Below are 110,759 nucleotides of genomic sequence, written 5' to 3'. Positions count from 1 at the left end.
ATATAGATTTGTAATTTACACCATTATATAGACTTTATCTTCCCCGGGGCTTATTCTTATTTTTCTTTCTCCTACGCCCCGGCTTCTTGACTTCCCCGGGGCTTATTTCTACTTTTCCTTCTCTCACGCCCCGGCTTCTTGACTTCTCCGGGGCTTATTCTTACTTTTCTTTCTCCTACGCCCCGGCTTCTTGACTTCTCCGGGGCTTATTTCTACTTTTCTTTTTCCTACGCCCCAGCTTCTTGACTTCTCCGGGGCTTATTCTTATTTTTCTTTCTCCTACGCCCCAGCTTCTTGACTTCCTCGGGGCTTATTCTTACTTTTCTTCCTCTCATGCCCCGGCTTCTTGACTTCTCCGGGGCTTATTCTTACTTTTCTTTCTCCTATGCCCCGGCTTCTCGATTTCCCCGGGGCTTATTCTTACTTTTCTTCCTCTCACGCCCCGGCTTCTCGATTTCCTCGGGGCTTATTCTTACTTTTCTTCCTCTCACGCCCCAACTACCTAGAACCCCAACGGCTTATTTTCTTCTCAGATACCCTTGCAACCGGTTTCCGTGACTGTCGACGGTTACTGTCAGGGCTCCATAGTCGGTGGTGAGGTACCAGGGGACCTTAGCATCTTCCAGGCGCTGTAGCGTCGCGGCATGGGGATGGCCATAGGAATTGTTACGACCACAGGAGATAATGGCGGCAGCGGGGCCGGCGGCGGCAAGAAACTCAGAACTGGTGGAATAGCCTGAGCCGTGATGCGCTACCTTCAGGATGTCTACCTTGAAGCCCCCTTGTCTCCGTGATTCCCACAACTCCTGCTGTTCTCGCGGTTCCTGCGATTCCTGCAATTTCCGCGCATTCTGCAAAGCCTGTGATTCCTGCGCTACCCGTAACATCTTCGCTTCCTGTAACGTCTTCAACGTCTGCAATTCCTGTGTCAGCTGCTGCTCCCCTTCGCCTTCCACATCCCCTGTCAGGAGAATGCTTAGCTTCCCGGCACCCACGCCGAAGTTTTTCCTTTCACCGGTATCACCATGACCGGTTCTCTCACCAGTAACTCCGACAGCAAAGCTGCCGTTCTCACCGTAAACTTCGCTAGCAGCTCTTCCGCCCTCTCCACTTGCTTCCATCCCCTCTGCCGCGCCCCACTTCACTGCTTTCGCAAATACCTCCACGTAGAAGCATTCCGAATAGGCATTGGCATCCGCAAGAGTCGTATTCTCCTCCGGGTGCAGACACCGCAGCCGGAGTCGACTATCCCTAATCTCATCGCCACATTTTATGTAACTTACCGGTACTCCGGCATATTCCGCGGCAACAAGCAATTTTTCAAAAGCCTCCCTGCGCTCCGCTTCCGTAATCGCAGGCAGAAACATCTGCTCCACGGTAATTCCCCATTCTCCACCGTTCTCCAGCAGTTCCAATATGCCATTCATATGGTCTTCATCTGGGTGCGATACAAACACACCGCGTAGAGACTGGATTCCCCGGCTCTTGAGATAAGGCTTCAACACATATTCACCGATTTTCCTCCGACTGGTACTACCGCAGTCAAAAAGATATGCCCCCTGCCCGGTCTCCACCACGATACCGTCTCCCTGTCCCACGTCCAGAAAAGTCACACGGCTTCCCCGATCAAAATTGCCGGTCAGTAAACCAACTATTAATACCAAAATCATTGCGGCTACAATTCGGCACATAACTCCGTTCCTATATGTCATCACTCCCTGCCATGTATACCAAAAATTTGCTAAAACATGCCGCCATCTGGTGGGACATATTTCAGAGTACCTGTCAGAGTGCTGCATCTTTTTTCTGTTACTCTCTCTTTTTCTACCCCTACCGCTATCATCCACTCCGCGTGTTTCCCGACGCTGCCTTTCTCTTTCAGTGCGGTGTCCGTCTCCATGATTATTTTCCGCCACATAAGCTACATAAAGTCTTTGTCGCTTCCATTTTTCCGCATAATTCCTGCCAATGATCAACACAAATAGCCCACTATAATAAACGATCATCTGCCACTTTGCCGGGCGGCCCACGCACCATACCGCTCCCGGCAGTTCTCCGAACCGTTCGCAGATCCATTCATACCACCACAGGATCAGACAATCCACCGTCCCTGCAATTCCCAGTCCAGGGATCAATGACAGGATTCCCCCTGCCATCACCACACTCATAAAGGGCAACACCAGCAGGTTCAATAATACCGAGTAGACAGGGATCTCATAAAAGAACCAGAGCTGTATGGGCAGCGTAAAAAGAATAACTCCGGCACTGGCGGCAAAACCGCTTTTAAGTGCTGACACCATGCGCCAAAGCCTTTCATACACCACCTTCCGCCAGCCTTCCCGGTACTTGTTCCTCTCGTAAGCGGAATCACCCAGAATATCTGTCACGGTCAGAAGCCCTGCCACCACGCCACTGGCCGTTTCCACACCGGCATTATCTTCCCTACCATCCCCGGCAAACACCGGTGTCAACAAGCAGATCCCCAGCACCGCCCCAAAAGACATCAAAAAGCTCACATCCCCAAGCCGCTCCGGTTGCTGCAACACCAGCAATGCCGCCAACAGCCCCACACCTGTCAGCATATCGTAAGTCCTTCCCACGAATATCCCCAACATCTGCAGCAGATACATTCCTATGGCACGGCTGGCGGATACACTCATGCCCACCATCATACCGTACAGAAGCAGTGTCATGGCACCTCCCGCTGCTGCCACTCTGACCGGAGCCCCCAGTCTCTTAAGCAGCCGGTAGCATCCCATCCCCAGCAAAGTAATATGCAGCCCTGAAATGCTTAAGATATGGGCGATCCCATTCCTCTGGTACAGCGCCTTTACCTCCGCATCCAGTTCTTCCTTCTCCCCCAGCAGTAATGTCTGCATAACGGAAGCCTCTTTCTCCGGGAATACCTTTGCCAGTCTGTCGTGTAATCTCCTTCGAAAGGCAAACAACTTTTCTCTCAAAAAGCTATAATCCTCCTCCGCTGCCAGAACCTGTGCTTTCCGCACTCTGCCACCGATGCCCTTTCCCGCAGAATAGGCCCGCACGTCAAATTCCCCGTGATTGGTCGCAGCATCGAAGTGCGAAAAAACGCCTTCCAGAACAATATGCTGGCCCAGTCTCAGGCTCTGTACCTCCTGCGTGTTTGTCAACTCACATTGTAATTTTCCAGAATAGGAATATTTTAGATCGTTTTGAATAATAGAAATTGATTTCAGAATAATCGTTTCAGAAGTTCTTGTGTCTATCCGTCCCGTGATCCTCACCGGACTTCCGTCAGGCGGCAGTACGCCGGCATCCCCGGTGTCTGCCCCCGTCAGTATTCTTCCTATGGCGAGCACTATCACGAGACACAGACACGCCATAAAAAGCGGTCGTCTCATTAAGCTCCCTTCCGCAGGCAATCCCGCCTGCCCACAGTCAGGACTGTTCCGACAGTCCAACGCAAAAACAGTCCTGTCCCGCATAAATTCAAAATTTACTGTTCCAAAGTCGTTACATAATCCAGATTCCGTTCAAAAGTGGAATTGCTGAAGGTAGATGGCACTTCGCCGTTGACCAGGATCTGTACTTTATTGATATTATCCAGTTCCACCAGGGAATTCACGATGGAGTAAACTGCTACCTCCGTGGAAACATTGTTCACCACGGTCAGGAAGCTGGAATCCAGATTCACATAGCAGATGCCATCTTTGGTCAGGATATTGATGATCTTGGTCTCCGGATTGATCACCGGGTACAGACCCTCAATCTGTCCGCTGGGTCCCGCGATCAGTTCCTCCACCACGAATCGCTCCAACGGAGTATTGGTGGAATAATGCTTTTCTCTGTAGGCCGCGATCAGCTTATCACCGTCTGCATTGGCAAAATACAGCTTTACCTTCACCAGTTCATAGGTGTTGATCTCGTTACCGTCATTATTGATGAACTGCTCGGCATTCATCCAGCCTACCAATTCCCCTGCATTGTCATATAACTGACTGCCTTCCACGGTAATCGTCACATATTTCACATTGGACAGCTGCGTCAGTGTCCTTACAACGGCCGCCCGCACCAGTACTTCTGTGGTGACCGAAAGTTCGGAATATGCCTTATCCACATTGATTACAAGTTTTCCGTCTTCCACTTCATAATCCAGAACCTGAAATCCCATGTCAAAAGGCGCCTTATATTCCAGCTTTTCCGGGGTGGTGGAGAGAAATGTCATGGTCTCTTCCAACTGTTCCTCCGGTGTCTTGGTGTTCAGATACTGGTCATGAACCTCAACCTTCGTCTCTGCGGTATTTACATAATACACCGATATCTTTTTGCCGGTCTCCGGCTCTCTCGTGCCACAACCGGTCAGGACTGCCAACAACATCAGAAGCATACCGGTCAAAACATATTTTTTAACTCTCTTCATAACTACACAATCTTTCTTACAACAGCTCCGTCTAAGAGGCGATATATGTCAGCGGGATCTTCACCAGGAAACAGGAGCCCTGCCCCTCGGTACTCGTCACCGTAAGGGATCCCTTGTGCATCAGGACGGCGCTCTTGGTGATCGCCAGTCCCAGTCCCGTTCCGCCGATCTCTCTGGAATGAGACTTGTCCACACGATAGAATCTCTCGCAGATATGTGCCAGAGCCTCCTCCGGGATACCGATTCCGGAATCACTGACTTCAAAGGTAAAATACTGATGATCCGCATCCAGTATCACCTTCACCCAGCCATGATCCTTATTGTATTTGATGGCATTCTCCACCAGATTCGTCATGATCAGGGTCATCTTAACTTCATCCACCTCTGCCACCACAGGACGGACGCTTTCAAATACCACTTCCACATCCTTCTTCCGGGCGATGGGCCGCAGTCTCTTTAAGATCAATTCCGTCAGATCATTGATGTTCAACGATACAATATTCAGATCCTGTACCTTTTTATCCATTTTTACCAGTGCCAGCAGATCCGTAATGATCTGGTTCTCTCTGTCAATCTCGGAAGCAATGTCTTCCATGAATTCTCGATACAGCTCCGCCGGTACATTTTCCTGTGCTAGCAGGGAATCCGACAATACCTTGATGGATGTCATGGGTGTTTTCAACTCGTGGGACACATTTGCCACAAATTCCTGTCGGGAATCGTCCAATGCCTTCATCCGCTTCAACAGCTGGTTGAACGCATCTACGATATGTACGGTCTCCACATAATCTGGCACAGAGATCGTCTCATCACTGAAGCCTTCCTTTACCGCATTGATGGCCTGTGTGACTCTGTTGAAAGGTCTCGTCAAAGCTCTGGACAGTATGATAGCCAGTGCCAGGATTGCCACCATCATGATCACTTCCAGAATGTACGCCTTACGATTCAGCACTTCCTTGGCATTTACGATACTGTCATTGGAAATGCTGGTCAGCATAACGCCCCGGATGGCATCCGGATTCCTTTTTCCGTTTTCGTCCGTAGTGTTTGCCGTGGTATCCATGATGGGAGTGGTCATTTCTATGTAACCGTGCTCCGGGTCATAATGGGAAATGTTTTCCCCCTGAAAACATTTGATGACCTCCTCGGAAATGATGGTCTTTCCTTCACTGATGCCGTAGGTATCTTTTTCCACCTTGAAATTCTTGTTGATGATCATAACGCGGCCTTCATACAGATTGGACAGCATCTCCAGTTCCGCATTGATGACTTCTCTGGAATTGCCGATGTCCTCTCTGACACCATGGCTGCTTAAATAATTGTTGCTGATCAGATGATTGGCCAGGATCATCAACTGGTTCTGTACCACTGTGGTCCGCTGTTCCACCGCCAGATCCTCGTAATTGCTCACGATACCGTGGCGCATGGCAATACAAGGCACCAGGCCGATCACCAGCGTCAGCAGGAAGATCCTCGCCCGCAGACTTCGAAGCGCGATCATGCTCTCCAGTTTTTCCCATATAGTTGCAAAACGTTCTTTATTCCATTTTTTCACAGTATAAAAACCTCAGTTCCGAACCTCTCCACGCCATTCACAAAACCGCACGATAAATCGTGCTCTCCGCTGCTTCGCAGCTACTTTTGTTCATTTGCGTGGCGGTGGCTCTATTCGAGCCACCTTCAAAGATAAGAGAAATTGATTCTTACATGCAAGCATGGCGAATCATTTCCTCTTATCTTTGCCGGTTCTCATAGTCTCACTTATTATTAAAGTAATACCCGACGCCCCATTTGGTATGCACGTATCTGGGCTCGCTGGGATTGGACTCGATCTTCTCACGCAGTCTCCGGATATGTACATCCACTGTACGCACATCACCGGGATAATCCGTACCCCATACCAGCTTCAACAAATTCTCCCTGCTATATACCTTGTCGGGATTCAGCATCAGAAGTTCCAGCACTTCGAACTCCTTGGCCGTCAGTCCGATCTCCCTGCCCTGGATGTAGGCTCTTTTGCCGTCACGATCCAGCTTCATATCGCCGCTTTCAAGAATACCGGTGTTCTCTGTGGTTCCTTTTTTCGGCTCCATTCTGCGGAAGATAGCTTTGATCCGGGCTTTCACTTCCAGAATGTTAAAAGGCTTGGTTATGTAATCGTCCGCGCCGTATTCCAGTCCCAGGATCTTATCCATGTCATCACCCTTGGCGGTCAACATAATCACCGGTACATTGGAAAATTCGCGGATCTGCTGGCAGACCTCAAAGCCGGTCAGCTTCGGCAGCATGACGTCCAGTAATATGATGTCATATTCCTTGTTATGCGCCATCTGCAATGCTTCCTCACCGTCATAAGCACAATCCACTTCCATGTTGTCCTGTTCCAGACTGAAACGGATTCCCTTCACGATCAGCTTCTCATCATCCACTACCAGCACTTTCTTGCCTGCCATCTTTCCTTAACCTCTCTATCCCTTACTTTTCTCTTCACGGTCCCGGCATAAGCCCTCATTGTACCGTGATCTTATCACACAATTTGTCGTACGCGTTCTGTTTGATCCCGGATACCTTCATAATGTCTTCCTTCGTCTGAAAGGCTCCGTTTTGCTCCCGGTAGCGCACAATATCTGCCGCCCGGGAAGCTCCGATCCCCGGCAGCGCACACAATTCCTCCGCAGATGCCGTGTTGATATTCACAAGTCCCTCCGCCGTCGCTTTTACCTCGGCTTCCAGAGTCTCCGCTTCCTCCAACGTTGGAAAATACAGCTTCTGACCATCCGTCACCGTTTCTGCCAGATTCACATAAAAAGGATCCGCCTCCGCTGTCATACCTCCGACCAGTCGCAGGGCTTCCTCCGCTCTGCTGCCCTCCAGCACTTCCACGACTCCGGGATCCCGCACTGCGCCGCAGACATAGACATATATCATCTGCGGTTCAGCCTTTGCCGGTTCCTGCACTGTCACGCTGCTGCCTGCAGGCTCCGCTGCCTGTTCCACCGCTTCCAGTGAGGGAAATTCCGCCACATCTTCTCCGGATGGAATCAGCACAATGGCCTCATCCTTCCTCTGACAGCCGGTCATGAACATCACCAGACTGAAAAACATTCCGATCAAACCTGCATATTTTGTTTTAAAAAACCTTATCGAAAACATCATAGTCCCCTTTCCATTTTCCTGATTCCTTCACAAAATTTCAGGGGATTGCCTCTCTATGCTGTTAATTTTCATTGTACTGGAATCACACGGAATTTACAAGCCGTTTTCGCATTTGTGGTAACGATTCAGACCCCATTCGCAAAATTGCCGCTACGAGGATAGCTCTGGATCATTTCCACTTGAAAATCACAATACCCACAATCGCCACGGCCATGCCGATGGCTTTCCGCCACTCCCAGGGCTGCTTCTCCACACCGAACCATCCGAACAATTCGATAATATATGCTACAGCAAGCTGAGCGACCACAATAAGCATTACCGCTTTGGCCGGTCCCAGGGCATCCATACTGCGGATCACAGTGTAGGTGATAAAGGCTCCGATGGCCCCTCCCAAAAGCATATATCTGGGCTCCACCTGCGCTATCTTCAAGAAGGAAGTCCGCTCCGTACACAGCCATGCCCCCAGACATACCAGCAATGCTGTAAACTGCACAAATGCACTGGCGGTCCAGATGCCGGTGGATTTCGTCACCTGGGTGTTGAACACTCCCTGGATGCTCATCAGCGCACCGGAAACTAAAGCAATCAAAAAACCGATCATAGGATTCTACCACCTTTTCTTTTTAGTAGTAGTCTATCCTGTGACCGGTTCGTTCATTCATATTTTATTGTAACGGTTTTAGTTCTCTGTACCACCTACCTGTCCGGCTATGGTCTCGTCCAGCTGCTGTACCAGAGTAGTCACGTCGTCACCGTTCCATACCTTGGAAAACAGTACTTCCAGCTGCATCCAGAAATTTCCCGTCTCTAGCATCTTCGGCAATGACACACTGTCCGCATACTCATCGGCAAAGATCATAAGCGCACCGTTGTCTGCATTCTCTGCCGCCTGAAGACTTGCCGGCATTTTGCCGGAGCGTTCATACAGGCCGTCCGCATATCCTTCTGCCAGATACGCTGCGAAGCAGTCCGCCAGTTCCTTGTGTTCCGAATAGCCGTTGATGACTGCCGCTCCCGTAACAGACAAAGATCTGCTCTGCAGTTCGGCGCTGACATCCGGCATACGGGCAATTCCGTAATTAAATGCAAGGCTGCCGTCCGCTTTTGCCTCTTCCAGCCGTTTGACCACATCCGTGGTTCCGATGGTGAACATGGTCTTGCCATCGATAAAGTCCTGGATCACAGAATCATAAGTCACCGTATCGGATTCAATAAAGAAGAACTGGTTCAGTGCCTTGTACACTTCCAGACATTGAATGGTCTCCGGATTATTGATATCAATATCATTTCTGTCATCCCCGGGATCACCGCCTACGATCATGTAGTTGCCTACGATCCAGTAGTTGTAGAAAATATTGTTCACGTCCCATTTCATGACACCTTCCACACCTTCCGGTGCATCAAAGGTATCTGCAATATTCAGCAGATCATCCACTGTGGAGGGAAGTGCTTCCGCGAAATACTGCTCTGCCAGCGCATTTACCGCTGTCTCATCCGCTGTCACCTGTTCCGTGGTCTGGTCTTCCGGAAGAAAATCTTCCTCGATGATCTCTTCTCCTTCCCCTATGGGTTCATCATTCTCACTGCTTCCCGCCAGTTCTTTCTCCGCCTGCTGGGTTGCCCAGGTTCGAAGATAATCTTCATTATATACCAACGCACTGGTATCAAAATAAACCGGGTAACCGATCAGCTTCTGATCATAGGTTACCGCAGACAGAGCCGCCTGGGAAAAATGGTCTGTATTGCAGATTCCCACAGTGTCAGGCACTTTCGATGCCAGTCCTGCCAGATAAGCCTTTTCCAGAGAGTCACTGCTCAAGAGGTAGATATCCGGTATCTGATCGGAATGCAGGGTCTCCTGATTGATAGCTTCCAGATATTCACTGTCAGAAGTAAGTACGGGAATCACACGAACTCCACTGTTCTGTTCTCCGAAGGATACTGCTGCCGCATTGATATAACCGGACAATGCCTCATCGGAATACCAGCAATAGATTGTCTCCTTTCCTCGAAACAGCTGCAGTCCGCTTCCGCTCTCCTGTGTCTGACTCATCTCCTGCGTACTTCCATAAACAGCTGCAGCAGCCATGGCGATCACAGCTGCTGTAGCGATAATTCTTTTTTTCAAAAACATAAATTCACCTAAACCTCTTATTCGATACAGGTGTCCAAAATAGCAATCATTTCGTCCACATTTTCCCGGGTAATCACGAGAGGCGGTACGAAGCGGATAATGTCCGCACCGGCATTGATCAGAATTAATCCCTTCTCCAATGCTCTGTTAATAATGTCTCCTACCGGATGGTCAAATACCAGTCCCTGCATCAGTCCCACACCACGGCGTTCTTTGATACAGTCATACTTGTCTGCCAGTTCGTTCAGACGCTGTTCCAGATAGGGAGCCACCTCTCTCACATGTTCTATTATATGGTCCTCTTCGAATAAATCAAGCACTTTTTCCACTGCTGCGCAGGCTAAGGGGTTACCGCCGTAGGTGGTTCCGTGATCTCCCGCTGTCAGAGAATGCTGTGCTACTTTCTCCGTCATCATAAATGCACCTACCGGTACACCGCAGCCCAGTGCCTTGGCAGAAGTCATGATGTCCGGCTTCACGCCGAAGCGCTGCCATGCATACATGTAACCGGTACGTCCCATGCCGCACTGGATCTCATCCAGAATCAGCAGGATATCCCGCTCATCGCACAGATCACGAACCTGTTTTAAGAATTCTTCATTAGCGGGACGCAGTCCGCCCTCGCCCTGTACAGTCTCCATAATGATGGCACAGGTCTTGTCTGTCACCTGATCCAGCACATTCTGGAAATCATTCAGTTCTGCAAATTTGATATGTCCGATCATGGGCTGGAACGCCTCACGATACTTGGGATTGCCCGTTACTGACAAAGCTCCCATGGTTCTGCCGTGGAAGGAGTGATTCATGGCAATGATCTCATGGTCGGTACAGCCATCCTTCAGATACGCATATTTTCTGGCAGCCTTAATGGCACCTTCCACTGCTTCCGCACCGGAATTGGTGAAAAAGACACGATCCATGCCGGATACTTTTTTGATCTTACGAGCCGCCTCGATGGCAGGCACGTTGTAATAATAATTGGAGGTGTGGATCACCTTGTCGATCTGTGCTTTCAGCGCATCGTTGTATGCCTTGTTCTGATAGCCCAGGGCAAATACAGCGATTCCCGCTACGAAATCGAGATATTTTTTACCGTCGGTATCATACAGATGTACACCTTCGCCCTTGTCCAGAACAATCTGATACCGGTTATAAGTATGCAACAGGTCTTTTTCCGCCTCTGCAATATATTCTTTCATGGTGTCGCTCATTTTTCCTCTCCATTCCGCAGACGTTCTTTTCGTCAAGGAAACGCAAACCAAATTTCTAATTTGGTTTTGCGATAATGGCTACTTTGTGACGCCTGCGGCACAAATAGCCGGGTGCGGAATAAGCTGCCAGGCTTATTCTGCACACTTTTTTCACTCCTCATCGGATACGATCGCAGTTCCGATACCCTGATTGGTGAAGATCTCCAGCAACAGGCAGTGTGCCAGACGTCCATCCAGAATATGCACACGGTTTACACCGTTGCGGATCGCAGAAGTACAGTTGTTCAGCTTCGGCAGCATACCACCGCCGATGTAACCGTCGTGGATCAGTCCCTCTGCCTCGGAAGCTGTCAATCTGGAAATAAATGTGGACTTGTCATTGATGTCCTTGTACAATCCCTCGATATCCGTCAGAAATGCCAGTTTCTCCGCATGTACTGCTTTTGCGATAGCGCAGGCCGCATCATCCGCATTGATATTGTAGGTGTGATAATCCTTGTCCAGTCCAATGGGAGCGATGATGGGCAGGTAATCCTTCTCCAGCATGTCAAAGAGAATATCCGGATTCACGCCGGTGATCTCACCCACATACCCGATGTCCTGACCGTCGGAATATTTTTTCTCTACCTGAAGCAGGCCGCCGTCTTTACCGCTGACACCTACTGCTTTCACGCCCAGCTCTTCCACCATGGTCACAAGGCTCTTATTTACCTTGTTCAGTACCATTTCCGCGATCTCCATGGTCTCCTCATCGGTGACACGCAGACCGTTGACGAACTTTGCCTCTTTTCCGACCTTGCCGACCCAGCGGCTGATCTCCTTACCGCCGCCGTGAACGATGATGGGCTTGAAACCTACCAGTTTCAACAGCGTTACGTCCTTGATGACGTTTTTCTGCAGTTCCTCATTGCTCATGGCGCTGCCGCCGTATTTTACCACGATGATCTTACGGTTGAATTTCTGTATGTAAGGAAGCGCCTCGATCAGCACCTCTGCTTTTTTCATTACCTGTTCCATATCTTTTTCCATTTTTATCCTCATTTCCGCAGATACCGTGATCCGCCTGTCATTTATCTTTCCGGTCGTTCTTTTTTAGGAACGATAGTCCGCATTGATCTTCACATAATCATAGCTTAAATCACAGCCCCATGCGGTAGCTTCTGCCTCACCCATATGCATATCCACCAGTGCAGTGACTTCCGGATCGGAGAGGATCTTCGTGGCCTCTTCCTCGCTGTAATCACATGCCACACCATTACCGAAGATATGAATCTTGCCGCTCTTGCTCTCAAAATACAGATCCACATTTTCCGGGTCGAATTTGGCTCCGGAATAACCCAGTGCACAGAGGATACGTCCCCAGTTGGCATCATGTCCGAAGATAGCTGCCTTGGTCAGAGAAGAACAGATCACGGATTTTGCCAGAGTTCTGGCATCTTCCTTGCTGACTGCGTTTATTACTTTGGTCTCGAACAGTGCTGTGGCGCCTTCGCCATCTCCTGCCATTTTCTTTGCCAGGAATGTGGTGATCTCATGCAGTGCCTTGCAGAAGTTGTCGTAATCCTCGCCCTCTGCGGTAATCTCCTCGTTGCCAGCCATACCGTTGGCCAGCACCAGCAGTGTATCATTGGTGGAAGTATCTCCATCCACGGAGATCATGTTGAAGGAATCCACTACATCTGCGCTGACGCACTTCTGCAGCATCTCCTTGGAAATTTTCACATCTGTGGTTACAAAACCTAACATCGTGCACATATTCGGATGGATCATACCGGAACCCTTGCACATACCGCCCAGAGTCACAGTCTTGCCACCGATCTGTGTCTCGATGGCGATCTCTTTGGAAATGGTATCGGTGGTCATAATGGCATGGGCTGCATCGGAGCCAGCCTCCAGAGTATCTGCCTTGGCTGCCACCAGTTTCTCGATGCCAGCGGTGATCTTGTCTACGGGAATCTGCATACCGATGACACCGGTGGATGCAACCAGTACGGCATCGGTGGGCACACCCAACAGTTCTCCGGCACATTTTGCTTCTGCTTCACAGCAGTCCAGTCCCTGTTTGCCGGTGCAGGCATTAGCGATTCCCGAATTGACTACCACTGCCTGTGCAAATGCAGAATGTTCCACGATCTGCTTATCCCACAGTACAGGAGCCGCCTTTACCACATTGGAGGTAAAAGTACCGGCTACGGTACAAGGTGCCTTACTCACGATCAGTGCCATATCCTTACGATTCTGATATTTAATGGCAGCCTCCACACCTGCTGCCTCAAAGCCTTTTGCTGCGGTGACACCGCCCTGGATCTGTTTCATGTTGGAATAATCTCCTTTCGCTTCCGTTTTATTTATGATGTCGGGGTCAAAAGCCCCCGACTTTGATGCCTACGGATTGCTTCGTGCTACGCACTTCCACAATCCTGGCATCTATTTATTAAACGCCGTAATGTTCTCTTCATTCAAAGTAAAGTCGTAGTAGTTCAAGTCTTCCCGCTTTGTCCATCCAATGCATTTCCAGAAAGCGTTTCCGATGTCATTCTGGGTAAAAGCGATCAGGCTGACCTTGTTGATATGTTCCGCTTTCAGAGCATTCATGCAGTGAACGACCATGGCTTTGCCAATGCCAAGTCTTCGGTAATCTTCTCTGACACATACATGGTACAGACAGCCTCGTCGTCCGTCATGGCCGCAGAGGATGCCGCCCACTACGGCTCCATCCTCCCCGATGGCTACCACACTGGTGCCGGGATTCCGGTTGATAAAACGTTCCACACCTTCTCTGGAATCATCGATGCTCCGGATACCGAAACCGTGAATGGTCATCCAGAGGGCATGCAGACCATCATAATCTTCTATTGTCATGGGTTTGATCGTAAACTGTTTGTTCATGTATGTATTTTATCCTTTCTAATCCTTTCCGTATCTGCTTTAAGGGAAGCAGGGAACCAGCTCCAGTCCTTCGCTCTCAGGAATCCCGAACAGCAGGTTCATGTTCTGTACCGCCTGTCCTGCGGCACCCTTTACGAGGTTATCCAGTGCACCCATCATAATGATACGGCCGGTACGCTCATCAATGACAAAATTGATGTCCACGTAGTTGCTGCCTTCCACCCACTTGGTCTCGGGGCAGCTACCCTTATCCAGCACACGGACGAATTTCTCGTTTGCATAATATTTATCATAGACAGCTTTTACTTCCTCATAGGTAGGAAGTGTACCGTCCGGTTTTCTCTTCAGTGTTGCATACTCGGTTGCCAGAATTCCTCTGTTCATGGGTACGAGGTGCGGGGTAAAATTAATGGTCACCTGGCAGTTGCCCGCATAGCCTAACTGCTCCTCGATCTCGGGGGTATGTCTGTGGCTTGCCACGCCGTAGGCTTTCATGTTCTCGTTCACTTCGCAGAACAGGTTGGGCACCTTGGCGCCTCTTCCTGCACCGGAGGTACCGGACTTGGCATCCACGATCAGGGTGTTCACATCAATCATGCCTTCCTTGACCATGGGATAGGCCGTCAGGATCGAACAGGTGGTGTAGCAGCCGGGGTTGGCTACCAATCTGGTCTTCTCCGTGATCTTGTCACGATTGATCTCGCAGAGTCCGTATACTGCTTCCTCAATGAACTGAGGAGATTTGTGCTCGATGCCGTACCATTTTTCATAGGTGGCCACATCCTTGATCCGGTAATCAGCAGACAGATCCACGATCTTCACCTGAGAGAGAATCTCCTCTGTCAAAAGGCCCGCCAGAAATCCCTGAGGGGTTGCGGTAAAGATCACATCTACCTGCTTCGCCAGTTCTTCCAGATTGTCATCCTTGCAGATATCCTCCACCAGCTGGAACATGTTCTGGTATACCTGATAATACTTCTTATCTATATAGCTTCGGGAACCGTACCATACGATTTTGGCATCCTTGTGGTTTAACAGGATCCTTACCAGTTCTCCTCCGGCATAACCGGTTGCTCCGATGATTCCTACTCTGATCATTTTTCTACCTCTCTTGTTTATGTCATCGTTTTTTATTTCTGTCGCCGCCATACTTGTGTCAACGAATTGCTTCTGTCGCCGCCATACTTGTGTCAACGAATTGCTTCGCAGCAAGCTGCTCACGCAATTCTATTTTTGAACTATTCAGAACCCCATTCGCAAAATCGCTGCTACGCAGCTGGATTCTTGCTCATGTGGTTACTTCGTCATATAAATATCATCACATATTCTTACGAATGCAAGCATTCGACGAATATGTACCGATATTTATCTGACTCTGAATAGTTCCATGATACCACTTTTTGTCTAAATGTCTACTACTTTTTTCATTTTTATGCACGTTTCTCGGATTGTTGTGTATATTTATGCATATATTCATACTATTTTTATGGTTTTATGCATTATGGTGGAATAATATTCATTCTGTTTTCCGCATACTTTTCTTTCCTATAAAAATCTGTTACAATAACTATGCTGTGCTTTCGTTTGCAGCATATCTATTTTGTGGCTCTTTATGTTCTGTTTTTCCCGGATCCAAAGAGCAGAAATGAGGAAATCATGGCTTTTGACGGCGTTACCATTGCCTGTGTAATATCAGAATTAAAAAAAGAACTCATCGGCGGCCGATTATATAAGATCGCCCAGCCGGAAAACGACGAACTGCTGTTGACCATCAAGCAGCCCACCGGACAAAAGAGACTGCTTCTGTCCGCCAGCGCTTCCCTGCCCCTGATCTATCTGACGGAGAGCAACAAACCCAGTCCCATGACGGCCCCAAACTTCTGTATGCTGCTGCGCAAGCACTTACAGAACGGCCGTATCGTGAACATTTCCCAGCCGGGGCTGGAGCGTATCGTGCATATCGATATTGAGCATCTGGATGAAATGGGGGATCTGCGCCACAAGACGCTGGTCATGGAGCTGATGGGCAAACACAGCAACCTGATCTTCTGCAACGATGACAATACCATCATCGACAGTATCAAGCGGGTATCCGCCGCAGTCAGCAGTGTCCGGGAAGTCCTGCCCGGCAAGCCCTACTTCATCGCCCACACCCAGGATAAACTGGATGCCCTGACCTGCGACGAGACTACTTTCCGGGAAACCCTTGCCGCCAAGCCTCAATCGGTCTTCAAGGCAATCTACGGAAGCTTCACCGGTATCTCCCCGGTACTGGCACAGGAACTGTGCCACGAGGCAGGCATCGACGGGGAACGCCCTACAGCGGCATTGACGGCAGAGGATCATCATGCCCTGTATGAAGTTTTCTCCAAAATGGTCACTTCTATAAAGGAAGAAACTTTCTCCCCCTGCATCGCTTACACCGGCACCCGCCCCGTGGAATATGCGGCGGTTCCCCTGACCATGTACAGCACCGGAGCGGATCATCTGGAATCCTACACCTCCATGTCCGCCCTGTTGGAGCATTTTTATGCGGAGAAAAATACCCTGACCAGGATCCGTCAGAAATCTTCTGACCTGCGCCGTATCGTGCAGACCGCTCTGGAACGGGATATTAAAAAATACGATCTGCAGCTGGCCCAGATGAAGGATACGGAGAAGCGGGAAAAATACCGGATCTACGGAGAACTGTTGAATACTTACGGTTACAGTGCAAAGCCCGGTGACAAATCTCTCACGGCGGTAAATTACTATACCAGCGAACCGGTGACGATCCCCCTGGATCCTACTCTTTCCGCTACGGAAAATGCGAAGAAATATTTTGACAAATACGGAAAGCTAAAGCGTACTTATGAAGCATTGTCCGAACTGACTACTCAGGTAAAAGAAGAGATCGACCACTTGGAGACCATCAGCACGGCCCTGGATATCGCCCTGAAAGAGGAAGATCTGGTGGAGATCAAGGAGGAACTGACCCAGAGCGGCTACATCCGCAGAAAGGGCGGCACGAAAAAAGCAAAGATCACCAGCAAGCCCTTCCATTATCTGAGCAGCGACGGATTTCATATTTATGTGGGAAAAAATAATTTCCAGAACGATGAACTGACCTTCAAATTCGCCAACGGAAATGACTGGTGGTTCCATGCCAAAGGTATTCCCGGCTCCCATGTAGTGGTAAAGACCGAAGGGAAGGAACTGCCGGACCGGACTTTTGAAGAGGCCGGCCGACTTGCTGCCTACTATTCTAAGGGCAGGGAGCAGGAAAAGGTGGAGATCGACTATGTCCAGAAAAAACAGGTCAAAAAGCCGGCCGGTGCCAAGCCTGGCTTCGTGGTCTATTATACGAACTACTCTCTGATGATCGACAGTGATATCTCCGGAATTGAAAAGATCAGCGACTGACTTTTGACGATTCCGGCGCATCTTATATGGTCGTTACCGTACTATTCATCAGACAGCATATTTTATGCATAAATATACTGTATATTTTTCATTCTATGCATTTATGTGCATATTTTAATTTATTTTATTCATTTTTATGATTTGTTTATGCAACTTTTCTGCTTGCTTTTGCGATTATAATGTTGTATAGTAATTGTCAGAGCGTAACACACGATCCTGGCATCTGATACTTACAGATTGCTTCGTGCTTTGCACATCGCATTTTCAGGGCTTTTGCCCCTGGCATCATACACACTATAAAACGGAGGATTTTATCATGAAGGAAAAAGTAGTTTTGGCTTATTCCGGCGGTCTGGATACTACCGCTATCATTCCCTGGCTGAAGGAGAATTTTGACTATGAAGTTATCTGCGTCTGCGTAAACTGCGGACAGGCAGAGGAGCTGGACGGTCTGGAAGAGAGAGCAAAGGCCTGCGGCGCTTCCAAGCTGTATATTGAAGACGTTATCGATGAATTCTGTGATGATTATATCGTTCCCTGTGTACAGGCTCATGCTGTATACGAGAACAAGTATCTGTTAGGTACTTCCATGGCAAGACCCCTGATCGCCAAGAAGCTGGTAGAGATTGCCAGAAAAGAAGGCGCTGTAGCTATCTGCCACGGTGCTACCGGTAAGGGTAACGACCAGATCCGTTTCGAGCTGGGCATCAAGGCTCTGGCTCCCGATATCAAGATCATCGCTCCCTGGAGAAGCGATAAGTGGAACATGGACTCCCGTGAATCTGAGATCGAATACTGCAAGGCTCATGGTATTCATCTTCCTTTCTCCACCGATTCTTCCTACAGCCGTGACCGTAACATCTGGCACATCAGCCACGAAGGTCTGGAACTGGAAGATCCCGGCAACGAGCCCAACTACGAGCATCTGCTGGTACTTGGTGTGACTCCCGAGAAGGCTCCCGATGAGGGCGAATATGTGACCATGACCTTTGAAAAGGGTGTTCCCACTTCCGTTAACGGTGAGAAGATGAAGGTCTCCGATATCATCCGTACCCTGAACAAGCTGGGCGGCAAGCACGGTATCGGTATCGTAGATATCGTAGAGAACCGTGTCGTTGGCATGAAGTCCCGTGGTGTCTATGAGACTCCCGGCGGTACCATCCTGATGGAGGCTCACCAGCAGCTGGAAGAGCTGATCCTGGATCGCGATACCTATGCATTCGAAAAGGAAATGGGTGCGAAATTCGCCAGTCTGGTATACGAAGGCAAATGGTTCACTCCTCTTCGTGAGGCAGAGCAGGCATTCATCGAGAAAACCCAGGAGTATGTGACCGGTGAAGTAAAGTTCAAGCTCTACAAGGGCAACATCATCAAGGCCGGAACCACTTCTCCTTACTCTCTGTACAATGAGAACCTGGCTTCCTTCACCACCGGTGATCTGTACGACCATCACGATGCAGAAGGCTTCATCAATCTGTTCGGTCTGTCTCTGAAGGTTCGTGCCATGAAGTTACAGGAGAACGAGAAGAAACTTGGTAACTAAGAATTAAAATAATGAGGTGTCTATGATAACTGCACAGACTATAATTACTGTGGTGATCCTGTATCTGGTGATCATCAATGTTGTGGGATATGTGATCATGGGTGTCGATAAAAAAAGAGCCATCCGGGGTGCCTGGCGCATCTCGGAGGCTTCTCTTTTTTTCACGGCGCTTTTGGGTGGCAGTCTGGGATGTATTCTGGGAATGCAGCACTTCCGTCATAAGACGAAGCACTGGTATTTCAAGTACGGAATGCCGGCGATCCTGGTGGTACAGGTACTGCTTTTTGCCCTTTTATTCAAATAGGAAATATGCTATACTTCTTTTATAAGATGTCGGGGTCAAAAGCCCCCCGACTTTGATGCCTACGGATTGTTCCGTGCTACGCACTCCCACAATCCTACCCAATATTCGCATATCGTGGGATTATCATCCCACTTTTATGCTCATATCGGGGCGGGTCCTAAGGTCTTTCACCCACCTATGAGCAAGCTCATGTGGGCTTAGACCTTTTGACCCTGGCATCTTTATATGAGATAAAGTCCGGGAGGTATCGATATGCATATAGCAGTGTGTGATGATAATGTAGCCGACAGAAAGCAGCTGGAGCGTCTGTTAAAGCGGGAATCCGACAAAAGAGCAGCGTCTACGGGTATCATTTATACCGATTCTTTCGGTAATTCTACCTCACTGCTGTCCAATCCCATGCAATACGATGCCTTCTATATTGATATGTGTCTGACGGAAGGCATCACCGGTACAGAAGTGGCAAATGCGCTGATTGCCCAGGGGGTCAACGCACCCATCGTCATGTGCTGTTCCAAGATCAATTACAGAGCACAGTCCTATCCGGAAAATGTTATTTTTCTGGACAAGCCCATCAAAGTAGCGGAACTGGCCCAGAGCATTGATCATGCTCTGGAGATCATGTCGAAAGCGGTTCCCCTTATCGAACTTCGTGAGGACGAGGATACCATCTATGTGACCGAACCGGACATCCTCTATGCGGAGGAAGAAGGCAGGAATGTCATCGTCACCCTGAAGGACGGCCGCACCGTAAAAGTAGCCACCACCGCTATCAATTTGTTCTCCCAGATAGAGAACCACCCTACCTTCTTCGCTCCCACCGTCAAGACGATCCTTAACGGCAGATACATGGAGAAGCTGGGCTTCCGCAAAGTCATCATGTGCGATGGCAAAAAATTTGCTCTGCACAGAGACTGTGTTGCTTATGCGAAACAGCTGCTGGCGGAATATCATGCGTAAAAAAGACTCCACTCTCTCGAATGAAGTCTTAGAAAATTTGAACTCGAAGTTCTCAGAAAATCACCCGTATCGTCGTTCCTTTTCCGGGTTCACTTTCCAGTTCCAGTTCAGCGTGGCTCTTGGCGATGATATGTTTTACGATAGCAAGGCCCAGTCCCGTGCCGCCGGTGGATTTGGAGCGGCTCTTGTCCACACGGTAGAAGCGCTCGAAGATCCTCTCCTGATGCTCCTTGGAGATGCCGATGCCGGTGTCTTTTACCACGAGATTGGTATGTCCTTCTCTGGAGTAGGTCTGTACATCCACACTTCCTCCCGGATTGTTATACCGGATCGCGTTATCACACAGATTATATAAAAGTTCTTCCATCATCTGACGATTGGCTGTCACATAGCATTCCGTGCCGTTCAGCGCTATGGTCACATTGTGCTTCTCCGCACTCATTTCCAGCATTTCCACACAACTCTGCGCCATTTCATGAAGATTCAAAAGCTCCGTATCCGCTTCCTCTTCCGTTCCGTCCAGCTCCGACAGCCGGATAATATCGTTGATCAATGTCAGCAGGCGGTTGGCACTGTTGTGAATTCCGTGGGCGAAACGCACCGTATCCTGCTCCGAAGCCATGCCGGTCTCGATCAGCTCCGCATAGCCAGAAATGGATGTCAACGGGGTCTTCAGTTCATGAGACACATTTGCACTGAATTCCTGCCGCATTCTGGCATTTTTCATAATGTCCTCATGCTGTTTGCGGATCATGGTCATGAACGGTGTCAGTTCCTCATAGGTCTGCATCTCTGTACATTCCCCGATATTCTGTGCCAGTTTCTCAATGGGAGCCACCAGCTTCGTGGTCAGCACTCTGGCCGCCACCATGCACAGCACCAGCAGCACCACAAAGATCCCCACCATCATGGGCAGCGCCTGACTGAAAATGCTGTAAATGCTTCTGGCATCCTTGGACAGTCGCAGGATGCTGCCATCTTCCAGACGGATGGCATAATAAAAGGTGGACTGGGACAAGGTCTCGGAATTCCGGACTGCTTCACCTTCGCCGTCCCGCATGGCTTCCCGGATCTCCGGACGGGAAGCGTGATTCCCCATGGCCACAGAATCTGCCTCATTATCATACAATACCTGTCCGTCACTGCCGATCAGCGTCAATCGCAGATCCGATTCCACCGGCACTCCGTTTTCCTTGATCTCTTCTACCGAAGAACAGCTTTTTAACAGGGAACCATAGCTTTTCAGATCCTCCAGCACCTGTCTGCGGAACAGATCATAATACACGACTGTGATCAGTACCATGGTAAGCAAAATCGTTACCGTGGCAATGAGGATCATCATTTTGTTAATCTTTTTCTTCATCTTCTGTTACGCTTTCTCGCCGTTCATAATGTATCCCACATTACGCACGGTCTTGATCAGACTGCCCTCTTCCTTCAGTTTCTGCCGCAGCGTCTTGATATGCATGTCCAACGTCCGGGATTCTCCCTCAAAATCGATTCCCCAGACGCGGTCCAGGATCAGTTCTCTGGTGGTCACAATGCCCGCATTGGTCATCAGAAGCTTTAACAGCTCATATTCTTTGTAGGTCAACTCCACAGGCTCCTTGCCTACCGTGACAGAATGTTTCTCTCGGTCCAGCACAATGTTCCCCAGCTTCAGCACCTTATCTTTTTCCTGACTCTTCTGACTTCTCCTGAGCATTGCCTTTACCCGGGAAATCAGTTCCATGACACCGAAGGGCTTCGTAATATAATCATCTGCCCCCAGATCCAGTCCCTTGACCTTGTCGATCTCCGTGGTCTTCGCCGTGACCATGATCACCGGCACCAGCACCGTGTCCTGTCTGGTACGCAGCTTTTTCACAATGCTCAGACCATCCTCGTCCGGCAGCATGATGTCTAATAAAATCAGATCCGGTGTGGTATCATTCAGCGCCTCATAGAAATCCATGGCGGAATCAAAACCTTTTACATCATAGCCCACATTGGCCAGGGCAAAGGTCTCGATCTCCTGAATATTTTTGTCATCCTCTACTACATAGATCAAAGCCATCTCACAGCACTCCTCTCTGACTGTGCTTTCTCTTCTTAACTATACCTCGGTAAATCCTCACTCCGCAAGCAGTTTTGCATTCTTTTCCGCAAGACGTTCCTGCTTTGTGGGCGGTAACTGGTATTTCTCACGGCATGCCAGCACTTTGCTCTGGAAGTCCTTGTTATCTTCCTGGCGCAGTTCATCCAGGTAAGCGTGGGTATCGAATTCATCCTCATTCACCTGTACCAGACAGACTGCAATATTGGAGCAGTGGTCGCTGACACGCTCAAAGTTCGTAATGACATCGGATAAGATGAAGCCCAGTTCAATGGTACATTTTCCCTTACGGAGTCTGCGTACATGGCGCTGCTTCACATCCAGGCTCAGTCCATCGATGACTTCCTCCAACGGCTCCACCTGTCTTGCCAGATTCAGATCTCCGTTCTTAAAACTGGTCATGGTAAGATCCAGCACATCGTGTACCGCTCTCTCGAATACCTTCAGTTCCTCCTGCGCCTTCTCGGAGAATACCAGCTGCTTGTCATGCATCTCCTGTGCCGCTTCCTTGATGTTGCGGGCATGATCGGAAATTCTCTCAAAATCGCCGATGCAGTGCAGAATCGTATTTAAAGTCTCACTATCCTTATTGGAAAGCTGTTTGGAACTCAATTTCACCAGATAGGTTCCCAGTTCATCCTCGAAGCGGTCCACATCCGTCTCCATCTGTGCCACCTGCTCTGCTTTCGCCTCATCGAAATTATGCAGCAGCTCCATAGCCAGATCCATGGCTTCCCTGGACTTATCCGCCATCACAGAAGCCACCAGTCTGCTCTGCTCTACGGCATAGGCAGGCTTCTCCAGGAAACGTACATCCAGTAAGCTTAAAGTCTTGTCTGTCTCGGACATTTCCTTCACGTCCTCATGGGTCGGCAGCGTCAGGCAGGCCAGCTTCACCAGACCATTGGAGAAGGGAAGCAATACCAGCGTAGCCGCGATATTGAAGCAGCTGTGAACTACTGCGATTCCAAAAGGTGTTGCCACTTCTCCCAGAAAAGCAAATGGATGAATGGCATTGACCGTATAGAACACTCCAAGGAACAGGATCGTTCCGATAATATTAAAATACAGATGAATCAGAGCCGCACGTTTTGCATTGCGGGAAGCACCGATACCGGAGATCATGGCGGTAACACAGGTACCGATATTCTGTCCCATGATAATGGGAACTGCTGCGCCAAAGCTTACCGCTCCAGTCATGCACAGTGCCTGCAAAATACCTACGGATGCGGAAGAAGACTGGATCACCGCTGTGAGAATGAGTCCTGCCAGCACACCGAATACGGGATTTTGGAACTCGATCAGCAGATTGGTAAACTCCGGTACCTCTGCCAGCGGTGAAACTGCTGCGCTCATGGAATCCATGCCAAACATCAGAATTGCAAAGCCCACCAGGATGGTTGCCGCATTTTTTAATTTGTCTTTATGGGAAAACAGTAAAATACCCACACCCACGATTGCCAGAATCGGCGAAAAAGAACTGGGCTTGAGCATACGGATCCAGAAAGCATCGCTCTCAATGCCCGTCAGACTTAAGATCCAGGAGGTCACCGTGGTACCGATGTTGGCACCCATGATGATACCTACTGCCTGTTTCAGACTCATAATACCGGAATTGACAAATCCGACTACCATAACAGTGGTAGCGGAGGAGGACTGGATCACACCGGTGACCACCGCACCCATGAGCACTGCCTTTAACGGGTTGTTGGTCAGTTTCTCCAGAATGCGTTCTAATCGTCCGCCAGATGCCCGGGACAGTCCGTCACCCAACAGATTCATTCCATACAGGAATAATGCAAGTCCTCCTACCATCTTCAGTAAATCAAAAAAGCTCATACTCTAATCCTCTCATTTTACATAACATACTTTACATTTTTGGTTTCTATCTACACTTTATCTTGCTTATGTAAAATTCGTTACCAGTGAATGTAAAATTTATGTAAAGTTGTAACGATGCAGAGCCATGAACCTTGCCGGATGCTCGTCGAATGCTAGCATTCGTAAGAGCATATGACAATAGTTCTTTGGCGAGCAAGCCTCAATGAGCAAAAGGAACGCTCCGCAGGAGCAGTTTTGCGAATTGGGGCTCTGCATCGTTGCTGGGATTATCAGATGCTGGCATCTGTAAGAGCATAGAACAATAGTTCTTTGGCGAGCAAGCCTCAATGAGCAAAAGGAACGCTCCGCAGGAGCAGTTTTGCGAATTGGGGCTCTGCATCGTTACTGGGATTATCAGATGCTAGCATTCGTAAGAGCATATGGCAATAGTTCTTTGGCGAGCAAGCCTCAATGAGCAAAAGGAACGCTCCGCAGGAGCAGTTTTGCGAATTGGGGCTCTGCATCATTACCGAGATTATCGAATCCTAATACAATCTCGCACCTTCCATATCTCCGGTCATGCGGAAGATGGCCCACTCTGCGATATTTACCGCATGGTCGCCCACTTTTTCCAAATACTTTGCCATCATCAGATAATCCACCACACGATCCGCATCCAGGCTCTGCTCTCTGATAGCCTGCATCATTCCCGTTTTGACTTCGTTGAAGAGATCATCTACCACATCATCATGTTCTACTACTTTTCTTGCATTTGCCTCATCACCTTCCACAAATGCCTCCACCGAATTGTGGATCATCTCCTTGGCTTCTTCCATCATCTCCAGCAACAGATGTTCCTGTTTTCCTTCGGGATTCATGTTGCCCATACGCAGGTACAGTTCCACAATATCTGCCACATGGTCTCCGATCCGTTCAATATCCGGTACCACTTTCAGCGCTGCGGATACCAGACGCATATCTCTGGCCACCGGCTGCTGTCTGGTCAGCAGGCTCAGACACATAGCTTCTATACTTCGCTGCATATCCACCATGGTATGATCTGTATTCAACAGCGTCTTCAGAATGTCTTCTTTGTTCTCACGAATTCCATACGCCATACGGTCATAACTGATCTCCGCATGCTCTCCCATCTCAGATACTTTATTTTTCAAAGTCTCAAGATCCTGTTCAAATAATACTCTGGGTGACATCTCCCATTCCTCCTATCTTCTCATCCAAAATCATCCAAACCGTCCGGTGATGTAGTCTTCTGTCCGTTTGTCCTGAGGTCTTGCAAAGATCTCGGAGGTTGCATTTTTCTCTATGACTTCCCCTACCAGGAAAAATGCGGTGTCATCCGACACACGGGCTGCCTGCTGCATATTGTGGGTTACGATGACCACGGTGTATTTTTTCTTCAGTGTCTCCATCAGTTCCTCGATCTTTAGCGTGGAGATCGGGTCCAGTGCGGAGGTGGGTTCATCCATCAAAAGTACCTCCGGAGATACTGCCAGTGCTCTGGCAATACACAGTCTCTGCTGCTGTCCACCGGACAGTCCCAACGCGGATTTGTGCAGGCGATCCTTTACCTCTTCAAAGATAGCGGCACCCTGCAGAGAACGCTCCACGATCTCATCCAGTTCCTTTTTATTCTTGATGCCGTGCAGTCTGGGACCGTAGGCGATGTTGTCATAAATGGACATGGGAAAAGGGTTGGGCTGCTGGAATACCATGCCGACCTTTTTACGAAGCAGTGTGGTATCCACCCGCTTATCGTAAATGTCCTCTCCATCCAGAATTACTTTTCCTTCGACTCTGCAGCCGTCCACCAGGTCATTCATCCGGTTCAGGCAACGTAGAAAAGTAGATTTGCCGCAGCCGCTGGGACCGATAAATGCGGTAATGGCGTGGTCTGCGATCTCCATATTTACATCTTTCAGTGCGTGGTTCTCTCCATAATGGAGATTTAAGTTTTCCACGGATATTTTACTGTTAGCCATATGTTTTCTCCTTCTTGTGATTTCTCTTACTCTCGTCTCAGCTTATTCGCCGCTAGCTTGGTCAGGAGGTTCAGGATCAATACGATAATGATCAGAACACAACCGATACCGAAAGCATTATCATACTGTCCCTTCTGCATCTGTAAATACAATTCGATGGTCAGGGTACCACCAGACTCCATGGCCTTGTGAGCCAGCTTTGCCAGATTGTCTCCGAAAACTCCGGTGAACTTCGGCAGCTTGTAGTCGCTTCCCGCAGTGAACAACAGGGCCGCAGACTCTCCCACGATACGTCCCAGTGCCAGAATGATACCGGTGACGATACCTGGCATGGAAGACGGCAGAAGGATCGTCCGGATCATATGCCATTTCGTGGATCCCATTCCCAACGCACCGGTACGATAACTGTCCGGCACGGTGCGCAATGCTTCCTGCGTATTTCTTGTGATCAGGGGCAGCACCATCAGTGTCAGGGTAAAGGAACCGGTGAGCAGTGAATAGCCGAAGCCCAAAGTCTCTCCGAAAAAGATCATACCGAACAGACCGAAAATAATAGAAGGAATACCGGACAGTGTCTCCGTGGTGAACTCAATGATGGAGACCAGCTTGCCGGGTTTTGCATATTCATTCAGGTAAATGGCACTTCCCACGCCGATGGGGGTCGCGATCAACAGAGTGATCACGATGATGTACAGGGTATTCAACAGGTTGCCCGCAATACCGGTGGTCTGCTTTCTGGCACTGGTCACCGTCGTTAAAAATGCCCAGTTAACGGTGCGGATGCCCTTTACGAAGACATACAGGATAATTCCCAGTAAAAGTGCCACCGCCAGTGTGGCAGAGACATAAATGGCTGCCAGCAAAAGCATGTCTGTGGGGCGTTTTCTTTTTACATATAAGGTGTCCTTATTCATTGTCATCCGCCCCCTTTTTCAGTATTTTATTCAGTACGATATTGATGATCATAATAAATACAAACAGCACCAGTCCGATGGTGAACAGCACCTGTCTGTGCAGTCCGGAAGAATATCCCATCTCGCTGACAATAGCTGTGGTCAGGAATCGCACGGAGTTAAATGGCAACGGCACATTGACGCTGCTACCGGATACCAGTGTGATCGCCATAGCCTCGCCGATGGCACGTCCCACTCCCAGAACGATAGCCGTCACGATACCGGATTTTGCTGCCGGAAGGATGGAGCGGAAAATAGTCTGTACATGGGAGGCTCCCAGGGCCAGAGAGGAGGATTTGATTCCTGCAGGAACCGCCCGGATGGAAGTCTCACTGATATTGATCACAGTGGGCAGGATCATGATCGCCAGTACGATCACGGCTGACAGCAGGTTTGCACCGCCGGTGAACTGGTGTGTCGTGGATCCCTGGAAGATCAGTCTTTCTAATTTATACATGAGAGGATTCAGTAAGTAGATTCCTAACAGTCCGTAGATAACGGAAGGGATGCCGGCTAACAGCTCTACCGCAGGCTTTACAATGGCAGCTAAGGGTCTGGGTGCCACCTCTGCCAGGAATACTGCCGTCAGCACGCCGATGGGCACACCCAGCAGGATAGCCAGCGTCGTACCGACGATGGAAGTCAGGATAACCCACAGAATACCGAATTTCGGATCTGCCGCCGTTGGCATCCATTCCGTGCCGAACAGGATCTCTCCCAGACCTACTTTCATAATAGCGGGGGTACCGCTGATGATCATATATAAGGTGATAGAAACTACCGCCAGTACGGCGAAGAAGGCACAAATGGTAAATACTATTTGTGCCACAGTTTCCACGACCGCTTTATTTTTTCTGTTTCCCATTACGGAAGCGTGTGTTCCACTATTCATCGCTTTTTTCCTTTTTCTGCGTGAGGCTTTTACTTTACAGTGATCAGACCAACTTCGGAAGCAACCTGCTGTCCTTCGTCACCCAGTACAAAGTCGAACCATGCCTGTACCAGATCGTTCTGCTCGGAGATCTCACCCTTAGTAGCCATTACGAAGGGTCTGCTTAAGAAGTAGTTGCCGGCCTTGATGTTTTCTGCGGTAGCTTCTACGCCTTCCAGGGAAAGTGCCTTAACGCTGTCATCCAAAGCATCCAGGGAAGCATATCCGATAGCTCCGGGCGTAGATGCTACTTTTGCGATTACTGCACCGGTGCTATCCAGTTCGTTTGCATATTTGCAGCCGTCTACCAGATCAACCAGCTCTTCGAAAGCGCCTCTGGTACCGGAACCTGCCTCACGACCGATCACGATGATAGGCTCATCTGCACCGCCAACTTCTTTCCAGTTGGTAACTGTGCCATTGTAAATGTTGGTCAACTGCTCTTTGGTCAGATCTGCTACTTCGTTAGCAGGGTCTACACATACTGCAATACCATCGATAGCTACTACGTTCTCTACAACGCCTGCTGCCTTTTCTTCATCCTTTAAGCTTCTGGAAGAGTTACCGATATCTGCGGTTCCATTGGTTACTGCTTCGATGCCCGCGCCGGATCCCACGAACTCAGCGGTTACGGTTACATCGGGATATTCTTCCATGAAAGCTTCGCTCAGTGCATTGGCTAATTTCTCCATAGAAGTACTTCCTACCATGGAAATGCTGCCGGACAGATCTGTGGTGGTCTCAGCGGGTGCAGCTACGCTGCTCTCTGCTACGGTGCTTACTTCTGCGGAAGATGCTGTGTTTGCTGCATCTGCTGCAGTGTCACTGTTGCCGCAGGCTGCCAGACTCATGGCAAATAAAATACATGCTCCTACCAGAGCTAATCCTTTACTGTGTCTTACTCTCATAATAATGTTCCTCCATGTTGTTTGTTTTTTCTTTTTCTTGATTACAAGGACATACTAGCATGAAGGAAATTCACATAATATCGCAGTACGGTAAGATATTTGTAAGGTTTAGGTAAAAAGTTCAGCCATAGGATGCCGCAGACAAGACTTAGGATGCTCGCATTCTAAGTCTCGTTTGTGGTATTCTATGAGCGGAGCTCCACGCAAATGAAATAAAAGGTGAGCCGCCAAAGCGGCGCCGGCTGCGCAGCAGACGCTTTTATGAATGTAGTGTGGGCTGAACACTCTCCAGAATTCCATCAGCAATGGCACGGGCGATCTCATCGAACCGGCTGTCGAAGAGTTCGTTGTCTGCATCCGTATTGATAAATCCAACCTCCACCAGCACCGCCGGCATATTCGTGCTGTTCAACACCACCAGATTCGGCCTCTCGTTTACTCCCAGATTCACGAACCCCGCCTGTTCCAGTCTGGCATTGATATTGTACGCCATCCGGGCCGCCGCCCCGTAGCGGTTGTAGACCAGACTCTCCACGCCACTGTACTGGTTCGGATAAGGACTGGAATTCCGATGGATCGAGACAAAATAGTCTCCTCCCACCTCGTTTCCCTCCTGTGCTTTCTGGTACGGGGACTCGTAGACATCCGTGGTTCTGGTATAATACACATCCACTCCATTTTCCTCCAAAATACTCCCCACCGCCAGTGTCAGCGCCAGAACATCCTCGCTTTCCTTTCTTCCATTATATGTGGCCCCCGGGTTCGCACCACCGTGACCCGCATCCAACACGATCAATGGCATAAAAAACTCCCGCATATCTTTTTGTTTCATGATATGCGGGAGTTTTCCCTTTTAGATATTCTTTTGTCTACTTTAAAAGTCCTGCCGTCACTTTCTGCGGGATCACAAATTCCGGGGCTCCCATATAGCCGGGAGCCACCTCGTATTCGTCAAAGGCAATGACCAGTTCTCCACTTTCATTAAAATAAAAATTCGTCTGCTCCGTAATACTCTGGAAGTTGAATTCCGTCATGTCTTCATCATCCAGAAAATAGATCACATCTTCGTCCGCCACCATCTGCTCCCGCATCTGGGTCTTAATATTCTCACTGATCACGGAGATATAATTGCTTCCTTCTGCAAACAAATCCGCCAGTGCCACCACATTTCCTGTCTGTTTATCGATCGTATAAAACTGATTATGCTCGTAGCCGCTGGCTTCCGTCTCCAGAACGCTCAATTTTACAGTGTAATACTGTGCATTATCCGTAACAACCTCCTGAGACACATGCAATCCATGATACCCTTCCTCTGATAAGGTATCCTCGAACTGGCGGATCAGCTCGTCTACCGTGGTCTCCATATCCTGATTGATCTCCTGCACACCGTCCTCCGACAGTTTTGCCGTGGCGGCCTCCTTCCCGGTGCCTTCCGTACTTCCGGCATCCATTCCTTCCGGAGCCGCTGCTCCCACTGCCATTTCTCCTACTGGAGAACCTTCTCCCGCGGGAATACCTTCCCCCGTATCCTCTCCATAGGTGATCTGTGCCAGTTCAATCTCCGCATCATGGTTTTCATCACTGTAATTGTACTGCCGCACCGTCACCAGTCGGAAGAAACCTCCCAACACGGGAATATTTTCCATGGCATAGGCAATCTGTCCATTGGTATTGGGCAGAGTGATCAGCACAACCGCTGCCGCCGCTACTGCAGTCCACGTGGAACGTCTTCTGGCCCGCTCTGCTCTTTTTTTCTCCATCCGGGCTCTGTCGATGCCTGCCTGCAGCCGTTCCCGTCCCGCCTCGGGTATTGTCATATTCTCATACTCCTCTTTTAACTGTCTCAATTGTTCCTGTTCTGTCATATCTATTCTCCATCTGTCCGGTCTCCTGGAACCGGCCATGCTATCTCTTCCTATATCTTATCTATATCCTATATCCATCTGCATCCTGCGAATGTCTATGGCAACAGCCTTAGGGATCACCCCGTGCTGCCTTCAAGATTCAGCCGCAGCTTTTTCATCACCCGGTACAGTCTGCTCTTTACTGTGCTCAGATTTTCATCCAGGATCTTCGCGATTTCCTCCAGCTGCCTGTCCTCAAAAAATCGTAAAACAACGATGGCACGATCCTTGGGATCCAGATTTTCTATGGCCCGTTTTAAATCAATATTCTCATAGGTATCTTCACTTGCCGCCTGGATCTCGTCCACATCTGTGCTCTCCTTCCGGCTCCGCAGGAAGCTGCAGGCCTCGTTGACTACGATCCGGTATACCCAGGTCTCCACATATTGTGGTTCCTTCAGGCTGTCACTTTTCAGGATTGCTTTATAGGCTGCTTCCTGTACAATATCCAGCGCGTCCGCTTCATTATGTACATAACTATAGGCAAGACGGTAATACTTCTCATATCCCTCCGTCAGGGCACGCTCCACCGCCTGTTCTTTTTTTCTGTCCGACATATATCCTTTCCTCTCTTTATGAAAATTGCATGCAATGATTTTATCCAGTGTTCATTGTAACACATCTTGCCTTTTATGTCTTAGTCAAAAAAAAACGACTTTGCGGCCTACTGATTGCTCCGTGCTACGCACTCCCGCTTCTCCGCTCCGATCCGTGCTAGACATGTGCCACTGGCACATGTCTAGCACCCTGGCATCATACTATTTTGACGCTGTATCTTTGCAAAAAGTTTCACCTGCGGATCGGGTAATTCTTCCCGGCTGCTTCGGATACACAAAAAATCCCGGGTTGCTCACCCGGGATCCTTTGAAAAGAGATGTATGAAACTATGCGTTGCATGTGTTCCTGTCGATTCAAAAATGTAAGCTCTTACATTTCGAATCATAATCATTTTACCATTATTTCGACTATTTGGCAAACAGATTTCTTACAGTTGCGACTTTTTCGCACTTTTAGCCAAAACCAGGACTTCTTTTTTGTCTAATCCTCATATTTAAAGTAATCAAAATCTGCGGCTTTGCGGCTTCCGCAGCCTCCGTTGTTGGCATAGATGCCTACCAGCGTACCAGTGTGACGCTTGGGATCGTCGGGCACGCCCTCGTCGCAGAGGTAAATACAGTTCTCCAGAGCTCCGACCTTTTCCCATTTTTGACCATCATAGCTGTAATAGAAAGTTCTGGTCAGCTTCTCCACCACTACCTTCAGATACACCGGGGTCTCCTTCACATTATCCACTTCCGCTATCAATTCCTCACCGTGGTTGCGGTTGATGACCAGTTGGATCTTTCGTCCGCCTTCATAACACAGGGAGCATCTGGCATAAGTAGCAGTACTGTAATAGCAGGTCAGACCCGCCTGTTCTCCGTCCTTATCCGGGTAGAACTCCAGCTTCGTCTCTGCCACGTAGGACAATTCCTGTTCTCTGCGCAGCAACGTATTTTTCGCCCGGATCTCATTCAGCTGTCCATCTCTGGTCCAGATCCGGAAATATCCGGGGTGCTCGGTCAGAGACCAGGAACCGTTATCCGGGTTGCGGACGAACTCCCATTCCAGATTCAGCTTTGTATCGTTAAAATCGTCGAACAGATTTCTCTCATAAATACACTCCGGCAGATCCGGTGCGATCTGTGTCAGGCTGGGACCTTTTCCTTCGTTGACGGTAAACCAGCCGTCCTCCGTCCACTGTACGGGATCCAGAGCAGACTCTCTGCCTACGGTAGTATAGTTGCCCTCGTTAGGTCTTCCGCAGAGATAATAACACCACCACTGACCGTTCTGATCCTGTACCAGTTTGCCGTGTCCGGCTCTCTGGATGGGGGCTGTGGGATCCTTCTGACGCATGACCGGATTGTAGGGAGAACATTCATAGGGGCCATAGAAATTCTTACTTCTTCCCACATTGATTCCATGACCGTAGCCGGTACCACCCTCAGCCACGATAGCGTAATAGTAACCGTCTTTTTTCATGATATGGGGGCCTTCGGAACAGCGCTCGCCTGTGCCTTCCCATGCAGTCTTCGCAGGACCAGCCACCGCCAGTCCGTCCGCAGTCAGAGGAACCGCCTGTGCCGCCTTGGCTATGATCATATATCTGCTGCCGTCATCATCCACAAAAAGTGAGGGGTCGATATCATCCACTTCCAGACATACCGGCTTGCTGTAGGGTCCTTCCGGCTTGTCAGATACCATCACCAGCTGTCTGCGCATCACGTTATTGTCACGCTTGCCATCCGCATTCAGACGCAAGGTTACATAGATATAGTATTTTCCGTCCACATATTCGATATCCGGTGCCCAGATTCCGTGGGAATCCCGGATGTCACTGATGTCCAGCCATTCCGGGTTCGTGATGGCATGGCCGATGATATGCCAGTGCACCATATCCCGGGAATGGGAAATGGGAATTGCCGGAAAATACTGGAAGCTGGAATTCACCATATAATAATCGTCACCGACACGGATCACCGAAGGATCCGGGAAAAAACCGCGTTGTACAGGGTTATGATAAGTTCTAGGTTCACTCATAGGGAGTCTCCTTTTTACATGTATTAGTCTTTCTATTTGCGCAAAGCTGCGTGTACCACGCTCATACTATAAGTGTATTCTTTACCAACTCTCCTGTCGTGCCAGTTTCCCTTTTATTTTATGACAAATATTGCGTTTTCTCCGGACATTTCAAAATTTGGCATAATTATTCCATAATGGAATACTGCATCCACTCGTATAACAGCTTCGTGCCCTCCATGATCTCGGGCGGAAGCAGCGCGCGGGCCACCAGCTTTAATTCATCGGATTCAATGTCTGTTCTGCGAAGATGGGCATAATCGCCGTCAATGCTTTCTACGATGTATTCAAAACGATTCATAGGGGTATACCTCTTTCTTTGATGTGTTTGAGATAAGTTTAAGAGGTTTTTGGGGGAGAGTCAAGGGGACGCCGCCTTATCTTCGAAAATCGCTCTGCTTTGCAGAGCACGTGCTTCGCACTTATGATTTTCTCGATAAACACCCATAAAAAACAAATGCCACAACCGAAGACTTCGACGCAGCAGCGTCTTATCGCATAAATTGCTTCGCAATTCATGCGATATCCGCTGGACTTCGCCATATCCGCACTAAAAAAGAAGCGCACTATTGCAAGCTAGCTTGCATAGTGTGCTCCCTTTTTAGCACGGCTGCGTCGAAGCGGTCCTGACGCTTACATCATTCCGCCCATGCCTGCGCCGCCGGCGGGCATTGCAGGGGTGTCTTCTTTGATATTAGCTACAACGCTTTCGGTAGTAAGTAGTGTGCTTGCTACGCTGGTAGCGTTCTGCAGAGCGCTTCTGGTAACCTTAGCGGGATCCAGGATGCCTGCGCTTACCATATCTACATATTCCTCTTTCAGAGCATCGAAACCGACACCGACCTCAGACTCACGTACCTTGTTGATGATAACGCTGCCTTCCAGTCCTGCGTTTGCTGCGATGTGATACAGAGGTGCTTCCAGTGCTTTCAGGACAATGCCTGCACCGGTCTTCTCATCACCTTCCAGACTTGCTGCCAGTTTGGCAACTTCCTTGGATGCATGAATGTATGCGGAACCGCCACCACAGATGATACCTTCCTCTACGGCTGCTCTGGTAGCTGCCAGAGCATCTTCCAGACGAAGCTTAGCTTCCTTCATCTCGGTCTCGGTAGCAGCACCTACACGGATCACTGCAACACCACCGGACAGCTTAGCCAGTCTCTCCTGTAATTTCTCTCTGTCGAAATCAGAAGTGGTCTCTTCGATCTGCTTCTTGATCTGTGCGATTCTGGACTGTAATGCTTCCTTATCGCCTTCACCGTCTACGATCACGGTGTTCTCTTTCTGTACCTTAACGGATTTTGCACGACCCAGCATATCCATTGTGGTATCTTTCAGTTCATAACCAAGCTCGGAGCTGATCACGGTACCACCGGTCAGGATTGCGATATCCTCCAGCATAGCTTTTCTTCTGTCACCATAGCCGGGAGCCTTAACAGCTACTACGTTGAAAGTACCACGAAGCTTGTTAACGATCAGGGTGGTCAGTGCCTCGCCCTCTACATCCTCAGCGATGATCAGCAGCTTAGCGCCGGACTGAACGATCTGCTCTAACAGAGGCAGGATCTCCTGAATGTTGGAGATCTTCTTGTCAGTGATCAGGATATAAGGGTTATCCAGAACAGCTTCCATCTTATCCATATCGGTTGCCATGTAAGCGGAAATATAACCTCTGTCGAACTGCATACCTTCTACCAGATCCAGTTCGGTCTGCATGGTCTTGGACTCTTCAATGGTGATAACACCGTTGTTGCTTACCTTCTCCATAGCATCTGCAACCAGCTGTCCTACAGCCTCATCCCCTGCGGAGATTGCAGCTACTCTTGCGATGTGCTCCTTGCCGTTTACTTTCTGGCTCATCTTACCGATGGCTTCTACTGCACATGCGGTTGCTTTCTTCATACCTTTTCTCAGGATGATGGGGTTAGCACCTGCTGCCAGGTTCTTCATCCCTGCATTTACCATAGCCTGTGCCAGAACGGTTGCGGTGGTAGTACCATCACCGGCTACATCGTTGGTCTTGGTAGCTACTTCCTTTACCAGCTGTGCACCCATGTTCTCGAATGCATCTTCCAGCTCGATCTCTTTTGCAATGGTAACACCATCGTTGGTGATCAGGGGTGCGCCGAAGGACTTATCCAGTACTACGTTTCTTCCTTTGGGTCCTAAGGTTACTCTTACGGTATCTGCCAGCTGGTTTACACCAGCCTCTAATGCTGCACGGGCTTCTGCGCCGTATTTAATCTCTTTTGCCATAATAATCAGCCTCCAATTTATTTGTTCTTAGTCTTAATTTCTTTTTAGGTTTGCAATTACTGAATGATTGCAAGGATGTCGCTCTGCTTTACGATGATGTACTCTTCATCATCCAGCTTTACTTCGGTTCCTGAGTATTTGGAATAGATGACCTGATCGCCAACCTTAACTTCCATCTTTACTTCCTTACCGTCTACGACACCGCCGGGGCCGACAGCAACAACTTCTGCCTGCTGGGGCTTTTCCTTATTCTGACCGGGGAGCACGATACCGGACTTGGTAGTCTCCTCTGCAACTAACTGTTTTAATACTACTCTGTCACCTAAAGGTTTCAAACTCATGACAACTGCCTCCTTATAACTATTTAAATATCATATTACTCTTTTTCATTTGTTAGCACTCATTTTTATCGAGTGCTAATTTCTATAGTTTATATTAGTTTTATATGCCGAGTTTTTCAAACGCATTCACCGTTGTTTAAATAACTATTTCTTTTATTTTCTCGTTTTATCTCAGTTTTTCTAATGTTTTTATATTACATGTGTAAAAATGCGATTTAATATTTCGTTTATAATTCTGAAAATCCATATCCGGTTCATCCCTTGCAAACTCCTGTGCAGACATAAAGCTATACCGGTTACATCGTATAAGCAAAAAGCAGCCGGGGATCTTATCATTATCCCAAGCTGCTTCTGTTCCGCTCTGTATTTACTTTCCCGTCCTATGCGTTCTTGGATTCCTCATGCCATTTCTGCCACTTCTTCTTATAAATAAAGTAGCAGGGGATTCCTACGAATACCATTCCGCCTAAGATATTGCCGATGGTAACGGGAATAAAGTTGTTCAGGCTGTGCAGTACTGTCAGTCCCTGGATCTGCTCTGCGGTCAGGCCGTATGCTTCCTGTGCCTTTGCAACATACGCGGGATTCTGTGCAGCCATCATGCCTACAGGAATGTAGAACATATTTGCAACACAGTGCTCGAAACCGCCGACTACGAAGGCCATGATCGGGAAGAAGATCGCCCAGATCTTACCGACGATATCCGTAGCTGCCGCTGCCATCAGGATCGCAATACATACCAGAATGTTACACAGGATACCGGAGGTAATTCCTTTCAGCGGAGAAATGCCTACCTTGCCGACTGCCACTTTGATGGCATAAGCCCCCAGCAATCCGCCGGTGTAGTCCAGATTTCCGGAAAAGTAGATCAGGGTATCAATGATCAGCGCGCCGATCAGGTTACTGAAATATACCACGATCAGATTGCGGATACATTCGAACCAGGTCACCTTTTTGCCTACCACGTCCATGACGATCAGGCAGTTGCCGGTGAAAAGTTCTCCACCTACAAATACAATGATCATCAGTCCCACAGGGAAGATGATACCGGCTACGAATCGGGCCAGACCTACGTTGTCAATAGCATGCGCCGCAGTACTGCTGGTAGCTCCGCCCAGTGCAATGAAAGCACCTGCCATAATGCCTAACAGGATCATCTTGCCCAGAGGAAGATGTGCCTTGCCCTCTCCGGCCTTCATGTTATTATCAATGACTTCTGCCGGGGTATTAAAATGCTGTTCCATATTTTCCCTCATTTCCGTACAGCCCTTATCTGCCGTACTTTCTCATACTCATTTACTACCTATATTACACGAAATCTGCGTCGGGAAGCAAGCTTTTCCCCCTATGTATCTGATTATATACATTTCCTTTCACCGTTTTTGTCATAACACAGTCTTTTTTTGTAAAATTTATGCAAAAAAATAGTAGACAAAAGCCGAAATGTGTAATATACTTAAGATGTTCGGCGAGAGCCGAACCGCTTATATAAGTAGATTTCCGGAAGAATTCCCCTTTTACACAATTAAAGTGGCTGCAGGTTTCCCGCCTGCGGCTGCTTTAATTGTGTTATAAGGTATTTTTTGTGATTTTCCTCGGAATTGCAAAAGTTTTTGCAAAAATTTAAAATTTTCACTTGCTAAATGATAAACATCTATGCTATAATAGCTTTCGTCAGTGATTCAGCTGATACAATTTCATAGGGGAATAGTACAGCGGTAGTGCGGCGGTCTCCAAAACCGTTAACGGGGGTTCGATCCCCTCTTCCCCTGCTTTAAAAAGTCGATGTTATCGGCTTTTTTTATTTTCTGTTTTGGTAACACTTTTTACCTCACCATGGCGCGATCTGAAGAATCACGCCATGATGGGGTGTTATTTTAATGTGAATTAACAGGAATGTTTTTCATCATGATATTGAACATACGTTCGATTTATGTTATACTGTATTTGTGTAATCGAACAGAAAGCGGATGCGATTTTCCGATTGTTAGATGCCCTCTAGTCTTACAAAGGAGGGTGATGCCCATGAATACGATGGAAGTACTTACTCTGTTGTTAGTTGTCTTTGCAGCTTTATCATACATTGACAGACATGGTGACGATAATAACAAAAAGAAATAGCATCCCCTCGCCAAAGTAGATGCTATTTCTTTTCTAGTATTTTACTGAGGGCAAATCGGAATTTTCACCTCCGACTTACTTTCTAAATAGATTATACACCAAGAGGGATTGAGAAATCAATCCCTCTTACTTTTTTATTTCTCAAATCTCCTCTTTCTCCGCATCCGGCGCAATCACCGCCCCAATAGCGGTAGCATAATCAGAATACTCCGGAATAGTAATCTTTACATCCCACAGGCTCTTGAAGTCCTCTATGATCTGGCGGCATTCGAAGAATTTGGTCAGGCCGCCGATGAGGATATAATCCTTGATGCCGGTGTTCCGGGAGGCCAGGATTCCGGCCTGGCAGATGTTCTCGATGACCATATGGACGATACCAGCCGCGATGTCTTCGGGCTTGGACTGGGCATCCGCTTTGCCGAAGTTGGACGCAGTCACGTCCAGGTTCAGGCCGGGGAGCTTTTCCTTGGCCAGATCGCCGATCCGCAGGTCGATCTTTGCCACGTCACCTTTCCGGGACAGAGGGACGATCTCATGGATGTCCCCGGTATTCAGTATGATCGAGGACAGTCCGCAGATGGTTCCGCCACCGAGGCCGACACCACCTAAATGCTTCATCTCATTCTCCGTCACCTTGACGAAAAAGCTTCCGGTTCCCATACTGATAACGATAACTTCCTTTTTATCCGTCAGATAATAGCCTCCGGTTCCTGTGGCAACGAATTCATCTACCTTATAGGTCGGACGGTCGTATACCGCTTTCTCCACATATTTGCTTCCCACGCCGGTGATATAGACACCTTCCACATCTAAAAGCTGCAGATTATTCTCATACAGATATCTTCCGAAAGCACCGTAGAGGGATGCCACCTGGCTGTCTGCCTTGACTGCCATGGGCGGAAGCATATGTTCTCCTTCAAAAGCTACGATCTTGGTGGTACTGCTGCCGATATCAATTCCTATTCTTACGGCCATATCTTTGTCCTCCTCATAATGAAATGCTAAAAAGCTTCTTTAGAACAATCGGTCCATGGCATCCTGCACGGAGCTGACGCCGATGACACGGATTTTGCTTCCTTTTTTGCACTCTTCCAGTGACACGTAGGGCACCACGCATTCCTCGAAGCCCAGTTTCTCCGCCTCCGCCACACGCTGTTTTGCCATGCTGACCGCGCGGACTTCGCCGCTTAATCCCACTTCTCCGAAAGCTACCATTTTCGGATTCAATGCCTTATTCCGGAAGCTGGACAGAATCGCCAGCACGATTCCCAGATCAATGGCCGGCTCCTGGATCTTGATACCTCCCGTAATATTCACGTAGGCATCGCAGGAGGACAGCTGCACTCCCGATCTCTTCTCCAATACCGCCATCAGCAGGTTCACACGGTTGAAATCCGTACCGGTGGTCTGTCTTCTGGGGATGCCGAAATTACTGTGGCACACCAGTGCCTGCAATTCGATCAGAAGCGGTCTGGTGCCCTCCATGGTACACGCCACCACAGAGCCGCTGGCATTCTCCGGCCGTCCGTTCAGCATATATTCCGAAGGATTCTTGACCTCTGCCAGTCCCGTTTCCCGCATCTCGAAAACACCGATCTCGTTCGTAGATCCAAAACGGTTCTTCACCCCCCGCAGAATACGGTAGGACGCATGTCTGTCCCCTTCAAAATAAAGAACGGTATCCACCATATGTTCCAGCACTCTGGGACCTGCCACCGTACCTTCCTTGGTCACATGGCCTACAATGAAGATTGAGATTCCCAGTCCCTTTGCCAGCTGCAGCAAAATACCGGTGGATTCCCGCACCTGAGACACGCTTCCCGGCGCCGCCGACACGTTCTCGTTGTACATGGTCTGTATGGAGTCGATGATCACGACCTCCGGCTTGCTCTTGCGGATCACTTCACTGATGATATCCAGATTCGTCTCACACAGTAGCAGCATATGCTCCGAAAAAGCCCCCAGACGGTCCGCCCGCATCTTGATCTGTACCTTGGATTCCTCACCGGAAATATACAATACTTTATGTCCCGCCGTGGATAAGTTATGGCAGACCTGCAATAACAGTGTGGATTTACCGATACCGGGGTCTCCGCCTACCAGCGTCAGAGATCCCTGCACAATGCCGCCTCCCAGCACCCGGTCCAGTTCCTTAATTCCGGTGAGAGTCTTATTTTCCTCCCGGATAGTGATCTCCGACAGCACACAGGGCTCCGAAGCCTCTCTCCTGTCTCTCTTTGCACCGTTTCCGGTATTTTTCAATTCCGTTTTATCTATCGTCTCTTCCACGAAAGTATTCCACTCTCTGCAACCGGGACATTGTCCCAGCCATTTCGTGGATTCATAGCCACAGTTCTGACAGAAAAATACAGTGGCCGTCTTTCCTTTTGCCATGCTCTCTCCTCAATCGTTGTAATACCTATTCAGCCCCCGCAAAACCGCCTCCGGAAACTCTGAATATTTAAAAAAAGCCCAGTCACGAAGTACTACAATATCCTCCGTGCCTGGACTCCTTTGCAGTGCGTCCTTACGCCTCTACGATCTTAACAGGTACTTCACCTGCTGCTTCCAGTTCTACGCTCAGGCTCAGTTTGCCGCCAAGTCCGGTTTTCATGGTTCCTACGTTCTTACCGTCGATAAATACTTCGTACTCGGTATCGTCCTTCAGTCCTACGGTGATCTGGGAATCCTCGTCACCTTCTACGATGAACTCCACACTGTTGTCAGCTTCCTTGAACTCCAGTACACTGGTTCCGGGAACAGATTCATATAAAAACATGCCGTTCTTTTCCAGCTTTGTCATCTCATTGTAGGTCTTAACCTTCAGCAGATCTCCTGCATGCTCATAATCTTCCACTTTTGCCTTCTTGGCCAGCTTGTGATTACCAAAGCTGATAGATCCGTCTGCTTCACTGCGAAGTATTTCTTCCACTACTGCCATCTGTCTGTCCTCCTGAAAGTAACTGCATCCGCAATACATCTTTCTCTTTCGTTCTTTGCGAATGGGGTTTGAATAGTTACAGTATAATATATCTCACCCTGTTTTTCTACAAAAAAATTATTTATTTTTCACGGTAAATACAACTTTTCCATCCTTGAATCCGGCGGATACCTTATCTCCCGGTACCACCTTTTTCTGCAGGATCTCCTCTGCCAGAGCATCCTCTACCACGGACTGGATCGCACGCTTCAAGGGTCTTGCTCCCATCTTGTTATCCGCATATTTGGATACCAGATGCTCCTTCAGCGCTGCTGTGATGGTCAGATGGATCCCCAGCTGATCCTCACATCTCTTGTACAGATTGGATGCCAGAAGATTCACGATCTCCTTCATGTTCTCATTGTTCAGCTGGTGGAACACGATAATATCATCAATACGGTTGATAAATTCCGGCTTGAAGCTGCGCTTTACTTCTTCCATGACATTGGATTTCATCTTCTCGTAATCCTTTGTCTCGCTCTTCTCTGTGGCAAAGCCCAGATTCTTGGGATCCACGATACGCTGTGCACCCGCATTGGAAGTCATGATCAGCACAGTGTTCTTGAAGCTGACCTTGCGTCCCTTGGAGTCCGTGATATGACCGTCATCCAGTACCTGCAAAAGTACATTAAATACATCCGGATGTGCTTTCTCGATCTCGTCAAACAGAACAACAGAGTAGGGATTACGGCGAACCTTCTCGCTCAGCTGTCCGCCATCTTCAAAGCCTACATATCCGGGCGGTGATCCGATCATCTTGGAGACCGAATGGCCTTCCATGTATTCGGACATATCAACACGGATCATGGCATCTTCAGAGCCGAACATGGCTTCTGCCAATGCCTTGGACAGTTCCGTCTTACCAACACCGGTAGGACCTAAGAACAGGAAGGAGCCGATGGGACGGTTGGGATCCTTCAGACCCACACGGCCTCTGCGCATGGCCCTGGCCACTGCGGTCACTGCTTCCTCCTGGCCGATGACACGCTTATGCAGCGTCTTCTCCAGTTTTAACAGTCGTTCGCTCTCTTTTTCCGCCAGCTTCTGTACGGGGATCTTGGTCCACTGGGCAACGACCTCGGCGATTTCATTCTCACCGATACTGATAACATTGCCCGCTTCCTGTTTCTCCCGCTTTTTCATCAGGCGGTCATATTTTTTCACCAGCGCATCCTGCTGCTTCTTGATCTCTGCCATCTGGTCAAATGCTTCCATGCGGATAGCTCTCTCCATCTCCTGATCCATCTCGTGGATACGGTCAGCGATCTCCTTCGCTTTATCCGGGGCATCCAATGCACTCAGTCTTGCGCTTGCCGAAGCTTCATCGATCAGATCGATGGCCTTATCCGGCAGATTTCTGTCATTGATATAACGGCTGGACAATCTGACAGCAGCCTCAATGGCCTCCGGGGTGATCTGCACATGGTGATGATCCTCATATTTTCCTTTGATGCCCTCCAGAATACGGACCGCCTCTTCCTCTGTAGGTTCTTCCACAGTCACCGGCTGGAATCTGCGCTCCAGAGCCGCATCCTTCTCAATATACTTGCGATATTCCGCAATGGTGGTGGCACCAATCAGCTGGATCTCTCCACGGGCCAGGGAAGGCTTCATGATATTGGAAGCGTCAATGGCGCCTTCCGCACCTCCGGCACCAATGATCGTATGAAGTTCATCCAGGAATAAAATAATATTCCCGTCCTCCGTCACTTCCTTCAATACCTTCTTGATACGTTCCTCGAACTCGCCACGGTACTTACTTCCTGCCACCATTCCCGACAAATCCAGTGTCAGTACTCTCTTATTCTGCACGGTAAAAGGTACGTCTCCTGCCACAATGCGGGCTGCCAGACCTTCTACCACGGCGGTCTTACCTACACCGGGTTCTCCGACGAGACAGGGATTGTTCTTCGTGCGGCGACTTAAGATCTGCACTACTCTGCGGATCTCTTCTTCTCTGCCTACCACAGGATCCAATTTTCCTTCTCTGGCCAGAGCCGTCAGGTCTCTGCTGTATTGTTCCAGTGTAGACTGCTTCGCCTTGCGGTCTCCCTTTTTCCCCAGATCTTCCTTGTACAGATTGCCGTCCTGTCCGATGGCGATCAGGGTATCTACATAGATCTTCTGCACATTGGCTCCCAACGTGTTCAGCAGACGCACGGCAACATTCTCGCCCTCTTTGATCAGTGCAAGAAGCAGATGCTCCGTGCCGGTCTGCTTCTGTCCGAAACGGGCAGCCTGGCGGTGTGCCTCTTCCAGAATCCGGGCAGCTCTGGGAGAATATCCCTCTTTGTCCTTCACGGCCACACCGTTTTCAAAGGCGATCAGATCCCGGATCATTTCCATGACCTGATCCACTTCTACTCCGTTATCCGCCAACACTTTTGCGGCTACACCGGTATCTTCCTTCAGGAGTCCCACCAGAATGTGTTCGGTCCCGATATAGCCCTGTTTCAGGCCTCTGGCGCATCTGCCGGCCTGGGCAAGCGCATTCTGCGCTTTATCCGTAAACTGTGACTGCATCAATTCAGTCCTCCATATTCTTCATAAATTTCATCAATCAATTCATGTACTTCCTGCCTGGAAATATTTTTGCAGCTGCTCTTAGCAAGTATTACCTGCAGTTCCTTCCGCAATTCATCCACCGCACGCATACGGTCCACATCCAGAGCGATCACGGCTCCCTTTCGCCTGTCGACCTTGACATAGCCCTCCTGCTTCAGAACCGTATAGGCCTTATTTACAGTATGCATATTGATCCCGATGGTATCCGCCAGCTGCCGTACACTCGGCAGGGAATCTCCCTCATGAAACTGTGACGTGGCAATTCCCATGATGATCTGATTGCGCAGTTGCATATAGAGCGCTTCATCACTATTGAAATCTATCTCTATTATCATCAAAATCACTCCCTTCCCACTGTCACCGATTGTTATACGTCTATTATAACAGTGAGGGCGGTGCTGTCAACTGCAGACCGGGAAAGTTTATCAAAATTTTAAAAAGAAAGCGGCATCCCACTCTCGTAAGATGCCGTTTCCGGTCTTTTTATTCCTATTGTTCTTCGTCGCCGTCCCAGTTCAGGAATTCGAATTCGAACTCGTCATCATCGGACATGAAGTTCTTGGACTTCCAGCCGGGATCCTGCGGATTACCGTTATTCTGTGCCGGTTTTACCGGTCTGTCTACTTGCGGTGCGGGTCTTCCGGTCTGGGGTGCTGCAGGTCTGGTTCCCTGCGGTGCGGGTCTTCCGGTCTGGGGTGCTGCAGGTCTGGTTCCCTGCGGTGCGGGTCTTCCGGTCTGGGGTGCTGCTGGTCTGGTTCCCTGCGGTGCGGGTCTTCCGGCCTGGGGTGCCGTAGGTCTGGCTCCCTGTGTCGCGGGTCTTGCCTGCTGGCCTGCCGGTCTCTGTCCCTGCACCGGTCTGCCGCCCTGTCCGGCGGGCTTTCCTGCGGGACGTCTCTCTGCTCCCACTTCATGCATCACTTTCTGGCCTCCCTGGGTTCTGCCGCCCTGAGGTGCCGGTCTTCCACCCTGACCTCTGCCGGTCTGGGGTCTGTCCACTCTTCTTCTGCGAAGTGCTGCTTCCTCCGCATCAGAGAAATCAGCCGCATCCGTCATATCCTTGATCTTGAAGATCAGCAGAGTGACTGCTGCCGCCGCTGCCACCAGAAGAATGACAAGAATAATGATCACGACCTTCTGACTGGTGATCTTCTTCTGATTGGTCTCAAACTGCGCATTGATCTCAGTAATCTGGTCAATAGAGCTGAACAGATCATCGATCTTGTATTGTTTCTGTCCTACCATATCTAACAGATACCATGCATCTCCCTGCAACTGGGTATCCCAGTCCTTGGAAGTGGTCTGTGTATCTTCGGCGGGCTGTTCTTCCGAAGGCTGTTCTTCCGCAGGCTGCTCTGTGGAAGGTGCCTGCAGTTCTCCGGATAACGCCACATAATCGGAACGGATAAATCCGGTCACTTCGGTATTGTTGGCGATGAAATTCACCTGATACCAGGTATTGCCGTCCGTACCGGTAGCCTGTCCGGTGACGGTCAGAGCCATTCCGTTCTCTGCTGTGGTTACGATCTGGCTCGTGGTAGATGCATTGCTGCGCACACGCACCGACTGTCCGCCCGTCACGGTAGCACTTACAGGCTCCACCGCTGTGACATCCACCGGTGTTTCATTCACTGCCGGAGCCGGTGTTGCTGCGGTAGTCGTCGTTGTAGTTGTCGTGGTGGTCGTAGTTGAAGAAGACGGCGGGGTAGATCCGTCGGTAATGCTTACCAGATCGGAACGAATATATCCCAGCGTATTCGCATCCACATATACCTCATACCAGGTATAGCCATCCGCTCCCTTGGTCTGGCTCTTGATGGAAATGGTCTTATCCTTTGCCGCACTGCCGATGACTTCACTGGAAGAATCCGCACTCTTACGGATCTTTGCACTGGATGCTGTTACCTTGGCTGCGCTTTCCGCATGGCTGACAAACGCCAGATTCTCGGCAAAAAGTCCTGCTCCCAGCACAAGCACCAATGCAAGCATTCCCCAGAAAGCCTTGAATTTACTTGTTCTCTGTACTGTCTTTTTCATCTGCAACTCCTTCTGTATCCTGACATGTCTTACGCTTCATCGATTGCCTTGCCAATGTCATGACGCATGTATTTGTTCTCGAAGGTGATCCATTCCGTTGCCGCATAGGCATTGGCACGGGCCTCCTTCAGGGTAGCTCCCTTGGCTGTCACTCCCAGAACACGTCCGCCGTTTGTCACGATTCCCTTGTCTGTGAGCTTCGTTCCCGCATGGAAACAATAATAGCCGTCTTTTCCGTTGAACTTCTCCAATCCGTTTATCACATAACCCTTCTCATAGGATACCGGATAGCCATCACTGGCCAGAACCACACAGACTGCAGCATTGTCTTCAAACTGCAGATCGATCTGATCCAGAGTACCGTCCACACAAGCCTCCATGACCTCGATAATATCGTTCTTCATGCGGGGCAGTACCACCTGTGCCTCCGGGTCACCGAATCTTGCATTGTACTCCAGTACTTTGGGGCCGTTCGGTGTCAGCATCAGTCCGAAGAAAATAACGCCTTTGAAAGGTCTGCCTTCCGCTGCCATGGCATCCACCGTAGCCTGGTAAATATATTTCTTGCAGAATGCATCCACTTCTTCGGTATAGAACGGGCTGGGAGAAAAGGTTCCCATACCGCCGGTATTCAGTCCCTGATCGCCATCCTTCGCTCTCTTGTGATCCTGTGCAGAAGTCATGATCCGGATGGTCTTGCCATCTACAAAGGAAAGTACACTGACTTCTCTTCCGGTCATAAACTCTTCGATGACCATACGATTACCAGCCGCACCGAATTTCTTGTCCAGCATGATCTCATCCACACCTGCCAGAGCTTCCTCCAACGTATTGCAGATCAGTACGCCTTTTCCCAGTGCCAGGCCGTCTGCCTTCAGCACGGTAGGGAAACTTGCCTGCTCCTTCAGATATTTGATGGCATCCTCCGCATTATCGAAATTCTCATAGGCTGCGGTAGGAATTTTATATTTTTTCATAAGATCCTTGGAAAAAGCCTTGCTGCCCTCCAGGATTGCTGCATTTTTACGGGGTCCGAAAGCACGCAGGCCCTCTGCCTCCAGTGCATCTACCAGTCCGCCTACCAGAGGATCGTCCATACCTACGATGGTCAGGTCAACGGCCTGTTCCTTCGCAAAAGCAACGATCTTGTCAAATTCCATGGCTCCGATGGGAACACATTCTGCGATCTGACCGATTCCGGCATTGCCCGGAGCACAATAGATCTTATCTACCTTAGGACTCTTTGCAACACAGGTTGCAATGGCATGCTCTCTGCCACCGCCACCTACGATCAATACTTTCATACCCATATTATGTTTCTCCTTATTCCGTAACTATTCACCCCCATTCGCAAAACCGCCTCTGCGAGGCTTTCCTGAATAACATGTTTGTATGCTATTTGCTCATGGTGATTACTTCGCCCATTGGCTCTGAATAGTTACTCATTTGTTATGCTTTACTTTGCCGTCTACGACGCAGATCCGTCCGTTGGCAATGTCATCCACCGCCTGAGGCAGAAGCAGCCACTCAGCCTGTTCCATGACACGTCTCTGTAAGATTTCCGGGGTATCATCATCTTCCACTGCCACTGCTTTCTGTGCAATGATAGGGCCTTCATCCATGCCTTCATTCACAAAATGCACGGTGGCTCCGGTGACCTTCACACCGCGCTCCAGTGCCTTTTCATGCACATGAAGTCCATAGTATCCCACACCACAGAAAGAGGGGATCAGAGACGGATGAATATTGATGATCCGGTTGCTGTATTCGTGTACCATTGCCTCCGGGATCTTCACCAGGAATCCTGCCAGTACGATTAAGTCCGGAGCAAACTCCTTCACCTTTGCAAGCAGTGCCTCATTAAACACTTCTCTGCTCTCATAATCCTTCGGAGACACACAGACTGCGGGAATCCCGACATTCCGTGCTCTCTCCAGGCTCTTCACCGTCTTGTTGTTGCTGATGACACCGACGATCTGCGCATTGGTGACCTTGCCCGCTGCGGTAGCATCAATGATCGCCTGCAGATTCGTTCCGCCACCGGATACCAGTACGACTACTCTTAACATAGGGTCACACCCTTTTCACCGGCTTCGCAGGTACCTACCACGTAAGCGGTCTCCCCTGCTGCCTTCAGTGCTTCCAGAGTCTTGTCCACATCTGCGGGATCCAGTGCCAGCACCATGCCAAGCCCCATGTTGTAGGTGTTGTACATCATCTCGTCAGCAATGTTGCCCTTTTTCTGCATCAGACGGAAAATAGCGGGTACTTCGTAGCTGTCCTTCTTCACAACTGCGCGGATGCCGTCAGGAAGCATTCTGGGAATATTCTCATAGAAACCGCCGCCGGTAATATGGCTGCAGCCCTTTACCTTAACGCCTGCGTTCTTCACAGACTTCATAGCCTTCACATAGATTCTGGTGGGAGCAAGCAGTGCTTCACCCAGAGTCTTGCCCAGTTCGTCATAATAGGTATCCAGGCTCTCTTTGGTCATATCGAATACCTTTCTCACCAGGGAGAAACCGTTGGAATGTACACCGGAGGAAGCGATTCCCACCAGTACATCACCGGGCTTGATGTTCTCGCCGGTGATCAGATCCTTACGCTCTACCACACCTACTGCAAATCCAGCCAGATCGTACTCATCCTCAGGCATCAGTCCGGGATGCTCTGCGGTCTCACCACCTACCAGTGCTGCGTCAGACTGCTTACAGCCCTCTGCCACGCCCTTTACGATGGTAGCGATCTTCTCGGGAATATTGCGTCCACATGCGATATAATCCAGGAAAAATAAAGGTTCGCCACCTGCACATGCCACATCATTTACACACATGGCCACACAGTCGATACCGATGGTATCATGCTTGTCCATTAAAAATGCCAGCTTCAGCTTGGTGCCTACACCATCGGTTCCGGACAGGAGCACGGGATCCTCCATATCTTTGATGGCACTTAAGGAAAATGCTCCGGAGAAACCACCGATACCGCCCATTACTTCGGGACGCATGGTCTCCTTCACATACTTCTTCATCAGTTCTACAGACTTGTAGCCTGCTTCGATGTCTACTCCAGCTTTCTTGTAATCCATTTTCTCCTCATTTCCGCCGCAGGGGCTCTTTCGTTTTATTTGGTGGGGCAGCCTCTTAAGAGGTCCCGGATTCTCTGTCTTATTTTCTTATTTTTTCATGCCTTCCAGGTAAGCTTTGTAACCGATTTCCTGCAATTTTGCATCCTTGGCTTCTACCTGTTCTTTTAATTTGGTGCTGTATGCTTTTAACTTTCCGAGAAGTTCTGCGTCGGAAGTAGCCAGGATCTTGGCTGCCAGAAGTCCTGCATTGGCGCCGCCGTTAATGGCTACTGTGGCAACCGGGATGCCGGAGGGCATCTGAACGATGGAATACAGAGAATCTCTGCCTCCCAGGGAAGTGGTGTGCATCGGGATTCCGATGACGGGCATAGGGAAAATAGCGGCACACATGCCGGGCAGATGCGCTGCCATACCGGCTCCGGCAATGATCACCTTGAAGCCTTTTTCCTCCGCACTTTTTGCATACTCAAAAAACACATCCGGCTCTCTGTGAGCGCTGATCACGGTCATCTCATAAGGGATGCCCAGTTCTTCCAGAATGTCTGCGGCTTTCGCCATCACAGGCATATCGGAATCACTACCCATTACAATGCCAACCTTAGGGCAATTCTCTGTATTTGCCATAATGTCCTCCTCATGTATCGGTTGCACCGATTTTATCCATATATATTTTATCTTACTAAAATCTTTTCAATGATGCAATGGTTTTATGAAATCTTATGATAACTATTCAGAGCCATGCAAAATTGCTTTCTGCAAATGCTTGCTGAATAGTTTTAATCCAACTCCCGCAGCGGCTCATTCAGTTCTTCCGTTCCGGGAAGGACAAATCTACCGTTCGCAATAATGGGGATCCGCCCGCCGTCCTTTTTCACTGCGGTCAGCTCTGCCAGTTCATCGTAAGGAATGGTAATGTCCGTATGGCAGTTAAAATAAGCCTTGGAAGGATTCACACTGCGAAGGGCGGCCACCTCATTGTCTCTGGCCACGATCTCTTTACCGTCGGGATTGTATACCTTCACCTCTTCCGCATGGGAATAGCAGGTATCGCCCACTGCAAAATGCGGTCCCATCTTCTCCGCGATCAGGATCGGCATCCTGGCTTCCACGCCCAGACGCTTTGCTGCCACATAAGCCGTGGTGTTGGTACCGATGGCAAATTCTCCCAGCGGCAGTGTCTTATGGCGGAACAGGATATTTTCCTTAATGAATGCCTTGTTCTCTTCCTCCGTGGCAAAATTAGCACAGTTGTAGTTTTTAATCCTGCCGTTTTCGAAGGTGATCTCCAGATTCTTATATTCCAAGCCGTTCAGGAACACTTTTGTCACATGCAGCACACCGTTTGTGCCTTCCAGCACCGGAGAGGTAAATACTTCTCCCACGGGAATATTCACGTCTGCCACGCAGTTTTCAAAAATAGTTTCTTTGGCAGGATCTTTGAGCTTCCACAGATTCACTGTGATATCCGTGTGATTACCGTTACAGCCCTTCACCTCACAGTGGTCTGCCTGATCCAGCGCATCGATGATGGTCTGCTGGATCCTCTGATATTTTTTATAATTCAGGGTGTTGATCCGAATAGTCTCCCGGAAAAGTTCTTCAAAGCAGTCCCCTACCTCCGGGATGGGGAACGCAATAATCGTAAAGCTGCGCTCTTCCTCAATAATATACTGTCTCTGCAGCTGTCCCATCTGGGCGCGGTGCTCCACCATAAGAGTGCTCTGCTCATCCGTCATTTTCACCGCTTCCGGCTTGTTCACCGGTGCGAAATCTTTCTCACCGAAGGTCTCCACCACGGCCGGGCCCGCATAGCTTCTGGCCTCTGTCTTATATTTTTCAAAAGCGGTATGCATGACTTCCAGTTTCCGGCTGCAATACATTTTATCCAGGAACAGTGCCTTGTCATCCTTGTGATCGAACTCATACTGTCTGTTGGGGCTGACACTGTAGAAGCCGTTTTTATAAATGGATGGATTATATAAAATACTGGCAGCTGCACGATAGATCACAGGCTGCAATCCCATTTTGTCAAAATTCTCCAGAGCTCTCCGCATCATGCGTTCGAAGCCCAACTGATAACGGACATCCACCGCAGCTTTTTTCGACAGATCCTTGCCGGTCACTTCAAAACCGATACGGTACCCCTCGGTATAAGTGTCTGCCATGGTATTTATGGTCTCTTCCGGCAGGGAATTCAGGAATTTCGCCATTGCCAGTTCATTTTCCCCCACGTATTCTCCATAGGCATAGAGATAACGCAGATCGGTCAGTTCCGCCCTTCGGATAATGTCTGCCGCAAAATTATTCCCCGGGCATACCAGTTCCCGTACCCGTGCTTCCGCCGCCACATCCGCGTAATCGCTGACGAACCAGTAAAGGATCTCACGGATGGACGCATAAGACGGAAGTCTGTGATTCTCCTGCTCCTCATATACAAATGCCGCATATACCTCAGAAAACAGTTCCATACGGATCACCAGTTCGTCCAGTCTTCCCTCATAGGTAAAACCGATCAAGCTCCGCATTTCCGTATAAAGGAAGGCGGCCAGTGCGCCGAATTCTTCTCCCAGACACTTTACAGCTACCGCAGGATTAGCAAAGCTGTTCTCATAATTTTCCGGTAAAATATCTTCATACAGGGCATGGTTACGCTGTTTCAGCTCTTCCAAAGTGGCAGTGTTCTGTTTTCCCTGCTCCAGGAACTGTCTGGTATCCTCGATCAGCAGTAAAAATTTTGCTACCGCTGTAAAATATTCTTTCCAGTGCTGCAGGCTTTCTTCCTGCCAGTCCTCCCCGGGGATCTCCCGGATCCGGTCTAAGGCCAGTTCCAGACGTTCCAGTAATAATTCTCTTTCTTCCATAGATCTGATTGCTCCTTCTATCTAAATAACTGCTGTGTGATCCAATGCTTCTGTTCCAGAATATCCGTTACAGACGGCTTCCCAGATACAGCAAAAAGCTGACACCTCCAAGGGCAACAACATTTAATATTGTTCCCAGCACGGGAAAGATACGATAGATATCTTTTTCCCGAAGGGTCAGTATTCCCAGGATCAGTCCGATCAGGGAATAGATGGTGGCCAACACACCGGTAACACCGTATCCACCGTGCATCACGCCGCCCTGACTGTAGGACAGATACGTCACGATCCCCAGGGACACCAGACTGATGCCCCCCAGGATGGTCGACATGATCGCCCTGTTGGAATGTTTTTTATTCGTAAAAATGTAGTTCTTTTTCCGCATACTATTTTCAAGCCTTTCAGTAACCTGCACTCCCCCATGGAACCCGAAAAGGGCACTTCCGGTATGGAAATGCCCAATTTTCACGCCCTGACGACGTTTTCCTTCTCATTTGTGATCAGAACAGAATACGTGATTTGCCGGAGACCAGCTTGCCGCCACTGATGATCAGCAACACACCTGCCGCGATTCCGACTACCAGGGAAATGACTCCCAGTACAATATTCAGAGCACCTGCTCCACGCATGATCTTATAGATTTTCTCTTCCATGGAATCCTCCTGTCTTCTATCCAAAACTTTCGAAGCCGTCTGCTTAAGCACCGTATACAGCATAATATTCGTCGATTGCCTTCTTCAGAGTATCATCAATGTATACCTGTCCCTTGTAAGGCTTGTTGTACAGATGATCGATGACATCCTGCATGGTTACGATGGCATGTGCATCAAATCCGTACTTTTCCTTGATCTCTTCCAGTGCGCTGACCTTGCCGCCCAGACCCTTTTCCATACGGTTCAGGGATACCATCAGACCAACGATTTCTACATTGGCTGCTCCTCTTACCTTGGGAACGGTCTCTTCCATAGATTTGCCGGAAGTGGTAACATCCTCGATCATGATGACTCTGTCGCCATCTTTTAAGGAGCTTCCCAGGAAGCTTCCCTTATCTGCGCCATGATCTTTCTCTTCCTTGCGGTCGGAACAGTAACGAACCTCTTTGCCGTATAATTTGCTGTAAGCCACTGCGGTTACAACACTGATGGGAATGCCCTTATAGGCAGGTCCGAACAATACATCAAAATCGTCACCGTAGGTATCGTGAATTGCTTTCGCATAGCTCTCGCCCAGCTTCATCAGCTGAGAACCGGTGACATACGCACCTGCGTTCATGAAGAAAGGAGACTTTCTGCCACTCTTTAAGGTAAACTCGCCAAACTTCAACGCCTGACAATCCACCATGAATTCAATAAATTCCTGCTTGTACTGTTCCATTGTATCTAAAAACCTCCGTGACTAACGTATCTTTTTCAGTTCTGTCCTTTATCATACCATACTTTTTTTTAACATTCAATGAGTTTCCTTGGGAAGAAAAAAGGCAGTCCATCGACTGCCTAATAGGTATCTCCCTGTAAAGGTCGGATATTCACTTCCTCCAGTACTGCCTGTGGGGACAGACGGAAGGTCAGGGCGATGACTTTTCCGAGGTCAGAGGTCTCTAAAAGTGACCTGTCCTCTTCGGAGGATTTCTTTCTGGTCTCGGTAAAGGTGCCGCCGGGATTGATGAGGGATACGCCGATCCCCATAGGCTTGCATTCCTCCCGGAGGGCATAGGCATAGGAACGGAGCGCCCATTTGGAAATGCCGTAGATGCCGCCCCTGTCTCTGCGGATTCCCGAAGTGGAACCGATGAGTACGATGCGGCTGCCCGGTGCCAGCAGCGGAAGAAATTCCTTCACCAGACGGTAATATGCCGTCACGTTGCTGTCAAGCATTGCCTGCAGTTCCTCCGGCTCCGGCTGTACTACGGATGTCTTCGTGGCCGGATTGGGAAATGCCGCCGCACACAGGATCAGTCCATCCACGTTATCTCCGAATCCCGCTATTTTACCGTTCTTCACTGCATCCACCAGTCCAGTGGTTTTCTCTGCCTTCCCGGCATCACAGGAATACGTTGCCGCTCTGGCCAGTTCTTTCCCTGTCTCTTCCAGTGTCTTCGGATTTCTGCCGACGATCAGCACGTTATTTCCATCCTGTAACAATTCTCTGGCGGCCGCCTTGCCGATGCCGCGGCTGCCACCGATGATCACAATATTCATGCGCCGCTCTCCTTCTTCCTAGTATCTTCCGAGAATCGTATCCTTTACGTCCCATCTCTGAGGAGGGTAAGGGGTCTGGTCGCCGTATCCTACATCCACATAGGTCACCAGGCGGATATAATCCGGCAGATTAAATTTCTTCCGCAGTCTGTCACAAAATTCTTCTCCGGGGAAAGTCAGCCAGACACCTTCCAGTCCTACGGCGTGGGCTGCCAGAACGATATTCTGTCCGGCAGCTCCGGCATCCAGCAGCTGGTTTCTCACCGGGGTAAAGGAGTTGGCTCTGTAGCATCTCATATCCTGTAAGATCACCAGATGCACCGGACCTCCCGGCACGTCACTGCCGCGGAACAGTCCCGGCTCGTTTTTCTCCCGTACCACCACATAGCGGATGGACTGTACATTACAGCCGTGAGCAGCCCAAAGCCCCGCTTCCAGGATCTTATCGATCAGTTCATCCGGTACTTCCTTGTCCTTGAATTCCCGGACGCTTCTGCGTTCCTTTACAATCGTGAAAAAGTCTTTCTCCATCTGTTCCGTCACCGGCGTAGGTTTGTAAGGTGTCAGATCCACGTCTTCCCCCTTTACCAGTTTCTCCGCCGCATCGATCAGGAAAGAGGCATACCGATATTCCGGCAGATCTTTTCCCAATCCTCTTTTCTCCCACAGTTCCAGCAGATGCTTCGTATAATCTGCCTGGTTGGGTTTTAATTTCTGGTGGCGATATGCGGTGGCATATACCTGGATCTCCAGGGTATGATGGGAACGTTCTCTCACTCTTGCCCGGAATTCTGTCTCATCCATGGCTAAAAGCTGCTCGTCTGTCAGACGCATATTGTGATTCCAGATCTCAAGTACTTCATCTCTGGAAAGGTAATCCATACTGGTGTCACGAAACATACTGCTGCCTCCTTATTCTCTGTATTCTCCGCCTATAAGTTGCCCCAATAGTTGTTGGGAATATCCTGTCCGCCACTGTTAATATCTTTGGCAATTTCCGCTGCGATCTTTAACAGCAGAGGATCACTGCGTCCTCTCTTCTGCTCCAGCGGAATCTCGTAGATCCTCTGGATCGTACTGGGTCTTGGGCTTAACAGCACGACTCTGTCTGCCAGAAATACCGCTTCGTTGATATCATGGGTGACGAACAATACCGTCTTGTTCTCTGCCTGTCTGATATTGATCAGTTCCTCCTGCAGAGTGCATTTGGTCAGATGATCCACGGCACTGAAGGGCTCATCCATGAGGATGACCTTGGGATTCATGGCAAGGGTTCTGGCGATGCCGGCTCTCTGCCGCATACCGCCGGACAGCTGTGCCGGATATTTGTTCTCAAAACCGTTCAGGCTGACCATGGAGATATAACGCTTTAACCGTTCTTCTCTCTCTTCCCTGGGTACTCCGGCGATCTCCAGTCCGAATGCCACATTTTTCCGTACGGTTCTCCAGGGAAACAGGGAGGCATCCTGGAATACCACGCCAATATCTCTGCTGGTACCGTGTACCGGCTGTCCATCCAGCAATACTTCGCCGCTTGTAGCATCCAGCAGGCCCGCCACGATCTCTAACAGGGTACTCTTACCGCATCCGCTGGGACCTACGATGCAGACGAATTCACCTTCTGCCACATCAAGATTGATGTCATGCAGTGCCTGTACTTCGTTTCCATCCTGATCGATATAGGTTTTGTTGATATTTTTAATGGATATTGCGGGCATTTCCATTACCTCCGTTTCCTGTGTCTCTTATTTTCAGAGCATTCTCAATTATTTTGCTTCCGGGTCGGTCATTCCCAGGGTATCTGCAGCTACCTGCGCGAATTCGTTGGTGTAGGTTCCTTCGTAGCTGACATTTTCATCTACCCAGCCGTACTCCTTCAGATATTCAAAGGTGGTAGCCAGACGATCTTCGGGGATTACCGGATAATCCAGCCATACATCGATTTCCGACTCGATGGCCTTTCTCATAACCTCTTCGGAAGTATTCATCTCTTTTGCTGCCCATGCAACAAATTCGTCGAAATAGTCATTCTTAACTTCTTCATGTACCTGATAATAAGCGGTCAGGAAGCGCTGCAGCTTCTCCGGCTCATTCTCGATAAAACTGTTGCTGGCAATAATGGTTCCGGTGTAGTAGTCGGGGATGTAGTCCCAGGCTCTTCCCAGGATATGTCCGGTGCCGTCTGCCTCAGCCAGTGCCGCATACGGGTTGTGAATGATCGTAGCGTCCACTTCGCCGGAAGTCAGGGATGCATAAGCGGTCTGGTATACGCCGTTGGCGATCAGATCCACGTTATCCGTGCTGACACCGTTCTTCTCCAACATCTTCAATACGGAAAGTCTCATTCCGCCGGAAGCTCCTGCGGTACCGACTTTTTTGCCTTCCAGATCGGAGAAATCCTGTATATCATTGTTTGCCACCAGCCAGTAGCATCCGGAGTATCTCCACATATTTCCTACCAGCTTGGCAGGCACACCGTTGTAGATACCGGGGATATAAGAACTGGGATCTCCGTCTGCCACATCGATCTCTCCTCTGGTGATCAGGGACATTACTGTGGAGTTGGTATCGGCGCTGGCCTCTACGTTTTCGAACTCAATGCCAAGCTCTTTATACAGACCCTTTTCAATGGCAAAACGGTTCACCGCACCGGTCATTCCGGTAGCGAAGCAGGAACGGATCACGATGGCGTCTCCGGATTCCTCTCCTGCGGTAGTTGCACTTGCTGTCTGGCTTCCCTCATTCTGTGCGGCTCCGGTTGCTGCATTGTTGCCGGTTGCTGCACTGCTGCCGCAGCCTGCCAGTACTCCGATTGCCAGTGCCACAGTCAGTAATACGCTGAATACTTTCTTTTTCATAACATTTTCCTCCTCGTCTATTGAAAAAATTTATTTGCTTATACATGTCTCCATCGATAGCTGATAGCATATTCGATGGCATCGATCAGTTTCACTGCGCCTACAGATAATAAGGTGATCAGGATGATCAGGAAGAACATCCTCGGGGTGTTCAACAGGTTCTGGGATTCTGTCAGCAGATAGCCGAGTCCCGCTCTCGCCGACTGCATTTCCGAGAACAATACACCGGTCAGTGCCGTTGCCGCTGCCAGCTTCAATCCGTTGAAGATCGACGGCAGTGCCGCCGGAATGATGACCAGAAATACGGTCTGGAAACGGTTGGCCCGAAAGACCCTTGCCACCTTCAGGTATTCCTTTTTACACTCCTTGGCTCCGGTCACTGTGTTATACAGAATTGTAAATACCGAGAACAAAAATACCAGAAGCGCCTTGGACTGAAAGCCGATGCCAAACCACAGGATCAACAGCGGCAGGATTGCTACTTTCGGAACTGCCATGATTGCCGAACAGAATACATTCATGTACTTCTCCGATACCGGAAACAATGTCCACAACAGACCTACCGCAATACCGACTACCACTGCGGACAGGTAACCTGCCAGTGTCTCCTGGATCGTCAGCAATAAGTGAGGCCATAAGGTTCCGTCTGTAATGATCTTAATGCCCTCTTCCACGATGGAAGTCGGGGACGCCACGAAGATCGTAAGCACCCTGCCGGAATCTACTGCCCATTGCATCCACAGAAGCAGTGCCGCCACGGTGAGCAGCTGTGCCAGATTCACCCAGGTAAAACGTTTCTTATTCTTAGTTTTCTTCTTTTTTTCCATAAGTGTATTCTCCTCGCTTCACCTTATCGCTTTCAAAGTACTCTCTCTTACAACAGGTACCTTCCAGGATGACATTCTGTGTGATCCTGTGGGAGAGACATTTGGAAAAATTCTCAATGGTAGTAGTGTCGATCACGTCACAGTAAAACGGTGCGATCTCTCGGAACCAGGGATATTTGTCAAAATAAGTTCTCCACACTTCCGCATAGGGACAGTGATCTTCTCCCCATTCCGGGATCCATCCGGTGAAGGGAAGGTCGATAACACTCATAAAGTCTTCTACGGAATCTGCCTTCAGGCCTTGCGCCAGTGCCTTTTCCCGCAGCTGATCCGACCGGTCCACTGCCAGTTCGAATACGGTCTGTCTCACGATATCTTTGGTCTTCTCCAGTCCGAACTGGTCATATAATACTTTACTGAAATGGAAGAACTGCATGGCGAACTGTCTTGCGGCCTTTCTCACTTCACTTACCAACAGTTCTCTGGGAACCGTTCCTTCTATTTTATAATCTGCTTTACTCAATGTCCGCTTCCTCCACCTTATTAAAGCTGTCCATAAAGGCTATGTATTCCTGCTTATCTGCGAATCTCGGATGATATTCCTGTTTGGTCCGCTTCGTCACTTCCGCGCCGTCCTTCAACATTCGGTAAGCACTCAGGGCAAATATTTTTGCGGTCAACACATAAGCTTCTTCCTCATCCACAATATCGAAATCCACCTGATGTAAACCACCGACGGCACCACCGGTATTGAAAGTGATCACAGGAAGCAGATGCTGTACATCTCCCACATCTGTGGATCCTCCGCTGTGTTCCTCCGGTCTGACCTCGTATACCGTTTTTTCTCCTGCCAGTGCTTTCACAGCATCGGCCATCTCTTCCGGTGCCGGCTGCCAGAGAGAAGGAAGATAGCCCGGCATAGTCTCGATACGATACCCTGCTCCCATGGCAAGTGCTCCTGCCTTGAAGGAACGATCTGTCTTGACGGATGCATCTGCGAAAGCTTCCAGGGTCTTGCCTCTTACCAGTGTCTCCAGCACCGCTTCGTTGGGAACTACATTGACCAGATCTCCGCCCTTGGTCAGGATCGGATGAACCCTCACGCAATCCTCATCCCGGAAGGTCTCACGGTTCAGTGCCAGTGCCTGTAACCCCAGGCTTGCTGCCGATAAGGCGTTGACACCTTTTTCCGGACATCCCGCCGCATGGGCTGCTTTTCCTTTGATACGGATCACCTTGGATACAAAACCATTGCCACTGTTACTTCCCAGCCGGATTCCCTCTAAGGAAATATGATGCGCCAGTGCCACATCCACATCATCGAAAGCACCGATGCGGATCAGTTCACATTTTCCACCACCGTAAGCGATCCTGCCATCAGCGATCAGCTGATTCTTGAATTCGATCTCACCGTACTCTTCCGCCGGTGTGGCGAAGAAGATCACCTGTCCATCCAGCTTCTGTGCCACCTCTGCATCCGTAAGTGCCAGCGCCGCTCCGATGACTCCTGCCAGTTGTGCGTGATGTCCACAGCAGTGAGCTGCCTGTGTCTCCTGATTTGCATGTGCATGCTGCGGAATCCTCAGGGCATCCAGTTCTCCGATCAATGCCAGGGATGCATTTCCGGCCTTTTCTTTTTTTAAATAGGCTTTTGCTCCGGTGATGGCCAGATCTGTCTGTACCGGCAGCTGTAAGCTCTTCATAAAATCCACGAACTTTTTCGAAGTGCGGAATTCCTTGTAGCCCAGCTCTGCATGATCGTAAATATCTCTTGCGAACTCTACGATGGTCTCCCGGTTGTCATCTATGATCTTAAGGATTCTCTGTTCTGTCGTATCAAAGGTTGCTGCCACGGTGTCATCCTCCTCGTCTTTTATATCCTAGTAAGTCTATATGTTTTCTATGTTTTAGATGATATTACCTTATATTTCCTAGTTTGTCAATAGGGTTAGTATGCATTTATACAAAAAGTTAGGTAACAGTTCAGATATGTTCATGGCTGAACTGTTACCTATATTTACTTACTTATTTACTCTCTATTCTTCAATACTTCCGCAGGCACCAGCTTGTTCAGTCTGCCCACCAGCAGGAAGTTGATCACCAGATAGCAGATCAGGATGCCTCCGTAGATCATGCCGTACAACTGCGGCGGGAACTGCAAATCCATTCCGATGGCTACATTGGAAATAAAATACGGGAAGATCAGATCCATGGACCATTTTGCCAACGGTACTCCCCACAATGCTCCCAACATTATAATATAGAAGTTCCCGTCCAGATACAGTCTGCGGATCTCTCCCTTTCGGTAGCCGAATACTTTCATCAGGGAAATGGAGAATGCAGAACGGTCGATCATGACCTTCATCATCAGATACATGACGATCATGAAGATCAGTGCGGAGATGGCCGCCAGCATGCTGACCATAGGTCCCATCATATCCGTAAATATCTGAGAGCTTTCCTCCACGTTTTCTCTGGATACCGTAGAATACAGTCTGCCGTTGTCGATGTCCAGTGCATGATCGGCGAATACTACATTATAATAGTCGTCTTCCTGATCGAACAGTTCCTGCATGGCATCCCGGTCTAAAAATACATAAACACCGGAGGCAAAATGAACGATATCTTTGACAGTAAACGCATAATCTCTCTCGTTCACTTCATCGGAAAGCACCAGTTTGTCACCGACCTTCACGCCAAATTTCTGTGCTGCGGCGCTGGAGATCACGATCTCATTTTTCTTATTGCTGGTCTCCACCGGAAAATATGGATTATCCTTATCGATTCCCAGTACCGTCACATCCAGATTATAACCGTAAGCCTCTTTTTTCAGACTCTCCACATAAGCCGGAGTACCATCCTCCGGCACATCCTCCGTGGGATATTTGTAAGTATACATATAAGCATAGGTCGTCTCATCCAGGCAGGCGTCTCCAAAGTTCTTACACAGAACATAGCAGTCTGCAGAGATCAAAAGTACCAGCAGGCAGATAAACATACCGATCACCACCGCCACGGCAGAACGCATCTCCCGAAGGAGCTGACGGACCTGGAATCTGTGAAGGAACTTCATATTTCCCAGATTTACATCTTGTATCTTCCCGGCCCTGCCTGCGGTCTGTTCATTTCGAAGCAGAGACAGTGCCGTGCGCTTCAACTTCTTGCTGATCACCAGACAGTTTACCAATGCGGCCGTCACCGGCGGCATGACCAGACTGTAGACCAGCAGATAGGCCGGAGTCACGATTTCCATGGGTGGCAGGGAAAAATACACGATACTGTCCTGCATCTGCCAGCCGGTACCATACTTCGAAAAGCCCAGGACACAGCCGACCGCACCTCCTAAGAAGGAAATCATCATGGGATTGAGCAGATAATGGAACAAAAGCTGCCCTCGCGTCACACCCAAAGCGTACAGCGCACCGATGACGCTGCTCTCTTTTTCAATATTATGTACCACAAATACGGAGATCACGTAAGTGAACATGACCATCAGGATAATACCGGATACCATACCGGCATATTTATTGATGATCACATCCCCGCTGGCGGCATCGATTCTGGGATTATCCCCTGCCACCAGAAACTGTGTCAGATTGTCGATATCGAAAGTAAAATACTCATCGATCATATCATTGGCTTCATCCTGCAGTTCCTGCACACCGTCCCGCAGTTCCCTGCTGCCATCCGCAATCTCATCCACGGCATCCGTATAATCGATGATTCCTCCCCGGAAATCCTCCAGATCCGCCAAAGTATCCTTCGCGTCCTTCAAGGAATCCCGCAGCCTGGCATCCACACTGCTGCCCTCTGCCATCAGCCGGTCCAGCTCTTCCTTATAATTGTCGGCAGTCAGTTCTACCTGAATATCACTTTCTTCCAGCTGTGCCTCCACCATATCCATCAGTGCATCCACCACGGCATCTGTGCCGTCTACCAGAGGCTCACTGGCGGTATAAAGCACGCTCAGTCCCTGGAACAGCTTCTGGGATCCTCCGGCTGCTTCTCCGACACCGGCGGTATAGGCTTTCACCCCATCCCGAAACTGTGCCACGGTGTCCAGCTGACTTTTCACTGCAGACAGCTGCCCCGCTGCCTGGGATGCCCCCATCTGTGTAAAGACAGTTGCCAGCTGATCCAGCTGCTCTCCGTAACCGCCAGCCGTCAGTCCCGGAAAGCTGATCCCGTATGCCGCATAAGGTTCCAACTCTGCCTGGAGCTGTTCATTCACCATGCCCAAAATGGCATTAAAAATAGCATCAGCTCCCTGATTCAACGCAGCACTGTTTTCCGTGATCTGACTCATACCGCCCACCAGTGCTCCGCCGCCGGCAGAAGCTGCATTAACTCCGTCCGTGTAGGATTTCACACCATCCCGAAACTCCTGCAGATCTTCCAGAGACTTTTTCGCGTCCTGCAGGTTCTGCCGCAGGGATGCGGTGTAGGCATGAGGATTAGCGATCATGGCATTCAGCTGTTGTTCATAATTTCCTGAAGTCAGTGTCACTTCCACTCCGGCATCCTTCAGGCTGTCATTCACCTGTTCCAGCATAGCATCAAACAACTCATCCGCCGCATCCGTCAGTTCTGTATTATGATCCGCCAGTTCATCCACACCGTCCACCAGCTCATCCACGCCATCCAGAAGTTCCTGGATACCATCCTGAATATCGTTCTTCGTCTCTTCCGCATCTGCCAGCATTTCCAGAAAATAAGTATCCGTCACCTTACTGCGGTCCAGTTCGAAGGATTGTAACAGTTCCTTCAGTTCCTGATCCGTCATGGTATCATTCAGCAGATAGGTGTAAGTGTAATCCTCCGTCCGGAAATTCTGTCCGCCTGCTTTCAGAGCTTCATAATCCTCTGCCGTGACAAATCCGAAGCCAAACAGATTGCTGTCTACAGTGGTATCTGACGTTTTCTCAAAAGCAGCATCGTAATCCGGCGTGCTGCCGATTCCGGTAACGGTGAACTCTTTTCCCCCAACGATAAAGATATCTCCTAATTGCAGCTCATGTTTTTCCGCATAATGCTGTTCCAACAGGATCTCTCCCTGTGCCGGAATTTCCTCCCCTTCTGCTGGAACGAACAGATCTACCGATTCTCTTGCCTGATAGACACGAAACGTGGACTGTCCCAGATGAAAATCCAGGGAAAAATCCCTCTGCAGTGTCACACCTTTTTCCGTGATCTGTGCGGTCTCTTTTTCGGTCAGCGGAACAAAAACACCAAACTGTCCGTCCTCTCTGTGATGGACACGTCCGCTCTCCTTCGTCCCCTGCATAATAGTCTCGGCAGCTCCCACAATAGCCACCACCATATACATGACCAGTGCCACCAGGAAAAACAGTGCCAGATACCGAAGCAGGTTTTCCCGGATATCCCGAAGTACTCGTTTGCTTAATATCCTCTGCATCCTACAAATCCTCCAGTTCTGCCGCAGGAACACGTTTCTCGTTCCGGTAGTTCTTGCTGATCTGTCCGTCCTTGATCATAATGACCTGATGTACCATGTTTTTAATGGAATTATTATGCGTAACAATAAGCATCGTAGTGCCATACTGTCTGTTGATATCCTCCAGCAGTATCAGGATGTCCCGGGAAGTCCTGGAATCCAGCGCACCCGTAGGCTCATCGCATAACAGAAGGCTCGGATTCTTGATCAAGGCTCTGGCGATGGCACAGCGTTGCTGTTGTCCGCCGGAAAGTTGTGCCGGGAACTTGTTCTGATGTTCCGTCAGTCCCAGTACCTGCAGCAGTTCCTCCATATTCAAAGGATTCTTCGTCAGATACTGGCAGACCTGGATATTTTCCTTCACCGTAAGATTCGGCACCAGATTATAAAACTGGAAAATAAAACCCAGCTTCTCCCGACGGTAATTGGAAAGTGCTTTACTGTTAAGCCCCGCCACCTCCTGTCCATCCACTACGATGGAACCGGAATCCACGGTATCCAGTCCTCCGATGCAGTTGAGCAGCGTGGATTTTCCGGAACCGCTGGTGCCCTGGATGACACACATTTCACCTTGTTCCACTCCTGCGTTGATTCCCTTTAATACCTGTACATAACCGCCGCCTTCTCCATAGCTCTTCTTCAGATCCTTCACTTCCAGATACATATCCTGCCTCCTCATCACTAATGATAATGATTTTCATTAACATAACACTGTTATGTTAATGTTCTGAAACAGCACCCCTGCAAAGTCCAAACTTCCTTGGGGTGCATTGTATTTTAGCTTTCTGTCATTATGCCCATCCATCCGCGCACCAGATACATCGTCAAGGCATCCACATGCTTCAATGCCACTCTCTCTTCTGTCTCATGCAGAAACAGGTGTACAAAAGTATCTACCATAATGTGGGCCATCCAGTGTGTCATGTAATCATCGACCCGCGGTCTTCCGGTGGCATTCGTCACCATATCGCATAATCTGCGGTACTGCTGCTCCGAGATATCCACGACCTCATCCAGACAATTTTCAAATCGGGACCCCTGAGATTTCGTCAGGAGCAGCAGAAAGGCCTCCCGGTTCGCATACATCTGCCGGATGATCTGTCTGGATGCTTCCAGATCCCCGTCATCCGCAATATCCAGCTGTGCCACCTGATCCTCGTTGTGCATCTCTGTGGCATAATGTTCTTCCATTATTGCATACAGCTGCCGCAACGGCTCTTCCACCAGTGCTGCCAACAGATCTTCCTTATCCTTGAAGAAAAAATACAGCGCCCCTGTGGTCACTCCGGCCTCTTTACAGATATTCCGCAGGGAAGCTTTCATATATCCTTTTTCCAGGAACTCCCTTTTGGCACATTCCAGAAGGTGCTGCCTGGTTTCTTTATTCTCATTTTGCGTTTCCTGTTTTAAGGGCATTGCGATCTCCTTGGGGAATAATACTCCTCTCATAGAAAGCATCCCCTGCCTGCAAGCAGTCAGGTATGTTTTCTATGGAAGAGTTTATTCTATCATATGTTCACTCGTTCACATAACATTGTTATGTCTGTATTATAAATAAAAACAGGATTGCTGTCAACCCTGTTTTTATTTTCGTCATTTCGTTTTATTTTGTTTTCAGCTGTTCGATCTTTTCCTGTAAATCTGCAATGGCTCTCTGGCTGTTCTTAATGGTCTCGCACTGCTTCTCAAAAGGAGGCTCCGGCATATCGCTGTACTGTTCAAAATAGATCTTGCCGATCTCCAGATAGTTCTTCTTCATGACTTCCTCGCAGGTAGAGATCTGGCTCTTCAGATTAGCAATGGCTGCCAGTTCTTTTGCTTTGTCTGCCGCTACTTTTCCCTTTTCGGTGATGGTATCACCGATCTTCTCTATAATATCCATCGTATGATCTCCTTTCTCTTCCTACCGCCCGTACTTTGGATCTGTCTGTCCTTCCCGTCCGGGCTGTTTCGGTTTCCATATTCCGTGTGTATTATTGTACCTTCTTCCGGATACCGCGTCAAGTATAAGCGCTACTTGCGCATTTCAAAGAATCTGTGCTATAATCGCCTTGTAATACTATTGGAGGTGACATCATGCAGCCGCTATATACCACTCTGAAAGTTAATAATGAGATTGAATTGTGCGAAGTATCCGATCCCGATTGCAAGCAGCTCATCGAGAGAGCATTGCTGAAAAACCGGATTTCTTATTATATCCGCTGGCCGAAGGCTTCCTTCTTCAGCCGCAAAAAAGATGCCTGTATCATCTGCATCAACGACAATGTCAAGGATGCTGCGGAAGAGATCGTCCGCGGGATCTGTGACGAATCCGGATACAATGTGCGCTTTATTTTAAAACGTTCCTCTAATAACTATTTATAGACCCTTAAAGCACATAATTTTATGTTTTTTTCGTTTATTGATTGATTTTTTCTCACTAACGGATCATAATGATGATATCATCTAATACAAAGGAGGGGCTTTCTAATGGAAAAGCGTGTTAACAAGCATGTATTTGCCTGGGTTTTCTGCTTTTTACTTGGTGAGTTGGGTGTTGATAGATTCGTCAGAGGTCAGGTTGGTCTCGGAATTTTGAAGCTTCTCACTGCCGGTGGCTGCGGAGTATGGAGCCTGGTCGACTGGATCATTGCTCTTACCAAGGCATACGGTGCTGCTTATGCCGGTTCCGAAGAAGTTGTATTCGTAGACGGTAAATATACAGCATAATCACAGGATAAAAAAAGCTTTTGCCGGAGACGACAAAAGCTTTTTTCTTTTTATAGGTTGCTGATCATGAATAAAAACATAAAACAAACTATATTTCTTATTTCTATTATTGCACTACTCCTGCTTTTCCTGTGGTTCTCAGGATATCAATGCCCTTTACTATTCTTTTTTGGCATTCCATGCCCTTTCTGTGGAATGACCAGAGCATTTTTATGCCTATTAAGCGGTGATCTTACAACAGCCTTTTATTATCATCCTCTCTGGCCTGTAGTATTGGGAATTTTTATTATTTTTCCTCTTTGGAAATTCCGGCTTCTTCACTTATCGGACAAATGGATCGATCATGGGGCTTTTGCGATTGGAATTCTGTTCTTGCTCTGCTTTATCATAAGGCATGTAACACATTCTCCCATTGTACAGATTGATTTTACAAAAGGTATTTTTCATTTCTTTTCATATATGAATATATGAAAAAGGAGCTGTAATACAGCCCCTTTTTTCAATGCTCTTATGCAATCGCTTTATCCGTTTTCTCAATCAAAATCGAATTTGGTGTAACGCTCATACATAGCGCCATAACGGAATCTTGCCATTTCATTTTTCTTGAGGACATCTTCCTCGGATCCCCTGTACTGACAACGCAGGCAGTAGTATTCCTTCTTATCCTTATCGTAGAACATATCCATATCGATATCTCTCATGAAGCAAGAGGGACATCTGTAGTTTAATTTGCCTTTTCCAGCTTGAGCCATGTTGCAACGACCTCCTTATCCTTGATTTTGGAATTGTAACCCAGTGTAAACATCGGGGAGAATGCATATCCTTCCTTCACATATCCGACAGCGCCTTCTGCATTGGTGCTCATGGATACTGCGGTCTCGATCTGAGGAATGACAGCTCTTACTTCGTCAGCCTCTGCCTTCTCCATCTCACGGCACTTGTACTCGTAATCCAGAGTCTCTACCTCGTCACCCTTTTTGGTGCTCAGGGTGATACCCAGCATGTCCTCAGAGTACTCAGTGGTACCATAGCATGCTACGATGTACTCGTTCAGTTCTACTTCTGCGTTCGGATCGCTCATCTCCAGGATCTTACGCTCGATCTTGATTGCTGAGCTGCCTTCCTCGAAGGAAACGATGGTCTGTAATTTTACGGTCAGATCATAGAACTCGATATCTACGGGATCCAATGTCAGGATTCTGGTGCTGCCTTCCTGAGAGAAATGAGCCTTGGTACGGCACAGGCACAGATCCACTTCTTCACCGTTGTGTTTTAACTTGGCACTTCTAACGGTACCTTCTCCTGCATAATGTGTGAAGTAACCTGCACGGTACTTCTCCTGGATCAGGAAAGGATAGGAAGCATCGGTCACATGCTTGGTGCCGATACCTACCGGCCACTCCAGCTTTGCAGCGTAAGGGCGCAGGTCTACGATAGCACCGCCCTGATCCATATTTACGCAGGCACGCATGAAGGGATCACAGTACCAGAACAACTGCTTGTCGGAACCGTACAAAATATCTCTCCACAGAGCACACTCAGGCTCGGTGTAGGTCTTCTTCTGACGATAGTAATCAGCGAACTCCGCCATGGTCATATCGGTAAGCTTGCCTTCCTTCTTCAGGTCGCCGTAATACTTCATACCGTCTTCATAACTCTTCTTCAACAGTTCGTAAGGCTGCTCCCAACGGCCCATTTTGTTCAGCCAGCCGGGTCCTACGAACATCATGTTGTATGCGTATCCGTTGTTGTACTTCTCCAGGGAACGATACTGATCGATCAGGTTGTACAGATAAGGATACTCCCAGGTCTTGGTGTCATAGATCATACCACGCAATACGTTCTGAGGATGGGTTCCGAAGTTGGAGCCATTGCCGTCATAGCATGCCAGCAGATCTCTGGACAGATGGGGAATCGCTACGATACCGCTGTCCTCTGCCTCATTGGCTGCAGGTGCATGGGTGTTCTGCTTGGAAGGAATCCATGGAGCCCAGGGACCGCCATCCATGAAGGTATACCAGGAGTTGTTACAGGTATGGTATGCCTTGGGACCTTCTTCCCAACAGGTTGCTACCGCACATTTTACGGTAGGATAGGTTGCTTTGATATAATTGGTCAGATCTGCATCCATGTAGTAAGATCCGGTGGATTCGGGATAGAATCCGAACTTCTCATGGAACTTGCCGAATACGTCATCCACGATAGACTTCTTGTCTTCCATGGAGAACATCCAGATACAGAAATCCTTGGTCTTGTACTTCTCACGGAACTCTGTGCAAGGCAGTCCCAACAGAGACAGTGCGATCTCATCACCGTACTTCTCGTGGTCAGCCTTTGCCAGTGCTACCGCTTCGTCGTTGAACAGGGAAGCGTAGGTCATCTGAATGGTTGTTTTCAGACCGTTTTTGTGTGCAGTTTCCTGCTGAAACTTGAAAATATCCAGAGACTCTGTCAGCAGCGCTTTTCTGCCCAGATCCTCTTCTTTGCCGTGTCCGGTTACTTTTTCCGCATACTCGGGAACCATCTCCGGACGGTGAATGATATTCACAATAAACTTATCCATCTTTTCCTCCATCTCGCCATTAGGCATTTTATATCTAATCTCCCGGAACTGCTTACGACATGCGTTCTGTGGAAATTATCTTCTAAAGCTGTGAAAATATCCGTATTTTGACATTCCCGGCATTCCGTTATTTGCCGGTCTAAAAATCACGGATCGTTGCAAGCGCCGGTAACGCATTGCCGTCATAGTCAAACAGCGCCTGATTGGCCCATTCGTTTCCGCCGGGACCGGGATCCTGAATGTATTTCAGAGATTCCTCATTCGCCCAGCCGCAGCCCGGCACCGGGATCCATGCCGGCTCCCAGTAGTAGAAACCTTTTCCTCTGCCGTTCGGAACCTGTGCGATACGCTCCATGACCTTCTGCATGAAATCTGCCTGTCCTTCCGGTGTCATGGGATATTCCACCGCTTCCGCAAGGTGAGGCTTGGTTGCCATGCCCTTGCGTTCTTCAGAGGACATCTTTTCTCTGTCGGCATAGTCTTCCATGGTAAATCCCATGGATACTTCCGCCACGATGACGTCCTTCTGATATCTCTGGGAAAGGTCATTCATATTGTTGGTCAGGTCATCAATCGTTCCGTGCCAGAAGGGATAGTAAGACAATCCGATGACATCGAAGTCCTCTCCTCTCTGTACATAGGCATCAAACCATTCTCTGCAGCGGGCATTGTTGCCGCCGCAGTCCAGATGAAGCATCACTCTGCTGTCCGGTGATACTTCTCTCACCGCACGGATGCCAGCACTGATGAATCTTGCAATATTGTCAACGTTGTCCCATTTTCCGTGGGGCCACATCAGACCATTGGTGATCTCATTCCCCACCTGTACCATCTCCGGAAGCAGATCGAGACGCTTTAATTTCAAAAGCACATCCTTTGTGTAGTCATACACATGCTTCTCCAGTGCATCCGCATCTGCGTATGCCCACTCCTTGGGTGGGAACTGTTTGCCGGGATCTGCCCAGAAATCACTGTAATGCAGATCCAGCAGATAGCTGTAACCCAGCTTTTTGCCTGCGGAAGCCAGTGCCACCAGTTTTGTAAAGTCACTGGTACCGGCTCCGTAAGGCTTGCCGTCCTCACTGTAAGGATCATTCCAGAGACGGATGCGCAGAGAGTTGGCACCGTATTTTTTCAGGATCTCCAGTGCGTCCCCCTCTTTGCCTTCGTCATAAAACTTTGCACCGAGAGCTGTCTCCTCCGGCAGACTCGATACATCCATACCTTTGATAAATTTATCCATAAATTTAACTCTTTGTCTCCATGTCATACGTTTATCCTAAAGAATCCATTCCATGGATTCTCCCAGGTTAAACCGCCGAAGCAGTTTAACCCTTCACGGCACCACCGGTAATACCTTCCACATAGAACTTCTGCATGATGACGAACAATACAGAGATGGGAATGGATACCAGTACACCGCCTGCACAGAACTGACCAAAGTAAGTGTTGATCAGACTCTTATCCAGCATATTGTACAGACCGATAGCAACAGTCCACTGGGAAGAAATACCGGAATTCAACATCAGCTTAGCATATACGAAATCCATCCAGGGGGACAGGAAGGAGCTGATAACTGTATATACAATGATGGGACGGCTCATGGGGATAACAACCTTCCAGAAGATCGTAGCCTCACTGGCTCCATCCAGATAAGCGGCCTCGCGCAGGGAATTCGGGATCGTATCGAAGAAGCCCTTTGCGATCAGGTAACCCAGACCGGAACCGGCAGAATATACCAGGATCAGTCCGAGGTGCGTATTGGTCAGGTTCAGAGTCTTCAGAATGAAATATACTGCGATCATGGACAATACACCGGGGAACAGATTCACAATAACTGCGGCGTTCATCAGCGGCTTACGTGCCGGGAAACGCATGCAGGAGGTCGCATAGGCCACCATCAGTACAAAAGCAGTGGAGATCACACATACCACACATGCAATGATGAAGGTGTTCTTGAACCAGTTCGGGAACTGTGCCACACTGTCTGCGGAAAACAACAGGTTCTTATAATTGACCAGGCTCCATTCCTTCGGGAAAAAGGTGCTGGTATTCATGCCGGTGTATGCACTGAAGGAGGTGACCACCAGCCATACGATGGGCACCAGCCAGACAAATGCCAAAAACGCCAGTAACAGGTTATGTAATAAAGTCTTAATAAATCTCTTCATTAACGGAACGCCTCCTCTCTGTCACCCTTCAGGAATCTGCTGAAGGCAATGAGGGTAAATACCGCACAAAGGATAAACACGATAATACCGATGGCGGATGCCATCTTGTAATTGTAATAACTCTGTGTCAGATTGAACAGCCAGGTGATCAGCAGGTCCACTTCCTTCGCCTGGGAGTTCGCCATGGCCTGATTGGTGGTGGTATATACACCCTGGGTCAACAGATAGATTACGTTAAAGTTATTAATATTCTTGACAAAATCCGTTACCAGAGAAGGTCCGGTGACGAACAGCATATACGGCATGGTGATATGAATAAAGCTCTGCAGAGGAGTAGCTCCGTCAATCTTCGCACTCTCCAGCTGGTCAGAAGGAATATTCATCAGCACACCGGTAGCGATCAGCATCTGGTAAGGAATACCGATCCAGATATTGATCAGGATGATCATTACGTGTGCCCATCCGGGAGCGGACAAAAACGGAATATAACTGGTGCTGATCGCGCCGATATCTCTCAGCCACTGGGTAATTCCCGCATTGGCACAGATTGTGTTCATGATACCGTTGTTAGCGAAGAAGTTACGTACCAGAAGCAAGGAAACGAACTGGGGAACTGCGATCGTTACAATGAACAGCGTTCTCCACAGCTTCGGCAGCTTCGTTCTCTTATTATTGATCAGCAAGGACAACAGGATACCGCCAAGGTAAGTGGTAAAGGTTGCGAACAGTGCCCATACCAGTGTCCAGATCAAAATCTTACGGAAAGCATAACCGAAGGTAATGGTCATTCCACCGTTGGAGAACAGATTCTTGAAATTGGTAAATCCCACCCAGGTAAACAAAGCGGAAGGAGGCATATGTCCCTGATCATAGTTTGTAAATGCGACAGCGATCAGGATCAACAGAGGAACGATCGTGAAAATAACGACCCCCATGACGGGAAGTGCCAGCAGTGTGATATAGAATTTATCATTCTTGAACTGCTGCAGATCCTCTACAAACGTATTGATATGTTCTCCTGCCTGTGCTTTTTTCTGAAGCCGGTAAACAGTCACTTCATTCTTAAGCCAGATCACCAGAAATGTAAACCAGATAACAAATGAAACTACGGAGAACAACAAGATCATAAACGAGTTGTCATAATCGTTGAATTCATTCTGCATGGTTGCAATGTTGAAAACCGTCTCCTGCTGAACAGTTCCCAAAGTTCCAAAATCACGTACATACTCTGTGGCAAAGCCAAAGGTAAATACAATGACTGCCACTTCGAGCAGAGTCATTAAAATACCTTTGATAATTTGTTTTCTGCGGATATATCCTGCTCCCATCCAGACCAGGGATAATTTTACGAACAGATCTCCTTTTACGACTGCCTCACCGAACTCCTTGAAGAATCCGCCGATTCCGCTCTTTTTCTTCTTCATTCTCTGCCCTCTCCTTTCTTAATATTAAAATAAACAATTTAGTAACTATTCGGAACACCTTCCCGCGTTCATCTGACTAGTTACATAACCCGGCAGGCAGGAGTCGAACCCACTTACCGGAAACGTTTCCTGTAAAAAAGGCATCCCTCCACTACGTATTATTGTTCATAGCTTCAGGACGCCTTTCTATTCTCTGTATTCGTTCTGCACCAGAACGTTTTCATCATTCATTTGTAACAGAACCGGAACAGATCATCTTCCCAAACTTATTCAGCGGGTACGGAAACACCTTCTACCAGCTCATCCAGTGCTGCCTGGATACCAGCTTCATCATCAGCCTTCAGCTGACCCTGAGCTACTTTCTCACCGAAGGTAGCGGTAGGATCCCAGTACTTGCCACCGACGATCTGAACTACACCATAAGCGGACTGCTCAGCCAGAGCTGCGATAGCGGTATTGGAAGAAACTTCCTCGGAACCTGCTACGTTGATATTGGAAGGTCCGATCTCTCTCTCTGCGAAACGTACTGCCTGGTTGTCTTCGTTGGTGATCCAGTCAGCCAGCAGAGTTGCCCATCCTGCATTTGCAGAATACTTGTTAACACCTACCAGTTTGAAGCCTGCTACAGAGCCCTGCTGGATCTGCTTGTCGCCACAGGTATAGGTAGGAAGCTTGGTAGCTGCGTAGCCATCACCAAAAGCGGTCTGAGCTGCGGTTGCATCCCAGGTACCGGAAACTACTGCACACAGATCACCGGAAGCGATCTGGTTAGATACGTCACCATCAGCGATCGGAAGGAATGCGCTGTTGCCGGTGATGTTCAGCATAGCCTGTACCACCTGTACACCGGTAACGCCATCAGCGCTGGTGCCGTTCCAGTCCATAGCAGTGCTGCCGTCATCATTCAGTGCGGTAGTGAAGCCTGCACCATAGAAGAAGGAAGCGTTATACCAACCGGAAGCAAGAGTCATACCAACCTTCTTGCCAGCCTTATCAGCTGCTGCAAGTAAGGTATCCCAGCTCTGTGCATCTTCGGGAGTTACTAAAGTGGAATTGTAATATAAGAAATAACCGTTATCAGCACTCATAGGGAATGCATACAGTGTGCCGTCCTTGGTTGCTGCATCTACAGAACCGGGAGCATTTGCGCTCTTAACATCAGCTACGCTCTTGCCTGCATAAGCTTCCAGAGCTGCATCCATTTCATCAACGGACTGCAGGGCACCTGCATTTACCAGATCGATCAGCTGATCAGATGCGAAAGCATACACATCAGCAGCAGCCTCAATATCGGCTAAAACAGTATCCTTAGCTGTGGACTCGGATTCGGTACCAAGCTGGATATCGAAGTTTGCATAATCTGCATAATGCTCCTTGAAGGAATCGATCATGCCCTGTAACATGGTCTGATCTTCCTCAGCACCCCAGATTCTCAGGGTAACGTCCTGCTTCTCAGCGGGAGCGGTCTGCTGTGCAGCCTCGGTGGTGGTTGCTGCTGCAGAAGTTGCTGTGGTATCTGTTCCGGCATTTGCAGAAGCATCAGAGTTTCCACAAGCTACCAGAGAGAATGCCATAGTCAGTGACATTGCTAAAGCGACTAACTTTTTCATTTTGTTATCCTCCTGTTTTGTTTTGCAAGTTTGTGCGTATTGCGCAACCGCTTGTCTACAATAATAGTTTAGCAACATTTCCTTATGTTGTCAATTTATAATAATGACTGATATTGAGATCTAAAATTGTATATTTTGCACAAATGTGCTTTGAAACCATTGATTTTACAGGGTTTTCTGCATACCTGTTTTTTGTAAAAAGTAGTTTTTCTCTTCATTTTTGGGGAAAAATTTAGGAAAACGTTTTTCTAAGTCATGGCTTTCCGCATCAAACTCAGCCCTTCGTAGACTCTTTCAAGATGATCTCATAGTCCAGAAGTGTCTTGTCCGGAACCGTTTTCCCGTGAATCATGTCCAGCAGCACCTGACAGGATCTCCTGCCTAGCTCTGTGATATTGAATTTCAGGGAAGTCACTGTAACGGGATAGTTCTCCAGGATACGACTGTAATGGCAGGATGCCACTTTCATCTGATCCGGGATCCGCACACCCATGTGAGAAAGCTTTCTTACCACCTCATCGCAGATGTAGTCATCCTGGCACAAAATACACTCCACACCGCTCTTTTTCAGCTCTTCCACGGCCTTTTCCACCATAGCCTTGCTGCTCAAGTCCGTGTAGACCAGATCCGGATTCAGCTTGCGTTTGCCTTTGCGGTAAGCTTCCTCATAGCCCTGATATCTGCAACGGTTGACCATCTGATCCATATCACTGCCCAGATATGCAATATTCTGTATGCCCTTGGCAAACAGTACCGTCACCAGTTCTCTGCAGGCTCCCACATTGTCGTGGTCCACCTGTACCACATCATCGTCAGGGATTTTTCCCACTGCAACGAAAGGAATCTGCTTCTGTTTCAGGAATTTTACATATTTATCGTTCTCATAGGTCCTGGTAAGGATCATTCCGTCCACTTTCCGGTTTTTGATCAGCCGCTCCAGCGGTCTGGTATCGTTTCCATTCGTCGTCACCACGATAATATCGTAGTCATTGGCCTGTGCCACCTCTTCCACACCGTACATACAGGTATGGAAAAAGGGGATATCCACCAGGGTATTGACCTCCGGCAGGATAATTGCGATATTATTGGTCCTGGACTGTGCCAGGCTCTGTGCTGCCGCATTGGGATAAAAGCCATGTTCTTCTATGTAGTCGAGAATCCGGTCTCTGGTAGCGGCCCCAATACGGCCTTTCCCTGAGATTGCCCTGGAAACCGTGCTGGCAGACACCCCCAGTTCTCTCGCTACATCATGAATCGTCATCGCCTTGTCATTCTCTGAATGATTGTTCATATCAAGTCACGCCTTTCCGTGACCTGCAATCCTCGGATTGCAGACACACTATTCTCCCCATCCTTTGCGCAATCTGTTTTTTTCATATCTTTTTATTGCCATTTTATGCGCAAACGATTGTTCATGTTTATAGTAGCATCTTAAGATGTGGCTTTCAATGCACCTTTTTACACAAATTCCCTTTTTATTTCTATACAATAGTTACAAAAGGGCAGGTTTTTCTGAAGTTATTTAAGCTATTTTACAGGGATCCAGTTCCGGAACTGTTTCCATTTTTTCTAATTGTGCTAATTTTCAGGAAAGCTATCCGCCACGCACAGTTTCCCATACCCCACCCGGTCATTGGGGTATTCTATCTCTCCCCGCAGGGGTCTTGCGCCTTTTCTGAGACAGGCTTTGACCTTTTCTCCGTAGAGGAAGGGATCATTCCCCTGCACGATCCCCCATTCCATCAAAAGCGCTGCCGCACCACTAACAATGGGCGCTGCGAAGGAGGTGCCGGTCACGGGAGTAAAACTGCCGTAGACATCCGGAGCCTGGATATTCACACCGGGAGCCACAAGATCCGGCTTGGTCAGTCCCGCAGCAGCCACACCAATGGTTCTTGTGCTATCCGCATAGCCTCTGCCGGAGAAATCGGCATAGGTATCATAGACCTGGTCATAGGCTCCCACGGTGATCACCTTGGCTGCGGTAGACGGAATGGTCAGTGTCACCTGGGGTGTGGCACGGTAGAATCCGGTACTCTCCCCGATTCCGCTTCCCGCTGGGAGATACAGATAATATTGTCCTGTCACAGTCACTACCGGTTCCAGCCGGATTGTCCAGATCCCTGCATTGATGTAGCTTCCCTCTGCCGGGATCATGTCCAGATAGATTTCCTGTGCCACCGCATAGGGCAGAGGCTCTCCCAGATAAACCAGTATTCTAGTCTGTTCCAATTCCAGCGTGTATTTTCCTCCCTGGATATTTGTGGACAATTCTGCTTCCTCACCTCCCGGGGCCTGCAGTCTTATCCGGAACACATCGCTGTAATTTTTCCATAGCTGTATATTCAGGTTTCTCTCATAATTGCCCACAGCCAGTTCCACGCGGCCGTCCCTTGTTATATTGCCGGCAAAATGTCCTCTGGCGGCTCCTTCGTTGCCGCTGCCCACGCATATCACCGTCCTGCCGATCTCCGAAGCATTGTCCAGGAACCTCTCCAACAGAGAACTTCCATCGTGGGAACCGTAGCTGTTGCCGAAGCTCAAATTGATGACAAGAGGCATATTTAACTGTCTGGCTTTCCGCAGCGCATAAGTAACGCCTCGCATAATCTCCGTGGTCCGGGGAAAACCTTCCTCCCTGGGAAGTCCCAGTTTCACGATGATCAGTTCCGCCTCCGGGGCTGCCCCGGTATAGAGACCGTCCGCACTTCTCCCGGCGGCAATCCCTGCCACTGCCGTTCCGTGGCCGGTCAGATCCCTGCTGGGGATCAGGCCGTACCGTTCCAGTACACTGCTGTTCAGTGTCCGGTTGATTTCCTCCTCCGTATATTCAGTCCCGATGGGAAATCCATCCGGTGTCCTCCCATATCCCGTATCGCCCGTTTCCTCCGGCGCTATCTGATTCTGTGGCAATGTCGGATTCCGCAGCGTCTCCTGCTCCCGTGATGCGGCCTGCTTTCCCGGAATTGTCTGATCCCATGGTATCGTCTGATCCCATAGATACCGTATCCTCGTACTGCCATCTGCCTTGCGGAACACCTCCAGATCCCAGGTGATCCCGGAATCCAATACAGCCAAAAGAACGCCCCTTCCATTCAGAAAAGGCGTTCTTCTTGTCACCGGTGGAAAGCAGGATGCGCCGTCCGGATCTGTCTGCTGATAGTAAAACCGCTTAGGCTTCTCCACATACTCGATCTCCGGAGTCTCCGATACGGTATCTACCAGTGTCTCCGGTACCGTAAGGATCGCATATCCGGCAATCAGCTCTTCCACCACAATATTCTGTTCCCGCAGTCCGTCCAGACTGCCATGATATTTTACGATCAGCTCCCAGCTGCGGCTCTCCGCACTGTAACCGACATTCAGACTTTCCGTCTGTTCCCGTTCTTCCTCCGGGGTCTCCAATGCAAGATTCAGGATGTTTTCCAGTTTCTGGTCCATGGGCACTCCCCATTACTTCCGCTTCTTACATCTTATGTCCCATGTGGGAAATCATTCCGGAAAAGTCAGGTCTTACGCCTCTTTCGGAATCTGTCCATCCACATGAAGGATATGGTTAATCAGCCAGTCTGTCAGGTAATTCAGAATATCCATGATCTGCTCATCCTGATTTTCTTCATCTTTCTCATGCTGATCAATAAATTCATCCAGTTTGTTGATAAATTCCTGATGCTGAATCTTCTGGGTAAAAATCTTTTTGTACTGGATGGATTCCATATACGCTTCTTCATCCGCAAAATGCTTTGCGGTATAGTCGCGCAGCTTCTGTAAAATTGCGTCAATGTGATCGTACTTATCCGGAGTAAATTCCTCTTGCAGCAGTTCGTATGCTTCACCGGCATAGTCAAACAACTGTTTATGCTCCTGATCGATCATGTCAATTCCAATATAGTATTCCGGTTTCATTTCAAACATAACTTCAGCCTTCTTTCGTATCTTTTTTGTATCTTTTCCTGCATCCTAAATATGCACTTTTCGTGCAGAACTTTCAAGTGCTTCCACGCTTTTTATACTTTTTTAAGAATTCCCGCTGCCAAAATCATTCGCCCCAGAATTCCTTCAGCGCCCGGACCGCATATTCCGTATCCTTCATACCTGCTGTCTCCACAGCGGAATGCATGGCCAGCTGAGGCAGTCCGATATCCACGCTGGACACTGATACATGTGCGGTGGAAATATTGCCGAGAGTGGAACCTCCCGCAATGTCGGAACGGTTGGCATAAGTCTGGTAAGGTACCTTCGCCCGTTCGCAGTAATCCTTCATCTTCGCTGCCGAAATACCGTCAGTGGTGTATTTCTGGCTACCATGATATTTAATGACGATTCCGCCGTTTAGATACGGGCGGTTGGCAGGGTCTGCTTTTTCCGGATGGTTGGGATGTACCGCATGGGCATTGTCCGCAGAGATCAGGAAGCTGTCTGCCACCCAGCGCAGATAGGTGCTGTGCCCCTCCTGCAGTCCCTCTGTGATCCGCTGTAAAGTATCTTCCAGAAAAGTGGAATCGGCGCCCTGTCTGGTACCGCTTCCTACTTCTTCATTATCAAATACTGCACAGAGATTGATATATTCTGCAGGTGTACTCTCCGTAAAAGCTTTTGTCAGGGCAAAAGCGCTCTGCAGATCATCCAGTCTGGGAGACAACACGAATTCTCCCTTTGCTCCTATCATTTTTCCTTCCTGTCTGGTGTACAGGAACAGGTCTTCTCCGAGAATCGTCTCAGCATCCACGCCTGCCGCTTCTGCTGCCAGCGCTGCCAGTGTGGGCTTCTCTACTGCTTCCGGCTGTTCCTCCGCATTCTCCGATGCGGTCTGTGCATCGTATGTAGTATGTGCATCATATTCGTCAAATGATACGTCCGCAAGCAAAGGCAGCAGATCCACCTGGGGATTGTACTCCACACCCTTGTTCATTTCCCGGTTCATATGGATGGCCACATTGGGGATCACGCAGAGATCTCTGTCGATATTCACCAGTCTGCCCTCGATACCGTTCCCGTTCTTCACAACCAGTCTGCCAGCGACGGAGAGTGGTCTGTCCAACCAGGTGGACAGGATCATGCCGCCGTATTTTTCAGTATTTAACCGCAGATAATGTTCCTCCACGGTCAATTCCGGCTTCTCTTTGATCTTAAAGCAGGGGGAATCACTGTGGGCTGCTGCCATATGAAAGCCCCTGATGCTGACCTCCTTTTCCGGAATCGCAAACGCAATAACGGAAGAATCATTGCGCTCCGTATAATACCGTCCGCCCTTTTCCAGTTTCCATTCTTCCTTTTCCTGTAACTGCTGAAAGCCTGCTGCCTCCAGCATCCTTCCGATATTGGCCACTGCATGAAAACAGGTAGGACTTATTCTTATAAATTCCAGCATCTCCTGTGCTGTCTTCCGAAAATCATTCATTCTGTTCACTTCATCCTTTCCCGGGCCGTCTGTCTGCCTGCGCTGTTCGTGCCCGGAACCATTAGCGTTCCGCACGCATGGGATTATTGAGGAAATCCTCATAAGTCAGACGGATACCTTCTTCCAGCTCCGTCGTATAATGGTAGCCCAGGCTTTCCAGTTTGCTGACATCCAGAAGCTTTCTGGGAGTTCCATCCGGCTTGCTGGGATCCCATTTGATCTCCCCAGTATAACCTACTACCTTCGCTACCAGTTCCGTCAGTTCCCGGATGGTCAGTTCCTTGCCGGTTCCCAGATTCACTGTCTCATCGCCGCTGTAGGTATTCATCAGATACACGCAGGCATCTGCCAGATCATCCACATAGAGAAATTCCCGCAGTGGGGTTCCTGTTCCCCAGCAGACTACTTCCTTTGCGCCGGATACTTTTGCCTCATGGAAGCGGCGGATCAGCGCCGGAAGCACATGGCTGTGGGTGGGATGATAATTGTCGTTGGGCCCGTACAGATTCGTGGGCATGACACTGATATAATCGGTTCCGTACTGTCTGTTCAGGAACTCGCAGTATTTCAGTCCGGAGATCTTCGCCAGTGCATATGCCTCATTGGTTTTCTCCAGCTCAGAAGTCAACAGGCAGCTCTCCTTCATAGGCTGCGGTGCCATACGGGGATAGATACAGCTGCTGCCCAAAAACATCAGCTTCTTGCAGTTGTTCTGCCATGCCGCATGGATCACATTCATCTCCAAGATCATATTTTCATACATGAAATCCGCCAGTGCCTCACTGTTGGCCATGATGCCGCCCACCTTGGCTGCGGCCAGGAACACATAGTCCGGCTTCTCCCTGGAAAAAAATTCCTCCACGGCAACCTGTCTGCACAGATCCAGTTCCTTATGGCTGCGGGTGATGATATTGGTATATCCGTTTCTCTGGAGTGCTCTACAAATAGCACTTCCTACCATACCCTTGTGGCCGGCTACATATATTTTTGCGTCTTTTTCCATGATATTACAGTACTTCCTCTCTTTATTTCTCCTGTTATTCCGCGGTTTCCTCCAACACTACCGCTTCAGCCTTTGCCAGCTTCAGATCGTGCTCTGCCATCAGACGGCACAGTTCCTCGTAGCTGGTTCTCTGGGGATTCCATCCCAGCACCGTGCGGGCCTTCGTCGGATCTCCCCACAGATTGACCACATCCGTGGGACGGTAAAAGGCCTCGCTGACCTCCACCACCACCTTGCCGTTGGCCTTGTTGATTCCTTTTTCATGGATACCGCTGCCCTGCCATTCCAGTTCGATTCCCACATAATGGAATGCCAGTGTGGTAAATTCTCTTACGGTATGCTGTACACCGGTGGCAATAACGAAGTCCTCCGGCTTGTCATGCTGCAGCATCAGCCACATGCATTCCACATAGTCCTTCGCATAGCCCCAGTCTCTCTTGGAATCCAGATTGCCCAGATAGAGTTTATCCTGGATACCGCAGGCGATTCTGCCGGCTGCCAGTGTGATCTTACGGGTAACGAAAGTCTCTCCCCGGCGCTCGGATTCATGGTTGAACAGAATGCCGTTGACTGCGAACATATTATACGCTTCTCTGTATTCCTTCACGATCCAGAAGCCGTACTGTTTTGCCACCGCATAGGGGCTGTAGGGATGGAACGGGGTGTTCTCATTCTGAGGCACTTCTTCCACTCGGCCATAGAGTTCGGATGTGGATGCCTGATAAATACGGCAGGTCTCGGCCAGTCCCACCATACGCACAGCCTCCAGAATCCGCAGCACGCCCAGTGCATCTACATCTCCGGCATATTCCGGTGCCTCAAAGCTTACCTGTACATGGCTCTGCGCTCCCAGATTGTAGATCTCATCCGGTCTGACTTCTCCGATGATACGTACCAGACTGGTAGAATCCGTCATATCTCCACCGTGGAGAACGATCTTATCCTCCCGGATCAGATGGTCGATACGACCGGTATTGCTGATGGAAGATCTGCGGATCAGTCCATGCACTTCATATCCTTTTTCCAGCAGGAACTCTGCCAGATAAGAGCCGTCCTGTCCGGTAATTCCTGTAATTAATGCTTTTTTCATTCTTTGTCCTCGTCTTTCTCTTCAGCTGCTTACGGCTGAAATACAATAGCGTGGGCGCAGGCATCTGCCTTATCCTGTCCACAGAATACACCGGCGATCGCCAGTCCGAAGGGGATGGAAGTCCCCATTCCGCGGGAAGTGATCACGTTACCGTCCACTTCCACGGGGCCTGCAGTCACAGCCGCACCTTCCAGATGATCCTCGAAGCAGGGATAGGCGCATGCTCTCTTTCCCTTCAGGATTCCTCTGTGTCCGAAGATACTGGGAGCCGCACAGATTGCCGCAATGTATTTTCCCGATGCATAAAAAGCATCGATCTGCTGCATCAGGGGCTCACAGGCCTCCAGATTCTTCGTTCCCTGTCCGCCACCGGGCAATACCAGACAATCATATTCCTCAAAATTCACCTGGGACAATGTCATATCCGCAGTCACCGGAATCTTATGTGATCCCATCACCTGTTTTTCTTCCGTAATGGACACCATATCAATGGTCAGTCCACATCTGCGGCAGATATCCACTACCGTCAGACCTTCTATTTCCTCAAACCCATTTGCCAGAAAAATCGCTATCTTACTCATGGTTTTCCCTCGCTTTCCGTTTTGTTTTCTGTCTCATTTGCAAGTCATATACTCTGACTTTGCACAGTTATGATTAGTATACACAATTTGGAAGCGTAATTCAATTCCCATGGGCAGATATTTGCAGATTTCACTGTATTTTCAAGGAAAATCATGTTATACTAAAGAAGTGTTTTTAAGTCTTAATTACAGAAGCGAGGCATTAATACTATGGAAATCGAGCGAAAGTTTACCCTGAAATCCTTACCCGACAATCTGGAAAGCTATCCTTCTCATCATATCGAGCAGGTATATCTGAATTATAATCCTGTGGTCAGAGCCAGAAAACAGGATGATGAATATTATCTCACTTACAAAGGCAGCGGCATGATGGCCAGAGATGAGAGCAATCTTCCGCTGAACGAGGCATCTTATTATCATTTACGGGAAAAAGCCGATGGCAGCGTAATCTCCAAAAGACGCTATCTGATCCCTCTGGAGCATCCCGGATTCAAAGAAGGCTTTCCCACTCCTCCGGCAGATTATTCCCTGACCATCGAGCTGGATGTTTTTGATGCCCCCTTCGCCCCTCTGATCATGGCAGAAGTGGAGTTTGGAAGTAAAGAAGCAGCAGAGGCTTTCGTCCCTCCCGCATGGTTTGACAAAGATGTCACCTACTGCAAGGAATACCACAATTCCTATCTGGCTCTGGAGCTGCATCACGCTCCGGAAAATTCCTAAAATGTAACTGCAGTCATTCAAAATGCACGGTAATTCCCCATCGGGAATCCCGTGCATTTTATTTTTTCTGTCTATACCACTGTAAAACAGCGGATACTTTCTTTCAACTGTCCCACTGCACCGGTCAGATCATCCACCGCATAGGAAATATCCTTCATCTCCTGCTGTAATCCCCGGTTGTTGTTCTTTACCACCGCCAGCTTTTCCGTACTGTCCTCCACGGTTGCTTCCATCTGTGAGTTAGCACTATTGACATTCTGCAGTACCGACAACAGTTCATCGATCTTCTGTCGGAATTCATTCATCATCTCATCCACATGATCCGCAGCCTCATGATAATTTGTGCCCGTATCCTCCAGAGCATCGTAATCTCTCATGACTCTGGTATTCATAAAATCCAAAAGTTTTGTAGCATTTTCGGAAAGTTCTTCCACGCTTTCCACTACCCGGTTACTTATCTCCTGGATATTATTGGCTGACTCTCTGGAGCTGTCTGCGAGCTTGCGGATCTCCTCCGCCACGACTGCGAATCCCCGGCCTGCTTCTCCTGCTCTGGCAGCCTCGATAGACGCATTCAGTGCCAGCAGATTCGTTGTTCCAGCAATTCCCAGGATTTCTTCCGTCAGTTCCGTGATCTTGTGGATCTGCCTGCTGTTGGCGATGGACTCCGTCATTGCCGTGTCGATCTCCTTCATCACCCGGGTTGCCTCCTGCTTACTCGCCACCGCCGTTGCCTTCATTTTTCCGGCCCTATCCTTGATATCCGCCGCATAATTGCGTCCATCCTGTGCCACCTCCAGCATGTTCTCCACCGTGGTATCCAGCACCCCGGTATCCTGTTGCACCCCTACGATAGCCTCCGTGACAGACTGCATGCCACCAGCCATCACTCCCAGCTTCTTGGTGGTGTCCTCCGCGGTGGCATTTACCTTTTCCACATTGGAGATAATACCGGTCTGTTTTTCCTCCATATGTCCGCAGCTCTCGGTAATCGCCCTTATGATGGTCTGCATCTGCGCCACCAGATCATTGATGGCCATGGATAATCTGCCGACTTCATCCCCCGATTTCACCCGGATCCGTCTGGTGATGTCACCTCTGTTATTGCGAATGCCCTCCACCAGTTCATCCACCTGCCTCGTAGCATATTTCACCGGACCGATGACCCAGATCCGCAATCCCAGCATGATCACCACGACTACTGCAAGCAGTACCAGACTTGCCACCGCCACAATCATGGGCACTCTGGCCGCACGCTGCTCCATCTGTCCCTGTGCCTGTGCCATCTGCTCTCCGGTGATCTCCAGCATCTGATTCATATAACTTTCAATATGTTCATTGAACATCGGCAGATTCGATGTGGCGGACACATAGGCCTGCGTCTTATTCTCTGCACTGGTGACCAGCAGACTCTCCACGGTCTTTTTGTATTTTGCCAGTTCCGCAGAAGCACTGTCAAACGCCTCTCTCCGGGCATCCCCCTCAGACAGCAGTCCTTCGAACTCCGTCATCTGTTGTTCCATATCAGTGATCTCCTGCAGGATCTTATCCGACAAATTATCCATTGTCACACTGTTGGTGGTCATGACATGGGTCAGCACCTGCCCGTTAATGTAAGTAAACTGTCTGGAAAGCTCCGAGATTTTCTCCTGTTCAGCCACCTGACCGGCCACGATTTCATCGTTGGTTACAATGACCGATTGCAGTGTCTGCACCAGCACTCCCATACAGCTGAGTGCAGCAACTGCCAGCAGCAGTAAAAGCGTCACGATCTTGACTCCGATCCCGACTCCTTTTTTCTGCTTTCCTTCCCGCTTCTTCCGTTCTTTTCCCTTATTCATGCTCTTCTCCTCCGCCCAATACCATCAAAAGGGCCTGCAGCGCATATGCACCGGGCCCTTTTGATTAGATATGTAGAAATTAATTCTTGGCAATTAATTTTCCACCACGTTTGGATACAACATCGAAGATAACTGCTGCCAGAAGTACCAGACCCTTGACTACCTTCTGCATATTCTGATCGACACCCATCAGAGACATACCCAGGTTAATAACACCCATCAGTACAGCACCTACGATAACTCCGGGTACAGTTCCGGTTCCGCCGTATGCGGAAGCACCGCCGATGAAGCAGGAACCGATGGCATCCATTTCATAGTTCTGTCCGTATGTCGGCTGTGCGGAAGTCATACGTGCAATGGTTACCATACCAGCTAACGCTGCCAGGAATCCCATGTTCATATAAGCCAGGAAATAAACCTTGTTGGTATTGATACCGGATAATTTGGTGGCCTTCTCATTACCGCCCACTGCGTAGAAATAACGTCCCACAGTAGTGTTGGAAGTGATGTAACCATATACCATGATAACAATCAGTACCCAGATCAATACGCTGGGAATACCTTTGTGCTGTGCCAGACGATAGCTGAATGCCAGGATCACTGCAGCGATCACTACGATTTTGCCGATCGTGGAACCCATGCTGGGAGCTTCGTATCCTTTTTTCACCTTGTCGGCTCTATTCTTCAGCTGTAACACTGCAAAGATCACTGCAGCGATCACACCGGCAAATACACAGGTCAGATTGATGGGACCATTACCGAAGAAATCGGGAATATAACAGTCAGCACCGCCACCGAACAGATTTACGAATGTAGTGCAGTCCTTAATGGATACGGTCATACCCTGCAGGACTACGTTGCTTAATCCTCGAAAAGCCAGCATGCCGGCCAATGTCACGATGAAAGGCGGGATTCTCACATAAGCGATCCAGAAACCCTGGAAAGCACCGATCAGTGTACCGATAGCAAACATGATCAGAATAGCCAGCCACATGTTCATTTTCATGTTGACCATGAGTACCGCTCCGATGGCACCGACGAAACATACAACAGATCCAACGGACAGATCGATGTTACCGCCGGTCAGGATACATAACAGCATACCGGTTGCCAGAATAAACACATATGCGTTCTGCGAGATCAGACTGCTGACATTCATGGGAAGCAGGATTGCTCCTCCGGTTCTCCATGCAAAAAATGCCGTAACCACGATCAGTACGAGGATCATGGTATATCTTTTTATAAAATCGAGGCCCTTTGTTTTATTCATGCCAATGCTCCTTTCTTACCGGCTGATAATATCTTGGACATGATAAGCTCCTGTGTTGCCTCACTGCCCGCCAGTTCTCCTACTATTTTTCCTTCGTTCATTACATAGATCCGGTCACACATGCCAAGGATCTCAGGCAGCTCCGAGGAGATCATGAGAACCGATTTTCCTTCTGCCACCAGTTGGTTAATGATGCAGTAGATTTCGTATTTTGCACCAACATCAATACCTCTCGTCGGCTCATCCAGGATCAGGATATCCGGATCTGTGAACATCCATTTTGCCAAAAGTACCTTCTGTTGATTACCGCCGCTTAAGTTTCCTACATTCTGCTCCACAGTTGGACATTTCGTATTCAGTTTGTTCTTGTAGTCTACCGCCACATTGTACTCTTTGTCTTTATCAATAACAGTATGTCTGCTGATGGCATCCAGATTTGCCAGAGTTGTATTAATCTTGATCGGGTTGCTCAGAATCAGTCCGTTGCCCTTTCGATCCTCCGTCACATATGCCAGATGATTTTTGATGGCTTCCTGTACAGTATTCAGCTGTACTTTTTTGCCGTTGATATACAGTTCGCCGCTGATATTGGAGCCATAGCTTTTTCCGAACAGGCTCATTGCCAGTTCCGTACGGCCCGCACCCATCAGTCCAGAGATACCTACTACTTCGCCTTTTCTGACATTGAGGTTAACGTTATCCACTACCTTACGGTCTGAGTACAGCGGATGATGTACCGTCCAGTCTTTTACTTCCATCAGGACCTCTCCGATCTTCGGCTCTCTCTTCGGGAATCGGTCAGCGATCTCTCTTCCTACCATTCCTTTGATGATCCGGCTCTCGGTAATATCATCTTTTCCCTTCACAAGCGTTTCGATGGTAGATCCGTCACGAATGACTGTGATCTTATCTGCCACATAAGAAATCTCATTCAGCTTATGAGAGATGATGATGGATGTCATTCCCTTTTTCTTGAGTTCCAGCATCAAATCTAACAGTGCTTTGGAATCTGTCTCGTTTAAAGATGCTGTAGGCTCATCCAGAATCAGCAATTTAGCGTTCTTTGCCAACGCCTTTGCAATCTCTACCAGCTGCTGCTTACCTACACCGATATCTTTTATCAATGTCTGGGGGCCTTCCTTCAGGCCTACGGTCTTTAACAGTTCCGCCGCCCTGGCATTGGTTTCATTCCAGTTGATTTTGTACTTATGTCCCCGTTCATTGCCAAGGAACATATTCTCCCCGATGGTCATATAGGGGATCAGCGCAAGTTCCTGATGAATAATAACGATACCTTTTTCCTCACTGTCCTTGATCTTGTCGAATTTGCAGATCTCACCATTATAGATGATATCGCCTTCATAAGATCCGTACGGATAAATACCGCTCAGTACATTCATAAGTGTGGACTTTCCTGCGCCGTTCTCGCCTACAAGGGCATGGATCTCTCCTTCTTCCACCTGCAGGTTTACATTGTCAAGTGCTTTTACACCGGGGAATGTTTTGGTTATATTTTTCATTTCCAGTAATATCTTTGCCAATGGTATCCCTCCCAAGTCTTGTTTCCACATTATCTAATCAAACATTTAAAATCTTATTCTTGCTTTACCCATGAATACAGCAGGCGGGAAACGCCCGCCTGCCGTAAGGATCCTTACAGATCCGTGTTATTATAAATTACTGTAAATCTGCCTCTGTATAGTAACCTGAATCGATGAGCAGTTCTTTGTAGTTGCTTGCATCAGCGAATACGGGCTCACACAGATAGGAAGGAATAACGCCGGTACCATTGTCGTAAGTTGTGGTATCGTTGACAGGTGCCTCGCCGCCCTTCATAACAGCGTCTACCATCTCTACAACCTTGGATGCCAGAGTACGGGTATCCTTGAAGATGGACATGGACTGCTTACCGGAGATCATGTTCTTAACGTTGGGCTTATCGCAGTCCTGACCGGTAATGATGGGCCACTCGCCGGTATAGTTAGCTTCCAGAGAGTTGGTAACACCAAGTGCGGTAGAGTCGTTGGAGCACAGCACTGCATCCAGCTTGGTTCCGTCTGCATAGTTTGCGGAAATGATAGCATCCATTCTGGACTGAGCGGTCTCAGTAGACCAGTTAGCGGTTGCAACGGTTTCGAAATCGGTCTGTCCGGATTTTACTACCAGCTTGCCTGCATCAATGTAGGGCTGCAGAACATCCATCGCACCACCGAAGAAGAATCTTGCATTGTTGTCGCCGGGGTCACCGGTTACTAACTCAATATTGAAAGGTCCTGCTGCGTTATCCAGATCCAGCTGGTCTCTGATGTATTCGCCCTGTTTGGTACCTACCATGTAGTTATCAAAGGTTGCATAATAGGTAACTGCATCGGAGTTCATGATCAGACGGTCATAAGCAATAACAGGAATGTCTTTTTCCTTAGCCTGCTCCAGAACAGTTCCGAGGGAATCACCATCGATAGATGCGATAACTAACATCTGGCATCCGGAGTTGATCATATTCTCGATCTGGGATACCTGTGTGGGAATATCGTTGGATGCGTACTGCAGATCAACTTCGTAGCCGGCTTCCTTCAGCTGGGCTTCCATGTTGGTACCATCCTGGTTCCATCTCTGCAGATCCTTGGTCGGCATTGCTACACCAATCTTACCGCCACCTGTTGTGGTAGTAGTGGAAGCATCTGTCTTTGCTTCTGCAGATGTTTCTGTCTTATTGTCCGTTGCCGGTGTGGTTGCCTGCTGTCCCCCATTGGATCCACATCCTGCAAGCATTGTAACAGCCATGGCTGTTGCCAGAAGTGTGCTTAATAATTTCTTCCTCATAAAAAGTAACCTCCCTTGTTTGGTTTGTTTTTGTTGCTAAATAGAGAATATCACAAATCCTATAGCATGATTTTATGACCTTCTGCACTTTTCCATCCTCTCTCCTGACAAAATCAAGGCTGTGCTAGCAATATCTTGTCTGCCAGCACAGCCTTGTCACCAAATTTTTCCTATTGTGTTTTTAGAATCTATCTCTTTTCCCCATTTTCAAAGTAAATCCAATATTATTTGGGCATTTCCGAGGGAATGTTCAGATAGACATCCTCTTTTAAGTGAAATCCGCTTCCGATGATCACATCATTCATATTGTTTTTATCCACACTGATCGGTTCCAGACCAATGTACGGAACTTCATATTTTCCATTCTCTATGGTTACCGTATCTCCTTCCGGCAACGGCTCTCCCTTTGCCAGAAGTACCGCACACTCCGCTGCCTTCTGCGACATTTTTTCCACCGGTTTGTAGACCGTCATGACCTGTGTCCCCTCGACAATGCGCTGGCACGCTTCCAGGTCGGCATCCTGCCCCACTACCATAATATCTCCTGCCAGTCTCTTTTCTTTCAGGGCATGTACCACTTTGCTTGCAAGATCATCATTGCCGCACATAATGGCATCCGCCTCCGAGACAATATCCATATGATCATAGATATACGTCCCCGCCAGTTCTGCTTTCCAGCCATCCGCATGCATAGAATCTAAGATCGTCACCTGATTGTCCTCCATGACCTTGCGAAAGCCCTTTTCCACCATAGCAACGTTGCTGTCCACGGCAGAGCCTCCCAGCATCAGCACATTTCCGCCGGCCAGACCGTTTTCCACCAGTGCCTCTCCCATCATGGTACCTACTCTTTCGTTGTCAAATGAGATATACAGGTCAATATCTGTATTCTGCAGCAGTCTGTCATAAGCAATGATCTTAATGCCGGCATCTTTCGCCCTCTGCACTTCCTCTGTTAATCCTTTGGAGTCAATGCATATCACAACGATCACGTCCATTCCTTTATCGATGAAGTAATTGATCTGCTTTTTCTGCTGCTCCAGATCACCGTTCGCATTCTGGACATTCACTTCCGCTCCCAACTCCTTTGCCGTTGAGACGAAAATGTCACGATCCCTCTGCCATCTTTCAATGACAAAAGAATCAAAGCTCATGCCGATCTGAATTTTATCATTTTCCGCGACTTCTCCCTGATCTTTTCCGGTTTCCAGATTTCCGCAGGCACAAAGCAATAACATCATCCCCAGAAGCCACGCAACACATATCCGTCTCTTTTTCTTATACACTGCCTTGTTCCTGTCCCTTTCCCCGGTTTTCCTTATACTCTGTCGGCGTCACACCCACATTTTTCTTAAAACTGCGGCTGAAATAGTTGGGATCCGAATATCCGGTTTTGACACAGATCTCCTTCATGGAGCACTCCGTCGTCTGCAGCAGTTCCTTTGCCTTGTCCATCCTTAAATTGGTCAGGTACTCGATAAAGTTTTCCCCGGTAGTTTCTTTGAATAGTTTACTGAAATAATACGGGCTGATATTTACCTCTCTGGATACATCATCCAGGGAAATATCTTTGTGATAGTTATTCTTAATATAATTCTTTGCTGTTTCGATAATACTGCCCGTCTTTTCTTCCCTTTTATTCAGAACGTTCCGGCAGGCTTCCTTCACTTTTTCCAGGAACCATGTTTTCATGGCCGCTGGTTCCGCCATTTGCATCACCTGCGGCAGATACTCCGCACGGGAATTGAGCTGATAGATCATACCGCCTTTTTCATAGGCAATGTGCTCTGACCACAGGACAAATTCCAGCACCTTAAGCCTCATATTCATCAGATCGGAACCGCTCTCCACCATCCAGTCAAAAAATGCCGATGCCGATGCGGAAGCATTGTCAATGTCACCGTCCTCGACTTCCGCAAAAAGTTTTTTCTCCAGCTTCACCGGATAATTTCCACCGTATTCGCATTTGATCGGCAGGTCATCCACATGTGCCACACTGCCGGTGGTCGCCACCAGTGCATTCAGCGCCTCCGTATAAGATTCCGAAGCCATCAGAAAATCTTTCGGTTCTCCGATGCCGATGCGGAAGCTGATATCCGTTCTCTTGCGCAGATATCTGGTGAGTTCTCTGGCTTTTTCAATGAGTTCGATACGCTCATTATAGTCCATCACATCTTTCTCATAAGGCACCAGCACTGCCAGTTTGTTTGCCATGACGGTACCCACAATACAGTCAAAATTTTCTTTCAGACAGTCCCTGACCTCCTGATAATGCTTCTGCATTCTGACACTGCTTCCCACCGCATTTGTCATGTGGTTTCCCTGCTGTTCATCTCCGCATATCACAGCAATCATGTAGGCATATTGCAGCGTGATTCCTAAAATTGACCGGTAATTCTCAATATCCTCGCGGAAATGCTCCTGTAATAAGATATTGTGGATCAGACCGCTTTCAATAATCGGTACGACTGTCTCCAGTTTTTCCTTGATCAACAACTCATTTTTGCGTTTCAGGCGCTCTGCATCGATTCGCTCCATTGCCTTCTGCAATGCTGCAATGATCCGGGTCTTCTCCATCGGCTTGGTAATGTACTCCATGACTCCAAGTTTGATAGCTTCTTTCGCATAATCAAATTTGTCATAAGCTGACATTACGATAAACACTGTATGATTATTGCTTCTCCGGATCTCTTTCATAGCATCGATGCCGTTGATTCCCGGCATCTGGATATCCATGACCGCAACGTCCGGGCGGAAGCTCTCTGCCAGTTCAATCACACTTCTGCCGGTCTTGGCATACTGCACCTCACAGGTATCCTTGAATTCTTTTTCGATGATGAATTTCAGGGAATCGATCACGATTCCTTCGTCATCCGCCAGCATGATCTTATACATCCGTCTTTTCCCTCTCTTTTATCGGAAGATACAGGATTACTTCCGTTCCTTGATTTTTCCCGTCACTTAAAATCGTCATTACATCTTCGTTTTGCGTGAAAAGTTTTAATCTTGCGATAATGTTCCCCATTGCAATACCATTGGAACCGCCGCCTGACTGCTCTTCGTGATAATTGCCGCCAAGTACTTTTTCTATCGTATCCCGGTCCATTCCGATGCCGTTATCCCGGATACTGATCCCCAGCGTATCTCCATCCACATGGTATACCTTCAGCCGGATCTTTCCCTCTCCGTTCATCTCTCTGATGCCGTGATTTACGGAATTTTCCACGATCGGCTGTAAGATCATGCTTGGCATGCAGCTGTCCAGCAGATCCTCCTCAATTTCTTTCCCATAATGGATATCCCCAGAAAAGCGGACATTCAGAATATAAATGTAATGATCCACCAGTTCCAGCTCTTCTCTGACCGTCACGATATCATTACTCTTTTTTACATTATAGCGGAAAAATTCCGCCACATTCTGTACATATTCATAGGTCCGGTCGGCGCCTTCCATCATGGCCAGCTGTGCTCCCGCATTTAACGTATTGAATAAGAAGTGGGGATTGATCTGCGCCTGCAGATACTTTAGCTGTGCATCCTTTAAGTGTGCTTCCATCAAAAGCTCTTTTTCCATTAAGGAACGCCGGATTTCCATGCTCTCGCGCAGGCTTTCCAGATACTGTCTGATACTGATCAGCATCTGGTTAAATGCTCCCGTTACCACGCCGATCTCATCCTCCGACTGTACTTGTAACAGTTCGGTATCAAAGTTTCCGCCTGCTACTTCGTCAGCGGTTACCGCCAGATCCTTTAACGGACTGATGATCTCCCCGGTAAGCTTTACTACTATAGATACGCTGACCACAATGACGATGGATAATGCAATCACACTGACCATTTCGAAATTACGGAAAGCAGCCGACAGACGGCTGTAGTTCTCGGAGTTGCTGCGGAACTGTTCGTTGTTCAGACTGTAAATATAGGTATTGATATATTCATACATCTGTGTCGCATTCTCGTACCGGACGCGGTATTTCTCTACATTTCTCCCACGCTTTGCCTCAATCGTCTGACTTACGAGGTCCAGGTATTCTTCCGACATATGCCGGATACTGCGTTCCATTCTCTGAAAGGTGGCTCCCGTCACCTCATCGCTCATATCCTGCACCAGTTGGGAATATGTCTGTTCATTCCGGTAAAATTCCTCCAGGGAATCACTGGTCTTGGAATTCAGATAATCCGTCATACTGTCCTGCACCGCCATCAATGCATCAGATACTTCGTTCAGCCGCAGATTCCCCTGATAGACCTTATCGATCTCCGAAGACATGCTGTTGATTCCCAGAAGCAATATCACCGTCACTGCAAATACTACCAGATTCGCCAATACAAAAATGCTGCTCATCTTCGCCTGAAGAGACAGCTGTCGAAATTTTTTCCTCATGCGTACCTCACTCTGTCGCTTCCTGCGCTTGTAAATATTCACCCACGTTATTCTGATCAATAATTGTGACATCCGCCGTAAAATACTGGCTGGTATAGCCAAAACGATAGTACTCCTGCAAAGCATCCACGCAGAAAGCTCCCATCTGCTCCGTGTCTATCGAGATCGTTGCATTGACTACATTTCGCTCGATTGCTTTGAGTATCGTATCAGTATCATAATACCCTAAAATTGCGACCTCGCCCACGCAGTTGTAATCCACTACCGCCTGGTAGACACAGGTAGTACTCAGTTCGTTCAGGCAGATAATGATATCCGGCAGTTTTTCATTCATAAAAATATCCCGGATAGATTCCTCCACGGAAAAAGTATTCGTATCGTCCACTGTAATTAAGGAAAGTTCTATCTCCGGTCCCCGGATTTTCTCCTGTTCCAGTGCGTCCTGAATCCCGGAGCAGACAATATTTTGTGCCGAGTTCAGTGCATGGGCATTCACCAGTACCGCTACCGTCATGGGCGCGGTACTCTCACTGACAGAAGCCAGCTTCAATACCTGTCGTCCGTATTCCCTGCCCAGATTATAGCTTCCTACACCGACAAAGCTGCAGCGTGCACTGTGCGTATTGTCACCATACAGCGTCACCACAGGGATGCCCCGTTCTACTGCTTCGTCGATCATCTGTGACATCTCGTCGCTTTCATCCGATTCTACAAAAATACCGTCTACACCGGAGGACATGGCGATCCGCATAAGCTCTGCCCTCGTATACTCCTGAGACAGATGCTCGCCCAGCAGATCCACATATACATTCTCTTCCTGTCCGCGTTCAAAAGCTCCGCGGTATACGGACTGCCAGAAATCCGATTTGCGGTCTTCTGTGATCATCACATAATACCGGTCATATTTTTCTCTGTCTGTTACTTTATGAAATCCCCGCACATAGGAACGAAAGATTACTGTGCATATCGAAATGACTATGATAGCAAAAGCCATAAACCCAATGACGATCCATTGTCCCTTATTACGGCCTGCTCTGTCAGTAGTACGGCTCATGTTTCCCCTCTCTCTCGCAGAAATCCGATTGCAGACTCCGCCCAATATAGATAACCATACCATAATAACGTGGCTTTTTCCATAAGACCACAAAAAAATCCTCTTGTTTTGACAAAAATGCACTAAAAAATGCTACCTGCCATAGTTATCCCCATTTTCATGCATGCAAATATTTATGATTTGTCCACAAAAAATACGGAAAGGAAACTATCCCTTCCGTATTCTTACAATGTGCCTTACGCTACACGGCACACTTTACAGTCTTCCGTATAATTTTGCCATCTTATAAATCTTTTTCGCAAGCTTCGGATCCAAAGCATCCTTATCCATACGCCATTTCCAGTTGCATCCCAGAGTGGAGGGAGTGTTGATCCTGGCGCTGCTGTCCAGCTCCAGATAATCCTGCATGGGAATGATTGCGGTATCCGCACAGCTGGACAATGCTGCCCGGATGATCTCAAAGCAAAGCTTCCTGTCCTTCTTATGTCCCAGATATTTCTTTGCAAATTTCTTGTCCTTCTCCGGCATATTCTGTAAGAACCCCACCGTAGTATCGTTATCGTGGGTTCCGGTATAGACCACACAGTTCTTGTCATAATTGTGCGGCAGATATTCACTGTCACTCCCGGCATCAAAAGCAAACTGAAGAATCTTCATTCCGGGATACCCGGTCTTCTTCACCAGACGGATCACGCTGGGAGTCAGAAATCCCAGATCTTCCGCGATCACTTTCTTCCTGCCCAGTTTCTTCTTCATGACATCGAACAGTTCGTAACCGGGACCCTTTTCCCAATGGCCGTTCTCCGCCGTCGGATCTCCGTAAGGAACGAACCAGTATTCATCAAATCCCCGAAAATGATCGATACGAAGCACATCGTACAGCTGATAGCAATAAGCGATCCGCTGCATCCACCACTCGTAACCGGTCTTCTTATGATACTTCCAGTCGTAGAGCGGATTGCCCCATAACTGTCCGGTCTCGGAGAAACAATCGGGTGGACATCCCGCCACTCCGATGGGCCGGCCTTCCTTATCCAGCTGGAACAGCTTCGGGTTTGCCCAGGTATCGGCACTGTCAAATGCCACATAGATGGGAATATCCCCTACGATCTCAATGCCTTTCTTATTGGCATAGGCTTTCAGTTCTTTCCACTGTTTTGCAAACAGGTACTGTTGGAAGCAATAAAATGCGATTTCTTCCGCCAGCTTCTTACGGTATTTGCGAAGTGCCGCTGCTTTTCTGAGACGGATGTCCTCGTCCCATTCCATAAAGCAGACACCGCCAAAAGCATTTTTCACCGCCATATACAGAGCGTAGTCATCCAGCCAGTACGCATTTTCCGTAAGGAATTTCTGATAGTCTCCGGTCTCTGTAAGGCCCTGTTCCCTGGCATTGTCAAACGCAATTTTCAGAACTTTAAAACGGGACAGATAAATCTTCTCATAGTCCACATAATGCTCATTGTCTCCGAAATCATAGCTGTCACAGATCTCTTTTGTCAGATAGCCATCTTCGATCAGAAGCTCCAGGTCAATATAGTAGGGGTTCCCCGCAAAGGTGGAAAAGGACTGGTACGGAGAATCGCCGTAGCCGGTAGGACCTAACGGCAGGATCTGCCAGAGATGGTTGCCTGATTTTTCCAGGAAGTCCACAAAACGGTAACTTTCCTTACCGAAGGTTCCGATACCATATGCCGAGGGAATACTGGATATCGGCAGCAGAATTCCCTGTTTTCTTACATTTTTCTTCATAGCTTTTGTATTCCTTTATATTTCTGTGCTTTCGTACATTACTTATCCGATGCTCTCTGATTAAAAAAATAACTATTCAGTCCTTGTCATGAGCTCTGAATAGTTATTTCGAGTGGAAGCAAGGGGGCTCGAACCCCTGACCTTTCGCGTGTGAGGCGAACGCTCATCCCGGCTGAGCTATGCTTCCATAATTACGCAATGCGGATAACAGGACTTGAACCTGCACGTCTGTTGACAATAGAACCTAAATCTATCGCGTCTGCCACTTCCGCCATATCCGCTTACTAACTGCCATATCTGACGATTAGCTTAAAACCTTGACAAACGGGAATGCTCTCTGCCAAAGGACCTTGAATAATTATACTCTTCCTTCCTTTTGCTTGTCAAGCATCCCCGCCGCATCTGTTTCTATTTTATTCTGTAATCTCTCTTGTCGTTACCGGTTCTCCAATGTGGCATATGATCTTTTTATAGATCCTTACGAGGAAATAGGTACTTAAGAGCAGGCTGGCCAGTTCCGCGATGGGAAAGGCCCACCAGATCAATGTCACTTCACCGCTTAAGGACAAAAGCTTTGCCACCGGAAGCAGCACGCACATCTGTCTGGCCACGGACACGATCATACTGTAGACGCCGTTACCCAGTGCCTGGAATACGCTTCCCACCACGATACAGAAGCCAGCAAACACAAAGCTTAGGGAAATGGTCTCCAGCGCCGGAATACCGATGGCGATCAGGCTTTCCTCCGCATCAAACATACGCATGAGCTGTGCCGGAAAGATGTGCATTACAATGAGTCCCACACACATGATACCCACACCGTAAGCCACACTGTGTTTAATGGTCTTAATAACGCGGTCCTTATGTCCTGCGCCATAATTGTAAGCAATGATAGGCACCATGCCGTTATTCAGTCCAAAAACAGGCATAAACACAAAGCTCTGCAGCTTAAAGTAAATGCCGAACACCGTCTGGGCGGAACCGAAAGATGCCAGGATCAGATTCATTCCGTAGGTCATCAGGGAACCGATAGCCTGTACCACGATGGAAGGGGCTCCTACCTTATAGATCTGTCCGATCAGATGTCCGTTGGGTCGGAATCCTTTCATGGAAATATCCAGTTCCTTATTGAATTTCAGGTTAAACCATAATGCCATGAATGCGGCAACGATCTGTCCGATCACGGTAGCCACTGCTGCACCGGCGATCCCCATGCGGGGCATGCCAAAATACCCGAAAATCAGGATCGGATCCAGAATAATGTTGATGATTGCACCGGTTGACTGTGTGATCATTGTATACATGGTCTTACCGGTAGCCTGTAACAGCCTCTCAAAAGTCGTCTGCAGAAAAATACCCATTCCCGCCACACAACAGATAGTCAGATAGGTCACACCGTATTCCCGCACCTCCAGTACTTCCGTCTGGCTGGCAAAAAACGGTCTGCTGATCAGTGCACCGACCACCGCAAATCCAATATAGCTGGCAATTGCAATAAAAATACCGTTTCTGGCAATGATATTGGCTTTCTCAAAATCCTTTTCTCCCAGGGTTCTGGACAAGAAGGCATTGATACCTACCGCTGTTCCCACCGCCACAGCGATCATCAGACTCTGGATGGGGAATGCCAGAGATACAGCACGCAGGGCATATTCGTTGATCCTGGACACGAAAATACTGTCCACAATATTGTACAGTGCCTGTACCAGCATGGAGATCATCATGGGCAGTGACATGGAGATCAGTAATTTGTCTATGGGCATGACGCCCATCTTGTTTTCTTTAGTCTGCATAGTATTTCCTTTCTTCTATAAAATGGAATAAAAAAAGCCCCGAAAGGGGTTTTCAAAATGTGAGGATGCTGTATAAAAGAACCTAGTGAGGCATGAGAGATCTCGACCAGGGGGTTCGAATCCCCAAATCAGGATATCACAACACCTAGTGAGGCATGGGGGATTCGAACCCCCGACAACTTGATTAAAAGTCAAGTGCTCTACCGACTGAGCTAATACCCCATAATAAAACAGGGCTAGCTGGATTCGAACCAGCGAATGCAGCAGTCAAAGTGCTGTGCCTTACCGCTTGGCGATAGCCCTATAAATATGACACCAAGCGTGCCATTACGACACTTCACTCATAACAAAGGTGGATAAAGGGATTCGAACCCTTGGCCTCCAGAGCCACAATCTGGCGCGCTAACCAACTGCGCTATACCCACCATGCGAGACAGTGATGACCAAAAGTCTTCCTTATCTCAAATGTGCTCGAAGGGATTCGAACCCCCGACCCACGGCTTAGAAGGCCGTTGCTCTATCCAGCTGAGCTACGAACACATATCTGTCTGTTAGCTACATCAGCAAACCGACGAAGCATATTGTAACTTATCCGACATCATTTGTCAACAGTTTTGTACTAATTTTTTGAAAAATAAATACAAAATCCAAGTTACACGTCGGGGTGACAGGATTCGAACCTGCGACCCCCTGGTCCCAAACCAGGTGCTCTAGCCAAGCTGAGCCACACCCCGAAGCTGCGTTATCGCGGATTTCCGCAACGCAAATGTTATTATAACCCAGAGATTTTCTATCTGTCAAGAGAGAAGTTTGAAGCATCACTGGCGAAGATAAGCAATCGTAAAATGCACCTTTCCCTCTCTGTCAATCTCCATGATCGCATAGGAAGGCTGGCGTCCCTCCTGTCTCGGATAGGACAGACTTCCCGGGTTCACGGCAATGATGTCATCATCAATATCGATCACCGGCCGATGGGTATGTCCGTACAGCACGATATCAATGCCCCGGTCAATGGCCTCTTTTTTGATGGTCTCATTTCCCATGGATACATAATAATTGTGTCCGTGGGTCACCCATACTTTGTAGGATCCGATATCCAGTGTGATCTCTCTGGGGAGATCCGAGAAAAAGTCATTGTTGCCCAGAACGATATAAACCGGGCATTCTGCCGCAGAAGAAAGTGCATACTCACTGCCCTCCGCATCTCCGCAGTGGATCACCATGTCCGGGTGGTGCATCTCCAGTACTTTGAAGTAATTCTCATTCTTTTTATGGGTATCACTTACGATCAGTATCTTCATATTTCTTCAGTTCCTCTTTCATCAGCTCCAATGCCTTACCTCTGTGACTGACCTGGTTCTTCTCTTCTTCTGTCAACTCCGCCGTAGTCTTGCCGAATTCCGGTACGTAAAAAATAGGATCGTAACCGAATCCGTTGGTCCCCTTCTCTTCATATCCGATCCGCCCTTCGATGGTAGCTCTTGTGGTAAGTTCTCTGCCGTCCGGGAGCACTGCTGCAATGGCACAGACGAATCTGGCAGTACGCTTTTCCTCCGGCACTCCTTCCAGTCTCTGGATCAGATTTGCATTTTTTATGGAATACGGCGTATCCTCTCCCAGATATCTGGCAGAATAGATTCCAGGTTCCTTATTCAGGGCATCGATCTCCAGTCCGGAGTCATCCGCCATCACGATATCTTTCGTAAAAGCAGCCACCGCACGGGCCTTGATCAGTGCATTCTCTTCGTAGGTCTTACCGTTTTCTTCAATATCTGCTTTAATGCCCGCATCTTTCATGGATACGACTTCCAGACCGGTATCCTCCATGATCATGCGGATTTCTTTGATTTTTCCGGCATTGCCGGTCGCGAATACGATTCTTCCCTGCATATTAACTCCTTGCCGCATTTGTGTTCTTATATAGTCATCATTGCGTATTAGTATAAACCTCGGAAATAGCTTCTGCAATACCTTCCGCCAGCTTTTTTTGATAGCTTTCCTGTTCCAGCAGCTGTCTCTCGCTGCTGTTGGTCACATATCCGAGAGAAATTCTGGCTGCCGGGATCTTAAGCTGCCACAGAATGTCATCTTCCTCCGCCGGGAACAATCCAATGGCCCGGTTGCTGGAAGCCACCGTCACTTGTCTGGTCACGCAGTCGGCCCATTGTACATTTCCGAAATCCGGCAGATAATACTCATCATTGTATTCTGCCCGGATGCCGTAGGTACTCTCCTGTGCATCATCTGCTGACAGTCCGATCTCCAGATACAGATCTGCATCCACCCAGTCAGCGAAGCTACGCCTTACTTCCTGTGCGACCTCTGTATCTTCTGTACGGGTAAGATATATTTTTACCATGCTTCCTTCCAACAGCTGTGCCGTCTGTCTTGCCACCTCCAGAGCGATGTTCTTCTCCTCACATCCGGAATCGGCAACGCCTCTGTCCCTTCCGCCTCCCACGGGATCCAGCACTACGATCCGGTCGTAAGATTCTCTGGGATTGACAAAATCGATCTTCAGAGTTCCCTCTTCCAGAGTACTGTGATACTCCAGGATCTCCTTCATGGACAATCTGAGCAATACGCCCTCGTTCTGTGCTTCACAGATGCCGTTTCCCACCAGGCTGAAATCTCCGGTAAGCTGATGTTCCCGGTAAAAAGATTTTCTGCCGTTCTGCACATAGATCCAGAGTTCCCTTTCCATGTAATGATTTTCCACCACTACATTTTCCGCTTTCGTACCGGTTTCCAATGGTATACAGATCTCCCGTTCTGCCTTCCTGTCTTCCGCCATGGCCAGCTGCATTTCATGGGACCGTTCCGCCTGATTCTCTGTGACCAGACCGCCCTGTTCCTGACTTAACGCAGAGATCACCACCGTCTTATGCGCTGCCGTCCAGAGCATGATGCCCATAGACATACTTCCCAGCAGGAGCCAGAGGATCAATGTAATGCGTCTATTCTGTTGTTGATCCCTGATCTGCAGTAAATTTTTCATTTCTTCTAAACGTCTCTTCTCTTCGGAGGCTTCGGTCCCAGAAACTGATAATAATAAGTCTTCATCATTCCGTTGTAGATCTTGCGGTTCTTGTCCGCCTTCCTGCCGATATCCTTCTCTGCCTGCTCATAGGCAGTGATCAGATACATACTCCAGGAATCCAGTTCCCGGAATCGTTCTCCGATGGTACGGTACAACTGCGGCATCTGACTCTTATCCTGCAAACGCTCTCCATAGGGAGGATTGGTGATAATAAAGCCGTATTTCTTCGGGTGATGAAGATCTTCCACACCACGACGCTGGAAATGGATCAGCTTGTCCACACCCGCCATCCGTGCATTTTCTCTGGCGATCTTCACCATATCCTCGTCAATATCATAGCCCTGAATATCTGTCTCCACCGACAGATCGATCATCTCTTCCGCTTCGTCCATGGCATCATACCACACCTTTTTCCCTATGATATGGGGCCATTCTTCCGCCGTAAAACTGCGGTTCCTGCCGGGTGCCATATTGGCTGCCATCATGGCTGCCTCAATAGGGAAGGTGCCGCTTCCGCAGAAGGGATCCACCAGGATCCTGCCCGCATTCCAGGGAGTCAGTTCGATCAGTGCAGCAGCCAGATTCTCCGCAATGGGGGCTTTTGCCGTCAGCTTACGATATCCTCTCTTATGTAAGGACTCTCCGGTGCTGTCCAGTCCCACGGTCACTTCATCCTTCATCAGGAATACCCGGACAGGGAAATTTTCTCCATCTTCAGGGAACCAGCTGATCTCATACTGGGCCTTCAGCCGCTCCACCATTGCTTTTTTCATAATGGACTGAATATCCGAGGGGCTGAACAATTTGGACTTTACACTAGCTGCCTTGGCCACCCAGAATTTGCCGTCCTTCGGAATGTATTCTTCCCAGGGAAGATTTTTCGTGCCCTGAAACAGTTCTTCAAAAGTCTCCGCATGAAAACTTCTGATTTTGATAAGGATTCTTTCTGCCGTCCGCAGAAAAATATTTGCTCTGCACAAAGCCTCCTCATCTCCGAAAAAGGTGACACGACCATCCGCCACTTCTGTAATATCATATCCCAGATCTGTGATCTCTCTTTTTAATACTGATTCCATACCGAAATGGCAGGGAGCAATCAATTCAAAACGTCTCATTCGTTCCTCCGGATCTTAGTCATCAATTATTGCACATATAAAGTTATTATATATGGATTCTGAAAATATGTAAATAGGGCTGCCTTGCGGCAGCCCCTGAAAAATTATGCACCCGATTAGCAGCTCTTGTTCTGCTCCCTGTTGTTGCTCTTATTCTTATTCTGATTCTGGCTGTTCTGCTTATTCTGGGAGTTCTTACTGTTCTCGCTCTCGTCATAAGAGTTGTTATACTTGTTCTGATTGTTCTGATTGTTCTGTTCATAATTGTTAGACATATTTGTGACCTCCTGATAGGAAATATCTTTTTAGTTACAGGAGTAGTATGTCTATTTCGCACAAAAATATGCCCAAAAAATATGGTACTTTAGGCCTAAATTTCTTCTTGCATTTTTATATCATTAGTACTATAATCATAATTGTAAATAGAAACCCCTTCATGATTCTATTTGCACCCTTATGTATTATTTATTTATACTCCCCTCATGAGAGCCACCAACTTCCCCCTGGTGGCTCTTTACGTTGGAACTATTCAGAGTCAATAAATATAATCGGAGCAACCGTCAGATGCTCGCATCTGTAAGGTACTCCGATTATATTTATTTGACGAAGTAACCTCAATGAGCAAAAAGTAAGCCTCGCAGAGGCATTTTGCGAATTGAGGGACTATGAATAGCTGATTTATATAGTTGCTAGTTAAGCCAGTCCCGAAATAATTTCACCAGGAACAATACTACCACAATCGGAATCAGTACCGGTGCCAGAAAAGACAATACGGAAAATACCGCACCGAAGATCAATACTACCACCAGAATCCCAAGGATCAGCCACACCCAGCCCGGAAGCTTCGCCAGAACATTTCCCACCTTACTCTGGTGTGTTCCGTAGCCATCCTCTTCCTCTGTATAACTACGATGGACATTCTGTCCGGCAGCCTCCCGATACTCTCCGTTGCCGTAGACCGTGTTCCGGTATCCGGAACGGTTGTCTCCACCGTTGGTCTGAATGATTGTGCGGGCGATCAGTCTGGGATCTCCCAGGCTCTCTAAGACTTCCTCTTCTGTCCTGCCCTTGCGGATCTCTGTATTTATATAATCCTGGTAATAATTTACATTATCCATGACCAGACCGGGAGAAACACGCCCATTCAGCGCCATCCGCAGTCGGTCCACAAATTCCTGTTTGTTCATACTTTCACGACTTCCTCCATTTACATCATCATTTTAGCATGACATAAGTACCACGTAAATATACGGATCGGGAAGTATTTCTAAAACTTTTCTAAAATGCAAAACTATGAGAAACACGCTTTGCGAGTTTCTCAAGTTATCGCGGCAGTCGCCAAGGTCTCGTGCAAGCACGGACTTTGGCTCGTTGCTCGCGTAAATAAAAACCCCGGAGACATCATCTCCGGGGCCTTAGATGTACGTGACAGGATTCGAACCCACGACCTTCTGGTCCGTAGCCAGACGCTCTATCCAGCTGAGCTACACGTACATTTCATTTACAGGTTTTCGCCTGCAACAGTATGTATTGTAACTGCTGCGGGCGAAAATGTCAATAGAATTTTTCAATTTTTTCAAACAATTTTATCTTCTGCCTGCTTTTCCGTAGCCTGTACGACTTTTACGTCGTATTTTTCCAGGATGGCCTGCTTGAATTCTTCGTAATTGTCTTCATCATCATAGCAGGCATATTCGATCTCCAGCGGTTCCTCCGTCTTCATCAGGAGCATTCCCAAAAGTGACTTTGCATCCATTGCCATCTTCTGAATACGGATGTCGATTGCATCGTCGAATTCGTTGCAGGTATCTACAAAATGTCTGATATCATCCTCCGAGTGGAAGGTAATATATAACTTTTCTTTCATCCTCTGTTCTCCCATCTGTCCGCTTGTGGACACCCCATACATTTATCACTATTCAGAGCCAAAAGTAAAGTCTCAAAGAGACGATTTTGCGAATGAGACTCTGAATAGTAGCTGTCTTCTGCCTAGCGTGCTGCCAGCGCCTGTGCGATATCTTCACGCATATCCAGTACTGCCGCACGGGAAGCATCTGCATAATTCTGCTCGCCAAACTGTGCGTATTTCTCCTGCTGGTATGCGGCAATGATGCCACGGGAAGAGTTGATAATGGCACCCAGTCCGTCTTCATTGAAAAAATGTACCAGATCTGCGCCCTTACCGCCCTGTGCACCGTAACCGGGCACCAGAATAAATGCCTTGGGCATTACCTTACGCAGTACCTTTCCCTGCTCAGGATAGGTTGCTCCTACGACAGCTCCTACATAGCTGTAGGAATCACCCATACAGTCAGCTCCCCAGGCTGCTACCTTTTCTCCTACCAGCTCATACAGAGGTCTGCCGTTCACCAGCTGATCCTGGAACTCGCCGCTGCTAGGATTGGAAGTCTTCACCAGTACGAAAATACCTTTTTTCTCTTCCTTACAGATCTTCACAAAAGGATTTACACCGTCGGATCCCAGATAAGGGTTCACGGTTACAAAATCTTCATCAAAACCGTAATAGCTCTTGCTGCCTACCTGTACTTTGCCCAGATGTCCTACCGCGTATGCTTCGGAAGTGGATCCGATATCGCCGCGCTTGATATCGCCGATGACGATCAGGCCTTTTTCCTTACAATAATCCACAGTCTTCTTAAATGCCACCATGCCGGGAATACCGAACTGCTCATACATTGCCACCTGAGGCTTCACAGCGGGTACTAAATCATAAATAGCATCCACAATCCCCTTATTGTACTGCCAGATGGCCTCTGCAGCACCTTCCAGTGTCTCACCGTATTCAGTGAATGCTGCTTTCTTAATATATTCCGGCACGAATTTCATCATAGGATCCAGTCCTACCACGATCGGTGCGTTGGTTTCTTTGATTCGAGTGATCAGTTTGTTGATCATATTTCCTCCGTTCTGCAATAGATCTGCCTTTGAATTTATATTATTACACAGCAAAGGCACCGCCTTCGGGCGATGCCTCCTGACCTGTTTCTATTCTACCCCAACTAATGTCAGTTGGTCAACGTACTTCTTGATATTTGAAGCATTTACATACTTTTTATGGCTGTCACCGTTTACCACCACCAGAGTCGGTGCCTGCATTACACCGTAACGTCTTGCCAGCTCCATATTCTCCTCCGCATCGATGGTCACGTAGGGTACATTTTTCAGATATTCCTTCACCAGCTTACAGTTAGGACAGGTCTTGGTGGTGAACAGATACTTGATGTTCTGCGGCTGCTCCACTTTTACATCCACCTCTTCTGCAAAATTGGACAAGGTCACCACGCTTCTGGTGGGACGCTTCAGGGAAGAATGTGCAATATCATACTCTGTTCTGTTGGCGTATTCCTGTAGCTTACCATCATTCCAGTTCTGTACCGGACGATAGTAACCGGTGATACGGCTGTAGACCTCGGTCTTCGCCCCACAGTGAGGACATACCTTCACTTCGCCCGCCAGATAACCATGCTCCTTACAGATGGAATAAGTCGGAGACAGGGTGTAATAGGGCAGCTTGTAATTGGAAGCTATGGTGCGTACCAGAGAAGCCGCTGCCTTCCAGTCGGGAAGCTTTTCTCCCAGGAATGCATGGAACACTGTGCCGGAAGTATACAGGGTCTGCAATTCATCCTGAATATCCAGTGCATCGAAAATATCCACGGTATAGTCCACCGGCAGATGGGAGGAATTCGTATAATAAGGGGTATCTCCGGGCTTTCCGGCCGTCTTGATGCCGGGCCAGCGCTTTCTGTCGTGCTTTGCCAGACGGTACGTGGTACTCTCCGCAGGGGTCGCCTCCAGATTGTAGAGGTCTCCGTACTGCTCCTGATAATCCGACAGACGCTCTCTCATATGGTTCAGTACTTCCTTGGTGAACTCCTGGGTCCTGGGATCGCTCATATCCGCTCTCAGCCAGTTGGCATTTAAGCCCACTTCATTCATACCGATCAGACCAATGGTGGAAAAATGATTCTCAAAGGTTCCCAGATACCGCTTGGTATAGGGATACAGTCCCTCGTTCAGCAGCTTCGTAATGACACCGCGCTTGATCTTCAGGGATCTGGCTGCAATGTCCATCATGTGGTTCAGTCTTGCGTAAAACTCGTCCTTATTGGCAGACAGATAGGCGATTCTGGGCATATTGATGGTGACAACGCCCACGCTTCCGGTGCTCTCGCCGGAACCGAAGAATCCTCCGGTCTTCTTGCGCAGTTCCCGCAGATCCAGACGCAGTCGGCAGCACATACTGCGGACATCACTGGGCTGCATGTCAGAATTGATATAATTGGAAAAATACGGTGTACCGTATTTTGCGGTCATCTCGAATAACAGTCTGTTGTTCTCGGTGTCGGACCAGTCAAAATCCTTTGTGATGGAATAAGTCGGGATCGGATACTGGAAACCACGGCCGTTGGAATCGCCCTCGATCATGGTCTCGATAAACGCCTTGTTGACCATGTCCATTTCCTTTTTACAATCCTTATATTTGAAATCCATCTCCACACCGCCTACCAGCGCCGGCAGCTCTGCCAGATCATCGGGCACCGTCCAGTCCAGCGTGATATTGGAAAAAGGCGCCTGTGTGCCCCAGCGGCTGGGGGTGTTGACACCGTAAATAAATGCTTCGATGCATTTTTTCACTTCGGGATAGCTTAAATTATCTACCTTTACAAATGGGGCAAGATAGGTATCAAAGGAAGAAAATGCCTGTGCTCCCGCCCATTCGTTCTGCATGATCCCCAGGAAATTTACCATCTGGTTGCATAGCACGGATAAGTGTCTCGCCGGAGCGGAAGTAATCTTGCCGGTGATGCCGCCCAGTCCTTCCTTGATCAGCTGCTTTAAGGACCATCCGGCACAGTAGCCGGTCAGCATGGACAGATCATGGATATGGATATCCGCATTCCGATGTGCCTCTGCAATCTCTTCATCATAGATTTCAGACAGCCAGTAGTTCGCCGTCACCGCACCCGAGTTGCTTAAGATCAGACCACCTACGGAATAGGTCACCGTGGAGTTCTCTTTCACACGCCAGTCTTCCACCTTGACATAACTGTTGACCACATCCTTGTAGTCCAGAATGGTAGACTTCATGGCACGCATTTTCTCCCGCTGCTTGCGGTACAGAATATACGCTTTCGCCACCTCTTCATAGCCGGCCTGTCCCAGTACACGCTCCACACTGTCCTGAATGTCTTCCACGTGGATCTCGTCATTCTCCACCTTTTTCTGGAAATCCGCAGTTACCCGTAACGCAAGAAGATCAATAATGTCATTATTGTAGCTCATCTGCGTCGCAGTAAAAGCCTTCATAATGGCATCATTGATCTTCGTCAGTGTAAAGTCCGCTTTGGAACCATCTCGTTTGATTACCTGAAACATCTTATGTACCCCCTTACCTTCGTGTCCCCATGGGCTTTCGCCCGTAAAACCTATCACGGTCTATTCTACAATACTTTGTAGGGGAAGTCAATTAAAGGATACAAGATATTGTGTATACATCAGTTCACCCGTCGATTTGTGCGGAGACGGCTTTACGCTTGCGTAAGGAGCCGGCTCTGTGCAAATCGACGAGGGGAGCGCCATCTCATGAGCAAAAGGCAGCTGCGTAGCAGCGGAAAGCCTCGAAGAGGCGATTTTGCGAATGGCGCGGGGTGAACGACCGCTTTACGCTCTCTTCCACACCCTGTGGTACAACACATACGCCACCACCGCAGTCACGCTCTCCGTGCAGACAAATGCCCACCACACACCGGTGACGCCGATCAGGCTGCTCAGCCCAAATGCCGCAGGGATGATCACCGCCACATACCGCATCACGGAGATCACCAGGGAAGCCATGCCCTGTCCCAGCGCTTCCAATGCGCCGGAGCTGGTCACCGACACAGCGGACAGAATAAAGCCCAGACTGATGATGTGCAGTGCTGTAATACCGATGGTAACAGTCTCCGGATTCTCGGTGAACAGTCCGATCAGTCCTCCGGGGATCAGCCAGCACAATGCCGTGCCGATAGCCATGATCCCGGCAGTCAGTTCCAGCGTCAACCGGTAGATCTGCTCCACACGATTCCGCTCTCCGGCACCGTAATTGTAACCAATCAGCGGCCGGATGCCCTGAATGATGCCATTGGAGGGCAGATAGATAAAGGTCTGCAGCTTGTAATAAACGCCCAGTACCAGCACATACGCACCCGAATAAGCCGCCAGAATACCGTTCAGTGCGGAAATCAGCAGAGACGGCAGTGCCATATTCAACGTAGCCGGAATGCCGATGCCGTAGGTCTTGCCACAGATCTCTCCTTCCGGTCGCAGATAAGTTCTGCGCAATTTTACCGGCAACGGATCCAACACGTAATAGATGATATATACTAATAACGTGATCACCTGACCGATTCCGGTAGCCAAAGCCGCTCCGGCGATCTCCATCCGGGGAAACGGTCCGATACCGAAGATCAACAACGGATCCAACACAATATTCGTCACAAATCCGGCAATCATACTGACCATGGTGGCACGCATCCGGCCCACCGCCTGAAAGATTTTCTCTAACGTGATACCTCCGGTGACAATGGTGGAAAACAGGAATACCACATTGGAATATTCCATGCCCAGTGCCCGCACGGTATCGCTCTTCGTAAACATCCCTAAGAACCAGTTCATGCCGCAGAGGAATAAGATCATAAGCAGTACGCCGTGCAATACTCCCAACACCATGCCCTGGGTTGCCGTCTTATCCGCTTTTTCCTGATTCTGTGCTCCCAGATAGAAGGAGATCATGGCATTCACACCCACACCGAAGCCCACTGCCACCGCCGTCAACAAGTTCTGTGCCGGATAGACTAAAGACAATGCCGTCATGGCATCTTCACTGAGCTTCGCCACGAAATAACTGTCTACAATGTTATAGAGGGAATTAAATGCCATGGACAGCATCATGGGAAGTGCCATGGACATCACAAGGGGAAATATTTTCTTTTCTTTCATATAAGTCTGGTTCATTTTCTGCTCCTTATACAACAAACGCCACACAACATTCCTGCTGTGTGGCGAAAATAAGATCGATATCTTGAAAAATCCACTCCCTTACGGGTTTTATGACCGGTTATTCATTTTGTTCCAGAGCGTATTATAGGGAAGAAATGCCTTTCTGTCAAGCCTGTACGCCCAGTATTTTTGCAAATAACTGTGCCCCTTCCTCCGCCTGATAGATATTGATACCGTCAATGTCTGTGCTGTGGTTGGCAAAGGCAGGGTACAAAAATCCCGCCTCCGGTTTTCCGGCCTCGTAGTCTCCGGTCACCGGACTGATCGTGCCGATGAGAAACTGATAGACTTCCTCGGACTCCCACTGGTTCTCTTTGTCTTTTCCCTTGGTGGGTACATCGTAGCTGCCGAAGAAAAGATAAACGGCATAAGGATATCCCGGCTGGTATCTCTCCCCAATATATTCATAGAGGGAGTACAATAATGCATCATTTTTCAGTTCGCACTGCCGTAATGCCTCCAATAACTGCATAATGCTGCCCGGTTTCCGGGCTCCCTGATCCAGCCGGTAGTTTTTCAGATTCACATTGGTATTGGAATAGGGCACCGTCTTGGCAATATTCAGATTTTTCTCTTTTTCGCTTCCGGACAACTTCAGAAAATGAGTATTAAAAGTACCGTCAATAACCCCTTCTTCGTCCATATAGGCTCCTGCAATTCTGGAAAAACAGTTGCGGGACACGGTCATTCTTCTGGTCAGTTCCAGCATATCTTCTCTGTCTATGTGCATTCTTAACTTCTCACCTTTCCATCATGATAACCATTCAGAGCCATGCGAAACCGCATTCTGCGAATATATCCGATGTAGGATTTTTTCATATTGGACTTTCTTCACAGCAGTCTGCTCTTCGTATTAGCGCTTTGGCTATCCGTATATTCCAGCAAGGACAGCTTTCCATCTGTACAGTCGAGAATCGCAGTTGCGCAGTTGCCCATATGCACACGCCAGAAATCATCCACAGGAATATTCAGAACGGGATTCAGAATACTGCGGTTCACCCCGCCGTGGGCCACCACCAGCACAGTCTCATATGTACCTTCTAATGGCAGCAATACCTGATCTACGAATTCACCGCTTCTTTTATACAGCTGTGCAAAACTCTCTGCTCCCACGGGGGGAATGTAGCTGCCCGGATTAGTAAAAGGCTGGCTGGCAGCATCCTTGATGCTCCGGATGTCCACGCCTTCCCAGGGACCGAAATTCAGTTCTCTGAGTCTTTCGTCTGTGGTGAGGGTGATCTTCCGATCGCCTATGATAGTTTCTGCCGTGCGCTTCGCCCGGATCAGTGGTGAACAAAATGCAATTTCAAACGGAACCTCTTTTAACCGCTCCGCCGCCTCTCGTGCCTGTTCCAGTCCCTGGGCATTGAGTGCAATATCCGTCTGCCCCTGCAAAAGACCAGCCTGATTCCAGTCCGTCTCCCCGTGCCGTACCAAATAGATCTTCATATGTCTGTATCCTCATTCTTCTGTCGTAACTTACTTTTTCTGTCCGGTTTTATCGCTACACCGTTATCCACAGTGGTCTGTTTCAAAATACTACGATTTCCACCGTTCTGTCAACCTGCTCCCGGACGTATACGCAAAAACAGTGGGTTCCGCTCCCGGTTCCCGCAGTCTTTTTCATAATTGCCTATATCGATTTTCTTATTTTTCGATCTCCGCCGTCATAATGGACTTTGCCTTTGATGTCAGTTCCGCACAGTACTCTCCCAGCCGCAGATACACCGGAATCTCTTCCTCCGTCCGGTTTAAAAGCACCACCGTGATCCGCCCGTCCTTTTCAAACGCCGTCACCTCGATCTTATCTGTGTATCTGGTAACACCGATCCGCTGTGCTCCCGCCTTTAGGAAATGTGTAAAATGCCACAGGTGCCCGCGGCTGCGGTATTCCTCAATGTAACGGCAGATATACTCTGCCCAGCGCTTCCGGTATTCCGGCTTTAATTTGCCGCCGTTGTTCCGCTCTCCATTGGTCTTCATGTAGACCGGCGGACTCCAGGGGGGGACAGGAGGATATCCAGCTTCCCGCCGTAAGCTTTCTCCGCCACATCCAGCAGTGGCAGAATGTATTTTTCCACTCTTTCAAAAGAAAAGTGTTCAAAATTCTCATCCGCCTCTTCCCCGTCTGCTTCGTAATGCGCCAGGGAAAAATCGCAGCTGTCTATAGGAATCCGGACACGATAGGTCTCTGTTCTGGCATCTGTCGTTGCAGCGCCTGTTCCTGTTGCTTCATTTGTTCTGCTCTGTCCACATCAGGTCAGCCTGGATACTGCCATGGTTACCGCAAGTACGGTAGATAATAATTTACGCTTCATACACTCGTCCTCCCAATAGGTAAATATTGTTTTTTGTATTTATCATTATCACTGACGGCCGTCTGTTTTATTTGATAATTGAATTCTACCATTAGTTTCCATCAGGCAACAGATAGCAAATTTTCAAAAAGGTGGATTTTTTTGAATGGAAAAAGGTGGATAATATTACACTGTAAATGGAAAGTTAGCGAAATATCCCCGTAGCCCTTGGCAGGG

General features: G+C 48.6%; 97 protein-coding genes and 9 tRNA genes. 9 read left to right on the top strand and 97 right to left on the bottom strand.

Features of this window, described 5'->3' with window-relative positions; genetic code table 11:
• Positions 1 to 518: 518 nt before the first annotated feature.
• The 12 genes from DW835_RS09150 to argC all read right to left on the bottom strand — a co-directional run bounded on the left by DW835_RS09150 (position 519) and on the right by argC (position 14,887).
• Positions 519 to 3,380, bottom strand: coding sequence for a ComEC/Rec2 family competence protein (locus tag DW835_RS09150; RefSeq protein WP_182430285.1), 2,862 nt, complete (start codon positions 3,378 to 3,380; stop codon positions 519 to 521).
• A gap of 95 nt (positions 3,381 to 3,475) precedes the next feature.
• On the bottom strand, positions 3,476 to 4,399 hold the full coding sequence (locus DW835_RS09145; RefSeq protein ID WP_118504088.1) for a GerMN domain-containing protein: 924 nt from the start codon (positions 4,397 to 4,399) through the stop codon (positions 3,476 to 3,478).
• Between the two features lie 31 nt (positions 4,400 to 4,430).
• Entirely contained in the window at positions 4,431 to 5,954 is a 1,524-nt protein-coding gene (locus DW835_RS09140; RefSeq protein ID WP_347559369.1) for a HAMP domain-containing sensor histidine kinase, read from the bottom strand.
• A gap of 202 nt (positions 5,955 to 6,156) precedes the next feature.
• Positions 6,157 to 6,852: a response regulator transcription factor gene (locus DW835_RS09135; RefSeq protein ID WP_022312410.1), complete on the bottom strand. Its 696-nt coding sequence runs from the start codon at positions 6,850 to 6,852 to the stop codon at positions 6,157 to 6,159.
• A 55-nt stretch (positions 6,853 to 6,907) separates the two neighbouring features.
• The gene (locus tag DW835_RS09130; protein ID WP_207665418.1) at positions 6,908 to 7,504 is read right to left on the bottom strand and encodes a helix-hairpin-helix domain-containing protein; all 597 of its coding nucleotides are present in this window, start codon (positions 7,502 to 7,504) and stop codon (positions 6,908 to 6,910) included.
• A 220-nt stretch (positions 7,505 to 7,724) separates the two neighbouring features.
• Positions 7,725 to 8,156 carry a DMT family transporter gene (locus DW835_RS09125; protein WP_022312412.1) on the bottom strand — a complete coding sequence of 144 codons (432 nt, stop codon included), beginning with the start codon at positions 8,154 to 8,156 and terminating at the stop codon, positions 7,725 to 7,727.
• A gap of 78 nt (positions 8,157 to 8,234) precedes the next feature.
• Positions 8,235 to 9,689 carry an extracellular solute-binding protein gene (locus DW835_RS09120; protein WP_118669330.1) on the bottom strand — a complete coding sequence of 485 codons (1,455 nt, stop codon included), beginning with the start codon at positions 9,687 to 9,689 and terminating at the stop codon, positions 8,235 to 8,237.
• Positions 9,690 to 9,706: 17 nt separating this feature from the next.
• Positions 9,707 to 10,900 carry an aspartate aminotransferase family protein gene (locus tag DW835_RS09115; RefSeq protein WP_022312414.1) on the bottom strand — a complete coding sequence of 398 codons (1,194 nt, stop codon included), beginning with the start codon at positions 10,898 to 10,900 and terminating at the stop codon, positions 9,707 to 9,709.
• 150 nt (positions 10,901 to 11,050) lie between these two features.
• Entirely contained in the window at positions 11,051 to 11,929 is an 879-nt protein-coding gene (argB, locus tag DW835_RS09110) for an acetylglutamate kinase (protein WP_118538334.1), read from the bottom strand.
• Positions 11,930 to 11,992: 63 nt separating this feature from the next.
• Complete coding sequence (gene argJ / locus DW835_RS09105) at positions 11,993 to 13,216, bottom strand: bifunctional glutamate N-acetyltransferase/amino-acid acetyltransferase ArgJ (protein WP_022312416.1); 1,224 nt, start codon at positions 13,214 to 13,216, stop codon at positions 11,993 to 11,995.
• 111 nt (positions 13,217 to 13,327) lie between these two features.
• Complete coding sequence (locus tag DW835_RS09100; RefSeq protein ID WP_022312417.1) at positions 13,328 to 13,789, bottom strand: GNAT family N-acetyltransferase; 462 nt, start codon at positions 13,787 to 13,789, stop codon at positions 13,328 to 13,330.
• A gap of 39 nt (positions 13,790 to 13,828) precedes the next feature.
• The gene (gene argC, locus DW835_RS09095) at positions 13,829 to 14,887 is read right to left on the bottom strand and encodes an N-acetyl-gamma-glutamyl-phosphate reductase (RefSeq protein ID WP_118504096.1); all 1,059 of its coding nucleotides are present in this window, start codon (positions 14,885 to 14,887) and stop codon (positions 13,829 to 13,831) included.
• Positions 14,888 to 15,445: 558 nt separating this feature from the next.
• Between argC and DW835_RS09090 the strand changes: the two genes are divergently transcribed.
• The 4 genes from DW835_RS09090 to DW835_RS09070 all read left to right on the top strand — a co-directional run bounded on the left by DW835_RS09090 (position 15,446) and on the right by DW835_RS09070 (position 19,998).
• On the top strand, positions 15,446 to 17,191 hold the full coding sequence (locus DW835_RS09090) for an NFACT RNA binding domain-containing protein (protein ID WP_118669335.1): 1,746 nt from the start codon (positions 15,446 to 15,448) through the stop codon (positions 17,189 to 17,191).
• Positions 17,192 to 17,507: 316 nt separating this feature from the next.
• A complete protein-coding gene (locus DW835_RS09085; protein ID WP_022153415.1) occupies positions 17,508 to 18,734 on the top strand; it encodes an argininosuccinate synthase in 1,227 nt (408 codons plus the stop codon).
• Positions 18,735 to 18,756: 22 nt separating this feature from the next.
• The gene (locus DW835_RS09080; RefSeq protein ID WP_118504098.1) at positions 18,757 to 19,038 is read left to right on the top strand and encodes a DUF1294 domain-containing protein; all 282 of its coding nucleotides are present in this window, start codon (positions 18,757 to 18,759) and stop codon (positions 19,036 to 19,038) included.
• A 252-nt stretch (positions 19,039 to 19,290) separates the two neighbouring features.
• Complete coding sequence (locus tag DW835_RS09070; RefSeq protein ID WP_118669328.1) at positions 19,291 to 19,998, top strand: hypothetical protein; 708 nt, start codon at positions 19,291 to 19,293, stop codon at positions 19,996 to 19,998.
• A gap of 52 nt (positions 19,999 to 20,050) precedes the next feature.
• Here the strand turns inward: DW835_RS09070 and DW835_RS09065 are convergent, their stop codons facing one another.
• From DW835_RS09065 to DW835_RS08990, 16 genes are all read right to left on the bottom strand, one after another.
• A complete protein-coding gene (locus DW835_RS09065) occupies positions 20,051 to 21,361 on the bottom strand; it encodes an ATP-binding protein (RefSeq protein WP_118731002.1) in 1,311 nt (436 codons plus the stop codon).
• 6 nt (positions 21,362 to 21,367) lie between these two features.
• Positions 21,368 to 22,054 carry a response regulator transcription factor gene (locus DW835_RS09060; RefSeq protein WP_118538324.1) on the bottom strand — a complete coding sequence of 229 codons (687 nt, stop codon included), beginning with the start codon at positions 22,052 to 22,054 and terminating at the stop codon, positions 21,368 to 21,370.
• A gap of 57 nt (positions 22,055 to 22,111) precedes the next feature.
• A complete protein-coding gene (locus DW835_RS09055; RefSeq protein ID WP_022312752.1) occupies positions 22,112 to 23,932 on the bottom strand; it encodes a Na/Pi cotransporter family protein in 1,821 nt (606 codons plus the stop codon).
• A 527-nt stretch (positions 23,933 to 24,459) separates the two neighbouring features.
• Complete coding sequence (phoU, locus tag DW835_RS09050; RefSeq protein WP_118669327.1) at positions 24,460 to 25,125, bottom strand: phosphate signaling complex protein PhoU; 666 nt, start codon at positions 25,123 to 25,125, stop codon at positions 24,460 to 24,462.
• Between the two features lie 30 nt (positions 25,126 to 25,155).
• Positions 25,156 to 25,914: a phosphate ABC transporter ATP-binding protein PstB gene (pstB, locus tag DW835_RS09045; RefSeq protein ID WP_022312750.1), complete on the bottom strand. Its 759-nt coding sequence runs from the start codon at positions 25,912 to 25,914 to the stop codon at positions 25,156 to 25,158.
• Between the two features lie 26 nt (positions 25,915 to 25,940).
• Positions 25,941 to 26,828, bottom strand: a complete 888-nt coding sequence (pstA, locus tag DW835_RS09040; protein ID WP_022312749.1) for a phosphate ABC transporter permease PstA — start codon at positions 26,826 to 26,828, stop codon at positions 25,941 to 25,943.
• Entirely contained in the window at positions 26,821 to 27,759 is a 939-nt protein-coding gene (gene pstC / locus DW835_RS09035) for a phosphate ABC transporter permease subunit PstC (RefSeq protein WP_118669326.1), read from the bottom strand. The genes pstA and pstC overlap by 8 nt, the downstream gene beginning before the upstream one ends.
• Positions 27,760 to 27,788: 29 nt before the next feature.
• Positions 27,789 to 28,706, bottom strand: coding sequence for a phosphate ABC transporter substrate-binding protein (locus tag DW835_RS09030; protein WP_118669325.1), 918 nt, complete (start codon positions 28,704 to 28,706; stop codon positions 27,789 to 27,791).
• A 259-nt stretch (positions 28,707 to 28,965) separates the two neighbouring features.
• On the bottom strand, positions 28,966 to 29,538 hold the full coding sequence (locus tag DW835_RS09025; RefSeq protein WP_347559368.1) for an N-acetylmuramoyl-L-alanine amidase: 573 nt from the start codon (positions 29,536 to 29,538) through the stop codon (positions 28,966 to 28,968).
• Positions 29,539 to 29,575: 37 nt separating this feature from the next.
• Positions 29,576 to 30,571: an RsiV family protein gene (locus DW835_RS09020; RefSeq protein ID WP_182430283.1), complete on the bottom strand. Its 996-nt coding sequence runs from the start codon at positions 30,569 to 30,571 to the stop codon at positions 29,576 to 29,578.
• A 116-nt stretch (positions 30,572 to 30,687) separates the two neighbouring features.
• Complete coding sequence (locus DW835_RS09015) at positions 30,688 to 31,167, bottom strand: sigma-70 family RNA polymerase sigma factor (RefSeq protein WP_118669323.1); 480 nt, start codon at positions 31,165 to 31,167, stop codon at positions 30,688 to 30,690.
• A 481-nt stretch (positions 31,168 to 31,648) separates the two neighbouring features.
• Entirely contained in the window at positions 31,649 to 33,193 is a 1,545-nt protein-coding gene (locus DW835_RS09010; protein WP_118669322.1) for a glycoside hydrolase family 43 protein, read from the bottom strand.
• Between the two features lie 166 nt (positions 33,194 to 33,359).
• The gene (locus DW835_RS09005; protein WP_022153764.1) at positions 33,360 to 33,533 is read right to left on the bottom strand and encodes a hypothetical protein; all 174 of its coding nucleotides are present in this window, start codon (positions 33,531 to 33,533) and stop codon (positions 33,360 to 33,362) included.
• Between the two features lie 332 nt (positions 33,534 to 33,865).
• Complete coding sequence (gene groL, locus DW835_RS09000) at positions 33,866 to 35,491, bottom strand: chaperonin GroEL (RefSeq protein WP_117465882.1); 1,626 nt, start codon at positions 35,489 to 35,491, stop codon at positions 33,866 to 33,868.
• 56 nt (positions 35,492 to 35,547) lie between these two features.
• Positions 35,548 to 35,832, bottom strand: a complete 285-nt coding sequence (gene groES / locus DW835_RS08995) for a co-chaperone GroES (RefSeq protein WP_117465883.1) — start codon at positions 35,830 to 35,832, stop codon at positions 35,548 to 35,550.
• 380 nt (positions 35,833 to 36,212) lie between these two features.
• On the bottom strand, positions 36,213 to 37,088 hold the full coding sequence (locus tag DW835_RS08990) for a formate/nitrite transporter family protein (protein WP_347559367.1): 876 nt from the start codon (positions 37,086 to 37,088) through the stop codon (positions 36,213 to 36,215).
• A 445-nt stretch (positions 37,089 to 37,533) separates the two neighbouring features.
• Between DW835_RS08990 and DW835_RS08985 the strand changes: the two genes are divergently transcribed.
• Positions 37,534 to 37,604 (top strand) — tRNA-Trp (locus DW835_RS08985).
• A gap of 490 nt (positions 37,605 to 38,094) precedes the next feature.
• Here the strand turns inward: DW835_RS08985 and coaW are convergent.
• From coaW to DW835_RS08860, 25 genes are all read right to left on the bottom strand, one after another.
• Entirely contained in the window at positions 38,095 to 38,928 is an 834-nt protein-coding gene (gene coaW / locus DW835_RS08980) for a type II pantothenate kinase (protein ID WP_118503521.1), read from the bottom strand.
• 39 nt (positions 38,929 to 38,967) lie between these two features.
• The gene (radA, locus tag DW835_RS08975) at positions 38,968 to 40,347 is read right to left on the bottom strand and encodes a DNA repair protein RadA (RefSeq protein WP_118669321.1); all 1,380 of its coding nucleotides are present in this window, start codon (positions 40,345 to 40,347) and stop codon (positions 38,968 to 38,970) included.
• A 133-nt stretch (positions 40,348 to 40,480) separates the two neighbouring features.
• Complete coding sequence (locus tag DW835_RS08970; protein ID WP_022313542.1) at positions 40,481 to 40,894, bottom strand: hypothetical protein; 414 nt, start codon at positions 40,892 to 40,894, stop codon at positions 40,481 to 40,483.
• A gap of 117 nt (positions 40,895 to 41,011) precedes the next feature.
• Positions 41,012 to 43,456: an ATP-dependent Clp protease ATP-binding subunit gene (locus DW835_RS08965; protein ID WP_118669320.1), complete on the bottom strand. Its 2,445-nt coding sequence runs from the start codon at positions 43,454 to 43,456 to the stop codon at positions 41,012 to 41,014.
• Positions 43,456 to 43,833, bottom strand: a complete 378-nt coding sequence (locus DW835_RS08960) for a GntR family transcriptional regulator (protein WP_022153773.1) — start codon at positions 43,831 to 43,833, stop codon at positions 43,456 to 43,458. Before DW835_RS08960 ends, DW835_RS08965 begins: the two co-directional genes overlap by 1 nt.
• Before the next feature lie 154 nt (positions 43,834 to 43,987).
• Complete coding sequence (locus DW835_RS08955) at positions 43,988 to 45,532, bottom strand: SH3 domain-containing protein (protein ID WP_118669319.1); 1,545 nt, start codon at positions 45,530 to 45,532, stop codon at positions 43,988 to 43,990.
• 29 nt (positions 45,533 to 45,561) lie between these two features.
• On the bottom strand, positions 45,562 to 46,836 hold the full coding sequence (gene purD, locus DW835_RS08950) for a phosphoribosylamine--glycine ligase (RefSeq protein ID WP_118669333.1): 1,275 nt from the start codon (positions 46,834 to 46,836) through the stop codon (positions 45,562 to 45,564).
• Positions 46,837 to 46,974: 138 nt separating this feature from the next.
• A complete protein-coding gene (gene purN, locus DW835_RS08945; protein WP_118669318.1) occupies positions 46,975 to 47,601 on the bottom strand; it encodes a phosphoribosylglycinamide formyltransferase in 627 nt (208 codons plus the stop codon).
• Positions 47,595 to 48,620 (bottom strand): phosphoribosylformylglycinamidine cyclo-ligase, encoded by a 1,026-nt coding sequence (purM, locus tag DW835_RS08940; RefSeq protein ID WP_118503527.1) that lies wholly within the window; start codon positions 48,618 to 48,620, stop codon positions 47,595 to 47,597. Before purM ends, purN begins: the two co-directional genes overlap by 7 nt.
• An 87-nt stretch (positions 48,621 to 48,707) precedes the next feature.
• The gene (gene purE / locus DW835_RS08935) at positions 48,708 to 49,244 is read right to left on the bottom strand and encodes a 5-(carboxyamino)imidazole ribonucleotide mutase (protein ID WP_022153778.1); all 537 of its coding nucleotides are present in this window, start codon (positions 49,242 to 49,244) and stop codon (positions 48,708 to 48,710) included.
• Positions 49,245 to 49,396: 152 nt separating this feature from the next.
• Positions 49,397 to 51,481, bottom strand: a complete 2,085-nt coding sequence (locus tag DW835_RS08930) for an aminopeptidase (protein ID WP_118669317.1) — start codon at positions 51,479 to 51,481, stop codon at positions 49,397 to 49,399.
• A 67-nt stretch (positions 51,482 to 51,548) separates the two neighbouring features.
• Positions 51,549 to 51,866, bottom strand: a complete 318-nt coding sequence (locus DW835_RS08925; RefSeq protein WP_117465892.1) for a DUF6142 family protein — start codon at positions 51,864 to 51,866, stop codon at positions 51,549 to 51,551.
• Positions 51,867 to 51,981: 115 nt separating this feature from the next.
• Positions 51,982 to 52,134, bottom strand: a complete 153-nt coding sequence (locus DW835_RS17980) for a hypothetical protein (protein WP_172594711.1) — start codon at positions 52,132 to 52,134, stop codon at positions 51,982 to 51,984.
• 43 nt (positions 52,135 to 52,177) lie between these two features.
• Positions 52,178 to 52,855, bottom strand: a complete 678-nt coding sequence (gene pyrE, locus DW835_RS08915; protein WP_022312846.1) for an orotate phosphoribosyltransferase — start codon at positions 52,853 to 52,855, stop codon at positions 52,178 to 52,180.
• 119 nt (positions 52,856 to 52,974) lie between these two features.
• On the bottom strand, positions 52,975 to 53,679 hold the full coding sequence (locus DW835_RS08910; RefSeq protein ID WP_118669316.1) for an SDR family oxidoreductase: 705 nt from the start codon (positions 53,677 to 53,679) through the stop codon (positions 52,975 to 52,977).
• Between the two features lie 18 nt (positions 53,680 to 53,697).
• Positions 53,698 to 54,579 carry a nitroreductase family protein gene (locus DW835_RS08905; RefSeq protein WP_118731001.1) on the bottom strand — a complete coding sequence of 294 codons (882 nt, stop codon included), beginning with the start codon at positions 54,577 to 54,579 and terminating at the stop codon, positions 53,698 to 53,700.
• 32 nt (positions 54,580 to 54,611) lie between these two features.
• Complete coding sequence (locus DW835_RS08900; RefSeq protein ID WP_118731009.1) at positions 54,612 to 55,397, bottom strand: ABC transporter ATP-binding protein; 786 nt, start codon at positions 55,395 to 55,397, stop codon at positions 54,612 to 54,614.
• 48 nt (positions 55,398 to 55,445) lie between these two features.
• Complete coding sequence (locus DW835_RS08895) at positions 55,446 to 56,537, bottom strand: ABC transporter substrate-binding protein (protein WP_118731000.1); 1,092 nt, start codon at positions 56,535 to 56,537, stop codon at positions 55,446 to 55,448.
• A 38-nt stretch (positions 56,538 to 56,575) separates the two neighbouring features.
• On the bottom strand, positions 56,576 to 57,364 hold the full coding sequence (locus DW835_RS08890) for an ABC transporter permease (protein ID WP_118730999.1): 789 nt from the start codon (positions 57,362 to 57,364) through the stop codon (positions 56,576 to 56,578).
• Complete coding sequence (locus DW835_RS08885) at positions 57,342 to 57,887, bottom strand: hypothetical protein (protein ID WP_117465899.1); 546 nt, start codon at positions 57,885 to 57,887, stop codon at positions 57,342 to 57,344. Before DW835_RS08885 ends, DW835_RS08890 begins: the two co-directional genes overlap by 23 nt.
• Positions 57,880 to 59,217, bottom strand: a complete 1,338-nt coding sequence (locus DW835_RS08880; RefSeq protein WP_118730998.1) for an amidohydrolase — start codon at positions 59,215 to 59,217, stop codon at positions 57,880 to 57,882. The genes DW835_RS08885 and DW835_RS08880 overlap by 8 nt, the downstream gene beginning before the upstream one ends.
• 176 nt (positions 59,218 to 59,393) lie before the next feature.
• Positions 59,394 to 62,780, bottom strand: coding sequence for an FtsX-like permease family protein (locus DW835_RS08875; RefSeq protein WP_118730997.1), 3,387 nt, complete (start codon positions 62,778 to 62,780; stop codon positions 59,394 to 59,396).
• A 1-nt stretch (position 62,781) separates the two neighbouring features.
• Positions 62,782 to 63,483 (bottom strand): ABC transporter ATP-binding protein, encoded by a 702-nt coding sequence (locus DW835_RS08870; RefSeq protein WP_118669312.1) that lies wholly within the window; start codon positions 63,481 to 63,483, stop codon positions 62,782 to 62,784.
• Between the two features lie 113 nt (positions 63,484 to 63,596).
• Positions 63,597 to 64,268, bottom strand: coding sequence for a TetR/AcrR family transcriptional regulator (locus DW835_RS08865; RefSeq protein WP_172594710.1), 672 nt, complete (start codon positions 64,266 to 64,268; stop codon positions 63,597 to 63,599).
• A 154-nt stretch (positions 64,269 to 64,422) separates the two neighbouring features.
• Positions 64,423 to 64,701, bottom strand: a complete 279-nt coding sequence (locus tag DW835_RS08860) for a hypothetical protein (RefSeq protein ID WP_022312067.1) — start codon at positions 64,699 to 64,701, stop codon at positions 64,423 to 64,425.
• 194 nt (positions 64,702 to 64,895) lie between these two features.
• On the opposite strand from DW835_RS08860, the gene DW835_RS08855 reads away from it, so the two are divergent.
• From DW835_RS08855 to DW835_RS08845, 3 genes are all read left to right on the top strand, one after another.
• Entirely contained in the window at positions 64,896 to 65,183 is a 288-nt protein-coding gene (locus tag DW835_RS08855; protein WP_022312068.1) for a hypothetical protein, read from the top strand.
• 105 nt (positions 65,184 to 65,288) lie between these two features.
• Positions 65,289 to 65,528 (top strand): TM2 domain-containing protein, encoded by a 240-nt coding sequence (locus DW835_RS08850; RefSeq protein ID WP_117465905.1) that lies wholly within the window; start codon positions 65,289 to 65,291, stop codon positions 65,526 to 65,528.
• Between the two features lie 66 nt (positions 65,529 to 65,594).
• Positions 65,595 to 65,999, top strand: coding sequence for a DUF2752 domain-containing protein (locus tag DW835_RS08845; RefSeq protein WP_118503592.1), 405 nt, complete (start codon positions 65,595 to 65,597; stop codon positions 65,997 to 65,999).
• A 62-nt stretch (positions 66,000 to 66,061) separates the two neighbouring features.
• On the opposite strand, the gene DW835_RS08840 is transcribed toward DW835_RS08845, so the two are convergent.
• The 13 genes from DW835_RS08840 to DW835_RS08780 form a co-directional block, all read right to left on the bottom strand.
• A complete protein-coding gene (locus DW835_RS08840) occupies positions 66,062 to 66,229 on the bottom strand; it encodes a hypothetical protein (RefSeq protein WP_337417383.1) in 168 nt (55 codons plus the stop codon).
• 23 nt (positions 66,230 to 66,252) lie between these two features.
• Positions 66,253 to 68,091, bottom strand: coding sequence for a hypothetical protein (locus DW835_RS08835; protein WP_118731008.1), 1,839 nt, complete (start codon positions 68,089 to 68,091; stop codon positions 66,253 to 66,255).
• Positions 68,092 to 68,230: 139 nt separating this feature from the next.
• On the bottom strand, positions 68,231 to 69,334 hold the full coding sequence (locus tag DW835_RS08830) for a glycosyl hydrolase 53 family protein (RefSeq protein WP_118730996.1): 1,104 nt from the start codon (positions 69,332 to 69,334) through the stop codon (positions 68,231 to 68,233).
• Between the two features lie 85 nt (positions 69,335 to 69,419).
• Positions 69,420 to 70,262 (bottom strand): ABC transporter permease subunit, encoded by an 843-nt coding sequence (locus DW835_RS08825; RefSeq protein ID WP_117465907.1) that lies wholly within the window; start codon positions 70,260 to 70,262, stop codon positions 69,420 to 69,422.
• Complete coding sequence (locus DW835_RS08820; RefSeq protein ID WP_118730995.1) at positions 70,262 to 71,686, bottom strand: sugar ABC transporter permease; 1,425 nt, start codon at positions 71,684 to 71,686, stop codon at positions 70,262 to 70,264. Before DW835_RS08820 ends, DW835_RS08825 begins: the two co-directional genes overlap by 1 nt.
• 266 nt (positions 71,687 to 71,952) lie before the next feature.
• Entirely contained in the window at positions 71,953 to 73,296 is a 1,344-nt protein-coding gene (locus tag DW835_RS08815) for an extracellular solute-binding protein (protein ID WP_243037108.1), read from the bottom strand.
• A gap of 274 nt (positions 73,297 to 73,570) precedes the next feature.
• Positions 73,571 to 74,587, bottom strand: coding sequence for a LacI family DNA-binding transcriptional regulator (locus DW835_RS08810; RefSeq protein ID WP_118730994.1), 1,017 nt, complete (start codon positions 74,585 to 74,587; stop codon positions 73,571 to 73,573).
• A gap of 287 nt (positions 74,588 to 74,874) precedes the next feature.
• Positions 74,875 to 76,737 (bottom strand): S8 family peptidase, encoded by a 1,863-nt coding sequence (locus DW835_RS08805; protein ID WP_118730993.1) that lies wholly within the window; start codon positions 76,735 to 76,737, stop codon positions 74,875 to 74,877.
• Positions 76,738 to 76,809: 72 nt separating this feature from the next.
• Complete coding sequence (locus DW835_RS08800) at positions 76,810 to 77,211, bottom strand: bacteriohemerythrin (RefSeq protein WP_118730992.1); 402 nt, start codon at positions 77,209 to 77,211, stop codon at positions 76,810 to 76,812.
• Between the two features lie 124 nt (positions 77,212 to 77,335).
• Complete coding sequence (locus DW835_RS08795; RefSeq protein ID WP_118731006.1) at positions 77,336 to 78,697, bottom strand: M18 family aminopeptidase; 1,362 nt, start codon at positions 78,695 to 78,697, stop codon at positions 77,336 to 77,338.
• 61 nt (positions 78,698 to 78,758) lie between these two features.
• The gene (locus tag DW835_RS08790) at positions 78,759 to 79,703 is read right to left on the bottom strand and encodes a GDP-L-fucose synthase (RefSeq protein WP_279221282.1); all 945 of its coding nucleotides are present in this window, start codon (positions 79,701 to 79,703) and stop codon (positions 78,759 to 78,761) included.
• A gap of 31 nt (positions 79,704 to 79,734) precedes the next feature.
• Entirely contained in the window at positions 79,735 to 80,790 is a 1,056-nt protein-coding gene (gmd, locus tag DW835_RS08785; RefSeq protein WP_118730991.1) for a GDP-mannose 4,6-dehydratase, read from the bottom strand.
• Between the two features lie 29 nt (positions 80,791 to 80,819).
• Positions 80,820 to 81,371 (bottom strand): DJ-1 family glyoxalase III, encoded by a 552-nt coding sequence (locus DW835_RS08780; protein WP_117465914.1) that lies wholly within the window; start codon positions 81,369 to 81,371, stop codon positions 80,820 to 80,822.
• 210 nt (positions 81,372 to 81,581) lie between these two features.
• On the opposite strand from DW835_RS08780, the gene DW835_RS08775 reads away from it, so the two are divergent.
• Positions 81,582 to 82,091 carry a CYTH domain-containing protein gene (locus DW835_RS08775; protein WP_117465915.1) on the top strand — a complete coding sequence of 170 codons (510 nt, stop codon included), beginning with the start codon at positions 81,582 to 81,584 and terminating at the stop codon, positions 82,089 to 82,091.
• 71 nt (positions 82,092 to 82,162) lie between these two features.
• Here DW835_RS08775 and DW835_RS08770 read toward each other — a convergent pair whose 3' ends face one another.
• The 31 genes from DW835_RS08770 to DW835_RS18200 form a co-directional block, all read right to left on the bottom strand.
• Complete coding sequence (locus DW835_RS08770; protein WP_118730990.1) at positions 82,163 to 83,932, bottom strand: methyl-accepting chemotaxis protein; 1,770 nt, start codon at positions 83,930 to 83,932, stop codon at positions 82,163 to 82,165.
• Between the two features lie 79 nt (positions 83,933 to 84,011).
• Positions 84,012 to 85,202 carry a multiple monosaccharide ABC transporter permease gene (gene mmsB, locus DW835_RS08765; protein ID WP_117465917.1) on the bottom strand — a complete coding sequence of 397 codons (1,191 nt, stop codon included), beginning with the start codon at positions 85,200 to 85,202 and terminating at the stop codon, positions 84,012 to 84,014.
• The gene (gene mmsA, locus DW835_RS08760) at positions 85,199 to 86,743 is read right to left on the bottom strand and encodes a multiple monosaccharide ABC transporter ATP-binding protein (protein WP_117465918.1); all 1,545 of its coding nucleotides are present in this window, start codon (positions 86,741 to 86,743) and stop codon (positions 85,199 to 85,201) included. Before mmsA ends, mmsB begins: the two co-directional genes overlap by 4 nt.
• A gap of 136 nt (positions 86,744 to 86,879) precedes the next feature.
• On the bottom strand, positions 86,880 to 88,025 hold the full coding sequence (gene chvE, locus DW835_RS08755) for a multiple monosaccharide ABC transporter substrate-binding protein (protein ID WP_117465919.1): 1,146 nt from the start codon (positions 88,023 to 88,025) through the stop codon (positions 86,880 to 86,882).
• A 224-nt stretch (positions 88,026 to 88,249) separates the two neighbouring features.
• Positions 88,250 to 89,266 carry a substrate-binding domain-containing protein gene (locus tag DW835_RS08750; protein ID WP_118503596.1) on the bottom strand — a complete coding sequence of 339 codons (1,017 nt, stop codon included), beginning with the start codon at positions 89,264 to 89,266 and terminating at the stop codon, positions 88,250 to 88,252.
• Between the two features lie 37 nt (positions 89,267 to 89,303).
• Positions 89,304 to 90,920, bottom strand: a complete 1,617-nt coding sequence (locus DW835_RS08745) for a response regulator (RefSeq protein WP_117465920.1) — start codon at positions 90,918 to 90,920, stop codon at positions 89,304 to 89,306.
• Positions 90,913 to 92,409, bottom strand: a complete 1,497-nt coding sequence (locus DW835_RS08740; RefSeq protein ID WP_243028893.1) for a histidine kinase — start codon at positions 92,407 to 92,409, stop codon at positions 90,913 to 90,915. Before DW835_RS08740 ends, DW835_RS08745 begins: the two co-directional genes overlap by 8 nt.
• A 7-nt stretch (positions 92,410 to 92,416) precedes the next feature.
• Positions 92,417 to 93,463 carry a substrate-binding domain-containing protein gene (locus tag DW835_RS08735; RefSeq protein ID WP_172594709.1) on the bottom strand — a complete coding sequence of 349 codons (1,047 nt, stop codon included), beginning with the start codon at positions 93,461 to 93,463 and terminating at the stop codon, positions 92,417 to 92,419.
• Between the two features lie 255 nt (positions 93,464 to 93,718).
• Positions 93,719 to 95,215, bottom strand: a complete 1,497-nt coding sequence (malQ, locus tag DW835_RS08730; protein ID WP_118730989.1) for a 4-alpha-glucanotransferase — start codon at positions 95,213 to 95,215, stop codon at positions 93,719 to 93,721.
• Positions 95,216 to 95,328: 113 nt separating this feature from the next.
• Positions 95,329 to 95,402 (bottom strand) — tRNA-Val (locus DW835_RS08725).
• A gap of 12 nt (positions 95,403 to 95,414) precedes the next feature.
• Positions 95,415 to 95,496 (bottom strand) — tRNA-Leu (locus tag DW835_RS08720).
• Between the two features lie 132 nt (positions 95,497 to 95,628).
• Positions 95,629 to 97,008, bottom strand: coding sequence for an MATE family efflux transporter (locus DW835_RS08715; RefSeq protein ID WP_118730988.1), 1,380 nt, complete (start codon positions 97,006 to 97,008; stop codon positions 95,629 to 95,631).
• A 149-nt stretch (positions 97,009 to 97,157) separates the two neighbouring features.
• Positions 97,158 to 97,230 (bottom strand) — tRNA-Lys (locus DW835_RS08710).
• Positions 97,231 to 97,239: 9 nt separating this feature from the next.
• A tRNA-Gln gene (locus tag DW835_RS08705) sits at positions 97,240 to 97,311 on the bottom strand.
• 48 nt (positions 97,312 to 97,359) lie between these two features.
• A tRNA-His gene (locus DW835_RS08700) sits at positions 97,360 to 97,433 on the bottom strand.
• 41 nt (positions 97,434 to 97,474) lie between these two features.
• A tRNA-Arg gene (locus DW835_RS08695) sits at positions 97,475 to 97,548 on the bottom strand.
• Positions 97,549 to 97,667: 119 nt separating this feature from the next.
• Positions 97,668 to 97,742: transfer RNA gene (locus DW835_RS08690), tRNA-Pro, on the bottom strand.
• 84 nt (positions 97,743 to 97,826) lie between these two features.
• A complete protein-coding gene (locus DW835_RS08685) occupies positions 97,827 to 98,309 on the bottom strand; it encodes a metallophosphoesterase (RefSeq protein ID WP_118730987.1) in 483 nt (160 codons plus the stop codon).
• On the bottom strand, positions 98,287 to 98,898 hold the full coding sequence (locus tag DW835_RS08680) for an XTP/dITP diphosphatase (protein ID WP_118503557.1): 612 nt from the start codon (positions 98,896 to 98,898) through the stop codon (positions 98,287 to 98,289). Before DW835_RS08680 ends, DW835_RS08685 begins: the two co-directional genes overlap by 23 nt.
• Before the next feature lie 37 nt (positions 98,899 to 98,935).
• Complete coding sequence (locus DW835_RS08675) at positions 98,936 to 100,006, bottom strand: N-acetylmuramoyl-L-alanine amidase (RefSeq protein WP_022312034.1); 1,071 nt, start codon at positions 100,004 to 100,006, stop codon at positions 98,936 to 98,938.
• A 5-nt stretch (positions 100,007 to 100,011) separates the two neighbouring features.
• Positions 100,012 to 101,163, bottom strand: a complete 1,152-nt coding sequence (locus tag DW835_RS08670; RefSeq protein ID WP_118730986.1) for a class I SAM-dependent RNA methyltransferase — start codon at positions 101,161 to 101,163, stop codon at positions 100,012 to 100,014.
• 116 nt (positions 101,164 to 101,279) lie between these two features.
• Positions 101,280 to 101,438, bottom strand: coding sequence for a hypothetical protein (locus tag DW835_RS17975; RefSeq protein WP_181968675.1), 159 nt, complete (start codon positions 101,436 to 101,438; stop codon positions 101,280 to 101,282).
• Positions 101,439 to 101,852: 414 nt separating this feature from the next.
• Positions 101,853 to 102,350, bottom strand: coding sequence for a DUF1700 domain-containing protein (locus tag DW835_RS08665; RefSeq protein ID WP_117465926.1), 498 nt, complete (start codon positions 102,348 to 102,350; stop codon positions 101,853 to 101,855).
• Positions 102,351 to 102,583: 233 nt separating this feature from the next.
• Positions 102,584 to 102,657 (bottom strand) — tRNA-Arg (locus DW835_RS08660).
• A gap of 82 nt (positions 102,658 to 102,739) precedes the next feature.
• Entirely contained in the window at positions 102,740 to 103,030 is a 291-nt protein-coding gene (locus tag DW835_RS08655) for a hypothetical protein (RefSeq protein ID WP_117465927.1), read from the bottom strand.
• Between the two features lie 122 nt (positions 103,031 to 103,152).
• Entirely contained in the window at positions 103,153 to 104,079 is a 927-nt protein-coding gene (gene pyrF / locus DW835_RS08650; protein ID WP_022312039.1) for an orotidine-5'-phosphate decarboxylase, read from the bottom strand.
• 90 nt (positions 104,080 to 104,169) lie between these two features.
• Positions 104,170 to 106,563: a ribonucleoside triphosphate reductase gene (locus DW835_RS08645; protein WP_022312040.1), complete on the bottom strand. Its 2,394-nt coding sequence runs from the start codon at positions 106,561 to 106,563 to the stop codon at positions 104,170 to 104,172.
• Positions 106,564 to 106,848: 285 nt separating this feature from the next.
• Positions 106,849 to 108,180 carry an MATE family efflux transporter gene (locus DW835_RS08640; protein ID WP_117465928.1) on the bottom strand — a complete coding sequence of 444 codons (1,332 nt, stop codon included), beginning with the start codon at positions 108,178 to 108,180 and terminating at the stop codon, positions 106,849 to 106,851.
• 151 nt (positions 108,181 to 108,331) lie between these two features.
• Positions 108,332 to 108,955, bottom strand: a complete 624-nt coding sequence (locus DW835_RS08635) for a DUF4317 family protein (RefSeq protein ID WP_118668691.1) — start codon at positions 108,953 to 108,955, stop codon at positions 108,332 to 108,334.
• Between the two features lie 101 nt (positions 108,956 to 109,056).
• Positions 109,057 to 109,674, bottom strand: a complete 618-nt coding sequence (locus DW835_RS08630; RefSeq protein ID WP_117465930.1) for a histidine phosphatase family protein — start codon at positions 109,672 to 109,674, stop codon at positions 109,057 to 109,059.
• A 198-nt stretch (positions 109,675 to 109,872) separates the two neighbouring features.
• Positions 109,873 to 110,298, bottom strand: coding sequence for a glycoside hydrolase family 30 protein (locus tag DW835_RS18200; protein ID WP_227063562.1), 426 nt, complete (start codon positions 110,296 to 110,298; stop codon positions 109,873 to 109,875).
• Positions 110,299 to 110,759: the final 461 nt, after the last annotated feature.

It is taken from the genome of Clostridium sp. AM34-9AC (assembly GCF_003480225.1).
Classification (GTDB): Bacteria; Bacillota; Clostridia; order Lachnospirales; family Lachnospiraceae; genus Acetatifactor; species Acetatifactor acetigignens.
The sequence above is the reverse complement of the archived record's forward strand: the minus strand, read 5'-3'. Positions and strand labels throughout refer to the sequence as shown.

Bases quoted from the DNA above. Each gene is read 5' to 3' on its own strand.
- DW835_RS09150 (WP_182430285.1), bottom strand. From the start codon at position 3,380: ATGAGACGACCGCTTTTTATGGCGTGTCTGTGTCTCGTGATAGTGCTC.
- DW835_RS09145 (WP_118504088.1), bottom strand. From the start codon at position 4,399: ATGAAGAGAGTTAAAAAATATGTTTTGACCGGTATGCTTCTGATGTTG.
- DW835_RS09135 (WP_022312410.1), bottom strand. From the start codon at position 6,852: ATGGCAGGCAAGAAAGTGCTGGTAGTGGATGATGAGAAGCTGATCGTG.
- DW835_RS09130 (WP_207665418.1), bottom strand. From the start codon at position 7,504: ATGTTTTTCAGTCTGGTGATGTTCATGACCGGCTGTCAGAGGAAGGAT.
- DW835_RS09125 (WP_022312412.1), bottom strand. From the start codon at position 8,156: ATGATCGGTTTTTTGATTGCTTTAGTTTCCGGTGCGCTGATGAGCATC.
- DW835_RS09120 (WP_118669330.1), bottom strand. From the start codon at position 9,689: ATGTTTTTGAAAAAAAGAATTATCGCTACAGCAGCTGTGATCGCCATG.
- DW835_RS09115 (WP_022312414.1), bottom strand. From the start codon at position 10,900: ATGAGCGACACCATGAAAGAATATATTGCAGAGGCGGAAAAAGACCTG.
- argB (WP_118538334.1), bottom strand. From the start codon at position 11,929: ATGGAAAAAGATATGGAACAGGTAATGAAAAAAGCAGAGGTGCTGATC.
- argJ (WP_022312416.1), bottom strand. From the start codon at position 13,216: ATGAAACAGATCCAGGGCGGTGTCACCGCAGCAAAAGGCTTTGAGGCA.
- DW835_RS09100 (WP_022312417.1), bottom strand. From the start codon at position 13,789: ATGAACAAACAGTTTACGATCAAACCCATGACAATAGAAGATTATGAT.
- argC (WP_118504096.1), bottom strand. From the start codon at position 14,887: ATGATCAGAGTAGGAATCATCGGAGCAACCGGTTATGCCGGAGGAGAA.
- DW835_RS09090 (WP_118669335.1), top strand. From the start codon at position 15,446: ATGGCTTTTGACGGCGTTACCATTGCCTGTGTAATATCAGAATTAAAA.
- DW835_RS09085 (WP_022153415.1), top strand. From the start codon at position 17,508: ATGAAGGAAAAAGTAGTTTTGGCTTATTCCGGCGGTCTGGATACTACC.
- DW835_RS09080 (WP_118504098.1), top strand. From the start codon at position 18,757: ATGATAACTGCACAGACTATAATTACTGTGGTGATCCTGTATCTGGTG.
- DW835_RS09070 (WP_118669328.1), top strand. From the start codon at position 19,291: ATGCATATAGCAGTGTGTGATGATAATGTAGCCGACAGAAAGCAGCTG.
- DW835_RS09065 (WP_118731002.1), bottom strand. From the start codon at position 21,361: ATGAAGAAAAAGATTAACAAAATGATGATCCTCATTGCCACGGTAACG.
- DW835_RS09060 (WP_118538324.1), bottom strand. From the start codon at position 22,054: ATGGCTTTGATCTATGTAGTAGAGGATGACAAAAATATTCAGGAGATC.
- DW835_RS09055 (WP_022312752.1), bottom strand. From the start codon at position 23,932: ATGAGCTTTTTTGATTTACTGAAGATGGTAGGAGGACTTGCATTATTC.
- phoU (WP_118669327.1), bottom strand. From the start codon at position 25,125: ATGTCACCCAGAGTATTATTTGAACAGGATCTTGAGACTTTGAAAAAT.
- pstB (WP_022312750.1), bottom strand. From the start codon at position 25,914: ATGGCTAACAGTAAAATATCCGTGGAAAACTTAAATCTCCATTATGGA.
- pstA (WP_022312749.1), bottom strand. From the start codon at position 26,828: ATGAATAAGGACACCTTATATGTAAAAAGAAAACGCCCCACAGACATG.
- pstC (WP_118669326.1), bottom strand. From the start codon at position 27,759: ATGAATAGTGGAACACACGCTTCCGTAATGGGAAACAGAAAAAATAAA.
- DW835_RS09030 (WP_118669325.1), bottom strand. From the start codon at position 28,706: ATGAGAGTAAGACACAGTAAAGGATTAGCTCTGGTAGGAGCATGTATT.
- DW835_RS09025 (WP_347559368.1), bottom strand. From the start codon at position 29,538: ATGAAACAAAAAGATATGCGGGAGTTTTTTATGCCATTGATCGTGTTG.
- DW835_RS09020 (WP_182430283.1), bottom strand. From the start codon at position 30,571: ATGACAGAACAGGAACAATTGAGACAGTTAAAAGAGGAGTATGAGAAT.
- DW835_RS09015 (WP_118669323.1), bottom strand. From the start codon at position 31,167: ATGTCGGACAGAAAAAAAGAACAGGCGGTGGAGCGTGCCCTGACGGAG.
- DW835_RS09010 (WP_118669322.1), bottom strand. From the start codon at position 33,193: ATGAGTGAACCTAGAACTTATCATAACCCTGTACAACGCGGTTTTTTC.
- DW835_RS09005 (WP_022153764.1), bottom strand. From the start codon at position 33,533: ATGAATCGTTTTGAATACATCGTAGAAAGCATTGACGGCGATTATGCC.
- groL (WP_117465882.1), bottom strand. From the start codon at position 35,491: ATGGCAAAAGAGATTAAATACGGCGCAGAAGCCCGTGCAGCATTAGAG.
- groES (WP_117465883.1), bottom strand. From the start codon at position 35,832: ATGAGTTTGAAACCTTTAGGTGACAGAGTAGTATTAAAACAGTTAGTT.
- DW835_RS08990 (WP_347559367.1), bottom strand. From the start codon at position 37,088: ATGAGGGAAAATATGGAACAGCATTTTAATACCCCGGCAGAAGTCATT.
- coaW (WP_118503521.1), bottom strand. From the start codon at position 38,928: ATGGCCGTAAGAATAGGAATTGATATCGGCAGCAGTACCACCAAGATC.
- radA (WP_118669321.1), bottom strand. From the start codon at position 40,347: ATGGCAAAAGGAAAGACGGCCACTGTATTTTTCTGTCAGAACTGTGGC.
- DW835_RS08970 (WP_022313542.1), bottom strand. From the start codon at position 40,894: ATGGCAGTAGTGGAAGAAATACTTCGCAGTGAAGCAGACGGATCTATC.
- DW835_RS08965 (WP_118669320.1), bottom strand. From the start codon at position 43,456: ATGCAGTCACAGTTTACGGATAAAGCGCAGAATGCGCTTGCCCAGGCC.
- DW835_RS08960 (WP_022153773.1), bottom strand. From the start codon at position 43,833: ATGATAATAGAGATAGATTTCAATAGTGATGAAGCGCTCTATATGCAA.
- DW835_RS08955 (WP_118669319.1), bottom strand. From the start codon at position 45,532: ATGAAAAAGACAGTACAGAGAACAAGTAAATTCAAGGCTTTCTGGGGA.
- purD (WP_118669333.1), bottom strand. From the start codon at position 46,836: ATGAAAGTATTGATCGTAGGTGGCGGTGGCAGAGAGCATGCCATTGCA.
- purN (WP_118669318.1), bottom strand. From the start codon at position 47,601: ATGTTAAGAGTAGTCGTACTGGTATCCGGTGGCGGAACGAATCTGCAG.
- purM (WP_118503527.1), bottom strand. From the start codon at position 48,620: ATGGATTACAAGAAAGCTGGAGTAGACATCGAAGCAGGCTACAAGTCT.
- purE (WP_022153778.1), bottom strand. From the start codon at position 49,244: ATGGCAAATACAGAGAATTGCCCTAAGGTTGGCATTGTAATGGGTAGT.
- DW835_RS08930 (WP_118669317.1), bottom strand. From the start codon at position 51,481: ATGGAAGAAAGAGAATTATTACTGGAACGTCTGGAACTGGCCTTAGAC.
- DW835_RS08925 (WP_117465892.1), bottom strand. From the start codon at position 51,866: ATGCGGAAAAAGAACTACATTTTTACGAATAAAAAACATTCCAACAGG.
- DW835_RS17980 (WP_172594711.1), bottom strand. From the start codon at position 52,134: ATGGAAGAGAAAATCTATAAGATCATGCGTGGAGCAGGTGCTCTGAAT.
- pyrE (WP_022312846.1), bottom strand. From the start codon at position 52,855: ATGGAACAGTACAAGCAGGAATTTATTGAATTCATGGTGGATTGTCAG.
- DW835_RS08910 (WP_118669316.1), bottom strand. From the start codon at position 53,679: ATGAATATTGTGATCATCGGTGGCAGCCGCGGCATCGGCAAGGCGGCC.
- DW835_RS08905 (WP_118731001.1), bottom strand. From the start codon at position 54,579: ATGTTTCGTGACACCAGTATGGATTACCTTTCCAGAGATGAAGTACTT.
- DW835_RS08900 (WP_118731009.1), bottom strand. From the start codon at position 55,397: ATGCCCGCAATATCCATTAAAAATATCAACAAAACCTATATCGATCAG.
- DW835_RS08895 (WP_118731000.1), bottom strand. From the start codon at position 56,537: ATGAAAAAGAAAGTATTCAGCGTATTACTGACTGTGGCACTGGCAATC.
- DW835_RS08890 (WP_118730999.1), bottom strand. From the start codon at position 57,364: ATGGAAAAAAAGAAGAAAACTAAGAATAAGAAACGTTTTACCTGGGTG.
- DW835_RS08875 (WP_118730997.1), bottom strand. From the start codon at position 62,780: ATGCAGAGGATATTAAGCAAACGAGTACTTCGGGATATCCGGGAAAAC.
- DW835_RS08870 (WP_118669312.1), bottom strand. From the start codon at position 63,483: ATGTATCTGGAAGTGAAGGATCTGAAGAAGAGCTATGGAGAAGGCGGC.
- DW835_RS08865 (WP_172594710.1), bottom strand. From the start codon at position 64,268: ATGAGAGGAGTATTATTCCCCAAGGAGATCGCAATGCCCTTAAAACAG.
- DW835_RS08860 (WP_022312067.1), bottom strand. From the start codon at position 64,701: ATGGATATTATAGAGAAGATCGGTGATACCATCACCGAAAAGGGAAAA.
- DW835_RS08855 (WP_022312068.1), top strand. From the start codon at position 64,896: ATGCAGCCGCTATATACCACTCTGAAAGTTAATAATGAGATTGAATTG.
- DW835_RS08850 (WP_117465905.1), top strand. From the start codon at position 65,289: ATGGAAAAGCGTGTTAACAAGCATGTATTTGCCTGGGTTTTCTGCTTT.
- DW835_RS08845 (WP_118503592.1), top strand. From the start codon at position 65,595: ATGAATAAAAACATAAAACAAACTATATTTCTTATTTCTATTATTGCA.
- DW835_RS08840 (WP_337417383.1), bottom strand. From the start codon at position 66,229: ATGAGAGATATCGATATGGATATGTTCTACGATAAGGATAAGAAGGAA.
- DW835_RS08835 (WP_118731008.1), bottom strand. From the start codon at position 68,091: ATGGATAAGTTTATTGTGAATATCATTCACCGTCCGGAGATGGTTCCC.
- DW835_RS08830 (WP_118730996.1), bottom strand. From the start codon at position 69,334: ATGGATAAATTTATCAAAGGTATGGATGTATCGAGTCTGCCGGAGGAG.
- DW835_RS08825 (WP_117465907.1), bottom strand. From the start codon at position 70,262: ATGAAGAGATTTATTAAGACTTTATTACATAACCTGTTACTGGCGTTT.
- DW835_RS08820 (WP_118730995.1), bottom strand. From the start codon at position 71,686: ATGAAGAAGAAAAAGAGCGGAATCGGCGGATTCTTCAAGGAGTTCGGT.
- DW835_RS08815 (WP_243037108.1), bottom strand. From the start codon at position 73,296: ATGAAAAAGTTAGTCGCTTTAGCAATGTCACTGACTATGGCATTCTCT.
- DW835_RS08810 (WP_118730994.1), bottom strand. From the start codon at position 74,587: ATGAACAATCATTCAGAGAATGACAAGGCGATGACGATTCATGATGTA.
- DW835_RS08805 (WP_118730993.1), bottom strand. From the start codon at position 76,737: ATGGACCAGAAACTGGAAAACATCCTGAATCTTGCATTGGAGACCCCG.
- DW835_RS08800 (WP_118730992.1), bottom strand. From the start codon at position 77,211: ATGTTTGAAATGAAACCGGAATACTATATTGGAATTGACATGATCGAT.
- DW835_RS08795 (WP_118731006.1), bottom strand. From the start codon at position 78,697: ATGAATGATTTTCGGAAGACAGCACAGGAGATGCTGGAATTTATAAGA.
- gmd (WP_118730991.1), bottom strand. From the start codon at position 80,790: ATGAAAAAAGCATTAATTACAGGAATTACCGGACAGGACGGCTCTTAT.
- DW835_RS08780 (WP_117465914.1), bottom strand. From the start codon at position 81,371: ATGAGTAAGATAGCGATTTTTCTGGCAAATGGGTTTGAGGAAATAGAA.
- DW835_RS08775 (WP_117465915.1), top strand. From the start codon at position 81,582: ATGGAAATCGAGCGAAAGTTTACCCTGAAATCCTTACCCGACAATCTG.
- DW835_RS08770 (WP_118730990.1), bottom strand. From the start codon at position 83,932: ATGAATAAGGGAAAAGAACGGAAGAAGCGGGAAGGAAAGCAGAAAAAA.
- mmsB (WP_117465917.1), bottom strand. From the start codon at position 85,202: ATGAATAAAACAAAGGGCCTCGATTTTATAAAAAGATATACCATGATC.
- chvE (WP_117465919.1), bottom strand. From the start codon at position 88,025: ATGAGGAAGAAATTATTAAGCACACTTCTGGCAACAGCCATGGCTGTT.
- DW835_RS08750 (WP_118503596.1), bottom strand. From the start codon at position 89,266: ATGATGTTATTGCTTTGTGCCTGCGGAAATCTGGAAACCGGAAAAGAT.
- DW835_RS08745 (WP_117465920.1), bottom strand. From the start codon at position 90,920: ATGTATAAGATCATGCTGGCGGATGACGAAGGAATCGTGATCGATTCC.
- DW835_RS08740 (WP_243028893.1), bottom strand. From the start codon at position 92,409: ATGAGGAAAAAATTTCGACAGCTGTCTCTTCAGGCGAAGATGAGCAGC.
- DW835_RS08735 (WP_172594709.1), bottom strand. From the start codon at position 93,463: ATGAGCCGTACTACTGACAGAGCAGGCCGTAATAAGGGACAATGGATC.
- malQ (WP_118730989.1), bottom strand. From the start codon at position 95,215: ATGAAGAAAAATGTAAGAAAACAGGGAATTCTGCTGCCGATATCCAGT.
- DW835_RS08715 (WP_118730988.1), bottom strand. From the start codon at position 97,008: ATGCAGACTAAAGAAAACAAGATGGGCGTCATGCCCATAGACAAATTA.
- DW835_RS08685 (WP_118730987.1), bottom strand. From the start codon at position 98,309: ATGAAGATACTGATCGTAAGTGATACCCATAAAAAGAATGAGAATTAC.
- DW835_RS08680 (WP_118503557.1), bottom strand. From the start codon at position 98,898: ATGCAGGGAAGAATCGTATTCGCGACCGGCAATGCCGGAAAAATCAAA.
- DW835_RS08675 (WP_022312034.1), bottom strand. From the start codon at position 100,006: ATGAAAAATTTACTGCAGATCAGGGATCAACAACAGAATAGACGCATT.
- DW835_RS08670 (WP_118730986.1), bottom strand. From the start codon at position 101,163: ATGAGACGTTTTGAATTGATTGCTCCCTGCCATTTCGGTATGGAATCA.
- DW835_RS17975 (WP_181968675.1), bottom strand. From the start codon at position 101,438: ATGTCTAACAATTATGAACAGAACAATCAGAACAATCAGAACAAGTAT.
- DW835_RS08665 (WP_117465926.1), bottom strand. From the start codon at position 102,350: ATGAACAAACAGGAATTTGTGGACCGACTGCGGATGGCGCTGAATGGG.
- DW835_RS08655 (WP_117465927.1), bottom strand. From the start codon at position 103,030: ATGAAAGAAAAGTTATATATTACCTTCCACTCGGAGGATGATATCAGA.
- pyrF (WP_022312039.1), bottom strand. From the start codon at position 104,079: ATGATCAACAAACTGATCACTCGAATCAAAGAAACCAACGCACCGATC.
- DW835_RS08645 (WP_022312040.1), bottom strand. From the start codon at position 106,563: ATGTTTCAGGTAATCAAACGAGATGGTTCCAAAGCGGACTTTACACTG.
- DW835_RS08640 (WP_117465928.1), bottom strand. From the start codon at position 108,180: ATGAACCAGACTTATATGAAAGAAAAGAAAATATTTCCCCTTGTGATG.
- DW835_RS08635 (WP_118668691.1), bottom strand. From the start codon at position 108,955: ATGCACATAGACAGAGAAGATATGCTGGAACTGACCAGAAGAATGACC.
- DW835_RS08630 (WP_117465930.1), bottom strand. From the start codon at position 109,674: ATGAAGATCTATTTGGTACGGCACGGGGAGACGGACTGGAATCAGGCT.